Consider the following 115343-nt stretch of genomic DNA (forward strand, 5'->3'; position numbering starts at 1 on the left):
TTTCCCTATCCCCTATCCCCTGTCCCCTATCCCCACGTGCATATCCCAGAAAAAAGCAAAATAATGCTGATGCGATACAGCCAGTCAACAGCATATCTGAGACACCCGTTCTTGCCCAAATAATCATTTCGGGGCTTAGTGCCAGTATGGCTGCTGCTAGAGAGGCTGTTACCCAACGTCTGGTGGGGCGAGAAACTTGCTCTAAAATATCTTCTCTTACTAATTGCCACTGTACGGTGTAAAAAGTTAAGCTAATTACCCCCATTGCTGCGATCGCTGACGGTAGACGCACTGCCCACTCATTGACTCCCACAATTGCATAGGCGATCGCTTGACACCAATAAATTAAAGCAGGTTTATCAAAACGAGTTTCTCCATTAAAAAATGGCGTAATCCAATCACCACTCAGGTACATTTGGCGCGAAGCTTCTGCAAACAATGGCTCGGTTTCATCAATTAAGCCAATGCTTCCTAAGTGCCAAAAGAAAGCTACCCCACCAATCACAATCAACCATAAAACTGACAAAGCTACAGCAAGGGCTGGGCGCTTGCCAATATTATTTAATAACTGGTTAAAAGCGCGAATTGTCATTAGTCAAAAGTTAACATTCACTAGTCAATAGTCGTTGGTTATTAATTTTTTGTTCTTTGTTAATCTTTGGTTATGATACTTGATTAAGTTTATACAAGCTAACAGCCAAAATTTTGCTAAAAACTAGGAACCATTATCTAATGACTAATGGTGATTGACTATTGAATTAGGGACTCAAAATTAATTCCCATTCTTGCTTTTGTGGATTCCACACAGGAGCCGATGTTTCCCCGACAACATATGGCCCCCAGTAGCGACGGGAACCATCTTGTGCAAAAGCAACTAAAATATCTCCCTTCTGCAATTTTAAGTTCTCGTTTGGCAAGGACAAAATTAGCCCTTTCTCACTACCTTCTCCAGGAGCAAAATCCCAATGTGCTGGCAGACTAGAATTAGCTTGCTCAGAAGAATTTTTCACTGGTGATCGCCTTGTTAGCAATGCCAAACGCACGGGTTGCTCAGTTTGATTGCTCATTCGCAAAGTTCCTTGCCCTACTCTTTTACCTGGCGAGCTTTGATGATAAGCAAACAAAGAATTTTTAGATGTGGATATTGCAGTGCTAAGAGTAGAAGCCATAGCACTTTCAGACTGAATTTTTTCACCAGAATCAACAGAAGACGCATTGGATTGTCTTGTCTCAGATTCAAAAGAGACTTTAACCTCATAGCATCCTGCAACCAACAGCAAACCTGAACAAGCAGCTGTGAGAACAGCGCGATAGTAAGATGGTAATCTCATATTGATAATTATTTAAAAATAAGTACTTTCTCTAGGCTCGTTTAAATAGCAGCCCATTACTACAACGGACAATCAAACTAGCTTGCCCACTGTAGACTCTCCTATAATTAGGGGTGATGTGTATTATTTGTGTCACTTTGAGCATTCACTTTGAAGGTGGCTCAAGACAAAAGTCTCTTGATGCTTAACCTTTCGGCACCTGCTCAAGACAATAGAGCGTGTAAATTTTTATTTACACCCCCAATCTAAGAGAACCCCAAATAATTTTCACACAACTTTATGTTAAACCTATAATATCCTCAACATGGGGTTATTTCATAAGATTTTGACTAAGACCTTTTCAAGGGTGGGGTAGATGGGTTAAGAGGTGTAAAATCAACTATTTACCTGACACCCTTTAACTCCTGCTGTGTTCGCAATTTCTTGAGATGCAAAACACTCGTCTTAACACTCTGTCAAATGTCATTGCTAACCGTTTACGACTATGGCTTTTTAATCCTTGGCGACGGGTAGCCGTTATTTTAATAAGTTTTTTATCCGGTTTTTTTCTAGGCTCGGCTATTTCGAGTACAGCCGGGCAAACTGCTCAATGGGACGTGGTTGCAGCCGCCATTTTAGTGGTGATGACGGAAATCGCTAGTAGGATATTTTATAATCGCGGCATAATAGCACGACAGGCATTCTGGGTACAATCAGTCAACTCTCTGAAAATTGGTCTTACCTATAGTATGTTTCTGGAAGCTTTCAAGCTGGGATCGTAATCAATCAGGAGACAAGGGGAGGGGGAGACACGGGGACAAGGAGACACGGGGAGATGGGGAGACAAGCAACCTATTAACTACTAACCACTAATCAATGACAAATGACAAATAACTAATGACTAGTTACGAAGCTTTTGGAATCACACCAGAAAATGTAACTGAGGTTATACAAACATATCTGCTAAATTCTGTTTATCCTGAGGTGAGCGAATTTTGTCAATCTCAGTTTCAACTGCAACCCAGTGTGATATCAGAAGTTTTGCAGATTTTGTGGCTACCTTTGGCGATTAAGCTGGCATGGCAGCGACAAAAAATCAATCATCCCTTCATACAAGGCATCTTAGGAGGACAAGGCACAGGTAAAACGACCATGTGCAAAGTTCTCTCACTGATTCTCCGACATTTAGGATACCATACCCTGAGTTTGTCTTTGGATGACTTGTACAAAACTTACAGCGCTCGCTTGCTCCTCAAACAGCAAGATCAGCGATTAATTTGGCGTGGCCCGCCCGGAACTCATGATATTGAGCTAGGCTTAACTGTATTGGATAAAATTCGTGAAGGTGATTTGCCAGTAGCAGTTCCCCGCTTTGATAAATCAGCATACAACGGGGAAGGCGATCGCACTACTCCAGAAATTGTAACAAATGTAGATATTGTTTTATTTGAAGGCTGGTTTGTAGGTGTGCAACCCATCGATGCAAGCACTTTTGATCATCCACCACCACCTATTCTTACAGCCGAGGATAAGGCATTTGCCCGTGATATGAATTATAAACTTTACGATTATCTACCATTGTGGAAAAGATTGGATAGCTTAATCATCTTGCATCCAAAAGATTATCGTTTCTCACTGGAGTGGCGTAAACAAGCAGAAAAAAAAATGATTGCTGCTGGCAATTTGGGAATGAGCGATTTAGAAATTGAGCAATTCGTTAATTATTTTTGGCGTTCTCTTCACCCAGAATTATTCATCAAGCCATTGCTAAAATCTCCAAAAGTAGATTTGGTAATTGAGATTAATTCAGATCATTCTTTTGGTAGAGTTTATCAACCGAGTAAGTAGGCACCATGAACGGCGTACACCCCTTTGGAGTACTACCTTGAAGACGTACCTACGGCAGTTGCTACCCTACCTAGCCCTTTCAGGGCGGCTACGCCAACGGAACCCCTTTCGGGGAACGGGAACGCTTTCAGCGAACAAGTCGGAGAACTCGCCTGCATTTTTAATGTGTATCTACTTTTCGTCACATAGGTATGCACATATTTTGGTAGATTGGTAGATGACGCTTCATGCTAAGATAATCCCCTTGGCTTTTAAAGCAACTCTTCCGCCTAAATATGGTTCAGTATACTATCGCTCAAAGCCCAGAAATTATTATCACCGTTCCTGGTAGAGATTCAGCCAAAGCCCGTGAGAAAGCAATGGATCAATTGATGCAACTCATGGACGAAGGTAAGTTATCCACGGAATTGGAAGAAGGATTTAGTCCCCAGCAGTTAATTGAGGTGAAGGAAGTACCAATGGATACTACCGGTGGCGAGGACGAAATTACACAAGCCGTTCAGATTTTGAATAACCTAGCCACACTCAAGCTGAAAGTTCAAGACACACGTACCGAAGCTTTGGAGATTCGCAAACAGGTTGATATCCTCTTTTCAGAAAAGTCTGTTACTGAAGAGGAAATTGCTCGCTTGAAGGAAGGTTTTAAAGTTCTCAAAAATTTTGCCCAAGCAAATTTACGTTACCAGGAAGCAAAAGCCAAAGCAGAACAAGCTCGCCAAATACTTGATAGCGCTTTAAAATCACCTGAAAAGTAGCTGTTGGTAATTGAAGTTAGTAGGGTAGAGTGCCACTACTTACTGCACGGGAAAAGTTAGGCTTAGAAAGAATTTTCGCAGAGTCTAACGCTCGTGTATTTTGGCTAATTTAATTCGCCTAATTCCCAATTAGGAAGTAGGAGTATTCTCATTCCCAAGCTCCAGCCTGGGAATGAGAAAATATTTCCTTCTGCTTTCTGCCTTTTCCTTACCACCCTTGTTCTGCTTTTTGAAAAACATAAGCTGCTACCTCATTAATCTCTTGTTCATTTAACTTGCTTTTAAAAGCAGGCATTGCGCCTTTACCGTTTTGTACCTGGTGAACAATTGCAGCAATTGAATTGAGATTGTAATTTTCTAAATACTTCTGCAAAGCCTCTTTTTTTAAGGTTTTCTCGGTAATGAGGATATTACCACCACCTATATGACAAGAAGCACAGTTAGAACTAAAAATTTTAGCAGCCTTTGATGTTTCGGCTGCTAGTACTGGATCAATAAATATAAAACTGAATAGGGCGATCGCTAACAACAGGATGAATAAAAATATTTTCAAGCTATTCTCCTTGTAATAAGCTTTTAGCAGATAAAAACATCTCCAGTAATATTCTATTGCTGCTAAAAGCTTTTAAGTTGGAGTTAAATTTACCTTTGAACTACCAACTGTGTCTGATTTTAGAAGATAAATCTGGATTTCAATTTGACTCTTAGATTTCAGTAAAATCATTTACAATTGCTGGCAACGAGTCCATTCACGATCTCACCACTGATGTATTAGAAATCATGGGTGGTGGGAATAAGACTCGTCACCTATACTTATTCTTTACTTGCAATTCCTAGAAGTGTAATAGAGCACAACACTAAGATAGGCAAGTTACTTTTGGCAAATTTCCTCTATAGGATAAGGAAAATATTTAATGTCAACAGTGCCATTCTGTTTTACTCAACAGTGAGTTTACCAACCATACCAGCACCGCGATGAGGTTCGCAATAGAAGGTATATTCACCCTTAGCAGCGTCTGCTGGGATTGTTGTTTCAAACTCTTGCCCTGGACTCATCAACAACTGTTTATGAGATAAAGACTTAGCTACATCAGCGCTTTTGGACATAGCAGGATCGAATACAACGTTGTGGGGGGGAACTTTATTGTTCACCCATTTGATTGTGTCGCCTGGCTTCACCGTCAATTTTGATGGTTCAAAAGCTAGCATTCCTTTGTCGCTACCCAATTTTACAGTGTATGTGTCAGCTGCTGCATTGGGAGTGAAAATAGCAAAGCTGCCAACAACTAAAAGAATTGTTAAAACAGCTAAACCCAAACGCCGCAAACTTCCAGCAATCAATTTCATGGCTTTCTCCTAACAACAGGTTTTATTTTCCCTTATTCATTTTAGATAAAATCAAGCCTAAATATGACAATATGTCGTAGATACTAGTTTGTTAAAAAACAACGGCAACATATAGCAAAAATTTGAGAAATTAGCAATATCTACTCAATAGTTTGAAATGATAAAGTTTTCTGCAAGAGTTAATGTTCGCAAAATTAGGCAAGTAAGCAAGTGCAGTAATTAAACTTTGTGATTAGCGATCGCATCTGACAGTTACCCATTGTTTGTGGTGGGAGAGCCACGTGTATATAGTCAGCAGACCAAATATTTTGGACTGCTAACTACTGACGAATGACAAAATCACAAATGACTATTAGGCAAAATCGGCTTTAGTAATAAATCTTACCGCCGCCCCATTTTTCACCTTGGATCTTCGGCTGTAAAAGGATATGACCGGCGATCGCCTTCAAGTCATTATCAGAGAGATTTCTCATTTCAGTGAAGATATCAGCACTCTTGATGCTGGGGTGTAATTCGGCAATTTCCTCTTCCCCATCATAAGTAGTGGGATTTTTCATATAATCCACTAGTGCCTCGATATTGTCACGCGGTGGTGTTGCCCCAGCCAGAGCATCAGGATCAAGTCCTACGTTCTGGTTGGTTTTGGTGATACCGCCAGGATGACACTGAGAGCAAACATTGTTAAATAGGCGTTTACCTTCTTGGACTTGTTTTAAACTCAGTACAACCTCGTTACCCTTTTCATTTAATTTCACTGTACGGGTTGCTTTATCAAGTTCTACTGCCGACGCATCACTGACAACAAACTGAAACGTCAGCAATACAGTAGCGACAAAAATGCCAATCAGTCTTCTAAACATCTTTCCCCTTAAAGATTTTGACGCTCAACACAGCTAAAATTGCGATTCTCTATCTTCTGTTGTTAACTGCTAACTGCGAATTATTAAACTATTGACTGCTAACTGTTTTTGTGATATTTGCAGTTGGTCAGGTAAATTTAGTTTCACCTGACAGATTCGCTAGTAGCGTTTGGACGTATTTTGGACAAAATGTGGGAAATGATTGCCTTTGTATCCTCAAACGCCAAACGGACTTTTGGTTTTGATAGGCAATTCCCAGTGGTTCGCGTATAGAAAGCACTTTGGCTACAGTCACCCTGTAGTCTGCCGCTATCTCCGCAATTGATAGGTCTGCACAACCCATGCTACTTGTTAACTTACAGATTAAAGATTGAGTCGCTGTTATACAAATATCACGTTAAGAGGGCAATTTGTCGCCCTAACTACTTTTGAGGAGGCAAGGAGTAGGGAAGACAAGGGGACAAGGGGACACGGGGATATGGGGACAACACACCAGAAAAGGAGAGCAATAGACAATTAATTACTAACTACTACGGGCGGTTTAGAAGATAAATTATCAGTTTTAACGGCAAGATTATCCATAAAACCCGCCCCTATCAATGACAAATAACCAATTACTAATGACTATTTTTATTACTTTTCTTTGCCGAATGCGCGGATGGGTGGGTATTGGAAAACCAGTTTACAGAAAAATGCCTAGATTCCTTTGGTACAAGGGGAAAAAGCGATCGCACAACATTAGCTATCCGCGCTCTTTACCCAGACTAGGTTACAGCGATTTATACCCTACTCAATCTAATTTTTTTCATGCTATTATTGCTCCATCCGCGCAAACGAACCTTGAAAATCTAATATTGACTGGCTTTTGGGTTGCCGTTATTGAAATTTTTCTTACTCCCTATTAGGGATTGAAACTAATAATAACTAGACTCTAGCCATATAAATAATAAAATTGAAATTTTTCTTACTCCCTATTAGGGATTGAAACAACGCGCCGTAGTCTCAAGGCGCTCATCTAGTCTAATTGAAATTTTTCTTACTCCCTATTAGGGATTGAAACTTTAACTCACGCCTGGCAAAGACTACACCGAGCATAGATTGAAATTTTTCTTACTCCCTATTAGGGATTGAAACGGAAGCATGGCAAGACGACGGTTATTCGAGTGCCGGAAATTGAAATTTTTCTTACTCCCTATTAGGGATTGAAACCAGCCAGCACAGCCCGTCCGTATCGTTCATGACCCATTGAAATTTTTCTTACTCCCTATTAGGGATTGAAACTAAATCGGATGTGTCATGAGTAGTTAGACCTTGATGGTTGAGGAGGGTTCGCACTACTTTGGATGGTGGGCGATCGCTCTTTTTGATAAAAAGCGTTGTGCCGTAAACACAACGCTTGATCAAAGTTTTGATTTTTGTTGAATTTATATTGTTATTGCTGCTGATTTATTCGCTTTTGCAATTCAGCATCAAACTCCTCATCTGTACTGCAAAGCACGCCAGGACGAGAGCGAATTATACTTAAGTAGTGCTGGAATGCATTCTCATCATTAGGATTGCGCCGCACATATTCGCGCAATTCTTTTTCCGTCATTGATTCGTAATTTTGTCTAGTCATTCGATTATCACCTTCCCGTTTGGAAGTATTTCTATTTGTATTGTCTCTCCCACCAACATCACTATTCGGTTGGTGCGGCTATCAAACCGTACCAAGTTAATTGGTAGAAGTAGATTACTTACTCTCACGCTTCTTTGATAGAAGGATTTCAGTTGCTCCGGCGTTGGCTCCATGTTTTTTTATTCTCACCTCTTCGCTGTGCATCTTTCCAGGTTGAAATTTTTCTTACTCCCTATTAGGGATTGAAACAAAGAGGCGATCGCTACTTTATGAAGCTCCTATAGTTGAAATTTTTCTTACTCCCTATCAGGAATTGAAACATACCTAAACCTTCGCGCTCTTCGCGTCTTAGCAGTTTTTTAATAAAATTCTTTCTGCTAGAAAGCAAATAATCCTGATGAGGGATAATTGAAACTATTTAACTTACTAACCCTTCCCACCTGTAAAAGTAACACTTTGAATAAAGTATCTATTAAAAAATGCGTAGATAGCCAAAGCTGGCAAAGTGAAAACCATTGAAGCCGCCATAATATAGTTCCAATAGCTAATATATTGACCTTTAAAAGAGTTCAAACCTAAAGGCAAAGTAAACATTTCTGGATCAAATAAAATCACCACAGGTAACAAAAAATTATTCCAACTACCCATAAAAACAAAAACTGCCTGGGCTGCTAGTGCAGGTTTTGCCAGAGGTAGAACAATCCGCCAGAAAATACCAAACGAAGTTAAACCATCAAGTGCAGCGGCTTCTTCAAGTTCTTTCGGAAAATTAACAAAAAACTGCCGCATCATAAAAATGAAGGTGGCATTAACCATGCTGGGAATAATCATGCCTTGATAAGAATTTAGCCAACCGAAGACTTTCAAAATCAAAAATGTTGGAATTAGTGTTATCTGGGCTGGTACTGCTAGAACTGCCAAAATTAGCAAGAACCAAAAGTGCCTACCTCGAAAGCGCAGCCTTGCTAAGGCATAACCAGCCATTGAGTTAAACAGCAAGTTTAAAACAGTGACGCTAATAGCAATCACCATACTATTGAATAGCCAGCGCAGAAACAACGGTTCTTGCAGAAAGATTTGCTTATAGTTGTCAAAAGTAAAATTCTTTGGCAAAAAATTGGATTCACCGCTAACAATTTCAAACAAAGGTTTAAAGGATGCTGACAGCGCCCACAAAAATGGGACAAGCGTAATAATTGCATATAGTGTCAGTATGATGTATAGCAATACCTTCAGCAAAGAACTACGAGAGAAGTTTGTCACACTTTTTCGCCCCCGAATAATCGCCGCTGAATCAAGGTGATAGTAATTATGACTACTGCTAACAGGAAGGCGATCGCAGCTCCATATCCCATTTGTAAGTTCCGAAACACAGCTTGATATATCAGTAAAACTACGGTTAGAGTGGCATTATTAGGCCCGCCAGTACCACCAGAAAAGATATAAGACTGATCGAATAACTGAAATGTACCTATAATTCCCATTGCTACAACAAAGAAAGTAACGGGTTTGAGGATGGGAATAGTAATATGTATAAACTTTTGCCAACCGTTAGCACCGTCCAATTCTGCCGCCTCGTAGAGAGTTTGGGGAATATCCTGCAACGCCGCCAGGTAAATAACCATATAAAATGGTGCAGTTGACCAAATATTCATAATCATAATGCCTTTTAGTGCCACAGCAGGATCGCCCAACCAGTTGTAAGTAGGTAATCCTAAAAAAGCGAGAACATCATTGAGTAGCCCATTGGTGTTATAAATCCACATGAAAATCAGTGTGAGAACAGCAGAAGAGGTAACTGTGGGCAAAAAATAAAGGATGCGCCACCAGTTTTTGCCGCGAATGCCAGAATTAAGGGTAACAGCTAGAATTAACGCCAAGACAGTCTGTGTCGGCACCACAATAGCAACGTATTGGACTGTATTTCTGAGAGCAATCCAAACCCGTTCATCTTCAACTAGGCGCGTGAAGTTACGAAAACCGATGAATTCATACTCAATACCACCGAGAAGTTGCACTTTATGAAGAGAAAGGAAAACAGCCCAAATAATTGGTAAGACTACAAAAGTTCCTAAAACTAGAATCGCAGGCGTCATGAACAAATACCCAGGCAAGTCTCCTTTTATGTTCCACCTGGCTTTTTCCTGCTTTCTTAGCTGATACACAATCGTACACCTCCGCATCCCACACTATTGGCTTTGGGATGGATCTTGCATGATTATCTATGGTAATTGGTTGCTCTAATGAGAAACATCCATTGCCGTGGAAGAAGCGCATTTTGGAACAAACAGCATCTGGTGAGATCCCCCCAACCCACGCCAGTTTCAACAAAGGGGGAAACCCTCCTCCGGATTCGCCACTTTACTTATGCCGGGAAACCCATCCACCGCAAGTGGCTCACCGCAACGCACTGGCTCCCCTTAGAAAGGAGGACAAAACTGAATCGTATTGGCTTAATTACTCCATCGCCTTAATCAACTTATTAGCTTCTTGTTGCGCCCGCTGCATCGCCTGCTCTAGCGGTTGCTGCCCTAACAAAGCACTGACAAACTGGTTATCAAAGCTGTTCATAATTGCTGCCGGATATTTACCCGCTTGCCACGGCATCGCATAGTCAACTCCTGCTAAAAAGGGCGATCGCAACGGATCTTTGTCATAACCTAATTTCTGTGCTACTGATTTGCGTGTGGGCAAAGCAAAGCCTGTTGCTGTCCACTTTTCCATGCCTTCTTTACCCGTAAGATAGGAAATTAACTGCCAAGCTTCCTTTTTGTGCTGTGATTGTTTGTTCATGACGTAGGCAACGGTAAAAACCATTGTCCCTTTTTTATTATTGATACTTGGTACTTCTGCGGTGGCAAACTCTAACTGGGGAAAAGTTTCTTTGAGGAAGGGAATTGCCCAGTTACCTTCAATTACCATTGCCACTTTACCTTGACCGAACATTTCACTACCTGAGTTTGTCCCAACATCAGATTTTTGAGCAGAAGAACGTTCTTTTTGATACTGTTTTACTACTAATTGCAATCCTTTTAAACCAGCTTCAGAGGCAAAGGTAGCATAACCATTTTCATCTACAAGTTGCCCACCAAAAGCTCCAATTTTATAAGCTTGACGCGCTAACTCTGGAATTACTCCATAACCATATTGATCAATTCTACCGTCTTGGTTTTTGTCTGTTGCCAATTGTTTAGAGTAGGTACGCAACTCATCCCAAGTAGTAGGGGAACTAGTCAAACCTGCGGCGGTAAATGCTTTTTTGTTATAAAACAGTGCTAACGTGGAATAGTCTTTGGGTAAACCATAAATCTGATTATCATGCTTAAAGCTGTTAATTAAATTTTCTTCAAAATCAGACAAGTCAAATTCGGGAGTAATATAAGCATCTAATGGTTCCAGGACATTCTGACTCATGAGGAAAGGAGCCTCAAGAGCATCCAAATAGAAAACATCAGGTGCTGCTTCGCCAACTAAGCGTGTTTTAATTACATCCATGTATTGGTCAGAGATAACCTCATACTTTACCTTGATACCTGGATGCTGTACCTCAAAGTCTTTTAATACTTGTTTTAATAGTTTTTGCTCTATAGGATCTGAACCCCAACCACTTAGTTTGATATTCACGGGGGTTGGTGCTGTAGCGGTTCTATGTATTTGTATCTGCTGACAACCGATCGCCAACAGCGCGATCGCCACTGCCAGGGCTAAAAAATTAAATAGTTTCCTTTTCATTACCGCAGCATGAAGACTTTTTTGTGAAGTAATGGTCTGTTATGGCTCTAGAATGATTTTTTCTAGTAATTAATTTTTATATAGAAATGCAAGGTAAAATAACGAAAAATTGCAAAACTATTTACATTCATAAGCGGAGAATATGTGTTCAAAAACAACTTGATAGATGCTAAGTTTTACACCTATAAACCTAGCAAAACTATATAAACAAGAAAGTTTTTCAGGCTAGTAGTTGGCAACTGGTAATAAACTATTTCCTCATTACCAATACTCAATCACCAATTACTGCTCTGTTTATCTCCACAGGTATTTTACAAACAATTTTTAATTACGCCCACCTGCTGAGTTCATGACTTCTGTTCAAGTTGAAACCGCTTCTCCTCTTGTTCCAGAAATTGCCGAGATCGCAGTTGCCCCAACTACACTCTCTCCTGCTCCCATTGCTGAATTAAATCAAAAAGCTCCAAAAAATGGGATTCGCAATAGCTTGCGAGCTTCAACTGTTGATGGTGTATTTGCAGGCATCTTTACTATCACCACTAGCGGCATTTTACTGAGTAATTTTTTAGTAGAGTTGGATGCCAGCCCGATCGCCTTTGGGATGCTCTCTTCTATCCCGATGTTGGTGAATTTAATTCAGCCTTTGGGTGCTTACCTCTCGGAACGCTCTCAGAGTCGCTGCCGCTATTCTCTCATGATTTATGGCCCCTCGCGGCTATTATGGCTGTTTCTAGTGGCGGGGATTGCAGCTTTTAGTTGGGGATTGATGAATTCCCAGCAGTTAGTAATATTGACACTCTTAATCGTCCTATTTAGCCATTTATGTGGAGGATTAGGAAGTGCTTCGTGGTTAAGTTGGATGGCAATGCTAGTTCATCGGCGGTTGCGGGGGCGTTATTTTGGTATCCGCAACAGTATCGTCAGCCTCACGAATTTGATTTGCGTACCATTAGCCGGAGTGGCAGTATCCACTTGGCATGGTGGCACTCTCCAAGGCTATGGAGTGGTGCTATTGATCGGAATCTTATCAGGAGTTGCTAGTTTGGGATGTCAGTACTTCAAAGTAGATGTAAATCCCCAAGAGCAAAACACTTCTGCTACAAAGATTTTTCCTCAAAAAGCTGTTTGTTTAGAGCCAAATAATACAGATCACACAGGCGATCGCCAACCAACAATTGATAAGCCAGCACCTGAAATTAATCCTTGGAAAAATATTCTCAAAGACACTAACTTTCTGACATTTCTGCTTTACTTCAGTTTCTGGATGTTTGCTGTCAACCTCAGTGCTCCTTTCTTTAACCTCTATATGCTCGACACCCTTGATATAGATGTTAGTTGGGTGACACTCTACAGTAGCGTTCAGGCGGCAGCAAATATGTTAATGCTGATTGTGTGGGGTAAGTTAGCAGACAGGATCGGCAACCGTCTCATTCTCTTCTTTGTCGGCATCTTGTTTGCGATCGCACCCTTGTTATGGTTAGGTATTAGCCATAATTCTCTCAGCCTGTGGTTTTGGCTGCCAATGTTACACATTTTCCTGGGTGGAACTGGAGCAGCTATTGATTTATGTGGCAACACCATGCAGTTAGAAGTTGCACCAGTCAAAAATCAATCTATATACTTTGCTACAATCGCTGCCGTTGCTGGTTTCTGTGGCGCTTTCGGCACAACTCTAGGTGGCTTGATCATCCAGAATGCTTACTTTGGAGGTTTAGCGGGTTTATTTGTCCTTTCAACCATGTTCCGAATTCTTGCACTTTTACCTTTGATATTTGTACAAGAAGCACGAGGGCAATCTTTTCTTCAGACTTTTCAAGGATTGCGGCAAGTTCGCAAAAAGTTAGCCTGAAGTTAGGGACTAGGAAAAGGAGCCAGCGCCGGGGGTGAAGCATCGGTGCAGCAGGGTTGCCAACGCCACTTGACGCCAGTCGCTACAACGCGCTTAACCCGCAAGGGCGCACTGGCTCCTTTATGTCGGAAAACCCGTCCATCCTCCGGCGTACAGCAGTCCCCCACACTCCTTCAAAGATGCTACGCGAACGCCGGAAACCGCCTTTGGTGGTGGGCTGCTTCACCGCAGTGGCTCCTCCGCAGGCGACTGCTGTAGACACGAAGTGGCTTCTGAAAGTAAGGGTTCCCCGACTTGTAGACGCGTTTGCCGTAAAGCATTGCGTTAGCTAGCGCCTTCTCACAGGGTGGCGACTGGCGTGAGGGGGAGAGTGGGAGATGTATGAAGTCCTTGTCCCCACGTCCCCGTGTCCTCTTCCTACTCAGCAGCAGTAGAACTTAAACTCATAGTCTTTTCCCACAAAACCATGTTATGAGTTGTGGTAACTGTGGGGGGCTGATGTAAGGTTATCAATTGTGCCAAAGTTTGCTTCAATTCTGTCCGAGGTACAATCTCATCTACAAAGCCATGTTGCAGCAAGTCTTCAGCAGTTTGGAAATCATCTGGTAGTTTTTCTCTTAGGGTTTGCTCAATAACTCGCCTACCTGCAAAACCAATGGTGGCTTTTGGTTCTGCTAGAATGATATCGCCTAACATCGCGAAACTAGCAGTAACGCCGCCTGTAGTGGGATTAGTTAATACAGGAATGTATAATAGCCGTGCTTCTTGATGGCGTTGTAGAGCTGCGGAGATTTTTGCCATCTGCATTAGCGAGAGCATTCCTTCTTGCATTCTGGCTCCGCCAGAGGTACAAACTATCACCACAGGATACCGTCGCTGAGTAGCTTGTTCAATTAAGCGGGTGAGCTTTTCTCCGACGACGGAACCCATGCTACCACCCATAAATCGGAAGTCCATTACGCCCAGGGCAATAGGCAAACCATTAATTTCACCCAAACCTGTTTTGACGGCGTCTACTAAGCCCAGTTTTTCCTGCGTTTCCCGGAGGCGATCGCTATAGGCTTTGCGATCGCGAAATCCCAAAGGATCGGCAGGACGTAAATGCTCATCCATCTGCCTCCAGGTATTGGCATCTATGAGCTGGCGGATACGCTCATCACTATCAACTCGATTATGATGTTCGCATTCCGTGCATACCATTAAATTGGTTTTCAGGTCTTTTGTATATGTTAAGACACCACACTGAGGACATTTATGCCACAGCCCATCAGCAATTTCACGTTCTTGACGTTCGAGGCTGATAGGGCCGGATTTACGTCGATTGGCAAACCAATCAAATAAAGACTTTAAACCACGTGTTTCTTCGTTATTTGCCATTTGTTTTTTATGCAAGTGAATAGTATGTCAAACGCAGGTTAACGTAATTGGCGGTCAAATTTTTCTTCTAACCGATTCAGACCTTATTTTGCATCTTTGGTTGCCAGCTTAACGAAATTACGTAAACCAATTCAAGTCCGTTGTTCTGAATTCTAGGGAAATTAATAGCAGCAACGCAGTCAATATATCCTTGAGAAGTACTTGCAAAGCTGCTGGCATACCAGCCCCAAAATAGAACTTCACCCCCCGATCAATAATTACTTGTTGTGTCATTAATTACGCTCGGCAGCTTGTGTCGAGTCAGAAGCGATCGCTGCATCAGTTCCACTTGCTAATATGCTCTCGTTATTTAAGAGGGTAATCCAAGTCACAAGATTATGTTAACAGAAGTTTAATGACATAAGGGGTAATGAAATTTACAGTTGTATGTTGTTTGCAGGCAGAGAGTGGAAGACGCGGGGACGCAAAGAGCATCAGACGCGGAGAACAGAGGAGTGGAAGGGGAGAACCCCGTGTCCTCTTCATTCCCCGCGTCCCCTTGTCCTCTTCCCCTGTTCCCTATTTATTAAGTCTGATGAAAAAATAATTGCAGATAGGTAGACAAAATGGTCTCGCCACTAAACACAACAATCAATGCTCCCAAAGCAAGGAAAGGGCCAAAAGGCATCTTTTGTCCCCATTTTTGAGGCAGTGTAGGACGGGAATTTTGAGTGGTAGTGTGAGGTGACTGTCTTGAAATTGAAGTGTGAGCACTATATCGCGATAAGAAAATTGCACCACCACCCACCAATGCTCCTAAAAAACAAGCTACAAAAGCAGCTAGGAGCAAATGCTTCCAACCTAGCCATGCTCCCATCATTGCTGCTAATTTCGCGTCGCCTCCACCCATTGCTGTTTTACCAAAGACAATAGAACCAACAGTGGCGATCGCATTAAACAGCCATAACCCCAGCACGGCTCCTGATATTGCTGTCATCGAGTGATTTGCCCATCCTGCCCATCTAGTTTCTGACAGAAAACCAACTAGCATTTGAAATGCTATCCCCAGTACTAACCCTGACTGAGTCAGTGGATTGGGTAAGGTCATGGTATCTAAATCAATCAGCGATAAGGTGAGTAACCAGCTACAAAAAACCCAATAGCCGAGTGTCAATGGTGATACATGAAAAATCCAAAAAATTATCAAAAATAAACATCCCGTCACCGCTTCTACCACTGGGTAACGGAGAGAAATCTTACTTCGACAATAGCGACAGCGCCCGTTTAACCACAACCAACCCAAAACTGGTACATTATCGTAAGCTTGGAGTTGATTTAGGCAATGTGGACAGCGAGAAGGGGGAAACAGAATCGACAAACCAGCAGGCAGTCGATAAACAACAACATTGATAAAGCTGCCAATAGACGCACCTAAGCCAAACACGATCACATTCGCCAATGTGACTATCAAAAGATCCATATATTGTCTTTAGTCATTTGTCCTTGGTCTTTTATACTTGCTCATTCTTCATTTGTACAAACCAATGACTGACTACTGTACGGACGGGTTTTAACAAAAATCTCTTTAGGATGACGAAATATCTAAATAAACCCGCACGCGGCTATGCTACAAGTCGGCGGAGCCGCAAGGGCGCACTGGCTCCCCTACCAATGACTAATACATATATGATTCAATTTGATTCAAAGGCACAAAACATTCTTCAGGCAAGAGGACGGGCTGATGTGTAAAAATCACCTTGCCTCGGTGATTAACACGATTAATTGCTACACCAGATGGTTGCCCAGCCACTTCGGGATGTACTTCACAGTATGTGTAGTAAATTTGTCCAGCAGATCGAATTAGCGCGGGGTCGATCAGGGGTGACTGGTGCTTTGGGCTGGTAAAGTTTGCTTGTGGTTGTTTTACAGCGTACACTGCTTACTTAATGGCTTGCTAAGTTTTGTTTTTAGTTTATACGAAAGTTTCAACATATAGTTGCCAATATTGCCATTGCGATTAAAAAATTATTGTTCAAGTACTTGAATCAATGCTTTACCCATCGCTTGGCAACCTAAGAGCTTCATTCCAGGAGACATAATATCCCCGGTACGAACACCGCTTTCTAGAACTTGTAAAACTCCTTGTTCAATAAAATCTGCTGCTGCTGGTTGGTTTAAACTGTAGCGCAGCATCATTGCTGCACTCAAAACTTGTGCGAGAGGATTAGCTTTATCTTGTCCTGCAATATCGGGGGCAGAACCGTGAACCGGTTCAAAGACTCCCGCCCCAGATGCACCCAAACTAGCAGAAGGCAGCATTCCAATACTACCAGTAAGCATGGCCGCTGCATCTGAAAGTATATCGCCAAACAGGTTACCCGTAACGATAGTGTCAAACTGTTTGGGAGCGCGTAACAGTTGCATGGCGGCATTATCTACATACATATGAGTAACTTCTACATCTGGATATTCTGCCGCTAACTTCGTGATGCGATCGCGCCACAACTGAGATACCTCCAGAACATTGGCTTTATCTACCGAACAGAGTTTGCCTCGACGCTTACGTGCTGTTTCAAACGCCACCCTGCCAATGCGATCAATTTCAGATTCGGTGTAAGCCATTGTATTTACACCTCGTTTCTCACCAGTTTCTGCTTCAAAAATCCCCTTGGGTTTACCAAAGTAAATGCCGCCTGTGAGTTCACGTACTACCATGATATCGACGCCTTCCACAACTTCTGGTTTTAAGCTAGAGGCATCAATTAACTGAGGTAAGATTTTCGCTGGACGCAAATTGGCAAATAATCCCAAACCTGCACGCAATCCGAGTAAGCCAGTTTCTGGGCGTAAATGAGACGGTAAGCTATCCCACTTATAACCGCCAATTGCCGCTAATAATACAGCATCACTATTGCGACACGTATCTAAAGTAGCAGCTGGTAGGGGTTCGCCTGTCGCGTCAATTGCCGCACCACCGATTAATGCTTCTTGGAATTCAAAATCAATATCAAATTTCTTTCCTATAACCTTTAGCACATCTACTGACACAGCGATAATTTCAGGGCCAATGCCATCGCCAGGAAGTAGAGTTATGCGGTGTTGCTGTGCCATAGTTTCGTTTTGACTGGATTAAGTATTTAATCGTGCAATAAATTCTCACAGATTAAATATCATATCGAGCAATTGCACCAATGAAGCTTTTAATTTATCTTTCCAGTCAAACAAAGAAAGCACTTGCTTAGACTGCAACAGCTTGCGATTCTAACGCACAAACTTGTGCATCCCGACGAGAAACAATCCGCAACTCATGGGGATAACGCGGACGCGGATCATCCACTAACCAGATTGGAGGTACCATCATGGCTTCATAGTAATCAATCCGATGTAAAACCCCTGGTTTGTCTTTGAGTTCTACTATCGTCCCCGCTGGATACTCAAACATTTCATTCCAATCGATTCCTGACTCGGTGTTCATCGCACTCAACTATTCCAAATACCTGAAAACTCTTTTGTTTCGATACAACCAAGGATGGCTTGCGATCGCACTAGCCGCGCCCCTGGAGTATCAACAACCCATTCCCTCAATCAACAATAGAACTGGCTTTTATCTAGAACAACTTCACCATGCTCTGGAACCCAGGCAACCCAGGTGTCTGGAGATTCCTGACAGAGCAACTTGGCTTCGTCAAAACCGTATTCACTGGGAGGCTGGAGCAACTTTACCCAAGCATCACGGTTGTAAGTGATGTGGCAAACCGGATTCCAACCTGAAGCGATCGCTCCCTCTACCACGGGTGTTGGTGAATCAGATAAATAGGTTGTTGGCAGGGGCATACTCGTTCTCCGTCTCAAATCCATTAACACTGGCAACCAAACTAGATAGAAGTAAATAAAATAATTTCTGTATTCATTTTTACAAAAATGCAGCAAGATCGCTCAATTATGCCGGATAAATTAACAAATCCTGACATAGTTGAATTTATGCTGTCTCACAACAAATAATTTCTCGTTACACCAATTTAAAAAATGATTGCGGCAGATGCATTGATAAAACCCAGACAGATTAAAGCGATTTCTAGTCCAAAATCCAAAATAGTACTACCATGCTCTGCATAGTGATGAAAATAGAAGGCTCTGCTTCATCAAGAGGAGACAGAGCCTCCATCAATGTTCTCCCTGGCTGGAGCCTGGGGAAGAGAAAAGTACTTTGAAAAACCAATGGAGCTAAGCGGATTCGAACCGCTGGCCTCTGCAATGCCATTGCAGCGCTCTACCAACTGAGCTATAACCCCGCGTAGTGCATTACATATCTTAACTTAATATTTAGGTGCTTGTCAATATGCTTTGCTGAGAGACCTCATAAACAAAAGTTAAGAAAGTAATAGCCAATTTCTATTATTAACCATTCACTTTTCTTAAGAAACTTTCAGCAAATAGCTCATACAATGCCCCATCAAAAAGTAAACTACCATCATGGCTGCGGCAGCCGTTGCCACCAACAAACCTGCCAACATTAAAGAAAATTCCTTATTTTCGTAGGCTTTTTCCATCAGATGTAGCGACCAAGCCACTAGCGCTACATCAAAAACTAAAATAGGAATCAACATATTTCTTAATATTTTTTAATGCTTCTTAGCCAATATTAACACCGTTTTCGAGAACTGTGTTGAGTACTAGCAGTGTGTTCTAGTCAAAGATTGGCATTCTCAAGAGGGCATTCTGACAGGCACTTGATGATCGCGCAAATAATTCTTGATTTCCTCCACAGTTAATTGTCCATAATGTAAAAGTGAGGCAAGTAAAGCGGCTTCTGCTTTACCTTCTGTTAATGCTGCATGGATATGTTGGCAATTACCTGCACCACCAGAGGCAATGACGGGAATTTGTACAGTCTCAGCTATAGTTTTTGTTAACTTGAGGTCATAACCGACTTGAGTGCCATCAGCATCCATACTAGTCACCAGCAATTCTCCTGCGCCTCGTTTTTCGACTTCTTGCGCCCACTTGATTGCGTCTATGCCTGTGTTTTCTCGTCCACCCCGTACATATACATCCCAACCAGGATTGTTAGGATCTTTTCTGGATCTAGCATCAATAGCAACAACTATGCATTGATTGCCAAAGCGATCACTCGCCCGATTAATGAAATCTGGGTCACGTACCGCTGCCGAATTAATACTAACCTTGTCTGCTCCAGCTCGTAACAGATTTTTAACATTTTCTAAGGATTGGATGCCACCACCCACAGTTAATGGAATAAAGACTTGTTCGGCAGTCCGGTAAACCACATCGACAATAATATCTCGGTCTTCATGAGTTGCCGTAATATCCAGAAATACTAATTCATCTGCTCCAGCTTCGTTGTAAACCTTTGCCAATTCAACTGGATCGCCTGCGTCCTTGAGATTAACAAAGTTAACTCCTTTTACAACTCGTCCCGCGTTCACATCTAGACACGGTAAGATTCTTTTAGCCAGCATGACAGATTTTGTACTCCTAAGTAGTTCCCCGGAATTTAAATTTTAGATTGGCAAGCGCACTTTAGAAACAAAATTAACGCGTCCGTATTTATACGTCTTGGTGCTACCACCAGTAACCGTTAACAAGTGTAAAAGTAACAGTTGATAACTAAGACTATGGCAATTATCTCCTCGAAAAAACAGCCTTCCGATTCAGGTGGAGAACCAAAACAGCGTCAGACGCAATCCAAAGCATCGATAAAAGAGAATATTTTGCAGCCAGAAGCGGCAATTGAAGAACAAGGTAAGCAGGAAGAGAGTATTCGACCGCAACGGTTTGCCGATTATATTGGACAGAAAGATTTAAAGGATGTGCTGGAAATAGCAATCAAAGCAGCTAAGTCCAGAAAAGAAGTGTTGGATCACCTATTGTTATACGGCCCTCCTGGTTTGGGCAAGACGACAATGGCAATGATTTTAGCAGCGGAGATGGAAGTTAACTACAAAATTACCAGCGCTCCAGCCCTAGAACGCCCCAGAGATATTGTTGGGCTGTTGGTGAATCTCAAGCCTGGGGATATTTTGTTCATAGATGAAATTCATCGCCTCTCGCGGATGACGGAAGAGATTTTATACCCAGCAATGGAGGATTACCGCTTAGACTTGACAGTGGGTAAAGGTTCTAGTGCTCGGACTCGCAGCATTCCCCTCTCAAAATTTACTTTAGTGGGAGCAACAACTCGTGTTGGTGCGCTCACCTCTCCTCTGCGCGATCGCTTTGGTTTGATTCAAAAACTTAGATTTTATGAAGTAGAAGAACTCAGGCAAATTGTCCAACGCAGCGCTCAGTTACTTAATACCACCGTTACCGAAGATGGAGCCAAAGAAATTGCTCGGCGATCGCGTGGCACACCGCGAATAGCAAATAGATTACTTAAGCGTGTACGTGATTATGCACAAGTAAAATCATTTGATTGCATTTGTGAAAAAGTAGCAGCCGAAGCATTGCAACTATTTCAAGTCGATCCATGCGGTTTAGATTGGACAGATCGCAGAATGCTCAGTGTAATAATTGAACAATTTAATGGCGGGCCAGTAGGGTTAGAAACAATTGCCGCAGCGACAGGTGAGGATACGCAAACAATTGAAGAAGTATACGAACCTTATCTAATGCAGATTGGATACTTAAGCCGTACACCCCGTGGTAGAGTAGCAACCGCTGCTGCATATAAGCATTTAGATTTTAAGCCACCCAATGAACAGTTATCGTTTTTGCAGTGACTAGGGACTAGGGATTAGGAAGAAGCACCAGGAGCAGAGGGGAAAGAACGTGAATAACGATTCTCCGTGTCCCCCTTCGGGTACTCTCCGAGAAGGGCTACGCCTGTCTACCGGGCGTCTACGCCAGTTCACGCCACGTGACGCCAGTCGCCCCAAGGCTTCGCCAACGGACACGCTTCGCGAACGCCGCAAAGCGGCTCAACCCAAGGCGCTGGTTCACCGCGTTCCTTTGTCACCGTGTCCTCTTTACCCAATCCCCGATACCCAATACCTAATACTTAAAAGATAGACACAGATAAACACAGATGATGAGGTTAATAGTTATTTTGTTGAGTCTGTTGCTTGTGTTTGGGTGGGCTGAGGCTGTTATGGCACAATCCCAAAAGCCCATCATCACTCAAGAGCAGTTACGAAAAGGGGATGAGTTGACAAGAGCAGCTTTTGCGGCAACGAGTAAAGGTGATTTTGCTACAGCCGAAAAGTACTGGACAGAAATTATTGAGCAATTCCCAGAAAACCCTGCAATTTGGAGTAATCGGGGAAATTCTAGAGTGAGTCAAAATAAGCTAGAAGAGGCGCTGACTGATTTTAATAAAGCAATTGAACTTGCACCAGACATTACAGATCCCTATTTAAATCGTGGTACTGCTCTTGAGGCTTTGGGAAGATGGGAAGAAGCGATCGCAGATTATAATCACATCCTCGAACTCGATCCTAAAGATGCAATGGCGTACAACAATCGCGGTACTGCCGAAGTCGGTTTACAGAGGTGGGAAGAAGCGATCGCTGACTACAAAAAATCAATGGTATTAGCCCCCAATTTAGTCATTGCCCGTGGCAACTACGCTCTGGTTTTGTATGAAACTGGGCAAATTGAGCCAGCAATTCGAGAAATGAAAAACATAGTCCGCAAATATCCCAACTTTGCTGATACACGTGCTGCACTCACAGCGGCTCTTTGGGTGAATGGACAAAAAGGCGAAGCAGAAAGTAATTGGGTAGCGGTTTCTGGACTCGATCCACGTTATAAAGATATCAATTGGGTGAAAAATATTCGTCGCTGGCCTCCTAGTATGGTAGAAGCTTTGGATAAGTTTTTGAGTTTGAAGTAGCTGGAATTAGGAATTAAGAAAACTGATACTGTAGTGAAATCTAAAAAGTCACTGCAAATGGAAATTCTTTCTATATAGAACGCCTCAAACCAGTCAAAAACTCTGAAAATAAACAAAGGTATTTACCATGACTCATTTTGGAATAATCTGCCCTGGTTCAACTGGTCACCTTAACACAATGCTCCCTTTAGGGAAAGAACTGCAACAGCGAGGGCATCGCGTCACCTTATTTGGAGTACTCGATGCTCAATCCAAAACTCAAGCAGCAGGATTAGAATTCCGGGTAATTGGCGAATCTGAGTTTCCTGAGGGGGCAAATGCAGAATCTTTGGCTAAGTTAGGACAACTCAGTGGTCGTTCAGCATTTAAATATACCGTTAGTCTTTTAAAGAATGGTGCAGCCGTTGTCCTCCGAGATACACCGAAAGCAATTAAAGAAGCGGGTGTGGAGGCACTACTAGTAGATCAAGCTTCACCAGAAGGAGGAACTGTTGCAGATTTTTTGAATATTCCCTTCATCACTATTTGCAGTGCTGTAGTACTGAATCGAGAAGAAAGTGTTCCACCCATTGTCACAAATTGGCACTATAGTCCGGCGTGGTGGGCGCGGCTACGCAACCGAGCAGGTTATGAGTTGCTCAAACGTATAGCCAAGCCAATTCGGGATTTAATTGATGAGTATCGTCGAGAGTGGAAATTACCTCCACACTCCAGCCCCAATGAAGGCTATTCCCAATTAGCTCAAATTAGTCAACAACCTGCTGAATTGGAATTCCCCAGGCAAAATTTACCTCAGTGGTTCCATTTTACAGGGCCTTATCATAGTCCAATTGGTCGGGAACTCCCTGCTTTTCCTTATGAAAAGTTGACCGATCAACCGTTGATTTATGCCTCAATGGGAACTGTACAAAATAGATTAATAAAAGTTTTTCATAATATTGCTGAGGCATGTGTAGGATTGGATGCCCAACTGGTAATTTCTTTAGGTGGTTCAGCCAGCCCAGAATCCCTACCAGCACTGCCCGGTTCACCTTTGGTTGTAGAATATGCGCCCCAACTGGAATTACTTCAAAAAGCCGATCTCACCATTACCCACGCAGGTATGAATACAACTTTAGAATGCTTGAGTAATGGCGTGCCAATGGTTGCAATCCCAATTGCCAACGATCAGCCAGGGATAGGAGCGCGTATAGCTTGGGCAGGTGTTGGTGAGGCTATACCTGTAGCCCGCTTAAATGTCCTTAAGTTGCGAGAAGCCATCAAACGAGTACTGACGCAAGAATCCTACAAACAAAATGCGCTTAGATTACAAGCAGCTATTAGCCGTGCCGGGGGGGTTAGTCGAGCCGCTGATATTATTGAGCAGGCTGTATCTACAGGAAAGCCTGTACTTGCTAACACTAATTCCTAATGCTTGCTTGAGGGTGTATAGATTGAATTGGTTCAAAAGAAGTTGTGCTGCGATCGCGCTTAAGTCTCCCAAGATTAATAAAAGATATAAAACGGCACTGTTCATAAATCCTGCAAATTAAATGCTTTGAGGATACAACAACAGGGCGATCGCGTAGGTAAAAAGTTACCAATTTAATAATTATGAACTCTTTAAATAGAAAACTTGGTCTCGTCGAGAATCTGTTTAAAATTCTCCATGATTTAGGCTCCATGATTGATGTAAATGTTGCCCGGCTCGAAGGACAACTTACACCCGATATTCTCCAGCAGGCTCTGAATTTGGTACAAAAGCGTCATCCAATGCTTCAAGTTCACATTGTTGAATCTTCAGATGGTGCTTATTTTTGTTTTGAGGGAACGTCTAAAATTCCTTTGCATATTAGAAACAAACAAGATGAGAATCAATGGCTTGAGATAGCTGAAGACGAATTGCACAAAAAATTCTCTGGGAGTATGGAGCCTCTTTGTCGGGTCACTTTTCTTCCTTCTTCTACCAGTAATGGCACTAGCGAAATTATTGCAACGTTTCATCATGCTGTTACTGATGGAATGTCATGTATGCGTTTTTTCGATGACTTATTGTCTTATTGTCAACAAATTACTGATGGAGAAGATATAGACACAGTAGTAACTATGGAACTTCTTCCTCCACTTGAAAAGATGCTTGCTAACAATCTTCCCAGTCACAATCAAACAGAAGAAGCTCAAGAAAAATCTCATCGAGAAAATCATTCACCAAAGTTAATCATTGAAGAAGAAGCATCTCCAAGCCAGCGTCGCACCTGTCTTGTCACTAAAATTTTAAGGAAAGATATAACTGTTTTATTGAAAGACCGCTGCAAACAAGAGAAAACAACAGTACATGGTGCACTTTGCGCTGCTATGTTATTGGAAACGGCAAAAATTGTCTTTCGTGATGGCAATATCAGAAATATAAACTTATCTTGCGGTTCCAATGTAAGTCTACGAAAATTTTGTCAACCTGAAGTGATGGATAAACACATTGGTTGCTTTATTTCTGGAATAGAAGAAATTCATTGTTTAGAAAAAGATATCCAATTTTGGGATTTAGCACGAGAATGCAAGCTAAAAATTAACCAGTCTATTAATAGTAACTTACCGCTTTTTCAAGTTTCAAATGCAGATAATTTTCGGAAATTTAATAAAGATTTTCTCAACAAAGCTTCAGCCCATAATATGGGAAGAAGCACAACTACACATATTTCAAATAGAGGACAATTCAACTTATCAGACAAATATGGTTCTTTGAAATTAAAAGAACTATATTTTGCTACGGGACAGCATATAGTTGGTACTTGCTTTTGGTTAGGAGTAGTAACTTTCCACGAACACCTATTTTGTACTTTTGCTCATGTAATTCCTTTAGTAAGTGTCAAGACAGCAGAGCAGTTTGCAGATTCTGTTGTGGTTACTATACAAAAAGCCTGCATATCCTAATCTTAAAAATTGGTTTTACTTACAATCTTCGTTACCGATTGTTTCTATAACCCGCCCTGAATCACTTAATTGAACTACTAACAGATTCGGAGGGTTGCTCTTGGTACACACGCCTCCCCTTCACCACCATCTGTACACCACCACTCGGTCTAAATAGAGCGCCATTACGTACTGCCTGTACTGGTTTACTATCAGCTAGTTCCATTTGCCAGCGAGACAGCAGTGTTGCCAAAACTATTTTCATTTCAAATAAGGCAAATGCCATACCTATACAGCGACGATTACCACCACCAAATGGTAAATACTCATAGGGAGCAAATTGACGTTCTAGGAAACGCTCTGGCTTAAACAGCTTGGATTCGGGATATAAATCTTCTCGATGATGAGTTAAATAAATACAGGGAATGACTAAAGTAGCTGGCTCCAACTCATAGCCCATGATTTCTAGCGGTGATTTTACCACTCGATTCAATGCCAGAATTACCACTGGATATAGGCGCAGTGTTTCACTGCAGACAGCATTCAAATAGGGCGATCGCAAAATCATGTTTGGATCGGGATTAGCACCCAGCCCATCCAGTTCTTGCAGCAGCTTCTCGCGCACATGAGGAAGATGGTGAATCCAGTAGAGCGCCCATGCTAGAGAACTTGCTGTTGTTTCATGACCTGCTACTAATAAAGTAATTAACTCATCGCGTAACTCCACATCTGTCATTGGCTGCCCATGTTCGTCCCTCGCTGCCATCATTAAAGACAGAATATCAGTTCGAGATGGATCGGGTTGCTCTTTGCGTTCTTGAATCTCGGCGTAGATGAGTTCGTCAAGTTGCTGGATTTGGTGCATGAATATTCCCCAAGGACTCCACCGTCCAAAATCCTTGCGCAGTATTGGGAAAAGAAACATCAGTGCTGTCACTAAAGGTGCTTTGGGGTTGAGTATGGCAATCAGCCGTTCTCTGAGTTTTTCGTAACGCGGCCCTTCTTCTAGACCAAATACTGCTTTTAAAATCACCTGGAAGGATATTGTTTGCATAGATGGCAGAACTGAAAATTGTTCTCCAACCTGCCAGTGATCGCTTTCTTGCACTGTGATGTCCCGAATTAATTCACCATAAGCTAACATTCTTTCCCCATGTAAAGGAGGAGTTAAAAGCTTTCTTTGCCGTTGGTGGGGTTTTCCTTCTAACGTCAGCAGAGATTGTTGTCCCAAAAGAGGTGATTGAATACCCGCTGGTTCACCAGAGTCCAATTGTTTTGGATCGGTGGTAAAAATCTGTTGAATCGCTTGAGGATTGCTAATAAATACTTGAGGAGTAAAAACTGGGCCGATCCGAAGAGTGAAGATATCGCCGTACCGTTTTGCACAGTCTTCCATATATTCCAGCGGGCTAGTCATCCACTGAAATGTCTGTACCCAAGGATGACTTTGAGGACCGTTAGGCAGTTTATGTGCAAGCATTTTTTTATCTCCTAAGAATTTTATCCATACTGGCTAATACTAGTAATTTGCACATCTAATAATTAGATTGATCTTAGAACAAGTATGGAAATGAGGAGCTTAAAAATTCCTGAACTACTAGTTCATTACATTAATTTAGACAGGCAGTATTCTAGGTAAAAGTGTAGTCTAAAAACACTTTTCACACTATGTCAATGCTAGTTAAATATGCTGTTAACTGACTTAATTAAAACATCAGAAATCAGTGTATTTAACCAAGAAGGGTAAAAATTCTGTTTGGGTTTTAAAACGAGCGCAAATTTTACTTTTAGCAGATCAGGGTGATCAAGATACAGCGATCGCGTCAGCAATATCTGAGATTATGAACCGAAAACACTGTTTTATGTAAGCTATCAGGAACTTAGACTCAAGAATATTATAAAATTCAATTGCTCTGCGTAATCCAGCTTGAAATCGCTGTATATCTTGTATTAATCGAAAAATTCCAAATTTTTAAGATGACGTATCTACCAACAGCTTTGCAAGCACAAGTTCATCCAAGCAAACAAAATGATATTGCCACAGATACTCTTACAGGATGTACGGTAATTTCAGTACCTATAATTTTAGTGCTAATAATTATTAGCTATCGCAAGCGTAAAGCTCAAATTCTCCGCCAACGAATTGCACATATGGAAAAGATATGGCGTTTAAATGCTCAAGACAAAACTCCTGAATGACCTATCATGTTAGCTTAAGCTACGATTGAGTCACAAGCTTTTAGGCTAAAAGGACGAGGTATTAAAACCTCATCCAAAACTCAAATTCTTTACAAACAACGCAAAACCTATTCTGAGTTCTTCTTGACAAACTTTATAATAACAGTAGATTTAAAGCTTTATTACTGACATACTTTATTAATTGACTTTTGAATGGTGATCAAATCATCATTGTGCAACTGTTAACTTAATAGTTCCTGAATTTTTATCGCATTTAACTGCTCAACATTATTTAAAACTATTGCTGCTCCTGCTTGTTGCAAACTTTTAGCATATGCATCACGTCTTGCAGCTGTTTCTTGGACATGCGGTGGTAAAACTCCCACACCAATCCAAGTGCGATCGCGCTGGAGCGATCGCGCTTTCTCGACTGTGTACATATCAGCTACTGTATCTCCCACGTATATAACTACGGATGTTTTGTCAAGTCCATCCTCTAGCAGGCGGACAGTAGCAAAAAGTCCAGTCGGATCTGGTTTGCCAGGAGCATCTTCCATCGCAATTAAAACTGGGGACTGCAAACCAAGGCGGCGTTGCAAAACATATGTAGCAGAAGCACGAGTAGCGCCGCTAAAAAATCCCCATCTAATTCCAGCTAAAGTCAGTTGTTCGAGATAGCTTGGTTGTAACAATAAGGGTTCATCGCAAATATAGCCTGTAAAATTGTCTGGATCTGTGCCTCGGTAACGTGATTGAAAAAAGGCAACAATATTTTCGTAGTCCAACTTTAATTGTTGGCGCGATCGCCCTTGAGTTTCAAAGTAGCGATAGATTAACTCTTGAGATGCTTCCCAATCATTATTCCAGATACCTTCAGATTTTAACTGGTCTATTTCTACTGATGTCGGACGATAAGCTTTTGCTGTAAAATACTCCACTGTGTCTGCAAGCGCCCGTCGATAGGAACCGCCTACATCACGCACAACACCGTCAATATCAAAAACAACAATTGTATTCATGGTCATTGGTCATTAGTGATTAGCTTGTCCCCTGTCCCCTTGTCTCCCCATCATTAATTTAGTCATCTGGTAAGGTATTGCGTTAAAATAAGCGATCGCTGTCATTAGTTAAGTTTTGCCCGGAAATCCCGGAGGTGCAATTGTCAAAGTTTATTTTGAAAATTTTGTGGTTAGACGATAACGTCGCCTTGGCGGTCGATCAGGTAGTGGGTAAAGGTACTAGTCCTTTGACTAAGTACTTCTTCTGGCCCAGAAACGATGCCTGGGAAGAATTAAAAAAAGAGCTGGAGTCCAAACACTGGATTAGTGAATTAGATCGGGTAGAGATACTCAATAAAGCTACCGAAGTTATCAACTACTGGCAAGAGGAAGGTAGAAATCGTCCGATGGCCGAAGCCCAGTTGAAGTTTCCTGAAGTTGCCTTTACAGGTAGCGCTTGATCTAAGTATTACCAAATGAATTTAGCTGCTGTTGTCTTAGCTCCCAGAGCTTGATTGTCTTATCCCTGCTGCCACTAACAATCAGTTGTGCAACAGGGCTAACAGCAACGGCAGATACTGAGTCTTCATGTCCTGTGAGAGTAGCAATTTCTTCTCCAGTGCTGATTCTCCAAATTTTAATTGTGTTGTCTCTACTTCCACTGATCAGCGTTTCACCATTAACACTAAAAGTTACCGTCAGCACAGCCCAAGAATGACCTTGTAGTGTGCGAATTACCTGACCAGTATTGATATCCCAAAATTTGATAGTGTTATCATCGCTACCAGTTGCCAACATTTTTCCATCAGGACTAAAAGCGAGTGTCAAAACTGCCCATGTATGGCTAGAAAGGCTATAGAATGGGCAGTTTTTAAATTTCTCTTTGTCAAGATGGGGAGAATTGAGTGAAGAAATATCCCACAATCGAATTGTTCTGTCATAACTAGCACTGGCAAGAAGTTGATGAGAACTAAACGCTACTGCACTCACTTGTAATTGGCGTCCTACCAGTGTACAAACTTCTTTACCTGTTTCGACATTCCAGAGTTTAACTGTTTTATCCCAACTGCCACTGGCTAGTATTGTTCCATCAAGACTGAAAGCAACTGATTTGACGCTGTTTGTGTGTCCAACAAGGGTAAATATTTGCTCACGCGTACTCACGTTCCATAATTTAATTGTTTTATCATCACTAGCCGTTGCCAAAATTTTTCCATCAGGGCTGAAAGCAATTGTTTTTACAGCTTGATTGTGTCCAGCTAAAGTACAAATCAGTTTTTTAGTATTTAAATCCCATAATTTAGTTGTTTTGTCATCATGAGTGCTGGCTAATATTTCCCCATATTCCCCTTCATGACTGAGGCTAATGGCAATAGAATTTACGCTACTTAAGAAACTAGGATGTGCAGCTAAGGTATGTAGACAGTGCCAATTTTGGACTTGAGATTTGGCATGGATAATTGGAGATTGGATACCGATTACTTGCATAACTTCATCAGCCGATTGAAAGCGATCGCTCTGGGAATTTTCTATTAGTTTGTCAATAATGTTGCCCAGGCGATCGCTAATTTTAGTAGTCAAATACTGTCGCCAAACCCAGGAATTGCTAGCAGTATCAAATAAATCAAAAGGAGAAATTTGAGTAAGTAAGTAAATACAAGTTACACCCAAGCTATAAAGGTCACTTGCAAATACGGGTTTACCTTGTGTTTGTTCTGGTGCAGCGTATTCTGGACTACCTATACTGTGTTCACCTGTTATTTGTTCCCTTTGTGACAAAAATTTAGCTGTACCAAAATCCACCAAGATTAGATCCTCCCCTAGCCTCCCTTTATCAAGGGGGGGTGCCGTAGGCTGGGGGAATCTCAAAATCAGATTTTCGGGTTTAATATCGCAGTGGATGATATTGCGATCACAAGTAAATTTGAGAACAGGCAACAAATTCTCTAAAAGTTGCCAAATTTGAGTTTCGCTAAAGCTTCCCCATTCTTCCAGAAGGGTAGCTAAATTTTTGCCCTCAATATATTCCTGCACAAAATAAAAGTGCTGATTTTCTACAAAGTATGCTGTTAAAGTGGGGATTTGTGGATGTCTCCCCAATTCCTCTAGTTGTTGTGCTTTTTTTAGCAATTTTTCTGCTGTTTGCTCTTGCTGTTGTGTTTTTTGCACAACACAAACAATTGGGGGAGATTGTCCTTCATCTATTGCGAGAAAGGTTTGGCAAAATCCACCTTTACCAATCTGTTTAATTAAGTGGTAACGTTCGTGCAGCACAATATTGTGATTTCAGTAAGATACAAGGTTCGGTTGTAGCTTGGCTTTCTATTATGCAATGCCTAGTAACCTCGGTGTAAAGAAATAACAAGTCATAAATCGTGTCAGCATCTCATAATGTATACTTTAGAAACTACAAAAATCCAACTTGTTTAATACCAAGTTAAAGGGAAAAATTCTTGCGGCGTACGTGCGATCGCTTTCTACGTTGGGCTAGAACTAGAAGCGGTAAAGACCATGACTAAGAATTTCAACATAAATATATAGATAGCCAGAATACATTCACTTGGATATTCGACAAGAGGTGATAAGGGAAAATTATGGAGTTAATACTCCTGGAGAAAATCACTGGAATTAATTGAATAGAGTTCCAAGAGGACTGTAGGATGAGTCAATCACGTCGTGTTTTTCTGCTCTCAGGACTATCTGGAGCAGCTGCTACGACAGCAATTCTCGCAATGAGAGGCTATGCTAACGAAGCAAAGCAATCGGTGATAAATACCGCTCAAGCAAAACAGAATCAATTGGCAGAAAAGATCATCGCTGCATTCAGTCAGTTACCAGGCAAGAAGGGGCTTAAGTTTTGGATACCGGCGGATGCTGGATTTGGGGAATGGTCTGCGATGCTCAATCCTGATACAGTGTTATTTTGTGCCAGTGCGTTTAAAGGATTCGTACTAGCTGAGTTTCTACGCTTTGTAGAGGAAACGCTTAAACCTGGGGACAAGAACTCAATCGCCAATCAACTCAACCAACAACTCAGTAGGGAACTCGTACTTGATGAATCTGTGTTCTCGCCTGGTGCTCCTGTGTTTAATCCGCCTAATCTTTCGGGAAAAGTCACGGTGCAGACAGTGCTTGAGGCAATGATCTCACGTAGTGATAACACAGCTACAGATATGGCACTAAAGCAGGTAGGGGCTGATCGGGTGCGCCAATTCATTGCAGAGATTGGACTGCAAAACACTCGTATCCCAACTAGCACCCGCCAGTTTTTTGGTTACATTATCGGGTATCCTGAGTGGCAAACTATTACATGGGCAAAACTTATAGAACTCCTACAGAAGGATTTATATGAGCCGAAACCCATTCTCAACGACACCATCACGATGGCTGCCTCACCACACGATTTCGTGTCATTCTACTCGCGCGCCTTACAGGGCAAATTTTTCAAGTATCCGGAAACGCTTAATAAGTTCCGAGCAATTCTGTCATTGGCTGACGCAGTTGCCCTGTCGATGCCACTGGGTGTCAATGGCTTCGGCAAGGGCGGCAGTATCGACTTTGCATCGGAGCACGTGTTGACATTTGCAGGCGGGATGTGGGTTTCCAAGCGGTGGGTGTACTTTAGCATGATGATCAATTGGACGGACAAGGAAGCAGGGACAGTTGCGCAAGTACAACAGCCCTTTATTGAGACGGCGAACAAGATTTTTACATCTGTAAGAGATAGCTTTGGATGCTAGTCACTTTTAGGAAAAGTAGGATTAAAGGTTCTGTTGGCACTACAGTATTGACTTACTAGGCGCTAAGACATCTGCTTTAGTAGGTAAAAGCCAATACCCTATCTGTTGTTTCTCTCAAGGTATAACAGATTCTTTTCATTGGGAACTCACATTAACTAACATTCCCATCCAAGGGAAATTCCACAACTACAGGAGGCTGATTTCCATTTGACGGAGTGGTTGCTGGCTCGGTAATTGTTGGTTGTGACTGTGAAGGTAATATCACTTCTCCTGGCTTAGTTGTTTGATTCCACAAAATCATTGAAAGCAGCCCATCTACTAAGCCATTGGTACTGCCATTGTTACCACCAACCAATACATCTGGAATCAGACGCACGTGGCGATCGCCAATGATTTGCATCATCTGCATTGCTGTGTATCCTTGCGTACCCAAGGCTTCCACACCAGAACGGTAGGCTTCGGCTTTCGCATTACCTGTGGCACGGATGGCTTCGGCTTCGGCAATACTCTTGAGGCGCAAAGACTCGGCTTCTGCATTTGCTCTTAAGCAAATTGCTTCGGCTTCACCAGTCATTTCTTTAACTTTGGCACTCGCCTTAAGTTCGGCAATTTTTACACCTTGCTCCGATCGCACTGCTTCTTGCTGAATGTCTGCTTTTGCTTTGAGTTCAGCAATCATGACGCCTTGCTCTGATTTCACCATGTCTTGCTGAATATCAGCCAAAGCTGTTTCCCTGACTAACTGTTGTCTTTGGGTTTGCGCTTGCTGTTGCACCTCAAAAGTCTTGCGTTGTTCTTCGGCAATTTTTCGATCTGTCTGTGTTTGCATCAGTGTTGCCGGTGGTTGAATATCACCTATTAAGGTGTCAATTGCCTGGACATCATAAGCTCGCAGTGCCATTTTAATATATTCAGCCGCTTCAGCTTGTCGTTCACTGCGGGCGCTTAAAAAGTCAAGTACGGTATAGTCTTGTGCTGAGTTACGGAAGTAGTTGCCGATGGTTGGTTCTAACACATGATCCACTAGATTCTGCATTGCACCAACACGGGAAATCACCTTGGGAGCATCCAAAGCACCGACGTGAATAATTTGGGCAACTTCTAAATCGAAGGCAAACCCGTCTTTTGAACGCACCGTCAGAGAGCCAAGTTTCGCATCATAGTTGTGACGTTCGGTGCGACCAGACCAGTTTAAAACAATATTGGTAGTTGGCACCAGTTCAATCTTCATCACGCGAGTGTTAATTGGGTGCTTGCCAGGATACAAAGGTTCAACCCATACACCCTTATGTCCAGAATTGACTAAGTTACCGTGGGTAAAAGCCGCACCACTGACGTCTTCATGAGCTTTACCAACGAAAGAAATTACTACACCTACATAGCCAATAGGTATTTCCGTCATTGGCACTTGCTCAACCTGAACAAACCAAGGATTCAAGTTCCAAGAACCAGACAGCAGAATTTGTTCTTGCAAACCCCGACGCCCCCCGCCATCAATAAATCTTTGCCCGTTTTGGAAATTGTCGTGTCCGGGAATGATGGGGCCAGCTATTTCACCGCCAGGAATGGGAAGTCCATCTAAGGTTGTGACGATACCAACTTTATCAGAAGCAACATGATATAATCGCAGATATTCTGGACTCATGCCTTGTTTAGTGGCATTTGCTACTGTAATGACTTTAAATAAGGCAGTGTTAATACGGTAAGTACCAGCTGTAAGAAAACCCATTTGCCGCCCTTTTTCCCCACCATTAGTAAGGAATTTACGAGCATCTTGGAAATTGTCACACTCTATAATCTTGCCTAGAATCCTTTCTGGCGGAATTGGTGCGCCATCTTCTGCTACTAATAGGGCGATTTCACCTTGAGGAACAACAACAACTGACTCTTTCTTTACCGAATACTGCCAAGGCCAATAACCCCAGTGCCAGCCAGGAGCTAAAGTATCGGCTTGCAAACCAGCTTCACCATCAAGGGCGATCAAGCGTCCAGCTGGAAGCCCACGCCCAGAAATAGCAAATTTTTTAACTACAATTCCAACTTCTCGTTCACCAATTACAACTAGTCCACCAAAAAACAAGGGGAAAAAGATTACTAAACCACCAACCAAGACAACAGGGATAAGCCCCCAAGGTGAGATTTGTGCTAGCTGGAGGTTATTGGTAACACTTGGAGACTGAGCAATTGTTGGTTTTGTTTGCTGTAGTTGAATTGATGTTGAGGCGATGTGTTGTGTAGTAGTTTTTCTGATCGGGCTTGCACTGACAGCATTGATACTACCAGCCAGTGCCGCAGTTGTGAGTACAGATGCTGCTAAACGAAATATTTTAGTTTGCTTACTTCTACTTGAGAAATCTTGTGAAGCTTTCATATTTTTGCCCCTTTGGGCAACTAATTATCTAAGTTATTACTTCACCAATATTTCCCTCGTATTCTTAAACTTATTCTAATTTTTAGAAAAGTTCATACACATTGAAAAAGCCCGCAGGCTTATAGTCTGCGGGCTTTAAGTACAAAGCTCACGGAGGTGGGCTAAAATTTCTAGCCGGATATTGGCAAAGGCATTGTATAAAAACCAGAATCTCTAGTTATACCATGCCGCCAGCAGCTTGAAAGCGAGCGCGAGCGCGTTTGTAGGCTTGGGTGGCTTGAATTTGAGCTTGGCGATCGCCTTGAGCAACCTGATTTAAGCGGGTTTGTGCTTCGTTATAAGCAGTACGAGCTTCCTCAAGGTTAATGGAGTCGCCACGTTCAGCACCATTGACGAGGATAGTGACTTCATCTTGTTCGACTTCGGCAAAACCACCCAACAGAGCAATAGGTATCCACTGTTGATTTTTGCCGGGGCGTACTCGCATCACGCCTGTATCCAAGGCACTCAACAATGGTGCGTGTCCGCTGAGGATACCTAGTTGACCGGTAGTACTAGGTAAAATAACTTCTTCAGCTGAGTCATCCCAGATTGTTTTATCTGGGGAAATTACACGAACAGTTAATGTCATAGATTGTGAAATGTCTGTTGTTAGTTGTTAGTGGTTAGTGGTAATAGTTACTAACTACTGTACGGGCGGGTTTTGTTGATAATCTTGCTGTTCAAACTGATAATTTATCTTCTAAACCCGCACGGCAGTCGCTACAACCGGGGGAACCCCGGCAAGGCGCTGCCTGCCCTACTAACCACTAACTATTAACCAATTAACCTTTGAGCTTTTCGGCTTTAGCGATCGCTTCATCGATGCTACCAACCATGTAAAAGGCTTGCTCTGGCAGTTCATCCAAATCGCCAGACAGAATCATCTTGAAGCCTTTGATGGTGTCTTCCAACTTCACGTACTTACCAGGAGAGCCGGTAAATACTTCTGCCACAAAGAAAGGCTGCGACAAGAAACGCTCAATTTTACGCGCACGAGCCACTGTTAAACGGTCTTCTTCAGACAACTCATCCAAACCAAGAATGGCGATGATGTCTTGCAGTTCTTTGTAACGCTGCAAAGTTGCTTGTACGGCACGAGCGGTGCTGTAGTGATCGTCACCAACAATGTTGGGTTGCAACATTGTAGAAGTAGAACCCAATGGATCTACAGCTGGATAAATACCTTTAGCAGCCAAACCACGAGAAAGTACGGTGGTTCCATCCAAGTGGGCAAACGTGGTTGCAGGCGCAGGATCGGTTAAGTCGTCCGCAGGCACGTATACAGCTTGAATCGAGGTAATAGAACCTTCGTTAGTAGAGGTGATACGCTCTTGCAGTTCACCAACGTCTGTACCCAGAGTTGGCTGATATCCTACCGCAGAAGGCATCCGTCCCAACAACGCGGACACTTCTGAACCCGCTTGTACGAACCGGAAGATGTTGTCGATAAACAGCAGTACGTCTTGCTTGTTAACATCACGGAAGTATTCCGCCATCGTCAAGCCAGACAAACCAACGCGCATTCTTGCACCGGGTGGTTCGTTCATCTGACCGTAAACCAGAGCGATCTTGGACTCGTTGAGGTTGTCGTTGTTGATTACTCCAGATTCAATCATTTCGTTGTAAAGGTCATTACCTTCGCGGGTACGCTCACCCACTCCAGCAAAAACAGATACACCACCGTGTTCAGTAGCGATATTGTTGATCAACTCCATCATGATCACGGTTTTGCCTACACCGGCACCGCCGAATAGACCAATCTTACCGCCACGACGATAGGGAGTCAGCAAGTCAACAACTTTAATCCCAGTCTCAAAAACGGAAGGCTTGGTTTCCAGTTCGGTGAGTTTAGGAGCAGGACGGTGGATGGGGAATTTTTCCTCAGCATCAACAGGCCCCCTGTTGTCTACAGGTTCGCCAAGGACGTTGAAAATCCGACCTAGCGTGACTTTACCAACAGGTACGCTAATCGGAGCGCCAGTATCAACGGCTTCCATGCCACGTACTAAGCCATCAGTGGAACTCATGGCAACAGCCCGTACTTGGTTGTCACCTAGCAGTTGCTGTACTTCGCAAGTAACCGAGACTTCCTGTCCGGCTTCGTTGGTGCCTTTAATGCTCAAAGCGTTGTAGATAGGTGGCATTTTCCCATTGGGGAATTTGACGTCTACAACCGGACCAATGATTTGGGTAATGTAACCAATTTTTGTGTTTTCTGCAGTGGTGACCATGCTGAGTCTAGTGATTGAAGCTATATTTCAGATCGGGTCGTATAAGGCTTAAGAATTAAGCAATGTCATCTTCAAGAGTAGCACTGAACGACGCCACTATTCGGCAGAAATTTAATAGTTAAGCAATTGTTAAGCCTGAGGCTGCAAAATCCTGCTCAAGCTAAGATTGAAACGATTGAGGCTATCATGCTATGAATATAAATAAAAAATAGCCGTGTCTTGCTAAGAAGATACGGCATAGTTATTGCCAGAGAACTCTAAGTAATAAGTAATTTTGAGGCTTGCTCTGAAGCAGATTTTTGCAGTTGGCCTTTAAGTAATGAAGCAATCAGACTGTACCTATAGCCAAAATACCCAATCTAGAATTAGGTTCGGTAAAAGTTTAAGGCGGCTTAATTTATTAATTTAAGCTTAGGAAAAAATTAATTGACTGCCTGACCTTTTCGACGACGAGATGCAAACATTACTGCACCTGTCAACCCTAATCCCAACAATGCAGCTGGTTCAGGAACTGTAGTAAATGCTACACCAGTAAAACTTGCTGTGAGTTTTCCCTGCTCTAAAAGGGTTTTAGCATTGTTAAAGTTAATATTACTAGCTACAGAAAAGTTTAAGTGTCCTTTCCCCGTAGTTTTATTTAAAGATCCAATTGCATCCGTAAAATAGCCTGTAAAATTTACTACTCCAGTGACACCATTATTGCTTGACAAGATAGGATTTTCTAAAGATTCCAGAACAAAGATATTTTTTTGGTCAGAGGTTGTGTTGCTGCTGTCATTATATTTACCAAGATCCAAAAAGAGCGTATTAGGGAATAAAGGTGAACTAACGTCATATATTGTGGCTATATCAAATGCAGGATTGTCAGGATAGGCAGGGCCAAAAGTTCCTGTTTGCTCAGAAAGCACAAGATTTGCTGGTGAAGTGGGAGTAAATTTTAAAGAATTGTTTGAAACTACAACTGAAGGCAAGGGAACACCAGTAGGAGTATAGTTAAAACCACCAGAGAAGGTGGCTGCTTCAGCAGAACTAGCAAAGGTAAAAGCTCCAGCTGTAGCTAAGGGGAGTGCAGCAGCCAAACCAAGAGATGCTTGTAATATTTTTGATTTCATAGCAAACATTTTCATTTCAAATCCCTATTACAAATTAAGAAAAGTATTTCAAGTACTTTAATTATGTTTACTGATTAATTGAGTACCTGCTGAACTTGTTCTTTCCATAGAATTACATAGAAAATTTCTCAGTACAAGTTTTAATACGTGTCTTCATTGAATCTTTATTACCCGTGTGATAGCTCTACGTATATTTTTCTCAATTCCTGATGTTTAACTTTGCAAAGAATAGCTAATCAATTCGAGATATTGGGCTAAGTCAAGTAGAGCGATTCAGATTTTTCTATAAATTATCTACATTATTTTTTAGGTAAAGCAAATTTCATACGGAAATGAAATACAGTTTTTTATTAAATTTATACTTAAGATTTTATAAAGTCACCAAAAGTAGGGGCAAATAAATTAAACAAGAAAACTGAGTATCAGTACTGCCCAAATTAGAATTTTAGAATTATCGTGTTTTCAGCTACAGTTCCGTTCAACATAAATAAGCAAAAATTTAATTTAATATTTCATTTAACAATGCAGCTTTTTGAAGCACATCATGCTGCCGATTCATGAAACCTCGCATAATTGTTTGTGGTTTAGGACGCACTGGATATAAAGTCTTTCGTTTGCTGAGACAGCAGGGAGCGTTAGTTGTCGGCATTCATCACCAAGCGCTTCCAGGCGAGCGAGCCGGAGATGTAATTGTTGGCGATTTACACGCAGCTAGTACCCTCAAAGCTGCTGGAATTCAACAGGCACACACCATAGTGATAGCTGGAGGCGATGATGCCTTAAATTTACGAATTATGATGCAAGCGCGGGTGCTTAATCCCCGGATTAGAATTATTAATCGCTTCTTTAACACAAGTTTGGGAGAACGTTTGGATCATGCTGTACCAGAGCACTTGAGTATGAGTGTTGCTGGATTGGCGGCACCTGTGTTTACCTTTGCAGCACTAGGAAGCCAAGCGATCGGACAAATTAAGCTGTTTCAGCAAACTTGGCCGATTCATGAAGAGTATGTTGATGAAAACCACCCGTGGCTGAATCGCAAAATTAGTGAGTTATGGGCCGATCGCACGCGGATGCTGATTTACTATATGCCAGCAGAAGGTGAGATGGATCTGGTTTCGGCGTTGGTGTCTGGACAAAAGTTACAGCTAGGCGATCGCTTAATCGTTGGTGCTCAACCCCGCGTTCGTTGTATCCGCAGATCGATGATTGCCAGATTGCTAAAAATATTGACTAGTCTGCGACACTTTCAAAAACACGCCGAAGCAGTTGTAGCAATGTCTATTGTGCTGCTGGTAATTATTGCGATCGCTACAGTCATCTACACTTCTTCTGATGCAGCCGTTTCTGTTGTTGATGCTTTATACTTCGCTGTCGGCATGATTACTGGAGCAGGTGGCAATGATAAAGTGGTAGAACACGCTCCAAGTAGCATTAAATTATTTACTGTATTGATGATGCTGGTTGGCGCTGCGGTGATTGGTCTTTTTTATGCACTACTGAATGATTTTGTCTTAGGCAGCCGTTTCAAACAATTTTTAGATGCAGCCCGGATTCCCCAGCGCCATCATTATATCGTCTGTGGCTTGGGAGGAATTGGTATCAAAATTGTTCAGCAACTCCATGCCAGTGGACATGATGTCATAGTCATTGAGCGTGACACCAACAATAGATTTGTCAATACAGCTCGCGGGCTAGGTATTCCCGTCATGCATGGAGATGGTAGCTTTGCTGAAGTTCTCAAAGCAAGCAATTTAGAGAATGCTGCGGCACTAATTGCTGTTACCAACGATGATGCTACAAACTTGGAAATTGCCCTCAAAGCCAAAGCATTGACACCAAAGGTACCAGTAATTGTCCATTATGCAGATCCGGATTTTGCCCGGATGGCACAACAGGTGTTTGACTTTGAGACAGTACTAAGCCCGGCTGAACTTGCCGCTCCAGCTTTTGCTGCTGCTGCTCTAGGGGGGCGTATTCTTGGTAATGGTATTACAGCGGATAGTCTATGGGTTGCTTTTGCAACATTAATTACACCTGCTCATCCCTTTTGCGGTCAAAGAGTCAGAGATGCAGCTATGTCTGCTGACTTTGTACCTTTATACTTGGAAACAAATAACCAAACTATTCACGGCTGGGATTTACTCGAAACTAGCCTCAGTGCTGGAGATATTTTGTATTTGAATATGCCAGCAAATCGTTTGCATCAGTTGTGGCGTTATACTCCTCCACAAGTAATGGTAAGTTGAACAGGACTTACGCAAGAGTCTATGGAATCATAAACCGCACAGAACGCAGGGGAGGACACTGTGTTGCGGAGGTTCCCTCCGTTGTAGCAAGTGTCCGTGACACGGAGTCAAGAGGATTGGAGAGGGATTCTGCGTAAGTTCTATACTCATTAAGTGGAAGTTCATAGAGAATTAGTATAAGTCTAGAGTCTAGATATCTAAACCTACAACTGTTAACTGCGGTGGATGTTCAACAACAAACTGATAATATATTTCTTGTTTGGTTTGAGCAGGAATAGTAATATCCCATTCCAATCTTCCCATTTCTCCTAGTTGAATTTGCGGATTACTGCGGGTGAGGCGGACTTTAATTTGTTCGTTCCGGCTGACTGGTAATTGTTCTGTTAATTTCAGATCCACTTTTTGAGTGAGCAAGTTTGTAATTAACAACCGATATGCATAAATAATTCTAGAGTTATTACCAATCAATTTTTTATCTACTTGGCGCTCAATTAAATCGCGCTCTATTTTTAATCCTTCGTCAATACCTAAGTTAACTGTAAATTCTTGCCCTGGTGCAATATTCTCTAACTTTGTTGTACCGATAAAGATATTGTCACGAAATATATTTGCTTTCCCTGGTAATAAAGTTACCCCATTAGAGTTATTTTTGACATGAGCTTGTAAATAAGCAAAACTTACTAAGCGCGGCATTGCTACATAACTAAAGTGGCAAGGAAAATCATCCTGAAAAATTGTGGTTTTATGTGGTGCGCCATCACTGGGAATGTTACCGTTGCCATTCAGTTTAAAGTTGACGACGCTGCCTTCTTTTGTGACTTTTGCGACAACTGTTTCGGCTACAATGAAATTTTCCTCTGGTAGTTCGTAGTCTTCTTCAACAGCATCGCTGGCAGGAGCAGCCATAGTCATGGGCAGCATAGGTGCTCTTTTTCTCGTCATCAATTCTGGTTTTGGGTTTAAGCGTGGTATATCAATATACCAAGGTTCTAATTTTGGAGGTAGTGTTCCCAATCCTGGTTTAGCAGTAGAAAGGGTAAGAGCAACACCAAGCCAATCTTCACCAGTATTTTGCGTGATTTCTGCTAGATAGCTTATATTGACAATATTGTTTGTAATACTGGTGCGCAAGTCGTATAGGGGAGTCCAACTGGCACGATGAACAATGTAGGATACTTCTAGCTCAAATTCGCCCTCACTCTCAGGCTCGATCGCTACGCTCAAACTATAAGTTTCTTTGGGATGGGGTGTTTGCACTGTTTGCAACTGCTGGCGAAGGCTTTGTAATTGCTGCTCTAATTCTTTTTGCCTATTTTTACACTCAGTTGTGGAAATACCATATTCTGTATATTGACTTCCCAAAAAGTTGAGAAAATCCAACGTTTCGCTGAGGCTAAGATTTTTTCGCGCCAGGCTGATTGAAAATTGTTCCTCTGTTTTCTCGCGCAAGCCCTGGATAAAGCTAGACTGCAATGCTAAAGCATCAACTTGTGCTTGCAGATGCTGCCATTCTGCTTCTAATTGCTGGATTTGCTGAGTGAGGTGGGCGACTTTTGCTGCCACTGGTTCTGTAGAGAAGATGCGATCGCATCTAGCTTCGAGCAACCGCACTGAGATTTCGCCTTTGCCACTCACCCTAACTGATTCTGTTTCTATTGTGTCTGGCAGTGGAGCAATTACTAATTCTGTTTCTTGTCCTGTTAAGGATACTACACCCCGTCGTGTCACCAAAGCTTTGTCAGAATAAACGGTGACAGCTATAATCTGGCTTGCTACTATTTTGCGCACAGATGGCATCTCTGGGTTAACCACTGCCAGTTTCCCCCTTATTTTTACTGTTATGCAGGTTAATTTTTAATGTTTACAGACCTATACGTCAAGCAATTTCTAGGGATTAGGAAGAGGAGTGGGAGAGTAGAGGAGAATTCTTCCCCGCATCCTCTTCATTCGCCCTGTCCCCACCTCCCCTCGTCCTTGCGTCTTTGTTCAGACAGGGTAAAGTAAAAAGTCGCCCCTCTATCTACTGCGGCTTCTGCCCAAATTCGTCCCCCATGTTTTTGAACAAGCCGCTGTACCGAAGCAAGTCCTATACCTGTGCCTGAAAATTCTTGTTGAGAATGCATACGCTGAAAGGGACGAAATAGTTTTTGAGCGTAAGTCATGTTAAAACCTACACCATTATCCCGTACATAAAATTTGGACAAACTGTTAGATTCTAAGACAGCACCAAATTCAATTTTCGCTTCTTTACGTTTAGCAGTATACTTCCAAGCGTTAGATAATAAGTTTTCCAGCACTACACGCAGCAAAACTGGATCGCCATATACTACCAATTCTTCCTGAATTGTAGTTTCAACTTGACGGTTAAGCTCATTAGCTTTGAAATTTACTACAATTTCTTGAGCAATTTTACTCAGATTCACCGTCTGTGGTTGAATTTCGGTTTGTGAGAGTTTGTGTAATGACAGCATATGCTCAATTTGGGCATTCATGCGATCGCTGGCAATACCCAAGCGGTTGAGGAAAAACTTGGCTCGTTCATCGAGTTGGTTACCGTATTCACTCAACAATAGAGAACTATAGCCATCGATCGCACTCAATGGCGATCGCAAATCGTGAGAAAGAGTATAAGCAAATGCCTCTAATTCTTGATTGGCTGCTTCCAATTGAGCGGTGCGATCGCGTACTCTTTTTTCTAACTCTTGATAAACTTGGATATTTTCTATTGCTACTGAAGTGGTATCTGCTAAAGCTTGAATCAAACCTATTTCTTCGGTAGTGGCAAGGTGCGGTGTTGCCCAGTAGTTTCCGATTGCGCCGATAGGTGCTTCTTGACGAATTGGCACCATTACCAAGCTCTTGATAAAAGTGGGCTGATAAGCTTCATAAGGGATGCGTTCATCCTCATACACATCCTCTATAATCACTTGCTGCTGGTGCTGCATACACCAGCCACCAATGCAGATATTTATTGGAAAACGCCGTCCTTTCCACAACGGCTGTATAGCGTTTTCGTCGGCATAGAAACACATATCGCCTTCACGTAGCACGAAGGTAGCTCCGTCAGCACCAGTAAGTTCTCTGGCAGCTACGCGTACAATTGCCGTAATTTCATCTAAGCTACGTGCTAAAGAAAGTTCCTGAACTACCTTAACCAGTCTTTCCATTGCCTGATTTTGTTGTTCAAGGCGGCTTTGTGCAATTGCCCGGCGAGCGATCGGCGCAAGTCTCCACAACTGATTTTTACTAATGCAGTCCACAACACCTTCATTTAGATAAGTAGCGATTTCTTCTGGATTTGTATTTGCAGAAACTAAAATAAAGGGTATGTCGGGACATTTTTGTTTGGCTATTTCAAAGGCGGCGTGTCCAGTAAATTCAGGAACACTACTATTAGACAAAATTAAATCAAAACTATTCCCATTGAGGGCAGCAATATACTCAGAGCCTGAATTTGCCATGAATGTTTCACATTCAAAACCACCCTTGCTCAGTATTAACTGAATTAGTTCAACTTCCGTTGCATCATCTTCAACATGAAGTATACGTAGTCTATTCATGACCATTCTCAAACTTAGCTTTTATAATAAATTTCCTCACATATATAAATAATTAACTTCTGGTTATACAAAAATTTTTCTTAATTATGAGCAATAACTCTTTGATTAGAAGTAAATTTCAGTCTTACTTTATTTGAAGAACAAATAATTTAGTTTTTTAGATATTTATAAGTTTAACTATACATGGTAATTTGCAATGGTATGAGGTTTAAATCTCCTACTTAAATCATGAATCTTTATACTTGTTTTACTTTTGAAATATACACTATGCGATCATAATGTACTTTCATGGCTTATCTATGCACTGTGTGTGACTGTTCAGTACTTCTTAGACAAGAGTGAGCAAATAATAGGTAATGTTTTTCATTATTATCAATATTTCTTATTATGGCTGATGCATCACCTATCTATGAGAGGTTGCTTGTAAAGAAAAGCTTAAATTTAATAATTTATAGGACTCAACTAGTGATGGAGTGCTTCTGTATCTTAAGTTCTTACTAAGGAGAATACCTGTACAAAGTAAACAACAATGCGTTTACAAAAGCCAGAATATTGATACATTACTTAATTGTGTATATTGGGTATTCTGACTTCTGTATTCTGCATTATTTCAAAAAACAAGCCCCCAGCCTCTTTCTATCTAAAATTGCTAACCTCAAATCCAAAAAGTAAATAATTTAACTGCTTTCCTGATTTCGTTCACAACTAATAGCTGCAGTTTGTTCTGCAATCTGCTTGGCTGCGTCCATAAGATACTCAAAATAGGTGCGAGCAACAATAGATAGTTGTTTACCAGATGGATAAACCATATACCAATTTCGTTTAATTGGAAAATGTTCTACATCCAAAATAATTAAGTCTCCCGTATCTGGTAATAAAGTATGACGAGATAAAATAGAAATTCCCAATCCACCTGCTATAGCTTGCTTAATTGCCTCATTGCTCCCCAATTCTAACTTGACATTTACTGTTACCCCATGTTCATCAAATAATTTTTGCACGGCGCGACGTGTTCCCGAACCAGGTTCTCGCATAATAAAAGGTTCGTCAGCAAGACGTTGGATGGGAATATTTTTTTCATTTGCTAAAACGTGATTAATTGGTGCTAAAACTACTAAAGGATTTTCGAGAAATTGCTGGTAACTCACATCTAAATGTTCTGGAACTTGACTCATAATATACAAGTCGTCCATATTGTTTGTCATACGTTCCAGAATACCCTCATGATTTGTGACTTGTAGGGAGATTTCAATCCCTGGGTAAAGCTGGCAAAATGGCCCTAATAAACGTGGTATAAAGTATTTTGCCGTTGTAATAACTGCCAAACGCAATTGCCCTTGTTTTAGCCCTTTTAAGTCTGCCACTTTCATTTCAAACTTGGCTATAGTCTCAAAAATCTGGCGACAAGTAGCGTATAATTCTCGTCCTGCTTCTGTTAGATACAAACGCTTACCCACTTGTTCAAATAATGGCAACCCTACCGATTTTGTCAATTGTTTGATCTGCATAGAAACGGTAGGTTGGGTAAGAAAAAGTTCTTCGGCAGCACGAGTAAAACTACCGTGCCGCGCTGCTGCCTCAAACACCTTCAACTGATGCAGTGTTGCTTGATTCAATGCTAATTCTCCTCTTTTATGGCAACTAACCCAGATATAGCAGTTCTTATTTGCCTCGAAGACTGTTTAACTCTAATCCACCTTCTCTCCTGACGGTGTAGGTTTTAGTTTGCACCTACTCAAAATTGTCTGAATCGATCAAAACTGATACAGCACTTTACTTCCTGTCTTGAATAAAGCACAGAAGTGAAACATTTTGATTTTGGTGGCAGGAGGAATAATTACCCTCCCCTACAACAAGAGAGGATGGAGGAGAAGGTGTTGCATATTGCTATAAAACGAAAAACCGCTATAAATCTAGTATCACAGAATACTTGTCACTCCTATAGGGTGACTTACGCAAAAGTTATGAATTGTATATATAGATACAAATCTATATATTTCATCACAAAATGAGTATTTTCCTTATAGGACTGACAAGCTATTATCAAGACAACAAGCAAAGCGTAAGATGCCTTCCAGCCAACGTTGCACACCTTGAAGGTGTTTTTTGGGGATAGTAACCAACGTTGTACTAGCCTCGTCCTAACAGGTGTGTACAACGTTTTTCTCGATGTTAGATTTTAGGATTCTTCTGTAATTTTTGCAGGTAATATAGATAAATCTGGCAATTCTACTAACTCAGTTTCGACAACTGGTTGCTTAATATTTAACGGGAACCTCAATGGTTGACGTTCCTCTATCCAGCAACTGGCTACTGGCAAGGTTTGTTCTAATTCATCCAATGGTCGAGGAATAACCATTACGGCGTTTAATTCTCCAATGCGTTCTGCTTCGTACATTCCAGCTTCTACTGCTACTGCAACATTTGCCACGGAACCGCGAATAATGGCTGTACACAATCCTGCGCCGATTTTTTCATATGCTGCTAGTTGAACATCAGCAGCTTTGAGCATGGCGTCAGCAGCTCCTACCATTGCTGGAAAACCCCGCGTCTCTACCAAGCCTACTGCTTGGTTGCTCAAACGACTGTAGTTGCCATCCTCCGCAAAATTGCTGAGGCGGGTAGTAATAGGAAGTACTACATCTAAGTTGGGAAAAGGTCGGGGAATCACTAGGCTAGAAACATACTGATCGAATTGTTTCGCAGTCTGCTCACCAGATTCTACTGCCAGGCGGACATCAGCAATGTTACCCCGGATAATAGCAGTACAATGACCGCCACCTATTTTTTCATAGCCAATTAGGTGAACTCCCGCTGATTTGAGCATCATGTCTGCCGTACCAACGATCGCAGGAAAACTGCGGGTTGATACTAATCCCAAAGCACTATCTGCGAAGTTATCCCGACGACGGGATGTCTGGGCAGTGCTAATAGATCGTTGATTGTATGCGTCCATGTGAATTCTCCGGGGTTCTCAAAGGAAGGATGAAAGCGGGGATGAAGCCTTAAGGTAAAAGTACTTCATACTTATTACTTTCTGCTTCCTACTACAGGTGACAACTTACAATTAACACTTACTCAGATGGATCGTCAGAGTTGGATTTGTTTAAGGATTGTCTGTGGGGAAATAATGTAATCAACAGTTGTTGAATGCTCCCTTGTCCGTAGATGTGAGTACCGATAGCAGTAGATTCAGTACTAGGCTCTTGTGTATGCTCTTTTGGTTCTGGTTGTTGTGAAATTGGATCGGGATTAGGTGTGGTAATGGCGGAATTCAAAGAATTGTCTTGTCCGTTTGCCAAATTACCTGCATCTGTTTCGCCCGATACTGCGTTTGTAGAAGTGGAATTACTCTCAGAAGAAGTTGATGGTTTTATGCGATCGCTGATCGTATTTAAGTCAGAGATTTGGCGACTAGTGTCTCCCAAAACTGAACCAGGTGCGACTACTTGTCCCGATTCTACGGAACAATTGAAAATTGTTGTTGCTGAACCAATACAAGCATTTGCGCCTATTTTGCCTTTACCAACCATCAAAAAACCGGCCCCCAAGTTTGCTCCTGTTTCTACTTCTAAGGTTCCTTCATGGACTTTGAGGATTGCCCCCATACCAATACAAACCCCTGAACCAATAATAATTTTGCTGTTTGGAGCCGCTTGGAGTATCACCCCAGGTGCGAGAACTGCACTTGGATGAATAATAACCTCGCCACTGATGTAAGCATCAAAGTTATGACTCAGGCGCAGTGGCGGCACAGACATGGAAATTTTAACCTCGGAAGCCGGAATAAGTTACTGAAGAAGGCTGAAGTGTGAAAACTAAAATATGAAACCAAATATTTCATACTTCAGACTTCATCCTTCATCTTTGAATTTAAGGGCGTTGAATAATCGTTTCTAATACTCGACGTTTACCTTTGGGATCAATACCGATTAGACGCACGTATTCTCCTTGATATTCGGCAAGGTATGCCTCTAATGCAGCGATCGCATCTCTGATGTTAGTAGCTTGAATTTGTCCGCAGCTACTCCAAGAACCCATCCGAAAGCGTCTTTGATCTACGTGTTCAGCACTAATTTTATATCCACTCCCTAGAAGTTGTTGTAGCTGTTCAACAACCTCAGAACTTAATTTGGTGTTAGTAGCAGGTACAGTAGCTGTTGCAAAGGTGGAAGCACTAGCACCACCAAATGATGACTTTTGAGTGCCGGATGCAGAAACTGGGCCGTTAGGGCGTTGGATAATTGCTTCAAGCACGCGACGTTTGCCTTTGGGATCTATGCCAATCAAGCGCACATACTCGCCTTGGTGATTGTCCATACAATCTTCTAATGCCGCAACCACATCATTAGCAGAATGGGAATCGATTGGCTTGCAGCTTTGCCACGAACCGGTGCGGAAGCGCCGCTCATCTACGTGCTCCGTACCAATTTTATAACCACCTGCCAATAATTGGCGAACTTGGTCTACGGTTTCAGAGCTGAGTTTGCTGTTACCATTACCATTACCGTTGTAGCTACTGCCATTGCTGCTATAGCTAGAACTAGTGGGAGCTTTAAAAGAAGTAGGTGCTTTAACAGCGCCGTCTGGACGTTGGATAATGTTCTCCAATACACGTCGCTTGTTTTTGTCAATACCAAACAGGCGGACATATTCACCAGCATGATCTGCCAAACAAGTCTCTAAAGCTGAGATTGCTTCACCCAAGGATCTAGCTTCAATTGGCTTGCAACTAGTCCAAGAACCGGTACGGAAGCGCCGCGCGTCTACGTGTTCTGTACCGATTTTATATCCTTGCTCCAATAGATAGCGCAATTGCTCTACTGTTTCCGCACCCAAGCTACTGCTAGACACCTCACTGCTCCTTTCTATTCCATTAATGGCTGTACTTGTATAAGTTTGCTCTAATTCGTTGCGAATTGTTCTGATACATTTACTGTCAGCAGCACATAAATAACCTGCTCGTAGTGCCTGGTTAATACCAACCACATGGTGGGCAAATTGCTTATCTTCTGCTTGCACATCTGGCAAGCGATCGGCTTGCTGCTGATTAGTAATGATGGCTCCCGAAGGCACGTATTTGCCTGGTGGTACTTCTACATCTTGAATTAAAGCGTGCATCATCACGATGCATCCCGATCCAACCCTGGCATTAAAAACTGTAGAGCGAAAACCGATAAAACAGTCATCGCCTATATAACAAGGGCCGTGAATTAGAGCCATATGGGTAATACAGCTATTGCTCCCAATCCAGACCGAGTATTCCTGTTGATCGTCGCCGATGACGCGGCCTTTATCCAAGCCATGAACTACTACACCATCTTGAAGGTTGGTGTTTGCACCAATATAAAATGGTGTTCCTTCGTCTGCCCGAATCGAAGTACCAGGTGCAACGATGACGTTCGCTTCTATTTTTACATCCCCAATCACATGAGAAAAAGAATGCACAAAAGCTGATGGATGGATACTTGGTTCAGCTAAATTCTTTGACCACGGGGTTGGGGGAGCCGCCTCCGCGATACTGCGGACTGCCATTGCGAGATTCCTCCTCAGTTGAGTTCTTTGTCATTTGTCCTTTGTCATTAGTCATTCGTCTTTCAAAAACCAATGACTAATGACTAATGATCAATGACTTATCGATATTGATTTTTTTTGCTATAAACTAGGCGATCTTCAACGTGAACTGTATCAATAATCGCCACTACTGCCGCATCTATAGGACGCTGTTCATTACCAAGAATTTGGCGAGCGGAACTGCCACGACTGACAAGTACCCATTCATCCACTCCCGCACCAACACTATCGGCAGCCACTTCGTATTCTGGCAGAATACGCCCCTCTTCATCTACTAATTGCAACAACAGTAGTTTGACACCTCTAAGACTTGGATCTTTTTGAGTGCTAACTACTGTGCCGCGTACTTTAGCAATTTGCATTACACTTTACGGTCTTCTACCGAAAGGACGAATCGCATTAACGTTTTCACGGAACTGTTCTACATCTTCGGTATATCGAATCGGTAGAACGTATTCTAAGTTTTCGTGGGGACGAGCAATGATATGAGTAGACAGCACCTGTCCGCCATTTACTCGCTTGACGGATTCAACTCCTGCTGCGACCGAAGCTTGTACTTCCGAAACATCTCCCCGTACAATCACTGTGACACGACCGCTACCGATTTTTTCATAACCCACTAACGTAACACGAGCAGCTTTTACCATCGCATCAGCAGCTTCCACTACTGCGGGGAAGCCAAGCGTTTCTACCATTCCTACTGCAATTGACATAATTTTTTAATTCCTAAGAAGCTTCCAACAAACGAATCAACGAACACAAGCAAAGCTAGCTACAAGAAGGCAACCCCGTTTATGAATTGTTTTGATGTTAAAGTCTGCCTAAGTGCGGAACTGCTCTACAGCTTCGGTGTAACGAATAGGCAAGACGTATTCTAGGTTTTCGTGGGGGCGAGCAATAATGTGAGTAGAGACAACTTCACCACCATTGACTCTTCTAGCTGCTTCAATTCCTGCCGCTACTGAAGCTTGTACTTCAGATACGTCTCCACGAACAATTACTGTCACCCTAGCACTACCGATTTTTTCGTAGCCTACCAAGGTGACACGAGCGGCTTTCACCATAGCATCAGCAGCTTCCACTACTGCCGGAAAACCCTTTGTTTCAATCATTCCAACTGCAATAGGCATCGCAGATCTCCTAAACTAATTAATGCGATAAGTACTCTTTCTACTGAAAATTTTGACGGGGGTGCTCATCTTGAGCTAATTAACTGTTCTCAAATTAAGCATAGGAAAGCTTGGTGCCCCTGACAATATAAATTAGTATAATAGTTTATAATAAAATAGTTTAAAAAAACTTAATAATATTTTATTAGGTGCATTTTGCTCAACTAATCTTCATGGATTCCTAGAGCAGCTACTTCTGTTTTATAATTTTTTTATTACATTACACTTAAACAGGTTCATACAGTCACAAATTCCATCTTCAAGGAGAACGGCAAATTACCTAAAGGTAGTACAGTTGCGCTTCCTCGGTTTTTGTTATCTGTACAGAGCATCCATTAAAAATAAGTATAAGTTTTGCTTATAATTGATATTAATGGCTGTTTTCATGCTAGAAACCTCAAGCTAATCAAGAGAGGGTAGCATAGAAAGAGTAAACCTCTGTGTTAGGAAGAGGATAATGATTTTTTCCATATTCTCAGTGGAAAAGTGAAATAATGCTACCTAAACAAGACCGAAAACTAAAAACATCAAATCCAAATTTATTCAGTTCATTTAGTAAAGAAAATAAATACAAGCTGAGATGTCAAGGGAAACTTAAATGAACCAATTTCTGTTCTCAACAACTTGGTGGATACCATTCTATAGCTTATTAGGAGCATTGCTAACTTTACCTTGGGCAATGGGAATAGTTCGGCGCACAGGCCCAAGACCTGCAGCTTATTTTAATGTCTTGACAACAATTTTAGGTTTTGTTCATAGCTTGTTTGTCTTCAAGCATATTTGGGATAGAGGACAAGAAAATTTTGTTGTCACCTGGTTTAGTGCTGCGGATTTAACAATCTCCTTTGCTTTGGAAATTTCACCAGTTAGTGTTGGAGCAACAGTTTTAATTGCAGGACTAAGTTTACTGGCACAAATTTATGCTTTGGGTTACATGGAAAAGGATTGGGCATTAGCCCGATTTTTTGCCTTAATGGGATTTTTTGAAGCAGCACTCAGTGGTTTAGCAATCAGTGACTCCTTATTCCTTAGCTATGCATTGCTGGAGATGCTGACGCTTTCTACTTACTTGCTGGTAGGATTTTGGTACGCTCAACCATTGGTAGTAACAGCAGCACGAGATGCTTTTTTAACTAAGCGTGTAGGAGATTTGCTGCTGTTGATGGGAGTGGTAACCCTTTCGACGAAAGCAGGCAGTTTAAATTTTTCAGATTTATATGAGTGGACGCAAACAGCACAGTTAAGTCCTTTAACATCAAGTTTGTTGGGGTTAGCATTAATTGCGGGGCCTGCGGGTAAATGCGCTCAATTTCCGCTACATTTGTGGTTAGATGAAGCGATGGAAGGGCCTAATCCAGCTTCTGTGATGCGAAATTCAATGGTGGTAGCTGGAGGTGCATATTTGCTCTACAAATTGCAGCCAATTTTAGCACTTTCACCGATCGCTCTAGATGCTTTGGTCATTATCGGTACGGTAACGGCAATTGGCGCTTCTTTGGTATCGATCGCCCAAACAGATATTAAACGTGCTTTATCTCATTCCACCAGTGCATACATGGGGTTGGTGTTTTTGGCGGTGGGCTTGCAGCAAGGAGGAGTAGCTCTGATTTTGCTATTTACTCATGGAATCGCCAAAGCTCTATTATTTATGAGCGCAGGTTCGGTAATATACACCACGACTTCTCAGGATCTTACAGAAATGGGTGGTTTGTGGTCGCGCATGCCAGCAACCACCTCTGCTTTTCTTGTCGGTGCAGCCGGGATGGTATCGCTGTTGCCTCTGGGAAGCTTTTGGGCAATGCTATCTTGGGCTGATGGCTTAGTTGTAGTTAATCCTTGGGTGTTGTGGGTATTAGTGCTTGTCAATGGTTTGACAGCATTGAATTTGACGCGGGTGTTTCGATTGGTATTTTGGGGTGAACCGCAGCAGAAAACCCGTCGTGCTCCAGAAGTTCACTGGCCGATGGCATTGCCAATGGTATCTTTGACAGTAGTGACTTTGTTATTACCCGTGATGTTACAGCAGTGGTATTTGCTGCCAACTTGGGAAAGTGTCAATTGGTTTGTAGTGTCGATATTAGTTTTGTCTACTTTATCAGGAGTAGCGATCGGCTCTACAATTTACTTACACAAGGCTTGGTCAAGATCAAGAGTCCTGGTTTGGAGATTTTTCCAAGATTTGTTGGGATATGACTTTTATATCGACCAAATTTATCGGGTGACAGTAGTTAGTGCTGTTGGGCTGCTTTCTAAAATTTCAGCTTGGAGCGATCGCTATCTGGTAGATGGTTTGGTTAATTTAGTTGGCTTTGCAACTATGTTCGGCGGGCAAAGCTTAAAATACAGTATTTCTGGTCAATCTCAAGGTTACCTACTAACTATACTCGTAGGCATTAGTATCTTAGGTTTCTTTATTAGCTGGTCATTAGGTTTGTTGAAAAATTTGCCTTTTTAGAGTTTAGGGGTTAGAGGCTAGGGGCTAGGGTCTCGTGAAAAAATATTCTCTACTCTCCAATACACAATCCTTAGTCCCTAGTCCCTAATCCCTAGTTCCTAGTCCCTAATCCCTAGTCCCTAGTCCCTCCTATGCTCAGTGCTTTAATTTTACTGCCGTTATTAGGTGCGGCTTTAATCTGTGTCTTACCTTCTGATATTGCTAAACTACCTCGTCGTGTAGCTTTGGTATTTGGCAGTCTTGCATTTTTATGGAATATTGTTTTAACCACCAAGTTTGATCCAACACTTACAAGTCAACAATTTAGGGAATTCTTACCTTGGATAGATACCTTAGGTTTGAACTACCATTTGGGAATAGACGGTTTATCTTTACCGTTATTATTGTTGAATGGACTGCTGACTTGTGTAGCTATCTACAGTAGTGATGAAGACTTACAAAGACCTCGATTTTATTACTCCTTGCTTCTGCTGTTAAGTGCTGGTGTCACTGGCGCATTTCTAGCACAGGATTTACTGCTATTCTTCCTGTTTTACGAACTAGAACTGATTCCCCTTTATTTACTGATTGCCATTTGGGGTGGAGAACGGCGGGGATATGCAGCAACAAAGTTTTTGATTTATACCGCCGTTTCTGGAATTTTGATTTTAGCAAGCTTCCTGGGTATGGTGTGGCTGAGTGGTGCTCCTAGCTTTGCGATGGAGACGTTAAATACTTCTGCTTTACCTGTAGCTACACAAATTCTCCTGCTGGTAGGAATTTTAATTGGTTTTGGCATCAAAATTCCTTTGGTTCCCTTCCATACTTGGTTACCAGATGCTCACGTTGAAGCTTCTACACCTATTTCAGTATTGTTGGCTGGAGTATTGTTAAAGCTGGGAACTTACGGTTTAATTCGCTTTGGTTTATATTTATTGCCCGAAGCTTGGAGCATTCTTGCTCCTACTTTAGCAACTTGGGCAGTGGTGAGCGTGCTTTATGGTGCATCCTGTGCGATCGCCCAAAAAGACATGAAAAAAATGGTGGCATATAGTTCCATAGGGCATATGGGCTTTGTACTGATTGCTGCGGCTGCTGCCACCCCCTTAAGCATCTTGGCAACAGTCATGCAAATGGTTAGCCACGGTTTAATTTCCGCGCTGCTATTTTTGCTAGTAGGAATTGTGTATAAAAAAGCCGGAAGTCGCAATTTAGATGTACTTCGAGGGCTATTTAATCCAGAACGAGGGATGCCTGTCATCGGCAGCTTGATGGTGTTGGGTGTGATGGCTAGTGCAGGTATACCAGGAATGTTTGGATTTATTGCTGAATTTGTGGTGTTTCGCAGCAGTTTTGCAGTTTATCCAGTACAAACTTTGTTGTGCATGATTGGTACTGGTTTAACAGCCGTTTACTTCTTAATTTTGATGAACCGCGCCTTTTTTGGACGCTTGTCTGCCCAGGTGGTAAACTTGCCACGAGTTTATTGGAGCGATCGCGCTCCTGCCATTGTCTTAGCTGTGCTGATTGTAGTTTTTGGTATTCAACCAAATTGGTTAATACGTTGGACAGAAGCAACAACTACAGCAATTGTGAATACTCAAAGTGTTGTTGCTAATGTTTCTGTGGTAAAGGCAAAAGGTACAAATTTAGTCATTAGTCATTAGTCATTAGTTAGTAGTTATTAGTTATTAGTTGGTTGTAGACCACTAACTACTATCCACTATCCACTAACTAATTACTACTCCCATTTTTCAGGAGAATTTTGTAATGGTAACTGCTACAAATAAACCTACTAAACATCCATTAGCTGAATATATCGAGCGTCTGGAATCAGGAGGAACATTACTTCCTAATACCGCAGAAAACGTATTAGAAGTAGTAGGCATTCTTAAAAGTTATGGTGTAGTTTTAGATGCCTACTCTAAAAATCTTATTTATATTGCCGAAAATCAATTTTTAGTATTCTTTCCTTTTTTTAAATACTTTAATGGAGAAATTTCTCTCCAAAAGCTACTTCGTCATTGGTCACATGATAGAATTAATTTTGAATATGCCGAATATTGCCTAAAAGCAATGTTATGGCATGGTGGCGGCGGTTTGGATAAATATTTAGATACAAAAGAATTTCAACAAAGAGCACAAGCAGTTATTCAAGCTAAATTTAAAAATAATCCCATCATTATGGGAGTTAATCAACTTTTTCCCGATTTCTTAGTTGAGCAGTTGCGTGTTTCTGCATACTACAGCGGCTTGGGACAATTTTGGAGAGTAATGGCTGATATTTTCCTTGAGTTATCAGACCGTTATGATCGAGGTGAAATCAAATCAATTCCCCAAGTTGTAGATCATATCAAAGCAGGTTTGGTAGCAAATGCCAATAAGCCAATTACATACTCCGTTAAAATTAAAAATCAAGTTTATGACATCATTCCTGCAAGTGTGGGTTTAACTTTCCTTGCAGATACAGCAGTTCCTTATGTAGAAGCTGTTTTCTTCCGAGGAACACCTTTTCCTGGTACTGTTTCATTCAACGCTCAAGCTTATCAAGTTCCGCCAGATCAAGCTAAATTTCAGTATGGCGCTTTATATGCCGATCCGCTACCTATTGGCGGCGCAGGTATTCCTCCTACCTTGTTAATGCAGGATATGCGTCATTTTCTCCCAGAGTATTTGCATGAAGTATATCGTCGCAGCCGTCGGGGAGAGGATGATTTGCGAGTGCAAATTTGTATGACATTCCAAAAGTCAATGTTCTGCGTGACAACCGCCGCGATTGTAGGATTAATGCCCTATCCTGCGGATACTCAAAATTCAGAAGAACAAAGGCTAAATCGAGTGTATTTAGCAAAGTGGATGGATAGACTGCAAACCTCACAGTTGAGAGAGGTTAATAGTTAGGAAATATTCTTTGTGTCTTTGTATTTTGGTGATTCATGTATCAATTTTTTCATGTCAAGGCGTGAAAAAATATGCCTGGAACTAAAGTTCCAGGCTAATAGCTTAAGATAAAAAGCAAGTGAATCTGCCTTAATAAACTAAAATATGTAAAATATCTAAATTATAACTAGAATAAACTACTAAAACTGGTAAAAATACATTTTTAAAATTAAACAAAAAGAGGCAAGCTCACCTCTTTTTGAAGCTTTACCTCTTTCAATAAGGCTATTTACTTTTTAGAACCTGTCATTGCTGACTATAACGCACCTAATTGAAGCATTATCTAAGTAAGCCTTGAGCATCAGACTTGAGAACGATCCGTCAAAATTTCGTAGCCAGTTTCTGTCACCAACACGGTGTGCTCGAACTGAGCCGACAAAGCATTATCCACAGTCACAGCAGTCCAGCGATCGGATAAAATTCGGGTGTACTTAGAACCAGCATTGAGAATTGGCTCGATCGCCAGTGTCATCCCGGCACGTAGTTTTACATTTGGCATATCACGGGTGCGGAAGTTGAACACAGAAGGTTCTTCGTGCAGATTGCGCCCGACACCATGCCCAGTAAAGTCTTCCACTACGCTGAAGCGATTAGCCTTAACATGATCTTCGATTGCTCCAGCAATATCCATCAAGTAATTTCCAGCTTTTACCTGTTCAATACCTTTATACAGCGCTTCTTCGGCGACGCGAATCAGTCTAGCAGCTTCTGAGGTAACTTCACCTACAGCAATAGTAATGCAGGAGTCACCATGAAAGCCTTCATAATAAGCGCCTGTATCTACTTTTAAAACATCACCAGCCCGGATGACTTTCTTGGGATTGGGAATGCCATGTACAACTTCATTATTGATGCTGGCACAAATAGAACCAGGAAAACCGTGATATCCCTTAAAACTTGGTGTTGCACCCATTTCCCGGATGCGTTTTTCCGCATGAGCATCCAAGTCTGCTGTAGTCATTCCTGGCTGCACCAGTTCAGAAATCTCTTTGAGCACGGTTGCCACTATTTTTGCCGATCGCCGCATAATTTCTATTTCACGCGGCGATTTAATTTCAATACCTCTACGCTGCCTTTTAGAGCGATTATCTTGAGCTGGCTGAGAAAGCAGATTACTTAAAATGTTCATGGGAAATTGATTATTGTTTGCGCCTTGCTGCTTAAATGGCTATTTTTTTCTATCTTAAGCGGTAGGCATAAATAGTGGTTCGTTGTTTCTTGCTGGAAATAATTAGCAAATAACGAACCTGATAATTATGTTTATTTACGCCCGGTTACTTAATCGAGAAGTAATACATATACTTAAATTAACTTATTTTTTGCCTCATATTTTGTTCGTAGATTTTTGCTACTGAAAACTAAATGTGATTTTAATTCTCAATTTTCAATCTCTTACTGCCCAGAATTGATGGCAATGTCTCCAGTCATACCTGCCTCTGCATGCCCTGGGATCGGACAACGTAAGCTATATTTTCCTGGCTTAAGTGCTATAAATACCCATTCTGCCTCAGCACCAGGCTTTAGTTCCATCTCGTGGATTGCTCCTTTAACTTCTACTTTTCCTGCTTCTACTTTTTGTGTCCAAATGTTATCAGCAAAATCTTTGGCAGTGAAATAGTGCTTTTGCGCACTGGGATTTACTAGCCGAAGTGTGTAGCGTTTACCAGCTACAAATTCCAAATGATTTGGCTCAAACTTCAGTTCGTTGACTGCATTACCGAGGCTGACTGTCACTTCGGTTGGTGTTTGTTTCAGTAAATCTCCTGAATTCTTGGCTGCTAATGCAGGAGTAGTAACAATGAAATTAAAACACAACAGCAATACTACTGTGAAGTAAATACACTGTAGGAATTGCCAGGAAGTTTTCGCAACGAACTGAATCATAGCCTTTCATCTCAAGAAGTTAATTACTGATTTTTGTTTGTACCATTAACGATTAGTCATTAGCCATTAACTTTTTTTACCTAATATTTTTATTTGCTGTTACAGATGAGCCAGCTGTGACTACAACAATCTTATCTGGATGAAGTAACTCCTTCGCTGCTTGATTGACTTGCTCAAGAGTGACTGCCGCAATTTTATCGGTGAAAGAGTACAATTCCTCTTTATCCAGCCCCCATACTTCATTCATCAAAATTCTGGATGACAAATCTTCTGGATCTGCCAAGGAGACATTATAGTTACCGATCAAATTGCGTTTAGCTGTCTCCAATTCCTCTGCACTGATGCCTTGTTGATGAATTTCTGCCATCAATCTGCGGGTGCTTTTGATTGCACGATTTGTATCTTCTGGGGCTGTTTGCATTTCAATCAAAAATATCCCCAGATTTTTTCCTGTTTGGAAGGTGCTATAAATTCCGTAAGTCAAACCTTGGCGATCGCGTACTTCTGTTCCCAATCTGCTAGAGAGGGTATCGCCACCTAAAATTTGATTCAGGATTAAAGCTGCATAATAACGCGGATCTTGGCGGTTAATTCCCGTGTTACCCATATAAGTAACCGCTTGGGTTTTACCTGGCAGCACTAGATTAGCACGTACAATTTTGTCTGGTATTTTTACTGATGGATATTGTAATTTTGGGGCTTCACCGCTAACTTGCCAAACACCAAACTCAGCTGCAATTAGCGATCGCACTCGCTCAGGAGCAAAATCTCCCACTAATGTTAGCACCATCATATCTGGGCGATAATGTTTCTGCTTAAAATCAATCACATCCTGACGGCGAATTTGCCGCAAACTCTTTTGAGTGGGAAAAGAGTGTAAGGGATGATTCTGCGGATAAAGAGTTTGTATAAATGTTCTTTGTGCAACTTCTGCCGGATCGTCTAATTCCTGCTTTAGATCCGTTAAAGCCTGTTGACGGGAAAGTTCCAACTCTTTTGCCGGAAAAGTCGCATTTTTGACTACATCTCCTAAAATCTGTAACAGAATCGGTAAGTCTCCTGCTAAACCTTTACCTTCAATTTCCACACCTTCACGGTAAGTATCAAATTCCAAGCTTGCGCCACGTTCATCTAAAATGTTGGCAAGTGCATACAAATCCCTAGTTTTGGTACCGTTCATCAAGTTGTCTGCAACAAGAGATGCCAACCCAGCTTTATCTGCTGGATCGAATTCCGCACCAGCTTTGATATTTCCACTCAAGGTGAGTGTGGGAGTACTTCGATCTGGCAACAGCAACACTCGCAACTTGTTAGGCAACGTGAATTGCTGTGGCAAACTCATAATGACAGGCGTTGTTGTTACATCCACCACTGGAAGATACTTCGCGACTTCATCAGGTAACTCGGTTGAGCCGGAAGAAAAATTTTCTTTAATTTGTGTCGAAGATGGTTTGGCACTACTATTATTTTCTGCCTGGATCTGGCTTGGTTCAAAAAAGCCGACAGTACGTGCTTTTTGTTTGAGATATTGATTAGCGACACGTTGCACATCTTCGACACTCACCTGACGAATCGCTGCTAAGTAACTATCTGTATATTTATAATCACCAGTCGTAGTTTCATTGTTCCCTAATTGCATGGCTTGACTGGTAATATCCCGGTTTTCCAAGATCACAGTAGCTTCTAGTTGTGCCTGTGCACGATTTAATTCTGCTTTTGTAACTCCTGTTTGAGCTAAATGGGCGATCGCTTTTTGCATCACTGAGTCAATCTTTTTCAAACCGCGATCGGAAGTCGCAGTCACTGATAGTTCGTACCAACCTGCTTCGCGTAAGCTCGTAACATAACCAGTCAAATCAGTTGCTAAACCAGATTCTATTAACGCTTGATAGAGGCGAGAATTCCGTCCTTCCGTCAAAATATAATCCATCACATCTAGTGCTGGCACATCTGGGTGATTCGCAGCAGGCAAAGGATACACGGTGTATAAAAGTGCGTTTGCTCCCGGTTCTCGCAATACCAGAGAGGAAGACGTAGAGAAATTATCAAACATATTCCCCGTGTCTCCGTGTCTCAGTGTCTCCGTGTCCTCTTGATTCCCCGTGTCTTGTCTATCCTTCTTCTGTATTTTCCCAAATATCTCCTTCACCGCTGTCAAAGTTTTGGCAGTGTCGAAATCACCAACAATCACTAAAACGGCATTTTCGGGGCTATAAAATTCTTTATAGTACTTTTGTAATTGCTGAACTTGAAATTTCTCGACATCAGCTTTGGTTCCACCTATGGGCAAGCCGTAAGGATGCTTAGGAAAGGTTGCTCTCAAAACAGCTTGACTGAGGCGATACTCTGGATCATTTTCGTAACCCTGTAACTCGGAAATTACTACCCGCTTCTCGCTAGCTAATTGTTCGGCATCAAGCAGAGCATTTTCCATTCTATCCGCTTCTAATTCCAAAAGAGCGTTGAGCTTGTCGCGCTCTGCTGTATTGTAATATGCAGTTTGGTCGTAGCTAGTGAAGGCGTTGGAGTCACTACCCAAAGCACTAAACAAGCGCCCAAATTGAATCGGACGATTTTTCGTGCCTTTAAACATCATGTGTTCTAACTGGTGGGCAATACCATTCACCCCTGGTTCCTCGTTGCGTGAACCCACCTTGTACCACACCTGCACTGTCACCACTGGCGCGGAATGGACTTCCTTTGTCAGGATAGTAAGATTATTTTCTAGTACTGTTTTCCGGACGTTGTCTGTCACTAAATTTCTTTGTGTTTTTTTTAAAATATTTTCATTGCGATTATTTACTCTAGTAGATCCGACATTGATTTGACTTGTTGCAGATCCATTCCCCAGTAGCAAAACCACAATCAAACAAAGACTAAACACAAAAATTGGCAAACGATATCTATGCGATACGATAAGAACACCCATGTATTTGCTGAAAGCATTTACAAATTAGATTACAGATTTTTCTGACTATAGCGTGTTCTTCATTACTTGAGGCTTTTTTTAACTTAATTCTATTTTCTCAAAAAGCTATAAGGTTAGTCTACTAGCTACGGCTAGGGGAAATTCTTTGCAAGAGTGGACTAAATTTTAATAGTTTTGAACTTCTCAAAATCATCGCTAAAAACATGGGTGATTCAGTAGATTGGGCAGAGTCTGCAATTTCTTACGAAACCTTTGTCAGACAAGCCAATGGTATGTTGGTACCGCAAAGCTCGTCACCAAAAATCATCGCGACGATGCTGCGCCTTTTAGATGTTCAACCAGGGATGCGAGTTTTGGAGGTGGGGACAGGTTCTGGATACAGTACAGCAATGCTGGCATACTTGGTAGGGAAAACTGGTTATGTCGTTTCTTTAGATATAGACTCAGATTTAGTTGAGCGTGCTACTAAATTATTAACCTCACAAGGTTTTGACATGGTAAAGGTAGTAGCAAAAGATGGTAGAGAAGGTTATTTACCTGCTGCACCTTTTGATCGCTTAATTGTTTGGGCAACAGGAGATACTTTGTCACCCGCTTGGGTGGAGCAAGTAAGCAAAAATGGTGTAATTGTCGCTCCTATTCGACTTCTGCCACTAGCAAACACTACAGCCATAACTCGTGTTTGGATTAACTGCGATCGCATTCCGAAAGGAGAAAAATTGATTCCTGGAGGTTTTGTTCCCTTAAGTAATCAACCCCGCTATCAATGGCACGGCTATGCTGAAGAAGCGGATTTAGCTGTATTAGAAAATTATCAACCTGTAGCTTGGGTGAGTTCACAGTGGCTGCGAAGTGAAAAGGCAGCCCAACACAAGCCAAAATTTCTGTACTTATTACAAACTGCTTGCCGTCAAGATAGCCCTCTTCAAGACAACGAGGATGTGATGGGGCTGCGAGCTTATCTGTTGGCTACTAATCCACATGGGCTGACAACAGCTTCAACACCAACCCTTGGGTTTGGTAGTGCGATCGGTATCAGCCAGCCTGATAGTTTAGCGCTGCTGTCTGAGTTGGATAACGCCTATGTTAAAGCGGGGACAGATGCTGCTGCAATAACTCTAGCTAACTGTATTGCTAACTGGCGTGCATTTGGAAAACCTGGTTTTGAACAACTTCGTGTAATTCTTAATAAAATGCCTTCTCGTTGGACAGTACAGGCAAAATTACCCTTGTTTGAATGAATTATAAATTAAGTTTTGTTAATACCCGAATAAATTCCAGCGGTAAGCCATCGGCATCGGCAATAAAAGTGACTTCGTAAATGCGATCGCCTATTTGTTGCTGCGTCGGTTCTAAAAGTACCTTGAGCGGTTGCAATTGCTCTGGTTGATTTTGTGCAGCCAAAGCAAAGCGCTCTTGTAAACTTGTTAACCAACTAGGTAAATCAATCGCGATCGCAGTGAGATCAAAAGACAAATGGTAGTAACCTACATAATGTTCGTCAGCAAATGTGTCTGGCGCTGGTTTTGGTTCAGGTATTTGGATCAGTTCAATTCTGCCACCTAGCCCTTCCATCCAACAAGCGAGGGTGTAGCCTGTAGTGAAGCGATCGCAAACTGTGAACCCCAATTGCTCGTAGAAGGCGATCGCTCGATGAATATTAGCAGTGCGAATTGAAGCATGATGCATAAGAGAAGGGGTTAGAGGCTAGGGGTTAGGGGCTAGTTAAGAGATAGAAACAATAGGCTAGCGATTAAAAATTAAAAATTTCTTTTTTACATATTCTCATTACTTAATTTTTAATCCCTAGTCCCTAGCCCCTAGTTCATTCAAACAATCTGAAATAAGGGTAGCGTACTGGTACACCAGGTTCTTTGTCTAAATCAAAATTAATAACTTCCCAACAAGGTTCTTCAGCGGGATCGGGGCTAAACTCCACTGGCAAACCATATAGGCGGGCGGAAGTTCCTTCCTGTTGCCCCCCTCGCCAAGGAGTACTACGCTCTAGGTAACCACTCATCAATTCCTGATAGCGGCGAGCAATAATCACCCGTGTTGCTCGATAACCTTGTGTATATAACTTGTCTAGAGCTTCGTGTATTTCAAATCGAATACCATCGGGATGAGTATGTTGCCGATACCATTCCCCATTCCACCTGCGCCAATGACGCCCAGACTGTAGATGAATCAACTCTCCAGTTTTGGGATTAGCTTCAAACGCCCCATGACGAGGACATAAATAAGTATCTGTTAGTGTCAGTGCCGGAATTGTCTGGCGGCAGTGGGGACACTGAATTTCGGGGCCAAATATTGGGTACTGCAAGCCTGGATTCATCATGAAGTGCGTACAAGAACAATGTTGTTGTCTTCACTAGTAGTGACGTTAGTTTTTTTTACACTTCTGCGCCACATGATTAGGGTACCTACTTACTGCTGCCTCAGTGAACGGTCTTGACGCCGTGATATCCTGGTTTTGCAACCAGTTTTCAAGGTTGGATTTCTCCAGTGTTCCTGAGTACCATATTCATAATTCATATTCTATCGTGTCAAACGCTTCCTACTGGTCTTCTGTGGACATTTCTCAAGCTTCCTTCGTCGCCAACAACGCTGTGGTCATAGGATCGGTGTGCATAGCAACAGGGGCAAGCATTTGGTATGGAGCAGTAATTAGGGCAGATGTAGAACGCATTGAAATTGGTGAATGTACAAATATCCAAGATGGAGCCATTCTACACGGCGATCCCGGTCAACCGACAATATTGGAAGATCATGTTACAGTCGGGCATCGTGCTGTCGTTCATTCCGCTTACATTGAAAGCGGTAGTTTAATTGGGATTGGCGCAGTAATTTTAAATGGAGTACGGGTGGGTGCTGGTAGCATTATTGGTGCTGGCGCGGTGGTAAATAAAGATGTTCCGCCTAAATCTTTGGTGGTTGGTGTCCCTGGAAAAGTAGTACGCCAAGTCACAGATGTTGAAGCCGCAGAACTGATTGAACACGCCGAGCGTTACAAAAAGTTAGCGCTCTTTCATGCTGGCAAAGGAACTGATATGGGTTTTGGCGCTCCCCATTGAGGAAGGAGGGGACAAGGGGCTTCAGGTGCAGGGAAGCAGGGGAGATGAGGAGAGAACAACTAACCACTGTACGGGCGGGTTTAGAAGATAAATTATCTGTTTGAACGTCAAGATGATTGGCAAAACCCGCCCCTACCAACGAACCAATGACCATTGACCAACTTTGTAAACATTCTTTACATAATCTATTGAGAAAAGTTGCCCACTTGGGCTAAAAATAAAAAATGAGAACAGTTGATAAAACTTTAAGCTCTATTTAACAGAGGGGTTCTAAATATGGACTTAGATATGCGTTTGCTTATTGTGTTAGCGCCGATCGCGATCGCTGCTGGTTGGGCAGTTTTCAATATTGGTGCTGCTGCTTTAAATCAATTGCAAAACTTTTTAAACAGAGAAGCCTAAACTATACTCCGCATCGTTAGTCAGAAACTGACTGTTTCTCTAGATGAGAGGCAGTCGGTTTTATTCTTGATTGCTAATTGTTAATTTCTAATGGTTAATTGTCCATTACCATTAGCGATTAGCTATTAACCATTAACCACTTGTGGATATCGACTCCTTACTCAAACCCTTTCAACGCTTTGGCGTCAATCTTGGACTAGAACGCATCCAAAAATTATTGGCGAAGCTTGGTAACCCCCATCACCAAGTTCCTGTCATTCACGTTGCTGGCACTAATGGAAAAGGTTCTGTTTGTGCTTATCTTTCTTCAGTGCTGACAGAGGCAGGTTATCTTACCGGACGCTATACTTCTCCCCATTTAGTCGATTGGACAGAACGTATTTGCCTCAACGAACAGCATATTTCCTCAGAGGAATTTTGTAATTTATTGCTACAAGTTCAAGCTGCCATTCCAGCAGACGGTGAGCCACCAACTCAGTTTGAAGTGATTACGGCAGCAGCCTGGTTATATTTTGCTCAACAAAAAGTTGATATAGCAGTAATAGAAGTTGGACTGGGAGGACGTTTGGATGCTACCAACGTTTGTGACAAACCTCTTGTCACTGTCATTACATCCATTAGCCGCGAACATTGGCAGAACCTTGGCCCCACTGTTGCCGATATTGCTAGAGAAAAAGCTGGCATTCTCAAACTAGGATGCCCTGCTGTAGTTGGAAACTTGCCACTAGATGCAGACAAAGTTGTGCGATCGCGTATTTTAGAATTGCACTGCCCTAGCTTTATGCCTCAAAGCGGTCGTCAAATTGCCACGGGATGGGCAGAATATAAATCAATTATAAATCCAAACAGCACAATTAAATATCCCTTACCGCTACAAGGACAAATTCAATTGACTAATTCAGCTTTAGCTTTGGCAGCTTTGGAAATTTTGCAACAAAGGGGTTGGCAGATTTCGGAAAAAGCTATTGTCAACGGCATGGCAAAAACCAAGTGGCCGGGGCGGATGCAGTGGACTAGTTGGAAAAACCATAAATTATTACTTGATGGCGCTCATAACCCAGCCGCAGCACAAGTTTTACGGGATTATGTAAATACCCTCAATACTCCCGTAGTCACTTGGGTGATGGGAATGCTCTCAACAAAAGACCACACGGATATTTTCAAAGCTTTATTGCAACCTCATGACCAATTGTATTTAGTACCTGTACCAGATCGTAGTTCAGCTAATCCTGAAGAATTAGCTGTGCTAGCTCAACAAATTTGCCCTGAATTAAACTTGTGTGTTGTTTATCCAGATTTATTATCAGGGCTAGAGGCTGCTTTTGCTTCAACAGATAATTTAGTCGTTTTATGCGGTTCGCTATATTTAATTGGGCATTTTTTAGAAAGTACAAGGGCAATGGTCGAGAAAAAATAAAGAGAGAATTTCAAATTAGAGACACAAAGTTTTGCATCTGGTTACTTTGATCAATCAACTGTCAATCATTGCTATCATCTGGTATTTGAGATTCGTCTCCCCAGTAATCCTAAACCCAAGACTTTCATACAGATGTAAAACTGGATTCATCTTAAGAACACACAATAAGACTGGAAGCTTTGCCTGCCGTGCGTCATTTAAGAGATTGTTAATTAAAGCAGTACCTACTCCTAACCTCTGATATTTAGGCAATATTTCAATATGGCGCAATTCAATCATATTGCTCTTGCGGTCAACTCCAAAAATCCCAGCATCATTGCTGTCAATTACAATAATTTGATCACAACCTGGGTAGAATTTCTGCTGCATATCACAGCGCTCTGCGACATCATCCCAACCACGGAGCTGCTCAACATAGTGACGCATATTAATTTTGTTCAACTGAAAAACGAACTCAAAGTCATCTTCTGTTGAAGGGCGTAACCAAAATTGCATCAGTCATCTTCAATCCTTGCTTTCTATTTTCGATTGGGAGTAAGGAATGGGTGAATTTTGAATCTTCACTAATTGCTACTCCCGTAAAAAAATTAACTAACTCCTTGTGCTATTCCACTCCTGTGCAGCATCTTCTAAAGCTTTATCAACTGTCTTCTCATCCAACATAGCTGCTTGCAAATTCTCATAAATTGCCTTTTGTAGAAGATTGAAATTCTTCAATTTAGGAGTTAAAACTTCTGCCTGTTGTAGTTGACTAGCGCTAATTGCACGTGCTTTATCTATAGTTGGGGCATTTGCTGGTACATTTTTAAAGTAACTATCAGATAATGCCTTGATTGTAGATGGTAGAACATTTGCTTGTTTCGCAAAAGCTAGCTGGTTTTCATCATTAGTAACAAACAAGGCAAATTTAACAGCAGCATCAGGTTGTTTAGTATCGCGAGGAATAACTACGTTCATGACAGCTACATTTTTTTTGCCAGTATCGCCAGTAATTTGAGGGGCAATGTCAGAATATTTAGCGATCGCTGGTGCATTTTTGCTAATCTGTTTTAAAAACTCTGCCCCTGAAGCTAATAATGCTGTTTCTCCAGCTTGATAAAGTTCAATAGCATGGCGGTGTCCCTGAGTTAAAACTTCTTTAGGAAGCAGTCCTTTTTTATAAAGATCTACCCAATACTGAAATGCTGCTTTGCCTTGAGGAGAGTTAAAAGCAGCTTTACCTTCGGCATCTACTAAGTTTACTCCCATCTGCACAAAAGATTCTAAAACTTCTCCGGAATCTTGCGGAACAAAAGTAACAAAAAAGGCATACTTACCAGTTTTATCTTTAATTTGTTGAGCTGCTTGTGCTAATTCAGTGTAAGTACCGGGTACTTTATTTATACCTGCCTGTTTTAATAAATCAGTGTTATAAATAGTTAGCCGTGTGGTGAGATACCAGGGTATCCCAAAACTCTTACCATTAAGCGTACTAGCTTTCCATATATTGGGCAGATAGGAGGAACGAACGTTATTTGGAACTTTTGTATCCAAATCTAACCAAGCATTTCGACCTGCTAATTGCGATGCAAAATCTGGATTTAGGTTAACAACATCAGGTGGCGTTTTTGCAGATACAGCTGTTAAAATTTTGTTTTGCATTTCTGCCCAAGGTATATCTACCCAGTTAATCTTTATACCTGAGTTTTGTGATTCAAAATTTGCAATCAGGCTTTGGAAGTAGTCGGTAAATTGAGGTTTGAGTTGCATAGTCCAAAACTCAACTTTTGCCGCTCCTGAAGATGCCTGTTTTGTGCTTGTGCTGACGTTACCTGTACTGCAACTGATAATCCAAGTTGTCAATAAACCAAGTAGTGCCCAAATAGTTAATTGTTTGAATTTTCGACTTTGAATCATTTTGTTTTGTAGTACTTGAATTCAACCAAGGAGAAAAGATGATGGATGCAGAATTTTCGAGATTATAAGGTCATTAGTCATTGATTATTCACCAATGACCAAGGACAAATGACTAAGGACAAAATAGCTTAACATTTAAATTTTTCAATTTAGCATTCATGCGGGCAAAACTGTGGTTAAAAGCTTCACGAGTCTGTTTGGTAAATCTAATAAAGGAGTTGGCATCGAACTTGCACCACAATGCGTGAATGTAGCCCGTTTACGCAAGCAACGCCAAGGTCTGAAACTAGACGCTTTAACATCTGTGTCAGTTCCAGAAGGTGTTTTTATTGATGGTCAAATTGCCGATCCTCCAGCAATGGCACAAATCATTCAGCAGGCACTCTCAGAAAGTAAAATCAACGCTTCTAGAGTGGCAACTGCTGTGACAGGACGAGATTCAGTTGTGCGTCTCATACCCGTTCCAGCAGAATTAGATGATAAAGAACTACGGGAGATGGTGTTAAATCATGAGGCAGGTTTGTATTTGCCTTATCCCCGTGAAGAAGCTGATGTAGATTATCAGAAACTTGGGTACTTTGTAGATGAGGATGGCATTGAAAAGGTACAGGTACTTCTTGTTGCTACTCGCAAAGAAATCACTGATACCTATATAAGAACATTTGAACAGGCAGGATTGCAAATCGATGTATTAGAGATTAACAGCTTTGCGCTGATTAGGACAATTCGCGATCAACTGCGGCAATTTGGGCCGCAAGAAGCAGCAGTGCTTGTCGATATTGAATTTGACAGCACAGAAATTGCCATTGTCGTTAATGGAGTACCGCAATTTTCGCGGACAGTGCCACTTGGAACTTATCAGATGCAAATGGCGCTAGCAAAGGCAATGAGTGTGCCTGCATCACGAGATATGGAGTTGTTGCGAGGAATTACCATTCCTTTAACTCCACAAGATGCAGGTAAAACTGGTGTTACTGAGGCAAATCCTGGATTAGCAGCGATGATGCGGGTATTAGGAGAACTTACAGACGAGCTGCGTCGTTCCATTGATTTTTATCTCAATCAAAGCGAAAACTTGGAAGTAGCGCAGATTTTTTTGGCAGGGGCGGGAGGCGGTTTAGCACAGTTGGATGAATTTTTTACGCAACGGTTGAGCTTACCAACTTCTCAAATAGATCCCGTCGGTGCTTTGTCATTGCAAATAGATGAAGAGAAATATCCGCCAGTGCAACGCCCTGGATTAGGAATAGTCCTTGGACTGGGAATGCGGGAGGTGTAGCAAAATGTACAGTTTAGAAATTAACTTTCTCAAAGATCGCTCAAGTTTCAAGGTAAAGAATGAAAAAAAGGTAAAACCAGCGCTTCCTGCTGGAAATTTTACTCCTGTGTATATAGGAGTTGGATTTGGCTTGATTTTTCCGCTGTTGGTGGGAGTTGGTTGGTGGTTCTTGCAAGCGAAAAATGCTGAGTTAGAGCAGCAAATAGCACAGTTAGAACAGGAGAATAAAAATTTAGAGGTACAGATAGGAAGTATTAACAAAATTAAGGAAGAAACCAACACAATTAAGGAACAAACACAATCTTTGGTTTCTGTATTCGATCAGATTCGTCCTTGGTCAGCGATGTTGCAAGAATTACGCGATCGCATTCCAGCAACCGTACAAATACAGAATGTTAGACAAATGGCACCCGTTGCCACCCAACAGGGACAGCCACCACCCAACCCTGCTGGAGGAATAGAAATTAATGGAGTGGCTCGCTCCTTCAATGATGTCAACGATTTCTTGCTTGTTTTACAACAATCTCCTTTCTTTAAACCGAGTGAAGCAAAAATTGTTTCTGCTGAATTAGTAGAAACACCAATAACAAATTCTGAGGGAAGGAGTATATCTAACAAAACAACATCAATGGTTAAATACACTATTCAATCTGCAATGAGTGATATTCCAGCCTCTGAGCTAATGCGGGAATTGGAGCAAAAAGGCACAGTAGGGTTAGTAACGCGCATTCGCAATCTGCAAAAAACAGGAGTCATTCAAAAATGACGCTGAGTGAAGATTTAAATTTTATTGACGCTGGAGAGTTCAACGAAGGGACATCAGGTTTCCCCGTTGTTTTTGGCATTACCTTTACACCCAAAATAATTGGCATTGTAGTGGGAGTTTTAGGAATTGCTGGAGCACTTTTTATGGTGTTGAATTTAGTGATGCCAGCTTGGGAATCCTTTCAACAGCAGCAAGCAAAGCAAAACGATCTGCAAGGACAAGTAGAGCAAAAGAAATCTACTATCAAACAGATGGACAAGGTAAAACAGGAGCAAATCGAGGCAAAACAGCAGCAGATCCAAGTATTAGCATTGTTTGCTGACGAGAAAACATTGGATACATTACTGATCGATTTGAATCGTTTGATTGAGGCTGGGAACGGGAAACTTGCTTTCAATGCTGTCAGAGCCAAACTAAGGAGATTTACCCCAGCCGCTAATAAACCTGAACCAATCACAGATAATTCTCTAGGGCCAGGAGTTAACGGCAAATTGAAGCGTAGTAGTATTAGTATCGATATCGTTGGCACCTATGAACAAACACAATCAATTCTCCGCAACATAGAGCGTTTACAGCCTTTGCTCGTAGTGAAGGACTATCAATCTAGCCTGGCTCCAGAAGCTGCTCCTGAAAGAGATAAAGCATTACGTAGAATTGGCCCAGCAGCGATTTCTACATCTTTCCAATTGCAAGCATTAATGCCACTTAATCCAGAGGAAGTTGCCGCTGCTCAAGCAGCTCCTAAAAAGTAATGGAAAGCAAAAGAAGGCAGAAGACAGACGGCAGACGGGAAGACTTGGAAATAAACAAGTCAGATGGCAGATGGAAAGGAGAAGAAAAGACAAGGAGTTTGCTCTCAAAGTGTTAATTACATAGACTTTCAGGGAAATATACAAGTAATCAACTGCGCTCTGACTTACGTACAAATAATTAGGAAATAGATCCTGTTTTCACTGAATAAGTAATTCGGTAATGATTCAAACCTGTTTTCACAGGAATCAGCTTCTCAGTCGGAAAATTATTTCCAGACTAGATAGTACAAATATTTGGAAAATTGTCTAAAAATTTGGTGTTTTGTGAGGAATGAACTGTGAAACAGCTTCACGGTAACGGATTAATATTAGGTGCGACTGCAATAGTTTTTTTAGCAGCTCAACCAGTCAAGGCACAACTTGCTCAAGTTACAAATGTACAATTAAAACCAGTTAATGGTGGAATCAATGTTGTTTTAACAACTTCTTCCAGTTCTCGTCCCCAAGTTTTCACTACAAAAAGAGGCAATTCTCTAGTCGCAGATATTATTAATTCTCAACTGCGTTTACCAAAAAGTAATAACTTTCGCCAAGAAAATCCTGCTCCAGGAATTACGTCAGTTGAAATTAACCAGCTAGATACTAATAGTATCAGACTGATAATAACTGGAAGTAACGGCACGCCTAGTAGTCAACCTGTAAAGCGAGGAACTAATGGAGTTACTCTGGGCTTTACACCATCAGAAGGAACTACTGCCTCAACATCTCCCCAAATACCTGCTGCTAACCCAGCTCCAGTACAGGCTTCCCCTACTCCCATTGTTCCTAATCCGCAAGTCAGTATTGATGGTACAACTGCTCAACCAGCCCAACCCGGACAACCACCCGTCCCAGCTCCGCCTTTTTTGCCAAGAGCTGTAGCTCCACCAGTTGGAGATATTGCCATCTCAAATATGGACGCTTCGCCAAGTGTTGTTGATTTGGGAACACAAGAACGCGTACCTCGGCTTGTATTGCGAGATGCTCCTGTACGGGAGGTTTTGTCATTGCTTGCCCGTGCTGCTGGTTTGAACTTGGCTTATACAACATCAGCACCATCTACAGGAGGACAGCAAGGAGCAGCTAGTGCAGCAGCTGATGGGCCGACAATATCCATAGATATAGAAAATGAGCCAGTGCAAGATGTGTTTAACTATGTCTTGCGCTTGAGTGGTTTGGAAGCTAACCGCAATGGACGCACAGTTTTTGTGGGAGCGAAACTACCAAATGCCACCCGCGATTTAGTCATGCGGAATCTACGTCTTAATCAAATTAAGGTTGACACTGCTTTGAGCTTTCTGGTGTCCTTGGGAGCAGAAAGTGCTATTACACGGGAACGATTAGTTACCAGTGTCAATGCTGTGCCTGTAGGTGGTGCAGCAAATAGTGCAGTTACCCAAACCCAAACAACTACAGAACTCAAAGTAGAAACTTTGCGTACTGACTTTAAAGACGTAACACCTTTACTACGAGGTCTACAGGCATCAGGAGACCAACGTACCAATTCCCTTACCTTAGTGGGGCCTGCTAGGTTAATTGATATTGCGATCGCTCAACTAACTCAGCTTGATATCCGCCGTCGGCAAGTGGCAATTAACGTCAAGATTATTGATGTCAACCTCTTGAATACCAAAGATTTCAACACTAGTTTTGCCTTTGGAGTTGGCAAGAATTACTTTGTTAATGATGGTGGTGCCGCAGCTCTCAACTTTGGCGGTTCTAGACCACCCACTGCTTCTGAGGCAGCAAGCAGTGTGACTAGTACACCAGTGATCAAAAACCCAATCACAGGAGAGCCTTTCTTAGACCCCAATGGTACATTTACTGTGCCAAATGGAGGTTCAGGTGTGAGAGTTATACGAGATGGTCAAGTCGTACAGAATATTCCAGGCGATGCAACCTTCCTCAATCCTATTTCTCCTACAAGCACCAATCCAACTACTCCCGGTCTGACAGATTTTACACCGGGAACACCAGATGTTGTAACTATTACTACCGATCCTGTAACTGGACGACAAACCACCTCTTTTGCAGAAGGCGCTCGTGCAACATCTACATTCGGTTTGCCAACACTATTCCAGTTCCCCAAACGCTTCCTTGCGAGTTTGCAAGCTCAAGTCACTAGTGGTAATGCCAAAATTTTGACAGATCCAACTTTGACAGTGCAAGAAGGGGAAGAAGCTCAAGTTAATTTAACGGCACAAGTATATGGAGGTATCGAAAGAGTAGAAAAAAATGGAAGTCTTCTAAGAAATCCAATTATTAAAGATGCTGGTTTAACCCTTGCTGTTAAAGTAGACAAAGTTGATGATAATGGTTTTGTCTCTTTGTCTGTAGCACCTACTATCTCTGCACCTAATGGTACTGTAGCAACTCCAGAAGATGGTAATATTACTCTCTTATCTCAAAGAAGTCTTAGGTCAGGACTAATTCGCCTGCGTGACGGTCAAACGCTAATTCTTAGCGGTATTATCCAGGAATCAGACCGAACAAGTGTCTCCAAGGTTCCTATCTTGGGTGATATTCCTCTGCTTGGTTCGTTGTTTAGAAGAACCAATAAAGTTAACCAGCGCCAAGAAGTTATTGTTTTGCTCACACCTCAGGTGATGGATGATTCAGAGCGCTCCTCCTATGGCTATAACTACAGTCCCAGTCCAGATGTAAGGCAAATGCTGGAGCGTAGAGGGTTACAGGTTCCTAGACGATGAGGTAACACTGCGTTCAAATTTTTATTATTATGTGTCACTATCGGGACAGGAATGCCACCTGTCCTTTAATGTTTTGGTTGTAAAAAATAAATATTTAGCCATTTTTCAACATAACTAAAATCGCTATATTCTTTCCCTGTTCCCTTACCTGACTAGATAATCTATTTTGCACTACTAATTATCGGTATACAGATACAGCGCATTTGATCTAGATGAAGTACATTACCCCACCCACCCTATCGGCTACCCTCACGCCAGTTGACGCCAGTTGACGCCAGTCGCTTCAACGGGGGGAACCCTCCGAAGTCGCCTCAACGGGGGGAACCCCCGCACGGCGCTTCTCTCCGCAACGCGCTGGCTCCTTTATGCCGGGGAACCCTTTCGCCAGTCGCCTGTGGAGGGAAACCCTCCCGCAGCGCTGGCTCACCACCGCACTGGCTCCCCTTGGTAAGGGGAGGGTTAGAAAGGAGTGTACTCCATTTACTTGCAATCCGCTGTAGATTTCGCTACACATAACTTCATGCATTGATCCCACCTAATCCCCCAAAACCCCCCTCGTGTTTTTGCGTGGTTTTTAGGAACATCAAATTGTACTCAACAACGCACACAAAACCATCATCCAACTCAATCACTACAAATCACAATGACTGACTTGATTTAAAAAAACTCAAATGCTTAAAAAAGCTTTTACAAGATTCACCCACCATTCATTACTATGTCTGCTCGTAGTAGTCGGCATCAATGCAGAAGCCCAAGCGCAAACTGTCACTAACTCTGTCAATTCTCAATCTCAACCCAATCAAGAACAAACACTTGATAACCAGCAACGCAACTCCGCCGCCATTCATCAAACCGGAGTTTATAACGTTGGTGAATCAGCGACATACAAAATTCAAGGCGTCGCCGGAATCCAGGTTGTTTGCCCTCGCCCATCCTTAATTCTAGGAACTTCCTTTAGTTCCTTTGATGGAATTAGCTTCTCAGAAAATGCTTCTTATGGTTTAAACGCTGCTTTTGTAATTCCTCTAGGTGGAAGACTAGAGAGTACCTGCAAAAGCATGGCAGAAACGATTGCTCGTAAGACTCAATATGATTTAGAGATTATCAATGCTCGTGCTTGTGCTGAACTCATCGGTGCTGGCATCCAATTAACCCCCGAAAGTTTCCCAACTATATATGGAGTCTGTAAAGGGGTGACTATAACCAGAAATAATACAAATGAACCTAATAAACAGTCTACGAGGTTCCAGCCTCAGCCATTACCAACATTTGAGGCTGAAAAAGATAACTAATTCTCATTTCACAAAAAGGATACACCCATGAAGAAAGTTCTTGGCTTGGCAATTCTGGCTGCTTTTTTTGCTACCCCTGCTTTGGCTGGTGAAACTTTTGTTCGTAACGAGTGGACAAAGAGCCACACCGAAACAAAAACTAACTTACATCTTGATTCTCATACCAATTCAAATCGCAACGAATATTATGCATCTTGGGCTGACAAGATTTATGTAGATGGTGATGTAGACGTTAAATATACTTGGGGTGGCAAAGAAGTAGCATTTGATGATTTTACCGTTCATACTGCTGGTTCTGCTTTATATGGTAACTACCATGAAAGTAATTACACTAAAGTTTATGGAACGATTCATAGCATTATGAATTCATACAGTAATGCGCACGAAACCACAGCAGGTGTTCGTTAATCTTCAGACTGTTTGATGTCAACTGAAAACGTTCTAGGGTGGATATTCCACCCTTTTTTCGTTGTAGTAAAGCCAATGGGTAAATTCAGCTAATTACTCAGTTTTTCCGTAAATCAATCTAGATCAAGGTTTGTGACATAGAAAATATTTGATTTGTCAGTAAAAATTTCGTATTTTTGTCTCCTAACCCAGATTGTAGAAAAGTATCTATTTCAAATGTGAAGCACGACTAAATTCTTTAGTTATGCCAATTTGGGTAAGTATTTCTCTGTACTTGTGAAAGAGTAATAGGTAACAAACAGTTTCGTACAGATGCGATCGCTATTTTCCCAAATTCAGGATCATAGTGGCGATTCATACACTACCTCTTTGCTAAAATCGCTAGCAATGCCAGGTATATTCCTGTTTAACTATGAGCAATACTACTTTTTCCAGACTCGCACCATTTATCCAAGAATATATTTACGATCGCAATTGGACTGAATTACGACCTATCCAAATTGCAGCTTGTCAAGTTATCTTTAACACTGACGCTCACTTATTAGTTGCAGCAGGTACAGCTTCTGGAAAAACAGAAGCCGCTTTTCTGCCAGTTTTAACTCTATTACACGAAAATCCTTCTAGCAGCATTGGTGCATTGTATATTGGCCCCATTAAAGCTTTAATTAATGACCAATTTGAACGACTTAATGACTTACTTAGAGAAGCAAATATTCCTGTTTGGCATTGGCATGGTGATGTTTCTCAAAGCCATAAAAATAAGCTTCTGAAAAATCCTCAAGGTATTTTACAAATAACTCCAGAATCTTTAGAAAGCCTATTAATAAATAAACATCACGATATAACTCGTATCTTTGGTGATTTACGGTTTGTCATCATCGATGAAATTCACGCTTTTATGGGTACAGAAAGAGGCTGTCAAATTCTTTGTCAATTAAAACGTTTAGAGAATTTGACACAAAAACAACCCCGGAGAATTGGTTTATCAGCAACTCTTGGTGACTACTCAATGGCTGAAGAATGGTTGCGTTCCGGAACCGAAAAGTCAGTTATTACTCCAGAAATGGAAGTAGGAAAGCGGCAAATTCGACTGGCTTTAGAACATTTTTATTTGAGTCAAAGTGATGAAATTTCAGAAGCAAGTATCTACGAAAAATATATTTACAACCTCAGTAAATCTCGTAAGTGCCTAATTTTTGCTAACAATAAATCACAAACCGAATCTGTCATTGCATTTTTACGGAAAATTGCCACAGAAGAAGGACAAACAGATAACTATTACGTGCATCACGGTAGTATATCTGCCAGCTTGCGACAAGTAGCTGAAAATGCAATGCGCGAACCCAGCCAGCCCGCTGTTACCGCAGCAACTTTAACTTTAGAATTAGGTATAGATATTGGTTATCTCGAACGAGTAATTCAGTTAGAATCACCGCTATCTGTTGCCAGTTTTTTACAACGTTTGGGACGCACAGGAAGACGAGGCGAACCTGCGGATATGCGCTTTGTTTGTGCAGAAGAAAAGCTATCACCAGAGGCAACTCTACCAGAACAAATACCTTGGCAACTTTTACAGTGTATTGCAGTTATTCAACTTTATATAGAAGAGCGATGGATAGAACCAATTAAACCAATTCAATATCCGTTTAGTTTGCTATATCATCAGACAATGAGCATCTTAGCAGTCACTGGAGCAATTTCGCCAACAGCCCTTGCTCAGAAAGTTTTTAGTTTACCATCTTTTAATAATATTTCTAAGGAAGACTTCAAATTATTACTGCGCTATTTAATTGACATTAATCATATTCAACTAGCCGAACAGGACAAATTAATTTTGGGCTTGGTAGGAGAAAAGGTAGTTGGTAAATTTCAATTTTATGCCGTGTTTCCAGATAACGAAGAATATAGTGTTAAACAAGATAAAACGGAAATTGGCAGTATTGTTATGCCACCACCTATAGGCAATCAGTTTGCATTAGCAGGTAAAACTTGGGAAGTTATAGAAATTGACTTCAAAAAAAAGGTTGTATTAGTTAAGTCAGTGGAAGGACAAGCAAGTATTTTTTGGCGTGGCGGTAGCGGTTCTATTCATACACGGATTTTGCAGCGGATGCGACAGATATTAATTGAAGATGTAGAATATCCCTACTTGCAAAAGAATGCGAGCAAACGTTTGCAGTCAGTTCGCGAACTAGCCCAAAATTCTGGATTAGCTCAAAAAAATATTGTGCAATTAGACAAAGATAAATGCTGTATTTTCCCCTGGATGGGTACGAAAGCTTTTCGCACTCTGGAAAGATTGCTTAATTCTTTTTGTCGAGAATCTTTAGAAATTAAAAGTATTAACTGTGTAAATCCGTATTTTCTAACTCTGAAATTAGGTAAGGATAAAATTCAATCTTTATATCCAGAAATTATCTCTTTATGTGAACAAAGAATCACAGCAGAAGATTTATTAACTGATGCGGAAGCACCAAAAATGCAAAAGTACGATCGCTTTATTCCTCAACCACTTTTGCACAAAGCTTTTGCTAGCGATTATTTAGAGATGGAGGAGCTGAGACAACAAGTAAAGAGTTGGGAATGAAGATTATATACAAGCAACTTGACAAATTACAGCCGATAGTTATACTACAAAATGTAATCTCTATCTTTTAGGTATCGCCTTTGTTGCCTGTCATTAAATAAAAACGTAATCCTCGGCTGATACTCGTTAGTTAATAAGTACAGCCCGATTGAAGTTCGCACTACGCTTCTGGTGCGAAGCAATCTTGATTTTGATTTACGAACTTAAAGACATCTCAACAAGGGATTTTTCAATGGAATTTAAACCACTGTTTGCAGGCAAGTTGGTTCGCCTTGCTGCACCCAGATCTGAGGATAACGCATATTTCGCCCGCTGGTCTGAAAATGATGAGTACTTGCGAATCATGGATAACGATCCGGCACGCCCGATTACTCCTGAGGCTTGGGGAGAGTTTGAAAGCAACCTTACAACTTCACCAAACGGGTTCCATTTTCATTTGCGAACTTTAGCAGATGATACTTTGATTGGAAGTGCTGGTTTGTTTGATATCCAGTGGATGCACCAGGTTGCATCACTAGGTATTGCGATTGGCGATCGCGCATATTGGGGTAAAGGCTATGGCACAGATGCGCTGCAAATTATTCTGGGATATGCTTTTCGGGAGTTAAACCTTTATCGGGTAGGCTCAACAACCATTAGCTATAATATCCGCTCAATGAAAGCTCATGAAAAAGTGGGATTTCGTCAAGAAGGAGTTCAGCGCAGCTTTATCCAACGTGAGGGAAAGCGCTTTGATTTGATTCAGTATGGCATTCTGCGCCCTGAATGGGAGGCACTTCAGTAGGTAACAGGATACAGGGAACAGGTTACAGTTTTTCCCTGTAATACCGTTTCACGTTAATTACGATACACATGAATTTTGCCTAGACGCAATATATCGCGTCTCTACACAGTTTGTATTTGTATCAGAGTTTTTGTGAAATAGTATTACCTGTTCCCTATTCCCTATCCTCTACTTACTTAGCACCCATTTCCATCACAACACTGCGGGTGAAATCAACGCGTTGTTCAAATTCCAAACTTTTGATGGTGTCTACGAAGCCTTTTGTATTTTCGGGCAATTTATAGTCAGAGGGCATTGGAATAATAATATCGTTTTCCATGCCTTGTGCTAGACGCAACCATACATCCAATTTGGCGCTAGAACTCAAAGCAGTATAGGCACGGCTAATATCCGTATCTGCACGGCTAGCAATATCACGTTGCGCTTGTAACTGTTCTTCCTTTGACTTTGCTTGGATTTGATCGTACAAAGCAGCAGCAGTATCTTGTGCAGAAGTTTGATTTGCTGGTATTAGTTTGTCTTTAATATCTAAATACCCAAACCACAGCAATGCTAACTGAGTATCAACATCAAAGCCACGAAACTGCTCTACAGCCTGTTTCGTTCTTTCATCAGTTGTAAATGTCATAAAATGTCTCCAATTGCTTTACCAAAATTGCGTAGTGATAATTACAGATGTCTATTTACTGCACCTCACTCACAAAATCTTATAAATCAGCTATTATTGATTAACCCCACCGTAGGTAGAAATAGGTTTGGCAGTTTTTGACAGTTTTGACAGATGCAAAGCATAGATTTTGAGATAAACGAAAAATAGCAGTTCAAAATATTTGTGAGAAATAAGATCCCCGACTTCTTTGAGAAGTCGGGGATCTGTGTATTGAATTTTTATTAATTAAACAAGATTACTATATAAATAACCTGAAAAACTTTATCTAAAAAAATTCCAATGAGGTATCTTCAATGTATGACTATGTAATTGTTGGTGCAGGTTCAGCAGGTTGTGTTCTGGCCAATCGTTTGACAGAAGAACCAACAACTACAGTGTTACTGCTGGAAGCAGGAAATCTAGATCATAAACAAGAAATTCATATTCCAGCAGGCTTCTACAAACTATTTAAAACCGAATATGATTGGGCTTATTATACTGAAAAGCAATCTTACTTGAATAATCGACAGCTATATTGGCCTCGTGGCAAAGTGTTAGGTGGAAGTAGTTCAATCAATGCCATGATTTATATTCGTGGTGACTGGCGTGATTATAATAATTGGTGCGATTTAGGTAATGAAGGTTGGAGTTATAAAGAAGTATTACCTTACTTCCAAAAATCTGAAAATCAGGAAATATTAAGAAATGAATATCATGGTATTGGTGGGCCTCTCAATGTCACTAATTTACGTTGTATTAATCCACTTTCACGTGTTTTTGTAAAAGCAGGAATAGAAGCTGGTTTTTTGCTAAATCATGACTTTAATGGTATAGAACGGGGAGGAGTAGGATTTTATCAAGTAAATCAGAAAGATGGTAGACGGCACAGTGCAGCAGTGGCTTATTTAAAGCCAATTTTACATCGACCGAATTTAACTGTTAAAACTAATGCTCAAGTAACCAAAATTATTTTTGCTCATCAACAGGCTATCGGTATAAATTATATTCATAATGATATAAATCATGAAATAAAAATTACTAAAGAAGTGATTTTATCTAGTGGTACTATTAACTCACCGCAGCTGCTAATGTTATCTGGTATTGGTAATAAGGAAGACTTGAAAACTTTAGGAATTCCATTAGTAGCTGATTTACCTGGTGTGGGACAAAATTTACAAGACCATTTATGCGTACCCATTGTCTACAAATGTATTAAAAATGTATCTCTAGCAAATGCTGAGAAAACAGAAAATCTTTTAAGATATTTACTTTTTAAGAATGGCTCTCTCACAACTAACGTGGCAGAAGCAGGTGGGTTTATTAAAACTAAACCTGAGTTGAAAACTCACAACTTACAATTCCATTTTGTTCCTGCATATTTCTTAAATCATGGCTTCACAAAACCTGAAGGACATGGATTTACTTTTGTTCCTACTCTTTTATATCCTCAAAGTAAAGGTAGGATTACTTTACGTTCTAATAATCCCTTTGAATCACCTATTCTTCAACCAAATTATCTAGAAAAAGCTGCTGATTTAGAAGTTTTAGTGACAGGTGTAAAAATTGCTCGCAAATTAGTATATATGAAAGCTTTTGATGAATTTCGGGGTGAGGAAGTATTTCCAGGTTTTAAAATACAAGATGATGAGGAAATTGACGCTTTTATCCGTGAGATGGCAGAAACTTTGTATCATCCAGTTGGTACTTGTAAGATGGGCTATGATGCTATGTCGGTGGTTAATTCCCAACTCCAAGTCCACAAAGTCAAAGGTTTACGAGTAGTAGATGCATCAATTATGCCTTCTATTGTGGGTGGTAATACTAATGCTCCCACAATTATGATTGCAGAAAAAGCTGCTGATCTAATTAAAAATTATTTATGTTTTTAAGAACATTGGATGTTGAAATTATATCCAAGTAAACAATATGTTCAGTTAAAGATAAACATGATGTCGATAAATATTAATGGTATTTTTATCACCAATATAATTTATATTTCTTTTGTCACTCTAGGCAGAGGAAAAAGAAAGATTAGATAGTAGCAAAATAGGTGTTACTGACTTGAGCAAAGATAGTGCTAAAAAGCGATCGCATACAACACGTAAGCTAGCTTTTCGATGATTAAGCGGTGTTTAAAGGTAGATTATGCAACAGTGCATCAGTGATTTCGTGTTTACGCACCATGTTAAGCTGAGAGCGCTGGTATGAGGAGTAATGTCAGCATTATGCACAGGTTGTTGTCTGGAAATTTAAGTGTAGAGACACTGACAGTTAACATTGAGGGCTTGCCAGCATCGTTGCGAGGTACAAAGCTCGTGCAGTTGTCAGATTTGCACTACGATGGGTTGCGTTTGTCGGAAGAAATGTTAGAACAAGCGATCGCAATCAGTAATGAAGCTGAACCAGATTTAGTTCTACTAACAGGTGATTATATAACCGACGATCCAACTCCAATACACAAGCTAGTAAAGCGACTCAAACATCTGCAAAGCCGTGCTGGTATTTATGCTGTACTTGGCAACCATGATATATACTACCGTTACTCAAAAGCGGAAATTACAGGTGCTTTATCTAGTATCGATGTTAAAGTTCTTTGGAATGAAATCGCTTATCCACTGGGAGAAGAAATATCTTTAGTAGGGCTAGCTGATTATTGGTCGCGGGAATTTAAACCTGCACTCGTGATGAATCACTTAGATCCAGCAAAACCCTGCATTGTCTTATCTCACAATCCCGATACTGCCGAGTTTTTACAGCAATGGCGGGTAGATTTGCAACTATCCGGACATACTCACGGTGGCCAGATTATCATACCAGGAATTGGCCCTGCGGTTATTTATTACAAAAAGCTGATTCGCCAAATTCCCAGAAAAGTGCGGCTGTGGATACCATTCTTGCGAGCGGATTGCGCTAAGGTGGTGCGACATTGGGAATGGGCATACGGGTTACATCGAGTGGGAGAAAATCAGTTATATGTGAATCGTGGCTTAGGAACTTATGCACCAGGACGGCTATTTTGTCCACCAGAAGTAACTGTAATTACCTTACAAAATTAAGTAAATATATAAAACTTTACTGCCGCCAACTATGACCGACGAACGTCACTAGCTAACGGCAGTTTACTAACCATCCAACAGGTTTATTAGAATTAAAAGTCAGATCTAAGTAACTCAACTAAGGTGAACAAAATTCGCAATCTTTATTCTTATCTCCCGACTAGAGCATCCTTTATTTCAGCTAGGCAGGCATTCTTGGCTGTGCGTTCAATTACCTCCAGAACAACTCAATAGATTCAAGGCGAAAACACATTCTTGGATGCCATCCTAATCGGATTGATTGCGACATAGATAAGAGCAGGTGGCACAGGCTCCGATCTAAAAATTTCTTTGGTTGAAGTTTCGTGTTCTTTGTGCCTAGTTTTAAGACTAGCATCATTTTTTCTGAATAGAGACTAGCTCTTTATCAAGATTGATTCACAATAACTTTTCGCAATAATTGAATAAAAAATTTGACATAAGCAATAGTATTTGCTTCACTACTGAGGAAAATAAACAAGCTCCCCAACTTAGCCAGAAAGTCGGGGAGCTTGAATTTGTATTCAATTATCTAGCTGTTAAATAATCTTCTAAGTCTTTAGTGCGTTGTTTAGTCAGCCGTTCGAGACATCCATTACGGAAGATTTCATAACCTGTTCCACCACGAGCACTGTAAACTTCAAAATTACAGTTATTGTCCCGAAACTTAATCCACGCTTGTTCTGCTGTAATCAGTAATTGTTTTGGTTCTCTGTTTAAGGTTGATATAACTTTTTGATAAACCTGATTTAGTTTTTTGTCTGCGGCTGTGTAGGATAGTTGAGAACAGTACTTAAGTTCTGGTGTCGTTGTCGCTTTAGAACAATCAATTCTGGGTTTTTGAACAATAACTTCATTTGGCATCGCTAAACTAGGAATCGCTAGTATCAACAAAAGTGCGATCGCTGCCACTGCCAATATCATCGTACTAACTGATTTTTTATACATAGATGCGCAAACAATTCAAAATATTAAAGTTATGGAAATAACTTTCTAGCTTCAAGTTCATCATACTGTCAAGCTAATTCAAGTCCTAAAATTACTTAAATTTTGTTAAAAATAATACTTAAAAACGATGATACAGCATCATCTTTACTCAGTGAACCGGAAATCCTCACTTCAAACCACTGGATTCTCAAGCCACAATATATAAAGAACCAGTCATATATTAACCCTCAGTTTGACAAAATATTATGGTAGCCACAGTAGTCAACCCTTATCTTGATGGCAACTTTGCGCCTGTACATCATGAAATCACCACTGATACCCTCAAAGTTATAGGTGAGTTACCTCCCGACTTATCGGGCATGTTCGTGCGAAATGGCCCCAACCCTCAATGGACACCCATCGGTCGATACCATTGGTTTGATGGAGATGGAATGTTGCACGGTGTACGCATTAGCAATGGTAAAGCTACTTACCGTAATCGCTACGTGCGAACAAGAGGATGGAAAATAGAGCATGAAGCAGGTAAGGCTATCTGGACTGGGTTATTAGAACCACCACAACAAGATAATCCCTATGGCTTTTACAAGAATACTGCTAATACTGCTCTGGTGTGGCATGCTGGTCAATTTTTAGCTCTGTGGGAAGGAGGTGCACCTCATGCTATCAAAGTTCCTGAGTTAGAAACTATTGGTGAATACAGCTACAATGGCAAACTAATTTCTCCTTTTACTGCTCATCCTAAGGTAGATCCGGTCACAGGTGAAATGATGTTTTTTGGCTATAGCTTTAGTCCGCCTTACCTGCAATATAGTGTGGTTTCTGCTAGTGGTGAACTTTTGCGGACAGTACCTATTGATTTGCCAATCCCAGTGATGATGCATGATTTTGCCATCACCGAAAACTATACGATTTTTATGGATTTGCCGCTGACTTTTAGCACAGAACGGATGCAAAGGGGAGAACCTCTAATGATGTTTGAGCGCGATCGCCCCAGTCGCTTTGGTATTCTCCCCCGTTACGGCGACAATAGTAATATCCGTTGGTTTGAAAGTCCGGCTTGTTATGTCTTCCATACTCTCAATGCCTATGAGGAAGGAGACGAAGTTGTACTTGTGGCTTGTCGGATGAATTCCACGACAGTACTAGCATCTGAAGACTCTCAAAGCGATCCCCAAGGAAATATCCCTCACCTGCATCGCTGGCGTTTTAACTTGAGTACGGGAACTGTACACGAAGAAATGCTAGACGATATGCCTTCAGAATTTCCCCGCGTCAATGAAAACCTGTTGGGGCGTAAAACTCAATATGGCTACGCTGGTAGAATGGCAAAAAGTTCCATGCCTTTGTTTGATGGAATCATCAAATATAATCTCCACAATAGCAATTCCCAAACTTATGAATTTGGACAAGGGCGCTACGGAGGAGAAGCAGTATTTGTACCTCGTACTTCCCCTTCTCAAGCACAGACAAAGGGTGAGGATGATGGTTGGCTGATCACTTTTGTTTACGATCACGCTTCTGAAATTTCTGAACTTGTAGTCGTGAACGCTCAAGATGTGACTTCTGAAGCAGTCGCACGAGTACTAATTCCCCAGCGCGTACCCTATGGATTCCACGGTGCTTGGGTTTGTGAAGAATATTGCGGTGGTTAGTAGCTGGTTGTTCTCCTCTACCCACGCCAGTCGCCTGCGGAGGAAAACCCTACCAAGAGCGCTGTACTCACCACACGGCGCTGGCTCCCCTGCTTGTCCCCTTGTCCCCCCTTCTCCCACTCACCGCTGACGTTGATAGCGTCCAACTAATTCTGCTGTTGCTAAGATATGTCCATCCATTGCAGCTTCTATCTGGTTTTTGGTAGCACCAGGTTGTAAGCCTAACTTTTTATCTAGTGCATAAAGTTTGAAAAAATATCTATGGGTGCCACTAGGAGGACATGGCCCACCATAACCAAGATTACCAAAATCATTTTTTCCCTGAACACCGCCATTAGGCAAAGTTTTTACAGTTGCTATTTGCTCTGATAATTGTCGTGCTGTAGCAGGTATATCGTAGAGAACCCAATGAACAAATGTTCGTTTGGGTGCATCAGGATCATCTACAATCAGGGCAAAACTTTCGGTTTCTGGTGGAGGTTCATCCCAACTCAGGGCAGGGGAGATATCCGCGCCATCACAAGTATATTTGGCAGGAATGAAGTCATTTTCTTCAAGTACACTGCTTGCCAATTTCATGTTTTGCACCTCCATTTTTGAGCGATCGCCCCTTCTGGCAGGCAGAACTAGAGTATCACCACTATCAGTGGCAGCCCAACTAGCCGCAGATAAATTTACCAGAGCAAAGATGCTTATACTTTGCTGGAGAAAAACTCGCCTTTTGATCATGGCTTTTGCACTTGGTATCTTGCGACTCGGCAATGGTAGCAATGGTGTGACGCACCCGCCACGAGTGCGATCGCAACTCCAGATAATGGCAGATTATACTGTGAAGTTACATCCATCATTAGAGTGATGCCCAAACTAAGTATTAACCACCCATCATGAAATGATTAACGAGTACCCAATACATTTTGTAGCCCTTCTATCAAAATACTGAGTTGGTTATATGTTGCGGCAAGGCGATCGCCCTCTACATAAACTTCTGTTGTCGGATAATTTTGAAGAATTTCAATTAATGAAACTCTATTGTCTTTGCTAGCAGATAACACTATTGCCGATCGCAAAGCTTGTCGATTTGCTCGATTGGAGGGAGTACGAATAGTTTGACTGATTCGATCTAGTAGAAATTCACCAATTGGGTTGTTTAACGCTCGATCCAAAACAACAGGGCTGGCGTTGAGTTCTTGAGTTAAGACATTGCGAACTGTCTGTGGATCTTGATTAGTTTGGTTTAAATAATAATTTAACCTTGGCGAAGCTTCTCCAGTTTCAGCAAAGCTTGTTAATTCGTCTACTGATACTGATTCACGAAAAATGTTGTATGTAAAAACAACCCTTTCTGCCGCCAGTGTACTTGTACTAAAAAGCAAAGTAGCAACACTAGCTATTAGATAAAATGTACTAGATCGGATATTAAACTGGTACTTCATTGCATATAAACTGAAAAGCATCAGAATAATTCAACCCTAGAAATAAGTAGTCCCAATTAATCAGTATCAATGGTTGTATTTTTCCATAAAATACTATCCCCTCTCCGGTTCTCGGAAAGGGGATAGAGTAATAACTTTAGATAGTTGGTAATAGTTAATTGATTCGGTATAGTTCTTGGAATTAGTTGCGGTTTTTCACCGCACATTAACTATATACTAAACTGCCAGAATAAATTCCGGAATATTTACGGAAATATTTTGCATAGTCATATGAACAATTCAGTATAATTACGGTAGCACGCTCAAAATTTACTTTAATAATTTTGTAAGAACTTCGTCCTATGATTCTAAATTCAAAGTTAATGCTCATCTTGCAACTGATCTCCTCCTGTATAACCAGTTGCCACCCAAACTAAAGATCTGACTCCATCACGAATAGACTTTGCTAATGGTTCCGGGGAATGATCAGAAGGAACCGACACTGGCTTAAAATGGATTCCCCTACTACCCAAAACAATCTCGCCGACAACAATAGCACGTCGCATATGAAAGTCAGAAGTAATCAAATAAACACTTTTAATACCAGTACTTTCTAATTCACCCACCAGTGTCGTAAAGTTTTCTACTGTATTATTCGCCCGGTAATCTAAACGCAATCGCCTAGAGTCGATTCCTGCTTTGGAAAACACTTTTTTTGTCACACTTGGAGGGCTACCTCCAGAAATCCAAATCGGTAACTTGGGATGCTTACGGGCAAAATCTGCTGTAAACTTTTCTCGTTCTAATTTTCTTGTGGAACCACCTAAGACTAAAATAGCCTGTGGTTGGTGCAACTGACTTTGTATTTCCTTGTAACTCCATAAAAGTGCTAGTGGTAGGATTAGGAGCATGAATCGGGAAGAAATTGCTGTAAATAGTAGCTTTTTCAAGGTTTTATAACTTTGGCAACTTCAATAGAATTTTCTTGAAAAAGAATAATAGTATAAATTTACAGAGTTGTGAAAATATACCTAAATTTAAATTTTAGTCATTTTTCCAACTTTATTTACCGTAATCAGTACCTGTAAAGTAACGGGTACTTGTTACAGATTCGATGCTAGATTTTATCTATTATTTGAGCAGATGCAAAGTACTCTTGCAATTTTGTTTTATATTCAATGCTCTCATAAAAATATTCATTCCATCTTTATTAAGGCTTGCTAGATAGCTGCTCAATATTTATCATTACTGACTGGTTGCCAGCCTCCAGGCTGGAAACTAGGTAACCTGAAATTCTTGTTTTCAAAACAGGTATGATTGTTAAAATTTGGACTTAGGCTTCTAGGGGGACGGGACTGGCGCGACTTGAACGCGCGACCTAGCGCTTAGGAGGCGCTCGCTCTATCCAACTGAGCTACAGCCCCAACAGATACCATTCCCCATAATATCATTTTTAGTCGTGCTGCCAGCTATTGTTCCAAGGCCCGCCGCCTATTTCTAATCCACAGAGAGAACTGGATGCTTTGAGGATTGTTCTGTTTTGATTACCACTAATTTCTCGCAATTCTAAATTTAACCGTCCCTGTAAGGTATCGCGACAGCAAAATATCAAACCATTTTCTGTAGGTGCGCGTAGGGGAGTACCTGGTAAATCAGTAGCTCCAAGTAACTCGACTTCATACTGAGAATTTTTTGCTTGCATTTGCCAGCTACCCCAAGGTTGAATATTCCAGCTGACTTGAGAATTCCAAGGAACAAACTCATAAAATTTCCCTTGATAGTGCAACCCAACCATTGCTACAGATTCCATCCACCACAAAACTCCGCGTCTACCACCACCGGCTGTTAAAGCTAGATCCGGCTCGTCAAGAAAACTATTACAATTTGCCCAAAACCATCTTTGGGGGAAAGCGCCTCCCCAATTTTTCTCGCTATAGGCAGGGGCATTAGTAAACTCGTAGCGTTTGCCATTCCAATCAATCCAACCGCTAGCCAAACCATGCGCCATCAAGATTTGCCAACCGGGTTCAAAAATCTGCAAAAATGACACCCAACCTGCGGTTGATTGCTGTATGCTGCCTTTGTTCCCCCAGCCATATACTGGCTGAATTTCATACTGCCAACGGCAATATTTGCCACTACCAGGGTCAAAAATTGCTCCCTGATTTAGGGTAGCTGTCGCTTGATAGCCTTGTTGTACATAACGTTCAAAATCGGCACTGAGCAGGTAACCAGGCTTAATATCTAGATCTGCTTTACCCCAATGCCCCAATGCCAGTTCCTCCTGGTTTGCCCAAAACTTGCTGACATTTGGAAAAGTACGGCACAAATATTCATCATCTGGAGCGAGAATTTGTGCAGCACCTCCACTATGGGGTTTACCGCCAATGGGGTCTTCGATAGAGTACATAAAGGCGAAGGATTGAGCCTCGCCAGGTAAAGTTACCCGGTAATACCAACCTTCAAAGAAGCGACGGCTAGTACCGTCCCAATGATATCCACTGTGAGGAGTGCGAGTGGTGTCAAAAGGATTTCTAAGCAAACCAAGCATGAATTTTCGGTGAAGACAATCTTTTTTAGTATGAGCGATCGCCTGAAAATCCTGAACACTCATGAAATCTTTTCTATCTGGAGACAGAAAAATTGTTACATCGTAAGTTGCCGTCTCACTGCTTCAGGCAGTACCTTTATTTATCTGCTGTCGCAATGGGGAATTTTCGGCACAGATTCTAAGAATATGCTTGGCACAAGATGAAAGAAAACCTTCTTACCCCCAAGAGCGCCCTCTGGCTGTTTTCGATTTCAGCAGCAAGTACAGCACAGTCCACTTATGACTAAACTCCACTGGCTAGAAGTTACTGAATACGCTTCCCTATATGCCTCTGCACTTGGAACCCTGGTGGCAGCAGTAACTCAACAAGCTGTTTATGCAGCAGCTCCTTTGACTGTAGCTATTGGTTTAAATGTGGCTAATCGGGAAAGATTGAAGAATTTAAACGAACGGCAACAGCAAACAGCGATCGCCCAATTAGATCAATTGATTGATCCTTTCAGACAACGTTTAGAGAACTTTGACAGCTTTACACAAAATTTAAGTCAAACAACTCAAGAACAAATAGAAGAATTACAACGCCATCAACAAGAACAATCTACCGACTCGGTTCGGCAGCGACTTGTACAACTCGATTCCTTTAGGCAGCAGTTGAGTAGAAATACTGAACAACAAATCGAGCCACTTAGACAGCATCTTGCCCAGCTTGATGCCTTTACACACCAGTTGAGTAGAACTACAGAGCAACAAATTGAGCCACTCAGGCAGTATTTTGCCCAACTGGATACCTTTACCCAGCAGTTAAATACAGCTACTCATCAGCAATTTGAACTACTCAGACAGCGGCTCACCCAACTGGATATTTTTACACAACAATTGGGTAAAAATACTCAGCAGCAAATGGAGCAATTACAGAAGTTCCAGCAAGTGCCTAATCTTGACGCCATTAATCAGCGCTTATCACAAATAGAATCCTTTACACAACAGTTAAATACAAATACTCAGCAACAAATTCAGCCGCTCCAACAATGTATTGCCGAACTGAATATAAATACTGAAAAACAGACAGAAGAATTTAAATATGCGATCGCTCTACTTCAAACAGAACTGCAAAAGCTAACACAGTCAATCGCCCAAGTAGAACAGCAACTTCACCAAGATATTTTAAAGACAAAGACAAAAACAGAAAATATTACACAACAAACATCACTAAAACCCCAAGAACAACAAACTACTATTTTGCAAAGTCAATCACCACTAGAGAAAAAGAAAAACTTCAAGCCTCAGCCAGATCCGGAAGCAACTAAGGTATTTGTGCCAGTAGTAACTACACCTGAATCACAGCCAACAATCATCCAGAACTTAAAATCTGTACCCTCTCTCCAAGGACATTTAGAGCGAGTAGTGTCTATTGCTTTTAGTAATGATGGACAAACACTAGCAAGCGGTAGCCATGACAAAACTATCAAAATTTGGCATTTAGTTAATCAAGAACCCCGTACCATCAAAGTCTCTGAAAGAGTAAATTCAGTCGCTTTTAGTCCGAATGGAAATATATTGGCTAGTGGAAATGATGGTACAAAAATTAGATTATGGGATGTACGTACAGAACAGGAAATTTGTACATTATCTGGACATAAAGAGAGAGTTTATTCAGTAGCTTTTAGTCCGAATAGTAAAATTTTAGCTAGTGCTAGTAAAGATAAAACTATTAAGCTTTGGTATATAGAAAAGCGGCAAGAAACTTATACACTTACAGGACATATAGATGAGGTTCTATGCGTTTCTTTTAGTCCAGATGGCAAGATGCTGGCTAGTGGTAGTGGTGATAATGATGGAACCATAAAAATTTGGTACCTTACACAAAATAAATTCCTCACTCTCAAAGGCTACTCTAATTCATGGGGAAGAATTTACTCTGTTGCTTTTAGCCCAAATGGAAAATTTTTGGCTAGTGGGAGTCAAGATAAAACCATCAGATTATGGAATGTGGAAAGTGGTGAAGAAATTTGCACTTTAACAGGACATACAGACGAAGTTTATTCAGTTGCTTTTAGCCCGAATGGAAAATTTTTAGCTAGTGGTAGTCAAGACAAAACTATTAAGTTATGGCAAGTAGATACAGGTGAGGAAATTCGTACTTTTACAGAAAATCGAAGTGCTGTTTATTCAGTTGCTTTTAGCCCGGATGGAAAGAAATTCGCTAGTAGTAATGCAGACAAAACAATTATGATTTTTCCTTATCAATAAATCAAAAATCCCATCCCCAATCTTAAATGGGCATGGGTTTTGTTAGACAAAGACTGTTAAATAATTATATGACTAGCTTTCTATTCTTGCTCATTTATGAGAATTAAAACCATACCTATGCCGCTACTTTCTCTTGTACCAGGACGAATGGCTGCACAATCAGAGTATTAAATCGTTTAGCGCGATCGCTATTCCATTCAGTCATCTGGGTAGTTGAGGGTTTGGCTATTAATGCTTCATCAATCCAGATTTGTACTTCCGAGACATTATCACTAGCAATAGCTACCCCTACATCCAATATGTCTAATTCTGGATTTACTACAATCACTGCATCTCGCAGCATATGGGGAACCAGCCACTCCCACTCTGCTTCATCCAGATTTTCTGTTAGCTCTGCCCTTAAATCTTGATTAGTCATTGGCTATTAGTAACTAGTATTAATTATTATACTAAACACAATCTATATGAATTATACATTTTTTGCAGAAAGACTCTAAGTTTATGCCCAGAAAATAAAACTTTGTCCAAATCATACTATAATTCTATGCGCTAAAATCTCAACAAATGACCATTGACTAAAAACTAAACCTCTGCCTTCATTTCATCAATCTCAAACAAAGAAACTATAACTCCAGCAACAGGAATTGAAATAAAAACTCCTAATAATCCTGCTATTCTAGCACCTAATAGTAGAGCGAAAAATACAACCACAGGATTAAGGTTAAGTGCTCCTTGCATAATCCGAGGTGCAATGAGGTTATCTTGAATTTGCTGAAGAATAATGCAAACTACTAATACTTTGAGAGCTAACCACACACCTTGAGATAAGACAATCAAAGTAATTGTACCAATGCCTAATGTTGCTCCTATACCGGGAATGATATCAAGTATCCCTACTATTAATGACAATATTAATGCAAAAGGCACTTTTAATATCAAAAAAACAATAAAAGTTGTACTTGATAAAAACAGCATTAATAATAACTGACCTCGAAAAAATCCTAAAAATTTACGTCTGATCACAGTTGTAAATCTAGTCCGTCTTTGAATTGGTATTTGCTTAACAAGCAAATACCAAAGCTTTTCTCCATCTAGTAACATGAAAAAAGCAACAACGGCAATTAAAATAAAAGTTACAAAATTAGTTAAAATTGATTGTAGTATTGCTATACTTGTCACCAATCTAGATATAGCCTGATTCCTAAGTTGTTCGTCTATAATACTTAAATCTATTTGCAGATTTCGTTCTCGTAAAAATGTCTCTAATTGTTCTAATATAGGTGCTAAAGAGTTTAAAAAAACAGTAACACTGTCTATTAATTGTTGTCCTTGAGATAAAACTGTTAAACCAATACTAATTACAAGACCTCCAATAATGATAATACTAAGTAAAAAAACCACAAAAACTGCGAGACTATGGGGTAAAAAACGCCGCAGCCACTGTACAGGATAGCTAAGTAAAAAAGCTAAAATGGTGGCAAACGTAAAAATCACAATCACTGATTCAAAATAAGCTAAAAGCTGTACAATTGCCCAGCCAGAAGCAACGAAAAGCAAGAAGCGGACTAAGGCGAGATTATTTAGCCGCGACCAAAAATTGTTGGCTCCAAAGCCACTCATAGTTGATTTCGGGAAAGCTTAAACAGAAGGATAAAAATGAAGGTTAAAGGATGAAAACTCTATACTTTAGCCTTCAGATAAACCTAAACTTACAGACTTGAAGTTGCAATCACCACTTCCCTAGTGCATATTTCCCTGGTAGTTTAATGCAACAAGGGGTATAAGAAAAATATTCCTCCCATACCCTGACAATGTTTTTATATCAAGTCCGCTTCATCAGTTATCATCAGAATTTCTCCGTGTCAGCCCAAATGATAAGTTTTTAAACAGACACGATCTCACTCATCGCCCCAGATCGTGTAGCGCATTAATTGCCACAGCACACTTTTGCGTTACAGCTTCTAATTCTTCTTTATCCGTAGAAGTTGGCGCTGCTATCAACTCTCCAATTCTCACTGTTACGGGAACTGAACAAGGTATGACTGCACCTTTTTGCTCAATAGCTTCAGTTCCCCATAAACTCACTGGCAACAGTGGTGCTTTTGCCTTAGCAGCAATTAACGCTGCACCTCGTTTTGGATCTGTAATGCGTCCGTTGAGAGTACGAGTGCCTTGTAAAAAAACACCGACAGCCCACCCTTGTTCGAGATAATTTAAGGCTGCGCGGATAGCAGCGCGATCGGCTGTACCCCGACTAACTGGGTAAGCACCATATAAGGCGATCGCTTGTTTTAAAACAGGGATTTTAAATAATTCTTCTTTCGCCATATGTGCCACCGGACGATCTACACAATTGGACACAATTGGCGGATCATAGTTACTAGCATGATTGCTGACTACCAGCAAAGGCCCGTTTTTAGGTACATTTTCTGCACCATAAATTCGACCCCGAAAGTAAACGTGCAGCATCGGGCTAACAACAGACCACTTAAAGGCGTGGTAAAGGAACAGACTAACGAATGGTTCGCGGCTTTTGCCCACAGAAAATAATTGAAATCAGACTGAATTTAAGGATAAGCGATCGCCACTACTTTTGACTGTTAAAGTTAGTTACCAGACCAATCGTCCCGGAGAAAACCAGCCAGGAACTTGAGATTGTTGGGTAGCGGGTTCGTAAGCAAAAGCTCTTATGCACAGCAGCATCAGCACAAAAATAAAATGTGCTCTACGGCGACTTCGTACGGATGATGAAGGCTTCTATGTCATGAACGAACTCGTCTGGACGCTCCCAGTGGAGCGCGTGACCAGTTTCTGGATAAACCTTCAAGACTGCATTCGCTAGACCAACCACTAGAGCATCCTGTGCGCTCTGTGAGAATATCGTATCGTGATCGCCCCGCAGAACCAGTGTCGGCATCTGGATGCAATTGATTTGGGCTGTGTAGTCTACGGCAAGCTGTCCTGCCAAAGCGGCACGCCACACGCGTGCTGGTAGCTTCAGGGTCTGTGCGACCGCCCTGTCTAGGAAGTTGTCAGGTACTGAGTGATAAATGGTACTCAATTGGAATTCCCGTGCAAACTCCGGGGGTACCGGGTCGTCAAGCGCGTTAACTGCTTGCTGTAGCTGGAAGACATCTTTGGAACGCATATTGGTTGCCGAGCCGACGAGAATAAGCCGCGCCACACGCTCCGGCGCACTGAGAGCCACCTGTTGTGCCACGAGGCTTCCCATTGAATGCCCGACTAGTGTTGTTTGCGTCAGTCTCATCACATCCATAAACGCAACCATGTCGGCAGCAAAGTCTGGTATGTCATACCCACTTGAAGGCCGCTCAGAGTCACCATGACCCCGCTGGTCTAGGGCATAGGTGTGGTAGACCGAAGAGAGGGATGGCAGTACGCGGCTGTATGAAAACCACGAATCTGTGTAGCCGTGGAGCAAGATAATCGGATGCCAGCAGAGCTACCTTGCTCTGCATAATGGAGCCGTACACCTGTCGTGAGTTGCGTGTCAGCAAACCGTAGAGGTGTCGCATCTTTATGGTTCATCGGCTGTGAACTCTTTCTTTTATATTCCCGTATGGCTGTATTATCGCAGACGGAGCGTTGCTGCCCAACGTTGCTGTTCACCGTTTTAAAATTTGGTTTACAAAAGTTTCACCGTCAACAGGTGGTGTATGCTTTGATTGAGCAATTGCCGCATCTATTTTCTCTGTTACATCCTCCACCCATTCAGTTTCAGCGCGATCGCATTCATCCAGCAAGCGTAAGGCAACTTCAAGAACTTCTTGTGCAGAGCGTATACAAAAAAGTCATTGGCTGAGAAAACGGCTACCATTCATGATAAAGTTTCTCAGCATAGCTCATGACTTCTTCACCGGGAAGTTTTAACTTGCCAGGTTGGCGAGGATAGCGAGTTTCAATCGCGGTCGTATCCTGCTCGACAATCACATCAATGGCTTTTAGCATAGATTGACGTAAAAGAAGCTTTACCCAAGTAGGTTTTAGCTTGGCGAAGATCAATTCATAGATTTTGGTTTGATTTTGTTGCTGCGGGTATTGCACAACCACTTGAGCAAAGGGGCCAACACCTGTTTCGGCATAAAGCACTAAAACGGAAGGGAAAAAGTATTCAACGGTACTCTTAAGAACTTTTGGGATAGTCAACAAAACTGGATTAAGCAAAAGTTCTCCAAGTGAGTTATCGGCTCTTATGCTTTCCTGTTTTACTTTATACCAAAAGCCATTTTGAGCAAATTCTGTCATTTGGTTTTGAACAATCTGAAATAGCTCCCGATGGGTGCCATTTTGATGATTGAAATCAGAATTGATTAACCAGGTGCTTAGGAAGTCTCCCTGGATTGTTTTTTCTCCAGCAATCCCGACAAAATCATATTCCGATGCGATTTGCTCAACAATTTCAGGAATGGCCATGCGAGATTCGCAATCCCCATAGCTCCAAATACAATCTCTCTTCACTATGAGCTTGAGTGGCTGCGCGATTGGCTGCGTCTGTTGTTTACTCTCTTGATATAATCTCCCCTCACCGTCAAACTCTAGAGCATGAAATGGACAGGTAATAGTTCCTCTTTTCTGGCAAATCCACCCATCTGATAGTGGCGCTTGCATATGAGGGCAAACATTGTTCAACGCGAAAATTTCACCCCGATCATTTTGCCATAGAACGTAGTCTTGCCCATTTAATGTCACCTTGTAGGGACGATTTATTCCTAGCATAGAACGATGAGCAATTAACCAAGGCGCACCCGGTAAAATCGGATTCATAAGTTCAGCCTCAACAGTTAACTATATATTCAGTTAGTATGTGCTGTGCTAAACGGTTTGTCAACAACTAACCAAATTTTCAGTTAGTATTGATGCTACAAGTATTAGAGGACAAGCGTGAGTTCTTCAGAGTATTTCAGGCGAAAAGCAAAAAAGCCTCGTCAAGTTCGAGATGCCGAGGCAACTCAGACACAAATTCTAGATGCCGCTGAACAGGAATTTGCCCGCTATGGCTTGGCTGGAACGCGGATCGATGCGATCGCTGCTCGAACGGGTGTTGTAAAGGCGATGATTTATTATTACTTTGAAAGCAAGGAAGGACTTTATCAAGCAGTAATGCAACGGATCGGCACCGAGTTGGATGCAGCATTTCAAAAGCTTGATTCAGACTATTTACCTGTAGAAGAAGCCCTAAAAGCATACATTCGCAGTGGCATTGCTTACGGAGCCACTTATCCACATCGCGGAATGCTATGGTTTTATGAAGCTATCCAAAATCAGGGGCAATACGGTCAGATGAGCGGTTGGCAGAAAAGTTTCTGGAGTATGGCAACTCTCTTAGAACGTGGAATAGCTGAAGGTCTGTTCCGATCGCTCGATCCATTTTTGACAACCATCAACATTTTAGGCATTTGCACGTTTTACTTTAATGCCCACGAAAATTTGAAGTACCTCGATCCGACTCGGCAACTTCTCAGTTCAGAAATGATTGAGCAGCAAACTCAGGAAGCAATTAATTTGATTTTGGCTGGAGTGAAAGCGTAATGCTACTCACAGACGGCATAAAGCTGCCCAAATCCTTATTGTACTGGCTCATCAATAAATGATATGGCAAGTTGTGAAATCATTAATAGCATGATCGCTCCACACCAAAACCACAACTAGCAAGGTTAGAAAGCGATCGCATACTATAGAGCTAAGTTTACGCCAATAGCTAAATTTTAGTATGCAAATCACAGTTGAAATCCCTGATGAAATTGCCCAACGGTTAGACCAAACTTCGGGGAGCCTGTCTCGCCGCCTCTTAGAACTGATTATTGCTGATGCTTATCGTTGTGGCAAGGTTAATACTGCTGAGGTGCATCAAATACTCCAGTTGCCGTCTCGCCTTGAAACTCACGCCTTTTTGAAGCGGATGGGCGTTTACCTAAACTACGACGAAGCTGAATTAGAGCAGGATCTTCAAACTCTCAAGAAGTTCAGAGCACAATGATTGTTGTCTCTGACACATCTCCAATTTGCTACTTGTTGCTAATTAATCGTATTGATGTACTAAAAATTCTGTACGGCGTTGTTATCATTCCTCAAACTGTTGCCGATGAACTGATTGCGCCTGAATCACCGCCTGTTGTGAAAAGGTGGATGGCTCAGTCTCCCGACTGGCTTCAAGTTCAACCGCTTGAAAACCCAGAGAATGTAGAACTAGGAAGACTTGATCCAGGTGAACGAGAGGCAATTTTATTGGCAGAACAACTAAGTGCTGATTTGGTGATCTTGGACGACAAAGCAGCAAGACGAATTGCTGTGGAACGTGGCTTAACGATTATCGGACTTCTAGGCATTTTGAAAGACGCTGCTAGAGTTGACTTACTGAATTTAGAGACAACTTTTGAACAGTTGCGAGAGGCTGGCTTTTGGGTTGCGCCCAGCCTGCTAGAACGACTGCTGGCAGAAGATTAGCTTGACTTGTAAAAAATAAATTATTGCAATTACGTGATAGCCCCACCCCAAAACCACAACTAGCAAGGGTAGAAAGCGATCGCATCTCTAATTCCACAGATAGCAGAAGTTAACTATTAAACAGGTAACTCCGCAGCACTACGGATATTTTCCAAAATTAAGCCAGAGCAAGTACGCTTAATCAAACCGGTTAACACATTACCGGGGCCAATTTCCACTACTCGCTCAATGCCATTTTCTGGTAGGGCTAGTGAAATTTCTCGCCAGCGCACTCCTCCAGTCATTTGTTGGATCAAACGCTGTTTTAAAACATCTGCATCTGTGGATGGGGTTGGTTCTACATTCGATAAAACTGGCACCTTAGCTGTATCAAATTCTACTGAAGCTAAAATATCATTGAATTCAGCCGAGGCTTGTGCCATTAAAGGCGAATGAAACGCACCAGAAACTTTTAAAGGAACTGCACGCTTTGCCTTCACTTGCGACATTACGTTTTCCACTGCTGCTGGTGTACCAGAAATCACAACTTGGGCTGGACTGTTATCATTAGCGATCGTCGCATCAGGAGTTTCGGCGATCGCTTTTTCTAATTTTTCGCGGTCAAAATTCATTAATGCTGCCATCATTCCACCAGCAGCATTCTCCATGAGTTCGGCACGGCGCTTTACCAAGTGCAGCCCCGCAGTCCAATTAAATACACCAGCAACATAAAGAGCAATGTATTCTCCCAAACTGTGACCGGCAACCAAATCCGGCTGTTCTTTTTTGAGTAGAATATCAGCGAGAATGCTTTCTACTACATAAAGACAGGGCTGAGTGTAGAGGGTATGTGATAGTTTTTCGGCATCATTGTTACTGATTTCGATTACAGACCAGCCTAAAATTTCTTCAGCTTGGGCAAATTTTTCCTTTGCCAATGGTAATTCTAGTAAATCTGATCCCATTCCCAGTGCTTGGGAACCTTGTCCGGGAAACAACCATGCGGTTTTAGTCATTCGTCAATCATCAACTCTCAAGTGTCATTAGTCGGCGGTTGGTAGGGGCGGGTTTAGAAGACAAATTGTCGTTTTCAATCGAAAGATAATCAACAAAACCCGCTCATACAGTGGTTAGTGGATAGTTAAACAATCAACTACTATCTACCCCATTGAAAAATTGCCGCGCCCCACGTCAGTCCAGCACCAAAACCTGATGCAGCTATTATGTTGTTAGATTTGATTTTGCCTTGCCGTACTGCTTCATCTAGGGCAAGGGGAATAGAGGCAGCGGAAGTGTTGCCATAATAGGCAAGATTACTGATAACTTTATCTTCCGGAATCTTTAGGCGCTGGGCAACTGCATCGAGAATGCGTTGATTTGCTTGATGTAATAGCAACCAGTCTACTTGCTCTACACAGAGGTTAGCGCGAAATAAAGCTTTATCAATCACTTCTGGTACTTTTTGGACGGCAAATCGGTAAACTTCTTTGCCATTCATCGTGATCGGCAAAAAGCTACCTTGACCCACACAAACACCAGAGAGCAGTTCTGTAGAATTAGCTTTATAAGCTAGGTTGAGACAATTGTTTTGAGTGCCATCACTTTTGAGTTCAAATCCAAGTAAGCGATCGCGTGGGTTTGCTTGTAGTACAACTGCCCCAGCTGCGTCTCCAAATAAGACGCAGGTACGTCGGTCTTGCCAATCTACCCAACGAGAGAGGATATCTGCCCCGACAAGTAGTACGTTATGATAAACTCCGGTTCTAATAAATTGGGCAGCTGTAACTAATCCAAACACAAAACCAGAGCAGGCAGCTGTCAAATCAAATGCCACTGCTCTATTTGCTCCTAATTTGGCTTGAATTTGACAGGCACTACCAAATAAATCATCAGGCGTAGAAGTTGCCAGCAAAATCAAATCTATATCTTGCGGTGTAATTCCAGCCATTGTGAGCGCTTGATGGCTCGCGATCACAGCAAGTTCTGCAAGAGAATCACCAGCTTTTGCTAAATGCCTTTGACGAATTCCTGTCCTTGTTGTTATCCACTCGTCTGATGTTTCAACCAGTTCAGTTAACCCCTGGTTATCCAGGAAAGTAGCTGGTACTGCCGAGCCACTTCCTGTAATTGCTATTCCTATTTGTTGCACTCCGGCTTCTCCCAAGCGATCAGCTTTTTGCCATTAGTCTTTTATCATCTGTCTTTTGTTTTTGGCTAATGACTAAAATTAATTAGTTTCGGGCAACAGGCGCCCGGAGTTTGTTGAGCTTTGATATTGAGATTGAATTCTTTGTAGCACTTGGTTATTGACCGCTTCTTTTGCTAAACGAATCGCATTAAAAATAGAAGGTGCTTGGGAGCTACCATGACTAATTATGCAAATGCCGTCTACGCCTAAAAGTAAAGCTCCTCCATGTTCTGCATGATCTACCCGCTGTTTGATCCGCTTGAGGTTGGGTTTTAAAATTGACGTTCCGAGTTGACCACGCAATCCTTGGGGCAATTCTTCCCTCATGATTTGCAGCATCACTTCTCCGACCGCTTCAGCAAATTTTAACAGTACATTGCCCACAAAGCCGTCACAGACAATCACGTCAAACTGACCGGAAAGCACATCCCTTCCTTCTGCATTGCCAATAAAAGCAATCTGGGCATTTTCACGTAGTAATTGATGAGCACGAACAGCTGCATCATTGCCTTTACAGTCTTCCTCACCGATATTCAACAAACCTACTTTTGGTTCAGACACACCCAAAACATATTGACTGTAAATCGACCCCATGACGGCAAACTGCTCTAAAAATTTCGGGCGACAGTCCACATTTGCACCGACATCAAGTATGAGAACTTGTTTGCTGGCTACTATGGTGGGAAATACTGCACCAATTGCCGGACGGTCAATTCCTGGTAATCGTCCTAAGCGAAGTAATGCTGCTGCCATCGCTGCACCAGAGTGACCGGCAGAAATTACGGCGTCTGCCTGTCCTTGCTTGACTAAATCCATTGCCACATTAATAGAGGCTTTGGGTTTGCGTCTGATGCTGCTCAGGGCTTCTTCGTTCATTGCGATCGCATCCTCAGCAGGTACGATCTGAACTTGACCCACACTGATTTTTGCTGGTAGGGCTGCTTCGATTCTTTGGGGATCACCTACCAACAATACCTCTACACCCAGTTCTTCTCGTGCTCGCAGTGCGCCAACCACGATTTCACCGGGTGCATTATCCCCTCCCATTGCATCAATTGCGATCCGTGCGCAAGTCGATCCCATTGCTCAGAGCTTCTAGAAACCTTACAAATTTTACCAGATGCCTCTGCCGAAAGTAGCAATTTGATAGCTGCTAAATTGCATCCATCAATATTCAAACAATTAATCTGGGTGTCTTCCCAGTCTGGGATGAAAAAACCAAGCCACGGATAACTCCGAGGTTTTGCTGCTTATTTCATCTTTTGCCCTTTCAGCTATAGATTCTGACAAGCCCAACATAACACGAATTCCTCCCTTAACTGACTGATGAAACTACGTATCTGGTTAGTCTTTGAGGACTGAACATCAAAGTTTTGCCATTCGTTGCCAAGCAATCAGCAAAGATGAAATGTTCTTTAAAATCAGAAAAATAACCTGAATTGTGCCTGAATTTTGGAAGTTATAGGATAAAAACTTCCCTAATTTACGTCAACACATGGAAATGAAAATTTTTTACTAATATATTTGCATTTTAATATACCAAACAACAAGCACATTATTTTTTTAATTGCTAAAATTCGCTCAAAACTGCTTAAATTTATTACCACAATCTCAGTAAACCTACTTGTCATCAGTCCTAGATTAGAGTTTCTTGGAAAGTATGTATGGGTAAAGTGACTGTAATAAAAGTTTCATGAAAAGAAGTAAAATTTTCGGGGATTGAAAATATTTATACTGATTTACCCTAATTTGATCAGCTTCAAATCATACTTATTTATCTTAGTAAAACGACTATATACCTATATTACTTATTTGTTAAATTCTGAGTGAAATGATTAATATTGAAGCTTAAAAACAAGAAACTGCCAATCTGGGATTTCATGATTGCGCATCAAGTGTAATACTATTAAGCACTCTGTGATTACAACTCTTATAACAATGCAATGGGAGAACGTTGTATACCCTACCAAAACTTTGTTACTAACCTTACTTTCATATGTAAAAATCGACAGTTATGATTGATTACCCAATGCAAGGTAGCATTGAGTACCCAGAAGGAAGTGGCGTATTCGCATACATGAGGAGCGATCAATGCTGGAATTAATTGGTTCAGGTTTGATGTCAATGTGGCTAGAGATGGCTGGAGTCCAGGTTAAGCCTCTAGATCCTCTAGATGTATTAACTTGGCAAAGTAGTCCTAGCCTGATTCTTGCTCCCGATCCAAGTCCAGCTGGAGTAACTACCGTGCAGGAATATTTCAAGGGGTTAATGGCATCGAAAATCATGTCAGCAAATTTAACCCAGAGTCAAGGAATTTGGTTACAGTCAGGGCCTATACTGATGGCTAATCATCAAGGTACAACTCCTCTACCTGCTGCCTCATTAACTAAGATTGCAACTTCTCTAGTTGCTTTGAAAGCTTGGGGAGCACAACATCAATTTGAGACTGTAGTTGGTACTACTGGCTCTGTGCAAAAAGGAGTGCTGCAAGGAGATTTAATAATTACTGGTGGTGGTGATCCTTTGTTTGTTTGGGAAGAAGCGATCGCCCTTGGCAATACCTTGAATAAAATGGGCATCAAGCAGATCAAGGGCAATTTGATCATTAGTGGTAATTTTGCCATGAATTTCCAGCGGCACCCACTACTAGCAGGACAAGCACTCAAGCAAGCACTGAATCATAATACTTGGTCTCGTGCTATTACCTTACAATATTCCCTCATGCCCAAAGGCACACCCAAGCCTGAGGTTAAAATTGCTGGCACTATCAAATTCGAGGCACAAACCATACCACAACAAACTTTGCTGGTACGTCGTCGCTCCTTGCCTTTGCACCAATTAATCAAGGAAATGAACGTTTTCAGCAACAACGAAATGGCACAGATGCTAGCAGAGTCAGTGGGAGGACATACTGTTGTGCAATCAACTGCTGCTAGGCTTGCAAGGGTACCAGAATCAGAAATTCAATTAATTAACGGTTCAGGCTTGGGAGTTGAAAATCGTATTTCTCCCAGAGCAGCTTGTGCGATGTTAATGGCTCTCCAACAAGAAGCACTTACTCATGGGCTGAATTTAGCAGACTTATTTCCCATGTCTGGCTTTGATCGCCGTGGAACGCTGTATGCCCGACATATGCCAGCAGGCACTGTCATGAAAACTGGTACTCTCAACGATGTTAGTGCTTTAGCCGGAGTTATACCTACACGCGATCGCGGTTTGGTTTGGTTTACCATTATTAACCGTGGTCCATATGTACTAAATTTTCGGGCTGAACAGGACAAACTTTTGCAAAATCTGATCAAACAACTACAAGCTCCATCTGCTATTCCTAAAGCGATCGCTCCCCACTCACCCGTCGAAGTTTTGCCTAAATTTGGTACTAATGAACGTAATGAAGTTCTATATAAAAGTTAATTATTCTATTAAGTAAAAGGCAGAGGGCATTAGAAGCGGTAGACGCATAGACGCGGTAGATGCGGAGCAGCTACTTTCAGAAGTCGCTAGCTAAGGCAACGCCTGACGGCGAACGCGCAAGAGCGTAGGTAGCGTCTTCTCGCAGAGTAGCCCTTCTTGCAGGGTAGCTGTTCCCGTTCGCTCGGAGAGGGTTCCCGCAGAGTAGGGTAGGTACGGCGTATCCGTTGGTAGGAAATTTAGGACAAGGGGAATGAAGAGGACACGGGGACACGGAGATCAGGGGAATAATTAATGAGTACGGGCGGGTTTAAAAGATAAATTCTCGATGTCAGTGAAAAATTATAAATAAAACCCGCCCCTACCAATGACTATTGACTCTTAAATTTTTCCTTTGGAATAATTTCTGTTACTACTCGGTTGCCAGAATTACCACCACTAACAACTATATTTTCCTTTTGGATATTACCAATAGCTTTTTCACCTGTAAATGTCATTGGTGGGTCTACTTGTCTATAAACCACATCACCTTGAGCTTCTACTAATTTGTTATCCAGATACCAAGTTAGTGTTTTAGATTTGAGTGACTGGCGGCGTTCCCCAATACCATTGACATTACCTGTTAAATAGGCGATTTTTTGGGGTATTTTTAATTCACCTTGATTTGCAGTTACTGTCACATTTTCGGCACGATGAAATATGCGTACAGGATCATTGGTAGTAACAGTTTCTGTGTTTAAATTCCAATACATAGAATTACTGGCAATTTGCATCGGCGGTTCAAGTAATTCTATTTGAGCATTTTTAGTAATAGTAGCAATTTTAGTTTTCAAGTTAACTTCGGCGGTATCCCCTCGACCTCGATCAGTAATTTTATTATTTTTATAATGGTCAATTTGTACAGGGCGATCAGCAATTAATTTTTCTTCTTTAATTTGCCAAACTAAATGTTCTGTACGAATTTGTAATGGTGGTTCCATTGAGTTTGCAACTACTTTGCCCAAAAAATCAACACGTTGAGTTCGAGTTTTCACTCGTGCTTCTTGTGCTACTGCTTGTAGTTGCTTATGGGTGCCATACATTTGGTTGCGGACTATCAATAAGTCTTCTTGAGGACGCCATTCTAGTTCATTGCCACGCAACACCGTTCCATTGCGAGGATCTGTAGCAACTATATTTCCCTTAAGAAATAATTGTTTTCCATCCTGTTCAATATCTGCTTGTTGTGCCTGCACTTGATAAACTATTTTGCCATCTTGATATAGTTCACCATATGGACTTTCTGCTTGACCAATTTGTTTTTCTTTTGTATACTTCGCCTGTTTTGCCCTGACTTTCCAAATCGGCCGCCCAACATCATCTGCCTGTTCTAATGTGACAGCAAAGAAAGTTAACTTGCTATCTGTGTCTTTGTCTTGGGGAGTTTCAACAGGCGATTTTGTGAGTGTTTTAGTATTACTCCCACAGCCAGCTAGCCCAAGGAGTAGAAGTAAGGTAAAAGGCAAGAGGTGATAATGGACGCGGTAAGAGGAATTTTCTCCGCGTCCCCGCGTCCTTATTTCCCCGTGTCTTTTGTTGTACTCTTTCATTCTGGAATTTCCAAATGTCCATCAGCTGTTTCTCTAGGATGCTCCAAAAAATCCATGCTAGTTAAAGGCCGATAGGGATAACTTTGACGTGGAGTTTTCTGAATATCTTCTTTGACGGCTTCTAAATCTATATAGCGATCGCTCACATTGATTAAGCTGTCGCTTGTCATTGAGCGTAAACTTACTACCTCTACCCGCACTCCCCGATAGCTAACGGAATTTACTGCATATGCCAAATCGCCATCACCACTGACTAATACTGCGGTATCATAAGAATCTACCAAAGCCATCATATCAACCGCAATTTCTACATCAAGATTTGCTTTTTTCGATCCGTCTGGCAATTGCACTAAATCTTTCGCTATTACTCGATAACCGTTGCGACGCATCCACAACAGAAAACCCTGTTGCTTCTCGTTAGTTCTGTCTACACCTGTGTAGAAGAAAGCACGCAAAAGTCTAGAACCGCCCGTTAATCGACACAATAGCTTGGTGTAATCTATTTCAATTCCTAATTGTAGCGCTGCATAAAATAAATTTGAGCCATCAATAAATATAGCAACACGACCTCGATTTTCCAAAACTTGCTCTGGCGTAAATATCGAGTCGTTTTCCAGATTATTCAACATTGTTGTCATACCTCATTTTTTATCGACGTAATAATTGATACTTTTTAGATTTTCATAAAAGTTTAGAGTTGCTTATGAACATTTTTCAGGGCTAATTAAATCAGCCCTGGCAAAGTACAAAGAATTTAGAAATGGAAAGAACTAGCTAATTGTTATTTGAGTGTTTCTATGCGTTTAAAAACAGGACGGGGATCGCCCAATTTTTGTTTGCCACTTAGTACTCCCCACATACCATGAATTTCAAACGGGGCAACAATGGCAGTTTGTGATTGCTCGTTAAAGTCAATTTCAAAACCCAGTTGCTGATAAATATCACTACTAATATTTGGAATAACTGGAGACAAGAGATAGGCTGCTAACCTTACTGATTCCAAAACCCCATACAATACTATTTCTGTTGCCTTTTGCTGTCCTTGTTTATATAATGACCAAGGAGCCTGTTCATCAATAAACTTGTTGCTGGCTTGTACTAGCTTCAGAATAGCGTCGCAGGCTTGGTTAAACGCTAGCGCTTCATAAGCAGTTTTTACCTGTTCCCCCAGATGTAAACTGATCGCTTTCAAAGGATTATCGACAGGGATATCTTCACTTGTAATTAATGGTAGATTGCCAGCACAGTATTTTTTAACCATATTTAAAGTGCGATTGAGCAAATTACCTAAGTCGTTTGCCAAATCTGCATTCAGAACATTTATGAATCTAACTTCATTAAAATCGCCATCTTTGCCAAATTCGATTTCCTTAAGGAAGTAATAACGAACAGCATCTGCACCATAGTTTATGGTTAATGCCACAGGATCAAGGGTATTGCCCAGGCTTTTACCCATTTTCTGGCCATCTTTAGTTAAAAAGCCGTGTCCAAATACTCGTTCTGGCAGAGGCAAGTCAGCTGACATCAGCATGGCAGGCCAATAAACTGCATGAAAGCGTAAGATATCCTTACCAATTAGATGTAAGTTGATCGGCCACCATTTTGCTAAGGCATTTTCTAAAGTTGCTTCTTCGTTTGGTTCCAGCAATGCCGTTACATATCCTAAGAGGGCATCAAACCAGACATAAAGAGTATGATTAGGATCTGCTGGTACTGGAAAACCCCACTCTACATTTACCCGTGAAATCGAAAAATCTTGTAAGCCCTGTTTGACAAAATTCAGAACTTCGTTGCGACGAGTTTCTGGCTGGATAAAATTTGGTTGAGATTGGTAGAGTGCTTCGAGCTGGGCTTGGTATTTGGATAGGCGAAAGAAGTAGTTCTGCTCATCTCGCCACTCTGCTTCTTTGTTCGGGTGAATTGGACAACGGTGTCCTTCTAGTAATTCTCGTTCTTCTTTAAATTCTTCACACGATACACAATACCAACCTTTTTGTTGTCCCAGATAGATATCATCTTTAGACCAAACTCGCTGGAAAAACTCTTTGACAAGTGCTTCGTGCCGATGATCGGTAGTGCGAATAAAGCGATCATATTTTATATCTAGCAACTGCCACAGGGATACAAATCCCGTAGACATTTGATCACAAAACTTTTTTGGTGGTAATCCTTTACTTTCAGCTGTTCGTTGAATTTTTTGCCCATGTTCATCTGTACCCGTCACCAGCAGCACTGGACGCCCCATAAGCCTTTGAAAGCGTGCCACTACGTCTGCTGCTATTGTTGTGTACGCGCTACCTATATGGGGCAAATCGTTTACGTAATATAACGGTGTTGTGAGTGCAAATGTTTTTTTTGTTTTATCCACTATATTCATGCAAAATCAAAAAATAACTTAAATAAATTAAAACAATTTTCTATCTGAACTTATTTAGGCAAAACCACGTAATTATACAACATAAATACTATATTTTCAAGTTACACCATAATATTAGCAAATTTATTTGGAGCGGAATTAATTTTTAATTTGGTAGAAATTAACAAAAAATTCTGCCAAAAAGACAGAGACTTTCAACTATTAATTCCTGAAAAAATATTGGTTTGATTAATTGTTACACTATTAATACATATATTTATTTCACAAAGAATTTTCTATATTTGCAGATAAAGACATTTCTACCTTAAGGCAGTTCCAGGTATGGTAAAGAAATGTAACGATCATATGCAGAATAACACCTAGTATTTGCGTAAAATTTATATTGAACAAATATGAGTGTAAACAACTCCTTAGATCTTTCTCGCTGGTTGTTGGCAGCTCTATCGACCAAAATGTTTCGCTACTATGAGGATCGAATTCCCCAAGACGCCAGCGTGTTAGTAGTAAGTAATCATCGTAGCTTTATGGATGCACCGATTTTAATGGCGGCGTTATCCAGCCCAATTCGCTTTGCTTGTCATCACTACATGAGTCAAGTGCCGATCATGCGGGAAATCGTCACAGGTTTAGGTTGCTTTCCCTTAGAAGCAGATCAAAAGCGTCAGCAAAGCTTTTTTAAGCAAGCACAACAACTGCTACAACTAAAGCAAGTAGTGGGTGTGTTTCCAGAAGGAGCGGAACCAATGGTAAAATTTACCCAACCACAGCAGGTGGGAGAGTTCCAGCGAGGATTTGCCCATTTGGCATTACGAGCAGCAGTGCAGGATTTAGCTATTTTGCCAGTTGCGATCGCCTCTTTAGAAGAAGTTAACACATCCGCTGTACCCCTAAGCCTATTGAGCTTTTTCGATCCTTCAGAACCTCTATTTAATCAACCAGGTTGGCACCCTTTGGTCATCTACAATCGTGTTGCAGTGCTAATCGGTCGTCCTTATTGGATTAGACCCCAACATCAACAACAATATCAAGGAAAACAAGCAAAAACTGTTGTGGCTGAACTGACAAAACATTGTTATGGCGAAATCACCAGTTTGCTACATCAAGGATGTTATTAAAGTCATTTGTCTGTTGTCCTGCATGAATAACTAAATATTGACAAATGACTGATAACTAATGACAAATGACCAATGACTAATAACCAATGTCTATTCCAAAAGTAGAACTAAAGCCATGTTTTCTTACTCCCAGGCGCTTACAGCCGGAATACCCCCTGTTTGTATATTTACCTGGGATGGATGGAACCGGTCAACTGTTGCGAACGCAAACAGTAGGATTAGAAGCTGGTTTTGATGTCCGCTGTTTGGCAATTCCCCGCGAGGATCTAACAAGCTGGGAAGTATTGACAAATAATGTATTAGACTTAATCCACGCCGAACTCGAAAAAAGTTCTCAGCGCTTAGTCTATCTATGTGGTGAGTCGTTTGGGGGTTGTTTAGCTCAGAAAGTAGCTGTAGCAGCACCGCATTTATTTCAGCGAATTATCCTTGTCAACCCTGCTTCTAGCTTTCATCTTCGCCCTTTATATGAATGGGCATCCCAATTCACTAGCTTTGTGCCATCATGTTTTTTTGACTTTGGTGCAATAGGGTTTTTGCCATTTTTAGCAGCTTTGTCACGTATTTCTAGAAGCGATCGCCATGAAATGCTAAGAACGATACGTTCCATACCAGTAGAAACGGTTTGTTGGCGATTGTCTTTAATTAAAGAATTTCATGTTGATGAAGAGGAGCTACGTCGTCTTACTCAACCTGTTTTGCTAGTTGCTAGTGTCTTAGATCGACTTTTGCCTTCTCTTGCTGAAGCAGAACGATTAGTTAATATTTTACCTGACTCTAAATTGGTACTTTTGCCAGAAAGTGGACACGCTTGTTTATTAGAAACAGATATTAATTTATACGAGATCATGAAAGCCCATAATTTTTTAGCAAGTGGTGCAGAATTAGTCAAAAAGTTAGAGGTTAAAAGCTAAAACAAAAGAAATTTTTAATACACTTTATACCTTTATATTTATGCACTAAATTAGCTCGATCACACCATTCTATTTTGGGAGTGGGGTTAACTGTATTGCTTTAACTAACGACTTATCCTTACAGGGGGAAGTCAAGCAGCTTGCAATTTCGTTACAAACAAAATAGTAAAGACTTTAGAAGGTGCCAAGCAATGGCAAATAAGCCCCAAAAAGAAAAAGAGAATAAAAAACTAGACAATACACCCCCTGCTGATCAAAAAGAAGACAAGCCATCTTTGTTTGATTCCTTTGCCGAAACATTAGGCTGCGTAGCAGGAACAGCAGTAGGTGTAGGTGCAGCAGCTGGTAGCAGTGCAATAGAAGCAAGCAAAGCAGTTGCAGAAACAGCAGCTGGTGTAGGAGAAGCGGCAGCAAAACAAACCCATAAGTTAATTGAGCAAGCAACTCATACAGCCGGACAAGTTACAGATTATCTAGGGCAAAATTGGCTAATTCGCAGGGTAGCTGGCGTGTTAAACCTGAATTGGCTGGTTGGTGCAAGTGATAATGTTGATTTAGAAAAAGCCGCAGCAGCAGTGAAAAAGTTGCAGCAAGAACATCCAAATGAATCACCCAACCAAATAGCTCACCGCATTATGGTGGAAAAAGCTGCAAAAGCAGGTGGAATTGGTTTTGCTAGTAGTCTTTTGCCAGGATTTGCCGCAGCATTGTTAGCTATTGACTTGGCAGCCACTACACAATTGCAATCAGAAATGATATATCAGATTGCAGCCGCCTATGGCTTAGATTTAAAAGATCCAGCCCGAAGAGGTGAGGTATTAGCAATTTTTGGTATAGCTTTGGGTGGTGGACGTCTTTTAAGAGCGGCTGGATTAGGCTTGCTACGAAATGTACCTTTTGCTGGCGCGGTAATTGGTGCTAGCTCAAATTCCACGCTGGTATATTCTTTAGGATACGCAGCTTGTCGATTTTATGAAGCCAAATTAGATGAATCCAAGTCTTTGGATTCTGAAGAAACAATTACAGAATTGAAGCAACAAAGCGATCGCTATCTAGAAACCGCGATCGCCCAGCAAAAAATCATGGATCAAATCTTGGTGCATATGCTCCTTGCTAGCTATCCAGACAAGAATTGGGAAACAATTTTGCCAGAGTTGGAAGCTTTGAACCTCAGCCCTGAATCTTTGGATGCCATTAAGCAAAACATCAAATCTCCACAGCCTTTAGATCATCTTGTTAATCAACTCAACCGAGACTTTGCGGTACCACTTTTAGCTCAGTGTTGCCGAATAGCTAAACTTGAAGGTGAAATTTCACCCCCAGAACAAAAAGTGATTGATGCGATCGCTAACAAGTTTGATATCGACTTGAAATCAATTAAGTCAATAGTTAATAATCAATAGTTAATAAGTCATTAGTCATTGGTAGGGGCGGGTTTTATTTACAATTTTTCACTGACATCGAGAATTTATCTTTTAAACCCGCCCGTACAGTAGTTAGTAGGGGCGGGTTTTTTGAGTATATGAACGGTTAAAACCAACAATTTATCTTCTAAACCCGCCCGTAGAGTAGTTAGTGGAGTTAGTAGGGGCGGGTTTTGCTGATAATCTTGCCTTTCAAATCGAAAATTTATCTTCTAAACCCGCCCGTACAGTAGTTAGTAGTTAGTAGGGGAGGCAGCGCGTCTCCGGCTCCGCTCCGTTGTAGCGACTGCCGTGCGGGTTTTATTGATTACCTTTGGGTTAAAACCGACAATTTCTCTTCTAAACCCGCCCATATAGTGGTTGGTGGTTTGTTTTCTCTTTGTCCCCGCGTCCCCGTGTCAGCCCCTCCCCCCCTCCTCTTTTCCCCAAAGCATAAAACCCAAATTTTACGCAATACTGGTACCAGAACTTTTACATTGAACGCTAAAAATGGAAATTCGATTGAGTAACACCCCTGCTTTAGAGTGGGCAGGAGATGGATTAGCTATAGGATTATTTGAAGATGCTGTAGAATTAACTGGCGAGCTGGCAGCTTTGGATGAAAAGCTTGCTGGTGTTCTCCAAGAACTTATTGCCGAAGAGGAATTTAAAGGCAAAGTCAATAGCACGGTGGTTACACGGGTGGGTAGCCCTAGCCCAGTTCGCAAAGTGATAATCGTTGGTTTAGGCAAACCGGAAGTGCTAAAACTTGATACTTTGCGGCGTGCTGCTGCTGCTGTTGCTCGATTAGCCAAAAAGCAAAAGTGCAAAACTCTAGGGATGAGTTTGCCAGTTTGGAATAACAATCCGGCACAAACTGCCCAAGCACTAGCTGAAGGTATACAGCTAGCACTGTATCAAGATAACCGCTTTAAGTCCGAGCCAGAAGATAAAGGAGTACAAGTTGAAACCGTAGATTTACTGGGATTAGGTGGACAAGAAGCAGCAATTACCCGCGCCAATCAAATAGCTTCTGGGGTAATTTTGGCAAGACAACTAGTAGCAGCCCCTGCTAACGAGGTAACGCCAATTACGATGGCAGAAGTTGCAATGGCGATCGCCTCAGAACACGGTTTGCAAGTAGAAATCTTGGAACAGGAAGAATGCGAAAAGTTGGGCATGGGTGCTTTTTTAGGAGTAGCAAAAGCTTCTGATTTGCCCCCAAAATTCATTCACCTCACCTACAAGCCTGAAGGGACACCAAAACGCAAGCTAGCAATTATCGGTAAAGGTTTAACTTTTGACTCTGGTGGACTCAACATTAAAGGTGCAGGTAGCGGCATCGAAACCATGAAAATGGATATGGGTGGTGGTGCGGCTACTTTAGGTGCAGCCAAAGCTATTGCCCAAATTAAGCCAGATGCGGAGGTTCACTTTATTTCCGCAGTCACAGAGAATATGATTAGCGGTCATGCTATGCATCCAGGTGATATTCTCAAAGCATCTAACGGTAAAACAATTGAAGTTAACAACACCGATGCTGAAGGACGTTTGACTCTGGCTGATGCCTTAGTATTTGCTGAAAAGTTGGGAGTAGATGCGATCGTTGATTTGGCTACCCTAACTGGTGCTTGTGTCATTGCTTTGGGTGATGACATTGCCGGATTGTTCACTCCCGATGATGCTTTAGCTAAGGAATTAGAAACGGCTGCGGAGACATCAGGCGAAAAAATTTGGCGAATGCCAATGGAAGAAAAATATTTTGAGGGCTTAAAGTCTAGTATCGCTGATATGAAAAATACCGGGCCACGTGCTGGTGGTTCTATTACTGCTGCTCTTTTCCTCAAACAGTTTGTTAAAGAGACTCCTTGGGCGCATTTAGATATCGCTGGTACTGTTTGGGCAGACAAGGAAAACGGCTATAACGGTTCTGGGGCTACTGGCTTCGGCGTACGTACTTTGGTGAATTGGGTGTTGAGTTAGGACTAAGGTGGGCGAGTATTGCCCACCTAAATTAGCTCAATTTACTTCCTTTCTGGATGTCCTCTTTCTTCAGGTGAAGGCTTGCCCATGTTATTAATTTCTGCAATCATCTGATATAACCGTCCTAAGTCACGTTGATTGAAATACAGGACTAGACGGGGTAAGTCAAAAGCTTCATCTTGCCCTTCTTGGGGTAAAGCATGGCTTTTTTCAATCCTTCCTTGAACAAGAATGTCACCAAAATCAGCGTTTAGTTTTTCGACTTCAGCATCTGATAAATCTGTATTCAGGCGGATCACCAAGCGATCGCCTACATAGCGACTGGAGTGATAAACCTGGTAAAAGCGGGTAATAGCATTACAGGCTATAACCAAATCATCTGTCACTGTATACAAGCTTGGATCTTCCGGGCTGACCAAACCTTTTTGTACTAATTGTTTATCAATATACTCGCTCCAAGACCTCCAGTAATCACCACCAGGATGATCTATTAAAACTACTGGTACAGGGCCAAATTTACCCGTTTGGCTTAAAGTCATACACTCAAAAGCTTCATCTTGAGTGCCAAAACCACCAGGAAACAGAGCAACAGCATCACTTTCTTTTAACAGAAATAATTTGCGTGTAAAAAAATATTTAAAGTGAATTAGTTTGGGATCGCCCTCGATAATTGGATTTGCTTGCTGCTCAAAAGGTAGTTGAATATTTAAACCAAAGGAATTTTCTCGCCCGGCACCTTCATGCCCCGCCTGCATAATTCCACCACCGCCACCAGTCATAACCATGAATCCCAACTGAGAAACATAGCGAGCAAAGTCAACTGCCATTTGGTATTCTGGAGTTTCTGGTGATAGGCGAGCCGAGCCAAAAATAGTGACTTTGCGAACGTGTCGGTAATTATGAAAAAGCTCGAAACCCCGCTCCATATCTGCTAAAGACGCAGATAATATCTTCCAGTCGAGGCGATCAAGTTCACTATCAGCTAGACGCACTATAGTTAATAGTGCTTGCCGGATGTATTGCCGATGTTTTAACGTCGGCAAGCGCTCAATTAATTCAGCAATATCAGCTTGGATAGACTCTAATGTGTCGAACGACGCAGATGAGGTCATGAGAACTGTAGCCAAAGTGGCATTATATTTTACCTAAATTTGCGATCAAATTTGCAACCACGACGGGTCGTTAAAAGTCCATAGCCCATAGTTAACTATACAGAGTTTATTGACTCTGTACTAGCACTGCTATTTCGTTCCTCTAAGGACGAAAAGATTTTGATCCCAATAGTCGTTTTCTTACAGACATACTATAAGGCACCCATAGATTTTTCACCTATCACTTTCGTACAGACGCAATTAATCACAACCGTACTAGATGTAATAGCATCTGTGGTTTAATAAGCTACAGTGCCAATGACCTTTGATACCATCATATAGATACTGAGGAGAGGAAGTTATTTCACTGAGAATTCAATTTTAAACTATAACCTTGCCAGACCCCCGACTTCTTGTAGAAGTCAGGGATCTATGATTTTATAACATTTCACAAAAATTATGATACAAATGCAGACGATGTAGAGACGGGTACGCCTGCGGCGTATCCACAAGATAATTTCACGTCTCTACTTATTCTTACAGACAAAAAGGCACCTTTGGTTACAAAAACTAAGGTGCTGCATTTTTTGTGTTAAATACAGAAAGAATAAATTGGAGCAAAATAGATGAGATTATTTTTACTTCAATTAGGTGGGTTCACAAAAAGATAGACAAATGAATCACAGATTACTTTCCTTAAGAAAGTTTTTTACTATGATGTCTTGGTAGTTAAATACACTACAAAAGTCACTTCAAGATGAAGAATAGCACATCTAATTAATCAGACAATGCAATCAAGTGCAATGCTTACACCTGAATGGATTGCTGATAATTATTGGGCTGACTTGCAGAGTCAACAAAATACTCCAAAAAAAATTCCAGATGCTTAAGACTCAAGATATTTTTCTAAAGTATTAGCTAGAGTAGTTTTTGGCACAGCACCTACTACCATATCAACTTTTTGCCCACCTTTAAAAATCATCAATGTAGGAATGCTGCGGATACCATATTGGCTGGCAACATTAGGGTTCTCATCAGTGTTGACTTTAACTACCTTGAGTTGACCCTCATACTGAGCTGCTATTTCATCTACAACAGGGGCCACCATCCGGCAGGGACCGCACCAGGGAGCCCAAAAGTCAACTAAAACAGGAACTGCGCTTTCCAATACTTCCTGCTTAAAAGTAGAGTCGGTAACTTGTGCGGCTGCTGACATGGCTACAAACCTTTGCCTATGATATTTTTTGAGTTTGCTGAAATTCTACCATAGCAAAAAGCACTGCTTGGAAATGAAGCACATACATTTGCATATATATAGATTTAGTTTTTATTAATAAACATAAGGAAGCGCCCGAACCGCAGTCCGGGCGGAGTGTGGTGTGAGGAGTGAACGGAAACATGCGTCTCCGCTATTTCTATTGTAGGCGACATATGCTAATTTTCCAGTAATTGTTTGAGAGTCTGGGAAATTTTGTTGAGCGATTGGGGATTGGGAAGAGGACGCGGGGACAAAAAGACGCGGGGACGCAAAGAAATAGGACAAGGGGAAACACCAGACAAGGAGAATCGTGAACACATTCTTACCCCTCTGCTTCTTTGTACCTGAAGCTCCTACTTGCCTACTCTCCCCCTCCTATTCCTAGCCCCTAGCACGCCAGTCGCCTTAACGGAGCGGAGCCTCCGCACGGCGCCGGCTCCCCTAGTCCCTATTCCCTCTATTTACCCATGCCTAATTGTTGAGCTTTTTGATACACTTTCCCTTCAGTCAATAAAGATGGAGCAATCACAACTTCTACTTGTTGCATTTCTTTAAGATTTTTTGCTCCTAATGTACCCATGCTCGTTTTCAAAGCTCCCAAAAGATTATGAGTACCATCATCAAGTTGGGCAGGGCCGACTAAAATTTGTTCTAAAGTACCAGTAGTACCTACGCGAATCCGTGTTCCACGCGGCAAGACTGGGCTAGGAGTAGCCATACCCCAATGGAAACCCCGTCCGGGTGCTTCGGCAGATCTTGCAAAGGGAGAACCAATCATCACTCCATCAGCACCACAGGCAATA

At 41.5% G+C, this 115343-nt stretch carries 105 protein-coding genes, 2 tRNA genes, 1 pseudogene and 1 CRISPR repeat array (2 of these 109 only partly in view); of the genes and pseudogenes, 42 read left to right on the forward strand and 66 right to left on the reverse strand.

Going from position 1 to position 115343, the window contains the following annotated elements; genetic code table 11:
• A protein-coding gene (locus tag U2718_RS32715; RefSeq protein ID WP_341994319.1) for a glycosyltransferase family 39 protein crosses the window boundary here: on the reverse strand, positions 1-592 show its 5' end (the start). The gene continues 1238 nt to the left of window position 1, outside the view; the window shows 592 of its 1830 coding nt (coding positions 1-592); the start codon lies at positions 590-592; its stop codon lies off the left edge, out of view.
• Between the two features lie 166 nt (positions 593-758).
• On the reverse strand, positions 759-1331 hold the full coding sequence (locus tag U2718_RS32720) for a hypothetical protein (RefSeq protein ID WP_341994318.1): 573 nt from the start codon (positions 1329-1331) through the stop codon (positions 759-761).
• 428 nt (positions 1332-1759) lie between these two features.
• Between U2718_RS32720 and U2718_RS32725 the strand changes: the two genes are divergently transcribed.
• The 3 genes from U2718_RS32725 (at position 1760) to U2718_RS32735 (ending at position 3913) form a co-directional block, all read left to right on the forward strand.
• Entirely contained in the window at positions 1760-2092 is a 333-nt protein-coding gene (locus tag U2718_RS32725) for a DUF565 domain-containing protein (RefSeq protein WP_341994317.1), read from the forward strand.
• Between the two features lie 115 nt (positions 2093-2207).
• Positions 2208-3158: a glycerate kinase gene (locus U2718_RS32730; protein ID WP_341994316.1), complete on the forward strand. Its 951-nt coding sequence runs from the start codon at positions 2208-2210 to the stop codon at positions 3156-3158.
• Positions 3159-3433: 275 nt separating this feature from the next.
• The gene (locus U2718_RS32735; protein ID WP_341994314.1) at positions 3434-3913 is read left to right on the forward strand and encodes a hypothetical protein; all 480 of its coding nucleotides are present in this window, start codon (positions 3434-3436) and stop codon (positions 3911-3913) included.
• A gap of 208 nt (positions 3914-4121) precedes the next feature.
• On the opposite strand, the gene petJ is transcribed toward U2718_RS32735, so the two are convergent.
• The 8 genes from petJ to U2718_RS32775 all read right to left on the reverse strand — a co-directional run bounded on the left by petJ (position 4122) and on the right by U2718_RS32775 (position 11470).
• Positions 4122-4466, reverse strand: a complete 345-nt coding sequence (gene petJ / locus U2718_RS32740; RefSeq protein WP_341994312.1) for a cytochrome c6 PetJ — start codon at positions 4464-4466, stop codon at positions 4122-4124.
• A gap of 383 nt (positions 4467-4849) precedes the next feature.
• The gene (gene petE / locus U2718_RS32745; RefSeq protein WP_341994310.1) at positions 4850-5260 is read right to left on the reverse strand and encodes a plastocyanin; all 411 of its coding nucleotides are present in this window, start codon (positions 5258-5260) and stop codon (positions 4850-4852) included.
• Positions 5261-5628: 368 nt separating this feature from the next.
• Positions 5629-6120 (reverse strand): photosystem II cytochrome c-550, encoded by a 492-nt coding sequence (psbV, locus tag U2718_RS32750; protein WP_341994308.1) that lies wholly within the window; start codon positions 6118-6120, stop codon positions 5629-5631.
• Between the two features lie 878 nt (positions 6121-6998).
• A CRISPR array of direct repeats spans positions 6999-7402; the repeat unit is 37 nt; unit sequence ATTGAAATTTTTCTTACTCCCTATTAGGGATTGAAAC.
• A gap of 150 nt (positions 7403-7552) precedes the next feature.
• Positions 7553-7738, reverse strand: coding sequence for a DUF6887 family protein (locus tag U2718_RS32755; RefSeq protein ID WP_016874131.1), 186 nt, complete (start codon positions 7736-7738; stop codon positions 7553-7555).
• Positions 7735-7911 carry a DUF6888 family protein gene (locus U2718_RS32760; RefSeq protein ID WP_411813404.1) on the reverse strand — a complete coding sequence of 59 codons (177 nt, stop codon included), beginning with the start codon at positions 7909-7911 and terminating at the stop codon, positions 7735-7737. Before U2718_RS32760 ends, U2718_RS32755 begins: the two co-directional genes overlap by 4 nt.
• A gap of 253 nt (positions 7912-8164) precedes the next feature.
• Entirely contained in the window at positions 8165-9001 is an 837-nt protein-coding gene (locus U2718_RS32765) for a carbohydrate ABC transporter permease (protein ID WP_341994306.1), read from the reverse strand.
• Positions 8998-9834, reverse strand: coding sequence for a carbohydrate ABC transporter permease (locus U2718_RS32770; RefSeq protein WP_411813405.1), 837 nt, complete (start codon positions 9832-9834; stop codon positions 8998-9000). Before U2718_RS32770 ends, U2718_RS32765 begins: the two co-directional genes overlap by 4 nt.
• Positions 9835-10195: 361 nt before the next feature.
• Complete coding sequence (locus U2718_RS32775; protein ID WP_341994302.1) at positions 10196-11470, reverse strand: ABC transporter substrate-binding protein; 1275 nt, start codon at positions 11468-11470, stop codon at positions 10196-10198.
• 349 nt (positions 11471-11819) lie between these two features.
• On the opposite strand from U2718_RS32775, the gene U2718_RS32780 reads away from it, so the two are divergent.
• Positions 11820-13319: an MFS transporter gene (locus U2718_RS32780; RefSeq protein WP_341994300.1), complete on the forward strand. Its 1500-nt coding sequence runs from the start codon at positions 11820-11822 to the stop codon at positions 13317-13319.
• Between the two features lie 417 nt (positions 13320-13736).
• Here the strand turns inward: U2718_RS32780 and accD are convergent, their stop codons facing one another.
• The 10 genes from accD to hisF all read right to left on the reverse strand — a co-directional run bounded on the left by accD (position 13737) and on the right by hisF (position 20155).
• A complete protein-coding gene (accD, locus tag U2718_RS32785) occupies positions 13737-14696 on the reverse strand; it encodes an acetyl-CoA carboxylase, carboxyltransferase subunit beta (protein ID WP_341994297.1) in 960 nt (319 codons plus the stop codon).
• A gap of 117 nt (positions 14697-14813) precedes the next feature.
• A complete protein-coding gene (locus U2718_RS32790; protein ID WP_341994295.1) occupies positions 14814-14969 on the reverse strand; it encodes a hypothetical protein in 156 nt (51 codons plus the stop codon).
• 292 nt (positions 14970-15261) lie between these two features.
• Entirely contained in the window at positions 15262-16155 is an 894-nt protein-coding gene (locus U2718_RS32795; RefSeq protein WP_341994293.1) for an A24 family peptidase, read from the reverse strand.
• 195 nt (positions 16156-16350) lie between these two features.
• A complete protein-coding gene (locus U2718_RS32800; protein WP_341994291.1) occupies positions 16351-16611 on the reverse strand; it encodes a hypothetical protein in 261 nt (86 codons plus the stop codon).
• An 89-nt stretch (positions 16612-16700) separates the two neighbouring features.
• On the reverse strand, positions 16701-17786 hold the full coding sequence (gene leuB, locus U2718_RS32805; protein ID WP_341994289.1) for a 3-isopropylmalate dehydrogenase: 1086 nt from the start codon (positions 17784-17786) through the stop codon (positions 16701-16703).
• A gap of 127 nt (positions 17787-17913) precedes the next feature.
• Entirely contained in the window at positions 17914-18150 is a 237-nt protein-coding gene (locus U2718_RS32810; RefSeq protein WP_341994288.1) for a hypothetical protein, read from the reverse strand.
• Between the two features lie 110 nt (positions 18151-18260).
• Complete coding sequence (locus U2718_RS32815) at positions 18261-18509, reverse strand: hypothetical protein (protein WP_341994286.1); 249 nt, start codon at positions 18507-18509, stop codon at positions 18261-18263.
• Positions 18510-18894: 385 nt separating this feature from the next.
• A tRNA-Ala gene (locus tag U2718_RS32820) sits at positions 18895-18967 on the reverse strand.
• Positions 18968-19090: 123 nt separating this feature from the next.
• Positions 19091-19282, reverse strand: a complete 192-nt coding sequence (locus tag U2718_RS32825) for a hypothetical protein (protein WP_016874118.1) — start codon at positions 19280-19282, stop codon at positions 19091-19093.
• Between the two features lie 99 nt (positions 19283-19381).
• A complete protein-coding gene (gene hisF, locus U2718_RS32830) occupies positions 19382-20155 on the reverse strand; it encodes an imidazole glycerol phosphate synthase subunit HisF (RefSeq protein ID WP_341994283.1) in 774 nt (257 codons plus the stop codon).
• Positions 20156-20311: 156 nt separating this feature from the next.
• Here hisF and ruvB point away from each other — a divergent pair, with 156 nt between their 5' ends.
• The 5 genes from ruvB (at position 20312) to U2718_RS32855 (ending at position 25437) form a co-directional block, all read left to right on the forward strand.
• Positions 20312-21415 (forward strand): Holliday junction branch migration DNA helicase RuvB, encoded by a 1104-nt coding sequence (ruvB, locus tag U2718_RS32835; RefSeq protein WP_341994280.1) that lies wholly within the window; start codon positions 20312-20314, stop codon positions 21413-21415.
• Between the two features lie 49 nt (positions 21416-21464).
• Positions 21465-21704 carry a hypothetical protein gene (locus tag U2718_RS32840; RefSeq protein WP_341994278.1) on the forward strand — a complete coding sequence of 80 codons (240 nt, stop codon included), beginning with the start codon at positions 21465-21467 and terminating at the stop codon, positions 21702-21704.
• Positions 21705-21720: 16 nt separating this feature from the next.
• Positions 21721-22527 carry a tetratricopeptide repeat protein gene (locus U2718_RS32845; RefSeq protein WP_341994276.1) on the forward strand — a complete coding sequence of 269 codons (807 nt, stop codon included), beginning with the start codon at positions 21721-21723 and terminating at the stop codon, positions 22525-22527.
• Between the two features lie 127 nt (positions 22528-22654).
• Positions 22655-23938 (forward strand): glycosyltransferase, encoded by a 1284-nt coding sequence (locus U2718_RS32850; protein ID WP_341994274.1) that lies wholly within the window; start codon positions 22655-22657, stop codon positions 23936-23938.
• 182 nt (positions 23939-24120) lie between these two features.
• Complete coding sequence (locus U2718_RS32855; RefSeq protein WP_341994272.1) at positions 24121-25437, forward strand: condensation domain-containing protein; 1317 nt, start codon at positions 24121-24123, stop codon at positions 25435-25437.
• Positions 25438-25498: 61 nt separating this feature from the next.
• Here U2718_RS32855 and U2718_RS32860 read toward each other — a convergent pair whose 3' ends face one another.
• Positions 25499-26896 carry a cytochrome P450 gene (locus U2718_RS32860; RefSeq protein ID WP_341994270.1) on the reverse strand — a complete coding sequence of 466 codons (1398 nt, stop codon included), beginning with the start codon at positions 26894-26896 and terminating at the stop codon, positions 25499-25501.
• Between the two features lie 497 nt (positions 26897-27393).
• Between U2718_RS32860 and U2718_RS32865 the strand changes: the two genes are divergently transcribed.
• On the forward strand, positions 27394-27615 hold the full coding sequence (locus tag U2718_RS32865) for a hypothetical protein (protein ID WP_341994268.1): 222 nt from the start codon (positions 27394-27396) through the stop codon (positions 27613-27615).
• A gap of 221 nt (positions 27616-27836) precedes the next feature.
• Here U2718_RS32865 and U2718_RS32870 read toward each other — a convergent pair whose 3' ends face one another.
• Positions 27837-28613, reverse strand: a complete 777-nt coding sequence (locus U2718_RS32870; protein ID WP_341994598.1) for a TIGR01548 family HAD-type hydrolase — start codon at positions 28611-28613, stop codon at positions 27837-27839.
• Between the two features lie 134 nt (positions 28614-28747).
• On the opposite strand from U2718_RS32870, the gene U2718_RS32875 reads away from it, so the two are divergent.
• A complete protein-coding gene (locus U2718_RS32875; protein WP_016874109.1) occupies positions 28748-29053 on the forward strand; it encodes a 30S ribosomal protein PSRP-3 in 306 nt (101 codons plus the stop codon).
• A 1-nt stretch (position 29054) separates the two neighbouring features.
• Here the strand turns inward: U2718_RS32875 and U2718_RS32880 are convergent, their stop codons facing one another.
• Positions 29055-30869 carry a serine/threonine-protein kinase gene (locus U2718_RS32880; protein WP_341994597.1) on the reverse strand — a complete coding sequence of 605 codons (1815 nt, stop codon included), beginning with the start codon at positions 30867-30869 and terminating at the stop codon, positions 29055-29057.
• Positions 30870-31252: 383 nt separating this feature from the next.
• On the opposite strand from U2718_RS32880, the gene U2718_RS32885 reads away from it, so the two are divergent.
• Positions 31253-32332: a serine hydrolase gene (locus U2718_RS32885; RefSeq protein WP_341994265.1), complete on the forward strand. Its 1080-nt coding sequence runs from the start codon at positions 31253-31255 to the stop codon at positions 32330-32332.
• A gap of 151 nt (positions 32333-32483) precedes the next feature.
• Here the strand turns inward: U2718_RS32885 and U2718_RS32890 are convergent, their stop codons facing one another.
• The 4 genes from U2718_RS32890 to U2718_RS32905 form a co-directional block, all read right to left on the reverse strand.
• Positions 32484-34703, reverse strand: a complete 2220-nt coding sequence (locus U2718_RS32890; RefSeq protein ID WP_341994263.1) for a flotillin family protein — start codon at positions 34701-34703, stop codon at positions 32484-32486.
• A 217-nt stretch (positions 34704-34920) separates the two neighbouring features.
• Positions 34921-35334: an ATP synthase F1 subunit epsilon gene (atpC, locus tag U2718_RS32895; protein ID WP_289793166.1), complete on the reverse strand. Its 414-nt coding sequence runs from the start codon at positions 35332-35334 to the stop codon at positions 34921-34923.
• A gap of 193 nt (positions 35335-35527) precedes the next feature.
• Positions 35528-36976 (reverse strand): F0F1 ATP synthase subunit beta, encoded by a 1449-nt coding sequence (atpD, locus tag U2718_RS32900; RefSeq protein WP_341994261.1) that lies wholly within the window; start codon positions 36974-36976, stop codon positions 35528-35530.
• Positions 36977-37398: 422 nt separating this feature from the next.
• Positions 37399-38088: a PEP-CTERM sorting domain-containing protein gene (locus tag U2718_RS32905; RefSeq protein WP_341994259.1), complete on the reverse strand. Its 690-nt coding sequence runs from the start codon at positions 38086-38088 to the stop codon at positions 37399-37401.
• Between the two features lie 557 nt (positions 38089-38645).
• On the opposite strand from U2718_RS32905, the gene U2718_RS32910 reads away from it, so the two are divergent.
• Positions 38646-40337 (forward strand): potassium channel family protein, encoded by a 1692-nt coding sequence (locus U2718_RS32910; RefSeq protein WP_341994257.1) that lies wholly within the window; start codon positions 38646-38648, stop codon positions 40335-40337.
• Between the two features lie 189 nt (positions 40338-40526).
• Here U2718_RS32910 and U2718_RS32915 read toward each other — a convergent pair whose 3' ends face one another.
• From U2718_RS32915 to U2718_RS32955, 9 genes are all read right to left on the reverse strand, one after another.
• Positions 40527-42149 (reverse strand): mucoidy inhibitor MuiA family protein, encoded by a 1623-nt coding sequence (locus tag U2718_RS32915; RefSeq protein ID WP_341994255.1) that lies wholly within the window; start codon positions 42147-42149, stop codon positions 40527-40529.
• 131 nt (positions 42150-42280) lie between these two features.
• Positions 42281-43897, reverse strand: coding sequence for an ATP-binding protein (locus U2718_RS32920; protein WP_341994253.1), 1617 nt, complete (start codon positions 43895-43897; stop codon positions 42281-42283).
• 677 nt (positions 43898-44574) lie between these two features.
• Complete coding sequence (locus tag U2718_RS32925; protein ID WP_341994251.1) at positions 44575-45513, reverse strand: LysR family transcriptional regulator; 939 nt, start codon at positions 45511-45513, stop codon at positions 44575-44577.
• 563 nt (positions 45514-46076) lie between these two features.
• A complete protein-coding gene (locus tag U2718_RS32930; RefSeq protein WP_289793159.1) occupies positions 46077-46853 on the reverse strand; it encodes a carbon dioxide-concentrating mechanism protein in 777 nt (258 codons plus the stop codon).
• Positions 46854-46971: 118 nt separating this feature from the next.
• Positions 46972-47658: a transferase gene (locus tag U2718_RS32935; protein ID WP_341994247.1), complete on the reverse strand. Its 687-nt coding sequence runs from the start codon at positions 47656-47658 to the stop codon at positions 46972-46974.
• Positions 47659-47770: 112 nt separating this feature from the next.
• Positions 47771-49432, reverse strand: a complete 1662-nt coding sequence (locus tag U2718_RS32940; protein WP_341994245.1) for a ribulose bisphosphate carboxylase small subunit — start codon at positions 49430-49432, stop codon at positions 47771-47773.
• A gap of 98 nt (positions 49433-49530) precedes the next feature.
• Positions 49531-49833 carry a EutN/CcmL family microcompartment protein gene (locus U2718_RS32945; protein WP_289793157.1) on the reverse strand — a complete coding sequence of 101 codons (303 nt, stop codon included), beginning with the start codon at positions 49831-49833 and terminating at the stop codon, positions 49531-49533.
• Between the two features lie 6 nt (positions 49834-49839).
• A complete protein-coding gene (locus tag U2718_RS32950; protein ID WP_010995041.1) occupies positions 49840-50184 on the reverse strand; it encodes a carbon dioxide-concentrating mechanism protein CcmK in 345 nt (114 codons plus the stop codon).
• 108 nt (positions 50185-50292) lie between these two features.
• Entirely contained in the window at positions 50293-50601 is a 309-nt protein-coding gene (locus U2718_RS32955; RefSeq protein WP_010995042.1) for a carbon dioxide-concentrating mechanism protein CcmK, read from the reverse strand.
• 637 nt (positions 50602-51238) lie between these two features.
• Between U2718_RS32955 and U2718_RS32960 the strand changes: the two genes are divergently transcribed.
• From U2718_RS32960 to U2718_RS32970, 3 genes are all read left to right on the forward strand, one after another.
• Positions 51239-53095, forward strand: coding sequence for an NAD(P)H-quinone oxidoreductase subunit F (locus U2718_RS32960; RefSeq protein ID WP_341994226.1), 1857 nt, complete (start codon positions 51239-51241; stop codon positions 53093-53095).
• A 131-nt stretch (positions 53096-53226) separates the two neighbouring features.
• A complete protein-coding gene (locus tag U2718_RS32965) occupies positions 53227-54741 on the forward strand; it encodes an NADH-quinone oxidoreductase subunit M (protein WP_341994225.1) in 1515 nt (504 codons plus the stop codon).
• 103 nt (positions 54742-54844) lie between these two features.
• Positions 54845-55975: a CO2 hydration protein gene (locus U2718_RS32970; RefSeq protein ID WP_341994224.1), complete on the forward strand. Its 1131-nt coding sequence runs from the start codon at positions 54845-54847 to the stop codon at positions 55973-55975.
• 340 nt (positions 55976-56315) lie between these two features.
• Here U2718_RS32970 and map read toward each other — a convergent pair whose 3' ends face one another.
• From map to U2718_RS32985, 3 genes are all read right to left on the reverse strand, one after another.
• Positions 56316-57143 (reverse strand): type I methionyl aminopeptidase, encoded by an 828-nt coding sequence (gene map, locus U2718_RS32975; RefSeq protein WP_341994223.1) that lies wholly within the window; start codon positions 57141-57143, stop codon positions 56316-56318.
• Positions 57144-57406: 263 nt separating this feature from the next.
• Complete coding sequence (locus U2718_RS32980) at positions 57407-57898, reverse strand: cupredoxin domain-containing protein (RefSeq protein WP_341994222.1); 492 nt, start codon at positions 57896-57898, stop codon at positions 57407-57409.
• 76 nt (positions 57899-57974) lie between these two features.
• On the reverse strand, positions 57975-60827 hold the full coding sequence (locus U2718_RS32985; RefSeq protein ID WP_341994220.1) for a pitrilysin family protein: 2853 nt from the start codon (positions 60825-60827) through the stop codon (positions 57975-57977).
• 203 nt (positions 60828-61030) lie between these two features.
• On the opposite strand from U2718_RS32985, the gene U2718_RS32990 reads away from it, so the two are divergent.
• A complete protein-coding gene (locus tag U2718_RS32990) occupies positions 61031-62068 on the forward strand; it encodes a protein-L-isoaspartate O-methyltransferase family protein (RefSeq protein ID WP_341994218.1) in 1038 nt (345 codons plus the stop codon).
• A 1-nt stretch (position 62069) separates the two neighbouring features.
• On the opposite strand, the gene U2718_RS32995 is transcribed toward U2718_RS32990, so the two are convergent.
• Entirely contained in the window at positions 62070-62516 is a 447-nt protein-coding gene (locus U2718_RS32995) for a VOC family protein (RefSeq protein WP_341994216.1), read from the reverse strand.
• A 136-nt stretch (positions 62517-62652) separates the two neighbouring features.
• Positions 62653-63165: a TIGR02652 family protein gene (locus U2718_RS33000; protein ID WP_289789112.1), complete on the reverse strand. Its 513-nt coding sequence runs from the start codon at positions 63163-63165 to the stop codon at positions 62653-62655.
• Between the two features lie 205 nt (positions 63166-63370).
• Here U2718_RS33000 and U2718_RS33005 point away from each other — a divergent pair, with 205 nt between their 5' ends.
• The 3 genes from U2718_RS33005 to U2718_RS33015 all read left to right on the forward strand — a co-directional run bounded on the left by U2718_RS33005 (position 63371) and on the right by U2718_RS33015 (position 65720).
• Entirely contained in the window at positions 63371-63901 is a 531-nt protein-coding gene (locus U2718_RS33005; RefSeq protein ID WP_341994215.1) for a gamma carbonic anhydrase family protein, read from the forward strand.
• A gap of 276 nt (positions 63902-64177) precedes the next feature.
• Positions 64178-64303, forward strand: a complete 126-nt coding sequence (locus U2718_RS33010) for a photosystem II protein Y (protein WP_016874084.1) — start codon at positions 64178-64180, stop codon at positions 64301-64303.
• Between the two features lie 142 nt (positions 64304-64445).
• Complete coding sequence (locus tag U2718_RS33015) at positions 64446-65720, forward strand: folylpolyglutamate synthase/dihydrofolate synthase family protein (protein WP_341994214.1); 1275 nt, start codon at positions 64446-64448, stop codon at positions 65718-65720.
• A 54-nt stretch (positions 65721-65774) separates the two neighbouring features.
• Here the strand turns inward: U2718_RS33015 and U2718_RS33020 are convergent, their stop codons facing one another.
• Together U2718_RS33020 and U2718_RS33025 are read right to left on the reverse strand one after the other, a co-directional pair.
• Positions 65775-66215: a GNAT family N-acetyltransferase gene (locus tag U2718_RS33020; RefSeq protein WP_341994212.1), complete on the reverse strand. Its 441-nt coding sequence runs from the start codon at positions 66213-66215 to the stop codon at positions 65775-65777.
• A 96-nt stretch (positions 66216-66311) separates the two neighbouring features.
• The gene (locus U2718_RS33025) at positions 66312-67616 is read right to left on the reverse strand and encodes a sugar ABC transporter substrate-binding protein (protein WP_341994211.1); all 1305 of its coding nucleotides are present in this window, start codon (positions 67614-67616) and stop codon (positions 66312-66314) included.
• A 172-nt stretch (positions 67617-67788) separates the two neighbouring features.
• Here U2718_RS33025 and U2718_RS33030 point away from each other — a divergent pair, with 172 nt between their 5' ends.
• From U2718_RS33030 to U2718_RS33065, 8 genes are all read left to right on the forward strand, one after another.
• Positions 67789-68895, forward strand: coding sequence for a type IV pilus biogenesis protein PilM (locus U2718_RS33030; RefSeq protein WP_341994210.1), 1107 nt, complete (start codon positions 67789-67791; stop codon positions 68893-68895).
• A 4-nt stretch (positions 68896-68899) separates the two neighbouring features.
• Entirely contained in the window at positions 68900-69661 is a 762-nt protein-coding gene (locus U2718_RS33035) for a PilN domain-containing protein (RefSeq protein ID WP_341994209.1), read from the forward strand.
• On the forward strand, positions 69658-70413 hold the full coding sequence (locus U2718_RS33040) for a pilus assembly protein PilO (protein ID WP_341994208.1): 756 nt from the start codon (positions 69658-69660) through the stop codon (positions 70411-70413). The genes U2718_RS33035 and U2718_RS33040 overlap by 4 nt, the downstream gene beginning before the upstream one ends.
• A gap of 338 nt (positions 70414-70751) precedes the next feature.
• Complete coding sequence (locus tag U2718_RS33045; RefSeq protein ID WP_341994206.1) at positions 70752-73160, forward strand: AMIN domain-containing protein; 2409 nt, start codon at positions 70752-70754, stop codon at positions 73158-73160.
• A 671-nt stretch (positions 73161-73831) separates the two neighbouring features.
• Positions 73832-74452, forward strand: a complete 621-nt coding sequence (locus tag U2718_RS33050) for a hypothetical protein (RefSeq protein WP_341994204.1) — start codon at positions 73832-73834, stop codon at positions 74450-74452.
• A 27-nt stretch (positions 74453-74479) separates the two neighbouring features.
• On the forward strand, positions 74480-74860 hold the full coding sequence (locus U2718_RS33055) for a hypothetical protein (RefSeq protein WP_341994203.1): 381 nt from the start codon (positions 74480-74482) through the stop codon (positions 74858-74860).
• A 412-nt stretch (positions 74861-75272) separates the two neighbouring features.
• Positions 75273-77447 (forward strand): DEAD/DEAH box helicase, encoded by a 2175-nt coding sequence (locus U2718_RS33060; RefSeq protein ID WP_341994202.1) that lies wholly within the window; start codon positions 75273-75275, stop codon positions 77445-77447.
• A gap of 232 nt (positions 77448-77679) precedes the next feature.
• The gene (locus U2718_RS33065; protein WP_341994201.1) at positions 77680-78231 is read left to right on the forward strand and encodes a GNAT family protein; all 552 of its coding nucleotides are present in this window, start codon (positions 77680-77682) and stop codon (positions 78229-78231) included.
• 172 nt (positions 78232-78403) lie between these two features.
• On the opposite strand, the gene U2718_RS33070 is transcribed toward U2718_RS33065, so the two are convergent.
• Positions 78404-78859 carry an orange carotenoid protein N-terminal domain-containing protein gene (locus U2718_RS33070; protein WP_341994200.1) on the reverse strand — a complete coding sequence of 152 codons (456 nt, stop codon included), beginning with the start codon at positions 78857-78859 and terminating at the stop codon, positions 78404-78406.
• 335 nt (positions 78860-79194) lie between these two features.
• Between U2718_RS33070 and U2718_RS33075 the strand changes: the two genes are divergently transcribed.
• Positions 79195-80769 (forward strand): choline dehydrogenase, encoded by a 1575-nt coding sequence (locus U2718_RS33075; RefSeq protein WP_341994199.1) that lies wholly within the window; start codon positions 79195-79197, stop codon positions 80767-80769.
• A 336-nt stretch (positions 80770-81105) separates the two neighbouring features.
• The gene (locus U2718_RS33080; RefSeq protein WP_341994596.1) at positions 81106-81936 is read left to right on the forward strand and encodes a metallophosphoesterase; all 831 of its coding nucleotides are present in this window, start codon (positions 81106-81108) and stop codon (positions 81934-81936) included.
• A 546-nt stretch (positions 81937-82482) separates the two neighbouring features.
• On the opposite strand, the gene U2718_RS33085 is transcribed toward U2718_RS33080, so the two are convergent.
• Positions 82483-82902: a lysozyme inhibitor LprI family protein gene (locus tag U2718_RS33085; RefSeq protein WP_341994198.1), complete on the reverse strand. Its 420-nt coding sequence runs from the start codon at positions 82900-82902 to the stop codon at positions 82483-82485.
• 245 nt (positions 82903-83147) lie between these two features.
• Between U2718_RS33085 and U2718_RS33090 the strand changes: the two genes are divergently transcribed.
• Entirely contained in the window at positions 83148-84554 is a 1407-nt protein-coding gene (locus U2718_RS33090; RefSeq protein ID WP_341994197.1) for a carotenoid oxygenase family protein, read from the forward strand.
• 120 nt (positions 84555-84674) lie between these two features.
• On the opposite strand, the gene U2718_RS33095 is transcribed toward U2718_RS33090, so the two are convergent.
• Entirely contained in the window at positions 84675-85283 is a 609-nt protein-coding gene (locus U2718_RS33095) for a YbhB/YbcL family Raf kinase inhibitor-like protein (RefSeq protein ID WP_341994196.1), read from the reverse strand.
• On the opposite strand from U2718_RS33095, the gene U2718_RS33100 reads away from it, so the two are divergent.
• Positions 85282-85410: a hypothetical protein gene (locus U2718_RS33100; protein WP_341994195.1), complete on the forward strand. Its 129-nt coding sequence runs from the start codon at positions 85282-85284 to the stop codon at positions 85408-85410. The two genes, U2718_RS33095 and U2718_RS33100, sit on opposite strands and share 2 nt — an antisense overlap.
• Positions 85411-85447: 37 nt before the next feature.
• Here U2718_RS33100 and U2718_RS33105 read toward each other — a convergent pair whose 3' ends face one another.
• The 4 genes from U2718_RS33105 to U2718_RS33120 all read right to left on the reverse strand — a co-directional run bounded on the left by U2718_RS33105 (position 85448) and on the right by U2718_RS33120 (position 88517).
• Positions 85448-85987, reverse strand: coding sequence for an alpha/beta hydrolase (locus tag U2718_RS33105; protein ID WP_341994194.1), 540 nt, complete (start codon positions 85985-85987; stop codon positions 85448-85450).
• A gap of 359 nt (positions 85988-86346) precedes the next feature.
• Positions 86347-86877, reverse strand: a complete 531-nt coding sequence (locus U2718_RS33110) for a YdcF family protein (protein ID WP_341994193.1) — start codon at positions 86875-86877, stop codon at positions 86347-86349.
• 439 nt (positions 86878-87316) lie between these two features.
• Positions 87317-87390, reverse strand: a tRNA-Arg gene (locus tag U2718_RS33115).
• A 29-nt stretch (positions 87391-87419) separates the two neighbouring features.
• Positions 87420-88517 carry a tocopherol cyclase family protein gene (locus tag U2718_RS33120; protein ID WP_341994594.1) on the reverse strand — a complete coding sequence of 366 codons (1098 nt, stop codon included), beginning with the start codon at positions 88515-88517 and terminating at the stop codon, positions 87420-87422.
• Between the two features lie 279 nt (positions 88518-88796).
• On the opposite strand from U2718_RS33120, the gene U2718_RS33125 reads away from it, so the two are divergent.
• Entirely contained in the window at positions 88797-90767 is a 1971-nt protein-coding gene (locus tag U2718_RS33125; RefSeq protein WP_341994192.1) for a hypothetical protein, read from the forward strand.
• A 115-nt stretch (positions 90768-90882) separates the two neighbouring features.
• On the opposite strand, the gene U2718_RS33130 is transcribed toward U2718_RS33125, so the two are convergent.
• The 5 genes from U2718_RS33130 to U2718_RS33150 all read right to left on the reverse strand — a co-directional run bounded on the left by U2718_RS33130 (position 90883) and on the right by U2718_RS33150 (position 94316).
• Positions 90883-91185 (reverse strand): DUF2288 domain-containing protein, encoded by a 303-nt coding sequence (locus tag U2718_RS33130; RefSeq protein WP_289793321.1) that lies wholly within the window; start codon positions 91183-91185, stop codon positions 90883-90885.
• Positions 91186-91349: 164 nt separating this feature from the next.
• A complete protein-coding gene (locus U2718_RS33135) occupies positions 91350-92387 on the reverse strand; it encodes an AI-2E family transporter (protein WP_341994191.1) in 1038 nt (345 codons plus the stop codon).
• 282 nt (positions 92388-92669) lie between these two features.
• Positions 92670-93308 carry a lysophospholipid acyltransferase family protein gene (locus tag U2718_RS33140; RefSeq protein ID WP_341994189.1) on the reverse strand — a complete coding sequence of 213 codons (639 nt, stop codon included), beginning with the start codon at positions 93306-93308 and terminating at the stop codon, positions 92670-92672.
• A 184-nt stretch (positions 93309-93492) separates the two neighbouring features.
• Positions 93493-94209, reverse strand: a complete 717-nt coding sequence (locus tag U2718_RS33145) for an alpha/beta hydrolase (protein WP_341994188.1) — start codon at positions 94207-94209, stop codon at positions 93493-93495.
• Complete coding sequence (locus U2718_RS33150; protein ID WP_341994612.1) at positions 94125-94316, reverse strand: hypothetical protein; 192 nt, start codon at positions 94314-94316, stop codon at positions 94125-94127. The genes U2718_RS33145 and U2718_RS33150 overlap by 85 nt, the downstream gene beginning before the upstream one ends.
• Here U2718_RS33150 and U2718_RS33155 point away from each other — a divergent pair.
• Positions 94276-94590 (forward strand): hypothetical protein, encoded by a 315-nt coding sequence (locus U2718_RS33155; RefSeq protein WP_341994187.1) that lies wholly within the window; start codon positions 94276-94278, stop codon positions 94588-94590. The genes U2718_RS33150 and U2718_RS33155 overlap by 41 nt on opposite strands.
• Before the next feature lie 8 nt (positions 94591-94598).
• Here U2718_RS33155 and U2718_RS33160 read toward each other — a convergent pair whose 3' ends face one another.
• Entirely contained in the window at positions 94599-95552 is a 954-nt protein-coding gene (locus U2718_RS33160; protein WP_341994186.1) for a Rieske (2Fe-2S) protein, read from the reverse strand.
• A gap of 117 nt (positions 95553-95669) precedes the next feature.
• Here U2718_RS33160 and U2718_RS33165 point away from each other — a divergent pair, with 117 nt between their 5' ends.
• The 3 genes from U2718_RS33165 (at position 95670) to U2718_RS33175 (ending at position 97232) form a co-directional block, all read left to right on the forward strand.
• Complete coding sequence (locus U2718_RS33165) at positions 95670-96317, forward strand: TetR/AcrR family transcriptional regulator (RefSeq protein ID WP_341994185.1); 648 nt, start codon at positions 95670-95672, stop codon at positions 96315-96317.
• Between the two features lie 181 nt (positions 96318-96498).
• Entirely contained in the window at positions 96499-96765 is a 267-nt protein-coding gene (locus tag U2718_RS33170) for a UPF0175 family protein (RefSeq protein ID WP_341994184.1), read from the forward strand.
• Complete coding sequence (locus U2718_RS33175; protein WP_341994183.1) at positions 96762-97232, forward strand: DUF3368 domain-containing protein; 471 nt, start codon at positions 96762-96764, stop codon at positions 97230-97232. The genes U2718_RS33170 and U2718_RS33175 overlap by 4 nt, the downstream gene beginning before the upstream one ends.
• Before the next feature lie 116 nt (positions 97233-97348).
• On the opposite strand, the gene fabD is transcribed toward U2718_RS33175, so the two are convergent.
• From fabD to plsX, 3 genes are all read right to left on the reverse strand, one after another.
• Positions 97349-98227, reverse strand: coding sequence for an ACP S-malonyltransferase (gene fabD / locus U2718_RS33180; RefSeq protein WP_341994182.1), 879 nt, complete (start codon positions 98225-98227; stop codon positions 97349-97351).
• 140 nt (positions 98228-98367) lie between these two features.
• Complete coding sequence (locus U2718_RS33185) at positions 98368-99360, reverse strand: beta-ketoacyl-ACP synthase 3 (RefSeq protein WP_341994180.1); 993 nt, start codon at positions 99358-99360, stop codon at positions 98368-98370.
• 78 nt (positions 99361-99438) lie between these two features.
• Complete coding sequence (gene plsX, locus U2718_RS33190; RefSeq protein ID WP_341994179.1) at positions 99439-100482, reverse strand: phosphate acyltransferase PlsX; 1044 nt, start codon at positions 100480-100482, stop codon at positions 99439-99441.
• Between the two features lie 1008 nt (positions 100483-101490).
• On the opposite strand from plsX, the gene U2718_RS33195 reads away from it, so the two are divergent.
• On the forward strand, positions 101491-102813 hold the full coding sequence (locus U2718_RS33195; protein WP_341994178.1) for a D-alanyl-D-alanine carboxypeptidase: 1323 nt from the start codon (positions 101491-101493) through the stop codon (positions 102811-102813).
• A 368-nt stretch (positions 102814-103181) separates the two neighbouring features.
• Here the strand turns inward: U2718_RS33195 and lptC are convergent, their stop codons facing one another.
• From lptC to metG, 3 genes are all read right to left on the reverse strand, one after another.
• Positions 103182-104399, reverse strand: coding sequence for an LPS export ABC transporter periplasmic protein LptC (lptC, locus tag U2718_RS33200; RefSeq protein ID WP_341994177.1), 1218 nt, complete (start codon positions 104397-104399; stop codon positions 103182-103184).
• Entirely contained in the window at positions 104396-105028 is a 633-nt protein-coding gene (locus U2718_RS33205; RefSeq protein ID WP_016874226.1) for an NYN domain-containing protein, read from the reverse strand. The genes lptC and U2718_RS33205 overlap by 4 nt, the downstream gene beginning before the upstream one ends.
• Before the next feature lie 152 nt (positions 105029-105180).
• Entirely contained in the window at positions 105181-106776 is a 1596-nt protein-coding gene (metG, locus tag U2718_RS33210; RefSeq protein WP_341994176.1) for a methionine--tRNA ligase, read from the reverse strand.
• Between the two features lie 392 nt (positions 106777-107168).
• Between metG and U2718_RS33215 the strand changes: the two genes are divergently transcribed.
• From U2718_RS33215 to U2718_RS33230, 4 genes are all read left to right on the forward strand, one after another.
• Positions 107169-107891, forward strand: coding sequence for a 1-acyl-sn-glycerol-3-phosphate acyltransferase (locus U2718_RS33215; RefSeq protein WP_341994175.1), 723 nt, complete (start codon positions 107169-107171; stop codon positions 107889-107891).
• Between the two features lie 86 nt (positions 107892-107977).
• Positions 107978-108805 (forward strand): alpha/beta hydrolase, encoded by an 828-nt coding sequence (locus U2718_RS33220; protein ID WP_341994174.1) that lies wholly within the window; start codon positions 107978-107980, stop codon positions 108803-108805.
• Between the two features lie 191 nt (positions 108806-108996).
• Complete coding sequence (locus U2718_RS33225) at positions 108997-110208, forward strand: EcsC family protein (RefSeq protein WP_341994173.1); 1212 nt, start codon at positions 108997-108999, stop codon at positions 110206-110208.
• Between the two features lie 510 nt (positions 110209-110718).
• Positions 110719-112191 carry a leucyl aminopeptidase gene (locus U2718_RS33230; protein ID WP_341994172.1) on the forward strand — a complete coding sequence of 491 codons (1473 nt, stop codon included), beginning with the start codon at positions 110719-110721 and terminating at the stop codon, positions 112189-112191.
• 41 nt (positions 112192-112232) lie between these two features.
• On the opposite strand, the gene U2718_RS33235 is transcribed toward U2718_RS33230, so the two are convergent.
• The 4 genes and pseudogenes from U2718_RS33235 to U2718_RS33250 all read right to left on the reverse strand — a co-directional run.
• A complete protein-coding gene (locus U2718_RS33235; protein ID WP_341994171.1) occupies positions 112233-113303 on the reverse strand; it encodes an LOG family protein in 1071 nt (356 codons plus the stop codon).
• A gap of 865 nt (positions 113304-114168) precedes the next feature.
• Positions 114169-114510: pseudogene (gene trxA, locus U2718_RS33240) on the reverse strand (thioredoxin); the annotation flags it as partial.
• Between the two features lie 206 nt (positions 114511-114716).
• Positions 114717-114860, reverse strand: a complete 144-nt coding sequence (locus tag U2718_RS33245; RefSeq protein WP_341994170.1) for a hypothetical protein — start codon at positions 114858-114860, stop codon at positions 114717-114719.
• Between the two features lie 137 nt (positions 114861-114997).
• A protein-coding gene (locus tag U2718_RS33250) for a GuaB3 family IMP dehydrogenase-related protein (RefSeq protein WP_341994169.1) crosses the window boundary here: on the reverse strand, positions 114998-115343 show its final stretch. 818 nt of this gene lie beyond the right edge of the window; 346 of the gene's 1164 nt are visible here — the last part of the coding sequence; its start codon lies off the right edge, out of view — the gene reads right to left on this strand; the stop codon is at positions 114998-115000.

It is taken from the genome of Chlorogloeopsis sp. ULAP02 (assembly GCF_038404745.2).
Lineage (GTDB): Bacteria > Cyanobacteriota > Cyanobacteriia > Cyanobacteriales > Nostocaceae > Chlorogloeopsis.

Coding starts and splice junctions, on each gene's coding strand:
- U2718_RS32720 (WP_341994318.1), bottom strand. CDS start 1,331: ATGAGATTACCATCTTACTATCGCGCTGTTCTCACAGCTGCTTGTTCA.
- U2718_RS32725 (WP_341994317.1), top strand. CDS start 1,760: ATGCAAAACACTCGTCTTAACACTCTGTCAAATGTCATTGCTAACCGT.
- U2718_RS32730 (WP_341994316.1), top strand. CDS start 2,208: ATGACTAGTTACGAAGCTTTTGGAATCACACCAGAAAATGTAACTGAG.
- U2718_RS32735 (WP_341994314.1), top strand. CDS start 3,434: ATGGTTCAGTATACTATCGCTCAAAGCCCAGAAATTATTATCACCGTT.
- petE (WP_341994310.1), bottom strand. CDS start 5,260: ATGAAATTGATTGCTGGAAGTTTGCGGCGTTTGGGTTTAGCTGTTTTA.
- psbV (WP_341994308.1), bottom strand. CDS start 6,120: ATGTTTAGAAGACTGATTGGCATTTTTGTCGCTACTGTATTGCTGACG.
- U2718_RS32755 (WP_016874131.1), bottom strand. CDS start 7,738: ATGACTAGACAAAATTACGAATCAATGACGGAAAAAGAATTGCGCGAA.
- U2718_RS32760 (WP_411813404.1), bottom strand. CDS start 7,911: ATGGAGCCAACGCCGGAGCAACTGAAATCCTTCTATCAAAGAAGCGTG.
- U2718_RS32770 (WP_411813405.1), bottom strand. CDS start 9,834: ATGACGCCTGCGATTCTAGTTTTAGGAACTTTTGTAGTCTTACCAATT.
- U2718_RS32775 (WP_341994302.1), bottom strand. CDS start 11,470: ATGAAAAGGAAACTATTTAATTTTTTAGCCCTGGCAGTGGCGATCGCG.
- U2718_RS32780 (WP_341994300.1), top strand. CDS start 11,820: ATGACTTCTGTTCAAGTTGAAACCGCTTCTCCTCTTGTTCCAGAAATT.
- accD (WP_341994297.1), bottom strand. CDS start 14,696: ATGGCAAATAACGAAGAAACACGTGGTTTAAAGTCTTTATTTGATTGG.
- U2718_RS32790 (WP_341994295.1), bottom strand. CDS start 14,969: ATGACACAACAAGTAATTATTGATCGGGGGGTGAAGTTCTATTTTGGG.
- U2718_RS32795 (WP_341994293.1), bottom strand. CDS start 16,155: ATGGATCTTTTGATAGTCACATTGGCGAATGTGATCGTGTTTGGCTTA.
- leuB (WP_341994289.1), bottom strand. CDS start 17,786: ATGGCACAGCAACACCGCATAACTCTACTTCCTGGCGATGGCATTGGC.
- U2718_RS32810 (WP_341994288.1), bottom strand. CDS start 18,150: ATGAACACCGAGTCAGGAATCGATTGGAATGAAATGTTTGAGTATCCA.
- U2718_RS32815 (WP_341994286.1), bottom strand. CDS start 18,509: ATGCCCCTGCCAACAACCTATTTATCTGATTCACCAACACCCGTGGTA.
- U2718_RS32825 (WP_016874118.1), bottom strand. CDS start 19,282: ATGTTGATTCCTATTTTAGTTTTTGATGTAGCGCTAGTGGCTTGGTCG.
- hisF (WP_341994283.1), bottom strand. CDS start 20,155: ATGCTGGCTAAAAGAATCTTACCGTGTCTAGATGTGAACGCGGGACGA.
- ruvB (WP_341994280.1), top strand. CDS start 20,312: ATGGCAATTATCTCCTCGAAAAAACAGCCTTCCGATTCAGGTGGAGAA.
- U2718_RS32845 (WP_341994276.1), top strand. CDS start 21,721: ATGATGAGGTTAATAGTTATTTTGTTGAGTCTGTTGCTTGTGTTTGGG.
- U2718_RS32850 (WP_341994274.1), top strand. CDS start 22,655: ATGACTCATTTTGGAATAATCTGCCCTGGTTCAACTGGTCACCTTAAC.
- U2718_RS32855 (WP_341994272.1), top strand. CDS start 24,121: ATGAACTCTTTAAATAGAAAACTTGGTCTCGTCGAGAATCTGTTTAAA.
- U2718_RS32860 (WP_341994270.1), bottom strand. CDS start 26,896: ATGCTTGCACATAAACTGCCTAACGGTCCTCAAAGTCATCCTTGGGTA.
- U2718_RS32865 (WP_341994268.1), top strand. CDS start 27,394: ATGACGTATCTACCAACAGCTTTGCAAGCACAAGTTCATCCAAGCAAA.
- U2718_RS32870 (WP_341994598.1), bottom strand. CDS start 28,613: ATGAATACAATTGTTGTTTTTGATATTGACGGTGTTGTGCGTGATGTA.
- U2718_RS32885 (WP_341994265.1), top strand. CDS start 31,253: ATGAGTCAATCACGTCGTGTTTTTCTGCTCTCAGGACTATCTGGAGCA.
- U2718_RS32890 (WP_341994263.1), bottom strand. CDS start 34,703: ATGAAAGCTTCACAAGATTTCTCAAGTAGAAGTAAGCAAACTAAAATA.
- atpC (WP_289793166.1), bottom strand. CDS start 35,334: ATGACATTAACTGTTCGTGTAATTTCCCCAGATAAAACAATCTGGGAT.
- atpD (WP_341994261.1), bottom strand. CDS start 36,976: ATGGTCACCACTGCAGAAAACACAAAAATTGGTTACATTACCCAAATC.
- U2718_RS32905 (WP_341994259.1), bottom strand. CDS start 38,088: ATGAAATCAAAAATATTACAAGCATCTCTTGGTTTGGCTGCTGCACTC.
- U2718_RS32910 (WP_341994257.1), top strand. CDS start 38,646: ATGAAACCTCGCATAATTGTTTGTGGTTTAGGACGCACTGGATATAAA.
- U2718_RS32920 (WP_341994253.1), bottom strand. CDS start 43,897: ATGAATAGACTACGTATACTTCATGTTGAAGATGATGCAACGGAAGTT.
- U2718_RS32930 (WP_289793159.1), bottom strand. CDS start 46,853: ATGGACGCATACAATCAACGATCTATTAGCACTGCCCAGACATCCCGT.
- U2718_RS32935 (WP_341994247.1), bottom strand. CDS start 47,658: ATGTCTGTGCCGCCACTGCGCCTGAGTCATAACTTTGATGCTTACATC.
- U2718_RS32940 (WP_341994245.1), bottom strand. CDS start 49,432: ATGGCAGTCCGCAGTATCGCGGAGGCGGCTCCCCCAACCCCGTGGTCA.
- U2718_RS32945 (WP_289793157.1), bottom strand. CDS start 49,833: ATGCAAATTGCTAAAGTACGCGGCACAGTAGTTAGCACTCAAAAAGAT.
- U2718_RS32950 (WP_010995041.1), bottom strand. CDS start 50,184: ATGTCAATTGCAGTAGGAATGGTAGAAACGCTTGGCTTCCCCGCAGTA.
- U2718_RS32955 (WP_010995042.1), bottom strand. CDS start 50,601: ATGCCTATTGCAGTTGGAATGATTGAAACAAAGGGTTTTCCGGCAGTA.
- U2718_RS32960 (WP_341994226.1), top strand. CDS start 51,239: ATGAACCAATTTCTGTTCTCAACAACTTGGTGGATACCATTCTATAGC.
- U2718_RS32965 (WP_341994225.1), top strand. CDS start 53,227: ATGCTCAGTGCTTTAATTTTACTGCCGTTATTAGGTGCGGCTTTAATC.
- U2718_RS32970 (WP_341994224.1), top strand. CDS start 54,845: ATGGTAACTGCTACAAATAAACCTACTAAACATCCATTAGCTGAATAT.
- map (WP_341994223.1), bottom strand. CDS start 57,143: ATGAACATTTTAAGTAATCTGCTTTCTCAGCCAGCTCAAGATAATCGC.
- U2718_RS32980 (WP_341994222.1), bottom strand. CDS start 57,898: ATGATTCAGTTCGTTGCGAAAACTTCCTGGCAATTCCTACAGTGTATT.
- U2718_RS32985 (WP_341994220.1), bottom strand. CDS start 60,827: ATGGGTGTTCTTATCGTATCGCATAGATATCGTTTGCCAATTTTTGTG.
- U2718_RS32990 (WP_341994218.1), top strand. CDS start 61,031: ATGGGTGATTCAGTAGATTGGGCAGAGTCTGCAATTTCTTACGAAACC.
- U2718_RS32995 (WP_341994216.1), bottom strand. CDS start 62,516: ATGCATCATGCTTCAATTCGCACTGCTAATATTCATCGAGCGATCGCC.
- U2718_RS33000 (WP_289789112.1), bottom strand. CDS start 63,165: ATGATGAATCCAGGCTTGCAGTACCCAATATTTGGCCCCGAAATTCAG.
- U2718_RS33010 (WP_016874084.1), top strand. CDS start 64,178: ATGGACTTAGATATGCGTTTGCTTATTGTGTTAGCGCCGATCGCGATC.
- U2718_RS33020 (WP_341994212.1), bottom strand. CDS start 66,215: ATGCAATTTTGGTTACGCCCTTCAACAGAAGATGACTTTGAGTTCGTT.
- U2718_RS33025 (WP_341994211.1), bottom strand. CDS start 67,616: ATGATTCAAAGTCGAAAATTCAAACAATTAACTATTTGGGCACTACTT.
- U2718_RS33035 (WP_341994209.1), top strand. CDS start 68,900: ATGTACAGTTTAGAAATTAACTTTCTCAAAGATCGCTCAAGTTTCAAG.
- U2718_RS33040 (WP_341994208.1), top strand. CDS start 69,658: ATGACGCTGAGTGAAGATTTAAATTTTATTGACGCTGGAGAGTTCAAC.
- U2718_RS33050 (WP_341994204.1), top strand. CDS start 73,832: ATGCTTAAAAAAGCTTTTACAAGATTCACCCACCATTCATTACTATGT.
- U2718_RS33055 (WP_341994203.1), top strand. CDS start 74,480: ATGAAGAAAGTTCTTGGCTTGGCAATTCTGGCTGCTTTTTTTGCTACC.
- U2718_RS33060 (WP_341994202.1), top strand. CDS start 75,273: ATGAGCAATACTACTTTTTCCAGACTCGCACCATTTATCCAAGAATAT.
- U2718_RS33065 (WP_341994201.1), top strand. CDS start 77,680: ATGGAATTTAAACCACTGTTTGCAGGCAAGTTGGTTCGCCTTGCTGCA.
- U2718_RS33070 (WP_341994200.1), bottom strand. CDS start 78,859: ATGACATTTACAACTGATGAAAGAACGAAACAGGCTGTAGAGCAGTTT.
- U2718_RS33075 (WP_341994199.1), top strand. CDS start 79,195: ATGTATGACTATGTAATTGTTGGTGCAGGTTCAGCAGGTTGTGTTCTG.
- U2718_RS33080 (WP_341994596.1), top strand. CDS start 81,106: ATGCACAGGTTGTTGTCTGGAAATTTAAGTGTAGAGACACTGACAGTT.
- U2718_RS33085 (WP_341994198.1), bottom strand. CDS start 82,902: ATGTATAAAAAATCAGTTAGTACGATGATATTGGCAGTGGCAGCGATC.
- U2718_RS33090 (WP_341994197.1), top strand. CDS start 83,148: ATGGTAGCCACAGTAGTCAACCCTTATCTTGATGGCAACTTTGCGCCT.
- U2718_RS33100 (WP_341994195.1), top strand. CDS start 85,282: ATGGCTTTTGCACTTGGTATCTTGCGACTCGGCAATGGTAGCAATGGT.
- U2718_RS33095 (WP_341994196.1), bottom strand. CDS start 85,283: ATGATCAAAAGGCGAGTTTTTCTCCAGCAAAGTATAAGCATCTTTGCT.
- U2718_RS33105 (WP_341994194.1), bottom strand. CDS start 85,987: ATGAAGTACCAGTTTAATATCCGATCTAGTACATTTTATCTAATAGCT.
- U2718_RS33110 (WP_341994193.1), bottom strand. CDS start 86,877: ATGCTCCTAATCCTACCACTAGCACTTTTATGGAGTTACAAGGAAATA.
- U2718_RS33120 (WP_341994594.1), bottom strand. CDS start 88,517: ATGCTTGGTTTGCTTAGAAATCCTTTTGACACCACTCGCACTCCTCAC.
- U2718_RS33125 (WP_341994192.1), top strand. CDS start 88,797: ATGACTAAACTCCACTGGCTAGAAGTTACTGAATACGCTTCCCTATAT.
- U2718_RS33130 (WP_289793321.1), bottom strand. CDS start 91,185: ATGACTAATCAAGATTTAAGGGCAGAGCTAACAGAAAATCTGGATGAA.
- U2718_RS33135 (WP_341994191.1), bottom strand. CDS start 92,387: ATGAGTGGCTTTGGAGCCAACAATTTTTGGTCGCGGCTAAATAATCTC.
- U2718_RS33150 (WP_341994612.1), bottom strand. CDS start 94,316: ATGAACCATAAAGATGCGACACCTCTACGGTTTGCTGACACGCAACTC.
- U2718_RS33160 (WP_341994186.1), bottom strand. CDS start 95,552: ATGAATCCGATTTTACCGGGTGCGCCTTGGTTAATTGCTCATCGTTCT.
- U2718_RS33170 (WP_341994184.1), top strand. CDS start 96,499: ATGCAAATCACAGTTGAAATCCCTGATGAAATTGCCCAACGGTTAGAC.
- U2718_RS33175 (WP_341994183.1), top strand. CDS start 96,762: ATGATTGTTGTCTCTGACACATCTCCAATTTGCTACTTGTTGCTAATT.
- fabD (WP_341994182.1), bottom strand. CDS start 98,227: ATGACTAAAACCGCATGGTTGTTTCCCGGACAAGGTTCCCAAGCACTG.
- plsX (WP_341994179.1), bottom strand. CDS start 100,482: ATGGGATCGACTTGCGCACGGATCGCAATTGATGCAATGGGAGGGGAT.
- U2718_RS33195 (WP_341994178.1), top strand. CDS start 101,491: ATGCTGGAATTAATTGGTTCAGGTTTGATGTCAATGTGGCTAGAGATG.
- lptC (WP_341994177.1), bottom strand. CDS start 104,399: ATGAAAGAGTACAACAAAAGACACGGGGAAATAAGGACGCGGGGACGC.
- U2718_RS33205 (WP_016874226.1), bottom strand. CDS start 105,028: ATGTTGAATAATCTGGAAAACGACTCGATATTTACGCCAGAGCAAGTT.
- metG (WP_341994176.1), bottom strand. CDS start 106,776: ATGAATATAGTGGATAAAACAAAAAAAACATTTGCACTCACAACACCG.
- U2718_RS33215 (WP_341994175.1), top strand. CDS start 107,169: ATGAGTGTAAACAACTCCTTAGATCTTTCTCGCTGGTTGTTGGCAGCT.
- U2718_RS33220 (WP_341994174.1), top strand. CDS start 107,978: ATGTCTATTCCAAAAGTAGAACTAAAGCCATGTTTTCTTACTCCCAGG.
- U2718_RS33225 (WP_341994173.1), top strand. CDS start 108,997: ATGGCAAATAAGCCCCAAAAAGAAAAAGAGAATAAAAAACTAGACAAT.
- U2718_RS33230 (WP_341994172.1), top strand. CDS start 110,719: ATGGAAATTCGATTGAGTAACACCCCTGCTTTAGAGTGGGCAGGAGAT.
- U2718_RS33235 (WP_341994171.1), bottom strand. CDS start 113,303: ATGACCTCATCTGCGTCGTTCGACACATTAGAGTCTATCCAAGCTGAT.
- U2718_RS33245 (WP_341994170.1), bottom strand. CDS start 114,860: ATGTGTTCACGATTCTCCTTGTCTGGTGTTTCCCCTTGTCCTATTTCT.